Source organism: Bacillus sp. JZ39 (genome assembly GCF_053903145.1).
The window spans coordinates 15,001-97,500 of the sequence record NZ_CP096389.1 but is presented as its reverse complement, the minus strand read 5'-3'; the positions used below and the strand labels follow the sequence as shown (position 1 = coordinate 97,500).

Genomic DNA, 82,500 nt, shown 5'->3' with positions numbered 1-82,500 from the left:
AGAGTGTCCTACAACCCCAAGAGGCAAGCCTCTTGGTTTGGGCTAATCCCGTTTCGCTCGCCGCTACTCAGGGAATCGCATTTGCTTTCTCTTCCTCCGGGTACTTAGATGTTTCAGTTCCCCGGGTCTGCCTTCTCATATCCTATGAATTCAGATATGGATACCACTCCATTACGAGTGGTGGGTTTCCCCATTCGGAAATCTCCGGATCAAAGCTTGCTTACAGCTCCCCGAAGCATATCGGTGTTCGTCCCGTCCTTCATCGGCTCCTAGTGCCAAGGCATCCACCGTGCGCCCTTTCTAACTTAACCGTTAAAAAGAATCACTATGTGATATCTTGTGTTACTAATTGAATGTGATGTCTACTGTTATCTAGTTTTCAAAGAACACGTTTCGAAGGAATGATCCTTCAAAACTAAACAAGACAGGGAACGTTCTGTTTATAAGACCCAAGGTCTTATATTCCGTATAATATCCTTAGAAAGGAGGTGATCCAGCCGCACCTTCCGATACGGCTACCTTGTTACGACTTCACCCCAATCATCTGTCCCACCTTCGGCGGCTGGCTCCTAAAAGGTTACCTCACCGACTTCGGGTGTTACAAACTCTCGTGGTGTGACGGGCGGTGTGTACAAGGCCCGGGAACGTATTCACCGCGGCATGCTGATCCGCGATTACTAGCGATTCCAGCTTCACGCAGTCGAGTTGCAGACTGCGATCCGAACTGAGAACAGATTTGTGGGATTGGCTTAACCTCGCGGTTTCGCTGCCCTTTGTTCTGTCCATTGTAGCACGTGTGTAGCCCAGGTCATAAGGGGCATGATGATTTGACGTCATCCCCACCTTCCTCCGGTTTGTCACCGGCAGTCACCTTAGAGTGCCCAACTGAATGCTGGCAACTAAGATCAAGGGTTGCGCTCGTTGCGGGACTTAACCCAACATCTCACGACACGAGCTGACGACAACCATGCACCACCTGTCACTCTGCCCCCGAAGGGGACGTCCTATCTCTAGGATTGTCAGAGGATGTCAAGACCTGGTAAGGTTCTTCGCGTTGCTTCGAATTAAACCACATGCTCCACCGCTTGTGCGGGCCCCCGTCAATTCCTTTGAGTTTCAGTCTTGCGACCGTACTCCCCAGGCGGAGTGCTTAATGCGTTAGCTGCAGCACTAAGGGGCGGAAACCCCCTAACACTTAGCACTCATCGTTTACGGCGTGGACTACCAGGGTATCTAATCCTGTTCGCTCCCCACGCTTTCGCTCCTCAGCGTCAGTTACAGACCAGAGAGTCGCCTTCGCCACTGGTGTTCCTCCACATCTCTACGCATTTCACCGCTACACGTGGAATTCCACTCTCCTCTTCTGCACTCAAGTTCCCCAGTTTCCAATGACCCTCCCCGGTTGAGCCGGGGGCTTTCACATCAGACTTAAGAAACCGCCTGCGAGCCCTTTACGCCCAATAATTCCGGACAACGCTTGCCACCTACGTATTACCGCGGCTGCTGGCACGTAGTTAGCCGTGGCTTTCTGGTTAGGTACCGTCAAGGTACCGCCCTATTCGAACGGTACTTGTTCTTCCCTAACAACAGAGCTTTACGATCCGAAAACCTTCATCACTCACGCGGCGTTGCTCCGTCAGACTTTCGTCCATTGCGGAAGATTCCCTACTGCTGCCTCCCGTAGGAGTCTGGGCCGTGTCTCAGTCCCAGTGTGGCCGATCACCCTCTCAGGTCGGCTACGCATCGTCGCCTTGGTGAGCCGTTACCTCACCAACTAGCTAATGCGCCGCGGGTCCATCTGTAAGTGGTAGCCGAAGCCACCTTTTATGTTTGAACCATGCGGTTCAAACAACCATCCGGTATTAGCCCCGGTTTCCCGGAGTTATCCCAGTCTTACAGGCAGGTTACCCACGTGTTACTCACCCGTCCGCCGCTAACATCAGGGAGCAAGCTCCCATCTGTCCGCTCGACTTGCATGTATTAGGCACGCCGCCAGCGTTCGTCCTGAGCCAGGATCAAACTCTCCGATAAAGTAGTTTGACTGACTACGCACATCGCTGTGCGATTTTTAAAAACTGAATTAACAGGTACGTTTTGTCTTGTTTAGTTTTCAAAGATCATTTTGTTTGTCCGCTTTGTTAAAGCAACTTTATTAGTATACAACGTCACTTCTTCAAAGTCAACAACTTTTTTTAAAAACTTTTGGTGGAGCCTAGCGGGATCGAACCGCTGACCTCCTGCGTGCAAAGCAGGCGCTCTCCCAGCTGAGCTAAGGCCCCATAAAAAATGGTCGGGAAGACAGGATTCGAACCTGCGACCCCATGGTCCCAAACCATGTGCTCTACCAAGCTGAGCTACTTCCCGATTTCCCATCTATTCTATTAAAAGATATGGCGCGCCCGAGAGGAGTCGAACCCCTAACCTTTTGATCCGTAGTCAAACGCTCTATCCAATTGAGCTACGGGCGCAAAACATAATGCCGAGGGCCGGACTTGAACCGGCACGGTAGTCACCTACCGCAGGATTTTAAGTCCTGTGTGTCTGCCAATTCCACCACCCCGGCGTGGATGGTATAGTTGGAGCGGAAGACGGGATTCGAACCCGCGACCCCCACCTTGGCAAGGTGGTGTTCTACCACTGAACTACTTCCGCAGACAGGATGTCCAGTTTTTCTAACTGTTATCCTATATAATGCGGGTGAAGGGACTTGAACCCCCACGTCATAAAGACACTAGATCCTAAGTCTAGCGCGTCTGCCAATTCCGCCACACCCGCGTAAAATGGTGAGCCATGAAGGACTCGAACCTTCGACCCTCTGATTAAAAGTCAGATGCTCTACCAACTGAGCTAATGGCTCTTCTACAAGAGACTTGAGTATTATATCATATAAAAGTGGTGCCGGCAAGAGGACTTGAACCCCCAACCTACTGATTACAAGTCAGTTGCTCTACCAATTGAGCTACACCGGCATAATGGTGGAGGATGACGGGCTCGAACCGCCGACCCTCTGCTTGTAAGGCAGATGCTCTCCCAGCTGAGCTAATCCTCCATAATTGCACTAACGTGCAATTGCTTGGCGGCGTCCTACTCTCACAGGGGGAAACCCCCGACTACCATCGGCGCTGAAGAGCTTAACTTCCGTGTTCGGTATGGGAACGGGTGTGACCTCTTCGCTATCGCCACCAAACAAATTGAGAGTGTTCTCTCAAAACTAGATAACAGATGTGGCATCATTCAAAAATATGGTTAAGTCCTCGATCGATTAGTATCTGTCAGCTCCATGTGTCGCCACACTTCCACCTCAGACCTATCAACCTGATCATCTTTCAGGGATCTTACTTCCTTGCGGAATGGGAAATCTCATCTTGAGGGGGGCTTCATGCTTAGATGCTTTCAGCACTTATCCCGTCCGCACATAGCTACCCAGCGATGCCCTTGGCAGAACAACTGGTACACCAGCGGTGCGTCCATCCCGGTCCTCTCGTACTAAGGACAGCTCCTCTCAAATTTCCTGCGCCCGCGACGGATAGGGACCGAACTGTCTCACGACGTTCTGAACCCAGCTCGCGTACCGCTTTAATGGGCGAACAGCCCAACCCTTGGGACCGACTACAGCCCCAGGATGCGATGAGCCGACATCGAGGTGCCAAACCTCCCCGTCGATGTGGACTCTTGGGGGAGATAAGCCTGTTATCCCCGGGGTAGCTTTTATCCGTTGAGCGATGGCCCTTCCATGCGGAACCACCGGATCACTAAGCCCGACTTTCGTCCCTGCTCGACTTGTAGGTCTCGCAGTCAAGCTCCCTTGTGCCTTTACACTCTGCGAATGATTTCCAACCATTCTGAGGGAACCTTTGGGCGCCTCCGTTACCTTTTAGGAGGCGACCGCCCCAGTCAAACTGCCCACCTGACACTGTCTCCCCGCCCGATAAGGGCGGCGGGTTAGAAGGTCAATACAGCCAGGGTAGTATCCCACCGATGCCTCCACCGAAGCTGGCGCTCCGGTTTCCAAGGCTCCTACCTATCCTGTACAAGCTGTACCAACATTCAATATCAGGCTGCAGTAAAGCTCCACGGGGTCTTTCCGTCCTGTCGCGGGTAACCTGCATCTTCACAGGTACTATAATTTCACCGAGTCTCTCGTTGAGACAGTGCCCAGATCGTTGCGCCTTTCGTGCGGGTCGGAACTTACCCGACAAGGAATTTCGCTACCTTAGGACCGTTATAGTTACGGCCGCCGTTTACTGGGGCTTCAATTCGCACCTTCGCTTACGCTAAGCGCTCCTCTTAACCTTCCAGCACCGGGCAGGCGTCAGCCCCTATACTTCGCCTTACGGCTTCGCAGAGACCTGTGTTTTTGCTAAACAGTCGCCTGGGCCTATTCACTGCGGCTCTCTCGGGCTTGCACCCTAACAGAGCACCCCTTCTCCCGAAGTTACGGGGTCATTTTGCCGAGTTCCTTAACGAGAGTTCTCTCGATCACCTTAGGATTCTCTCCTCGCCTACCTGTGTCGGTTTGCGGTACGGGCACCTCTCACCTCGCTAGAGGCTTTTCTTGGCAGTGTGGAATCAGGAACTTCGCTACTATATTTCGCTCGCCATCACAGCTCAGCCTTATGGGAAACGGATTTGCCTATTTCCCAGCCTAACTGCTTGGACGCGGATATCCAATACCGCGCTTACCCTATCCTCCTGCGTCCCCCCATTGCTCAAATGGTGAGGAGGTGGTACAGGAATATCAACCTGTTGTCCATCGCCTACGCCTTTCGGCCTCGGCTTAGGTCCCGACTAACCCTGAGCGGACGAGCCTTCCTCAGGAAACCTTAGGCATTCGGTGGAGGGGATTCTCACCCCTCTTTCGCTACTCATACCGGCATTCTCACTTCTAAGCGCTCCACCAGTCCTTCCGGTCTGGCTTCACAGCCCTTAGAACGCTCTCCTACCACTGTTCGAAGAACAGTCCGCAGCTTCGGTGATACGTTTAGCCCCGGTACATTTTCGGCGCAGAGTCACTCGACCAGTGAGCTATTACGCACTCTTTAAATGGTGGCTGCTTCTAAGCCAACATCCTGGTTGTCTAAGCAACTCCACATCCTTTTCCACTTAACGTATACTTTGGGACCTTAGCTGGCGGTCTGGGCTGTTTCCCTTTCGACTACGGATCTTATCACTCGCAGTCTGACTCCCAAGGATAAGTCATTGGCATTCGGAGTTTGACTGAATTCGGTAACCCGGTAGGGGCCCCTAGTCCAATCAGTGCTCTACCTCCAAGACTCTTACCTTGAGGCTAGCCCTAAAGCTATTTCGGAGAGAACCAGCTATCTCCAGGTTCGATTGGCATTTCACCCCTACCCACACCTCATCCCCGCACTTTTCAACGTGCGTGGGTTCGGGCCTCCATTCAGTGTTACCTGAACTTCACCCTGGACATGGGTAGATCACCTGGTTTCGGGTCTACGACCACGTACTCATGCGCCCTATTCAGACTCGCTTTCGCTGCGGCTCCGCATCTTCTGCTTAACCTTGCACGGGATCGTAACTCGCCGGTTCATTCTACAAAAGGCACGCCATCACCCGTTAACGGGCTCTGACTACTTGTAGGCACACGGTTTCAGGATCTCTTTCACTCCCCTTCCGGGGTGCTTTTCACCTTTCCCTCACGGTACTGGTTCACTATCGGTCACTAGGGAGTATTTAGCCTTGGGAGATGGTCCTCCCCGATTCCGACGGAATTTCACGTGTTCCGCCGTACTCAGGATCCACTCAGGAGAGAACGAAGTTTTGACTACAGGGCTGTTACCTCCTATGGCGGGCCTTTCCAGACCTCTTCATCTACCTCGTTCCTTTGTAACTCCGTACAGAGTGTCCTACAACCCCAAGAGGCAAGCCTCTTGGTTTGGGCTAATCCCGTTTCGCTCGCCGCTACTCAGGGAATCGCATTTGCTTTCTCTTCCTCCGGGTACTTAGATGTTTCAGTTCCCCGGGTCTGCCTTCTCATATCCTATGAATTCAGATATGGATACCACTCCATTACGAGTGGTGGGTTTCCCCATTCGGAAATCTCCGGATCAAAGCTTGCTTACAGCTCCCCGAAGCATATCGGTGTTCGTCCCGTCCTTCATCGGCTCCTAGTGCCAAGGCATCCACCGTGCGCCCTTTCTAACTTAACCGTTAAAAAGAATCACTATGTGATATCTTGTATTACTAATTGAATGTGATGTCTACTGTTATCTAGTTTTCAAAGAACACGTTTCGAAGGAATGATCCTTCAAAACTAAACAAGACAGGGAACGTTCTGTTTATAAGACCCAAGGTCTTATATTCCGTATAATATCCTTAGAAAGGAGGTGATCCAGCCGCACCTTCCGATACGGCTACCTTGTTACGACTTCACCCCAATCATCTGTCCCACCTTCGGCGGCTGGCTCCTAAAAGGTTACCTCACCGACTTCGGGTGTTACAAACTCTCGTGGTGTGACGGGCGGTGTGTACAAGGCCCGGGAACGTATTCACCGCGGCATGCTGATCCGCGATTACTAGCGATTCCAGCTTCACGCAGTCGAGTTGCAGACTGCGATCCGAACTGAGAACAGATTTGTGGGATTGGCTTAACCTCGCGGTTTCGCTGCCCTTTGTTCTGTCCATTGTAGCACGTGTGTAGCCCAGGTCATAAGGGGCATGATGATTTGACGTCATCCCCACCTTCCTCCGGTTTGTCACCGGCAGTCACCTTAGAGTGCCCAACTGAATGCTGGCAACTAAGATCAAGGGTTGCGCTCGTTGCGGGACTTAACCCAACATCTCACGACACGAGCTGACGACAACCATGCACCACCTGTCACTCTGCCCCCGAAGGGGACGTCCTATCTCTAGGATTGTCAGAGGATGTCAAGACCTGGTAAGGTTCTTCGCGTTGCTTCGAATTAAACCACATGCTCCACCGCTTGTGCGGGCCCCCGTCAATTCCTTTGAGTTTCAGTCTTGCGACCGTACTCCCCAGGCGGAGTGCTTAATGCGTTAGCTGCAGCACTAAGGGGCGGAAACCCCCTAACACTTAGCACTCATCGTTTACGGCGTGGACTACCAGGGTATCTAATCCTGTTCGCTCCCCACGCTTTCGCTCCTCAGCGTCAGTTACAGACCAGAGAGTCGCCTTCGCCACTGGTGTTCCTCCACATCTCTACGCATTTCACCGCTACACGTGGAATTCCACTCTCCTCTTCTGCACTCAAGTTCCCCAGTTTCCAATGACCCTCCCCGGTTGAGCCGGGGGCTTTCACATCAGACTTAAGAAACCGCCTGCGAGCCCTTTACGCCCAATAATTCCGGACAACGCTTGCCACCTACGTATTACCGCGGCTGCTGGCACGTAGTTAGCCGTGGCTTTCTGGTTAGGTACCGTCAAGGTACCGCCCTATTCGAACGGTACTTGTTCTTCCCTAACAACAGAGCTTTACGATCCGAAAACCTTCATCACTCACGCGGCGTTGCTCCGTCAGACTTTCGTCCATTGCGGAAGATTCCCTACTGCTGCCTCCCGTAGGAGTCTGGGCCGTGTCTCAGTCCCAGTGTGGCCGATCACCCTCTCAGGTCGGCTACGCATCGTCGCCTTGGTGAGCCGTTACCTCACCAACTAGCTAATGCGCCGCGGGTCCATCTGTAAGTGGTAGCCGAAGCCACCTTTTATGTTTGAACCATGCGGTTCAAACAACCATCCGGTATTAGCCCCGGTTTCCCGGAGTTATCCCAGTCTTACAGGCAGGTTACCCACGTGTTACTCACCCGTCCGCCGCTAACATCAGGGAGCAAGCTCCCATCTGTCCGCTCGACTTGCATGTATTAGGCACGCCGCCAGCGTTCGTCCTGAGCCAGGATCAAACTCTCCGATAAAGTAGTTTGACTGACTACGCACATCGCTGTGCGATTTTTAAAAACTGAATTAACAGGTACGTTTTGTCTTGTTTAGTTTTCAAAGATCATTTTGTTCACTTCGTTCAAGCGACTTTATTATTATAACTCGTTGACTCAGTGAAGTCAATAACTTTTTTTGAATTTCTTTTTTTCGTTATCGCCTTGTTTAGCGGCAACGAATAATAATATACCACCTAGTAAATAATAGTGCAATAGTTTTTTTGAAGAAATACTAAGGAATTTAAAAAGAGCGGCATCCTTTCCCTATGGAGGATACCGCTCTTCTTTATTAGCGTTGTCTCATTTGCGGGAATAACAGCACATCGCGAATAGAAGGGGCATTCGTCAGCAGCATAACCAGACGGTCGATACCGATGCCTAAACCTCCTGTTGGCGGCATACCGTATTCCAGAGCTTCAACAAAGTCTTCATCCATTAGATGAGCTTCATCATTACCGGCTTCACGCTCTTTTAATTGCGCTTCAAAGCGTTCTCTTTGATCAATAGGATCATTCAGCTCTGTAAACGCGTTAGCATGTTCACGGCCAACGATAAACAGCTCAAAACGGTCTGTAAAACGCGGGTCCTCAGGGTTTTTCTTAGCAAGAGGAGAAATTTCTACAGGATGCCCGTAAATAAACGTTGGCTGAATAAGCGTTTCTTCAATTTTTTGCTCGAAGAATTCGTTGATGATATGGCCTACTGTCATAGAATCTTTAATTTCTACACCATGTTCTTTTGCATATTCACGCGCCTGTTCAACAGTAACCTCTTCCCAGAAATCAACGCCGGTCGCTTCTTTGACTGCGTCAACCATATGGATTCTTTTCCACTCCGGTTTAAGGTCGATTTGCTCTTCCCCGTATTGAATCGTAGTTGTGCCAAGCACTTCTTGGGCGATATGAGCGACAAGGTTTTCAGTTAAGCTCATGATATCTTTATAGTCCGCATATGCTTCATATAACTCAATCATTGTAAATTCAGGGTTATGGCGTGTAGAGACACCTTCGTTACGGAAAACACGGCCGATTTCATATACTTTTTCTAAACCGCCGACAATTAGACGTTTTAGGTGCAGTTCGATAGCAATACGCATATAGAGTGGAATGTCTAACGCGTTGTGGTGAGTGATAAACGGACGCGCAGAAGCTCCCCCAGGAATGCTGTGCATTGTAGGTGTTTCTACTTCTAAGTATCCATGATCATCAAGGTATCTTCTCATAGCTTGAATGATCTTGCTTCGTGTAATGAACGTATGTTTGCTGTCTGGGTTTACGATAAGATCCAGGTAGCGCTGACGGTAGCGCTGCTCAACGTCTTTTAAACCATGGTATTTGTCAGGAAGCGGACGAAGCGCTTTTGTCAGCAATTCAAAGGAAGTTGCTTTAACAGACAATTCGCCTACATTTGTTTTGAAGACTTTTCCGGTTACGCCGATAAGATCACCAAGGTCAGAAGACTTGAAGATTTCATATTGGTCGTCACCGACACTGTCTTTTCTTACGTAGATTTGGATTTGGCCTTCTAAATCCTGAAGATGGGCAAAGCCGGCTTTTCCTTTGCCGCGTTTTGTCATCATGCGGCCTGCGATTGTAACTTCAATCGCTTTTTCTTCTAACTCTTCTTTGGTTAGATCTTGATATGCCGAAATAACTTCTTGAGACTGATGAGTTCTTTCAAAACGTGCGCCGAATGGATCGATGCCGTTATCTCTCAGCTGATTCATTTTATCGCGTCTGACTTGCAGCTGATCATTCAATTCTTCATGGTTATGCTCTTCTTGACTCATTGTTATCACTCCATTACAGATATTGTTTCATGAAAAAAGCAGAAAAACTGCCAGCGTAAAACTAGCAGTGAGCAGCAAATAGAGGTGAGTATTATCCTACTTTTGCATTTTGAAGCTCTTTTGCCTCAACTTCAACCGTAAATGCATCTAAAAGCTGTACAAACTCTTCTCTCGTCTCGCAATGATTGATTTCATTACGAACGTTCGCATTGCCTTTCACGCCTTTCAGATACCATGCAGCGTGCTTTCTCATTTCTCTTACCGCTACGTTTTCACCTTTTAAGTCAATCAGGCGGTCAAGATGCAGTTTGCATACGGCCATTTTTTCGCGTACTTGCGGCTCTTCTTTTAATTCACCTGTTTCAAGATACTGAACCGTACGGTAAATCATCCACGGGTTGCCCAATGCAGCGCGTCCGATCATGACCCCGTCTACTCCTGTCTCATCGAGCATACGCTTAGCATCCTGCGGTGTCTTAACATCGCCGTTTCCGATAACCGGAATCGATACTGATTGTTTAACTTCTTTGATGATATCCCAGTTTGCCGTTCCTTCGTACATCTGCACTCTCGTACGGCCGTGAAGCGCCACTGCTTTACCGCCCGCACGTTCTACAGCCTGTGCATTTTTCACTGCGAAAATGTGGTCTTCATCCCAGCCCATTCTCATTTTCACTGTAACTGGTTTATTAACAGCATCCACTACTGCAGAAACCATTTCGTAAATCTTATCAGGGTCGAGAAGCCATTTGGCTCCCGCATCGCATTTTGTAATCTTCGGCACGGGACATCCCATGTTAATATCAATGATATCAGCAGTTGTGTTTTGGTCTACAAACTTCGCCGCTTCCACAAGGGTTTCCTTTTTTCCTCCGAAAATTTGAAGGCTCAGTGGTTTCTCGCGTTCATCAATATAAAGCATACCCATTGTTCTTGCATTGTTGTAAAGGATCGCTTTGTCACTGACCATTTCAGCGCATACCAATCCGGCTCCGAATTCCTTTACAGTCAATCTGAACGCAGAGTTGCAGACACCAGCCATAGGTGCGAGCACAACCCGGTTTTTCAATTGAATATCTCCGATTTTGAACAATTTTTCTCCTCCTTTCATTTGTTCTATTTTTCTGGCGGCGCCAATTCGTCCGCACTTATATTTAAAACATCAGCTGCATCTTGAATGATGGCAGCTGACGGCAATCGGTTTCCGCGTTCAATTTCGCCGAGAATAGAAACTGATATACCTAATGCTTTTGCAAAACCTTCTTGAGTATAACCTTTCAGCTTTCTGAATGCACGAATTCGTCTACCCCAGATTTCTGCTTCCATACTCTTACACCTTCTTGGTCTGTTTCGGCGCTTGTAGCCTCTTTTTCAACCTGCTGGCAAATTTCCGCAAGCGGCGCAAGGACAAACAAACGCTCATACATTCTCGGATGCGGAACAATTAGTTGCTCTGTTTCAATATTTTCACGATTAAATAACAAAATGTCAAGGTCTGCCGTCCGCGGCCCCCATCTTACTTCCCTTGTTCTGCCTAATTCATTTTCTATCTGCTGCGTCAGTTCAAGTAGTTCAAAAGGGTTCAGTGATGTCTTGATTTCAACAGCCATATTCAAAAATTGAGCTTGATCTTCGTATCCGACCGGGTCAGTTTCGTAAATAGACGACACTTTAGTGACTGTCACCGCAGCATGCTGATGCAGTAAAGCCACTGCTTGCCTTAAATACGTTTCTCTATCTCCAATATTAGATCCAAGTGCAATATAAGCTATGTTGTTCATGACTTTTTTCTCGTAATTTCAATTGCTACTGATTTATAGTGTCCGGGAATTGGCGGGTCTGGCTTAATCACTTTCACCGTACATTGCTGAACAGGCTGAAATTTTTCGAGAACAGTGCCAGCAATACGTTCCGCCAGCGTTTCTACCAATTTTACAGGCTCCCCTTCCACGATATCTTTACATACGTGATAGAGCTCAGCATAGTTGATCGTTTGCTCAAGGTCGTCTGTTTGTCCGGCTTTGCTTAAATCCAGCTCAGCGGTTAAATCGACTTTAAACCGCTGGCCAAGTTTGTTTTCTTCTTTGAACACACCGTGATATCCGTAAAACTCCATACCTTCTACATAAACTTTATCCATGGTGCACCCCTCCCTTATTCAGCATCGCGTCCATCATTTTCGCCATTCTGGCAATTTGCTTTACATCATGGACCCTGACAATGTCACAGCCTTTTTGAATGCCGAGACACACAGTCGCGCCTGTGCCCTCAGCCCGCTCCTCAGGCGGAAGATCCAGAACACGTCCGATGAATCTTTTTCGGGAGGTTGCCAGAAGAACCGGATATCCCAATCCGCTGAAAATCTCTAGTTTGTTCATCACTGCCAAGTTATCGTGATAGGTTTTCGCGAAACCGATACCGGGATCAAGAATAATGTTCTTCTCGTCTACTCCGGCCTCAACAGCAATTTTTACACTCTCCATTAAGTCCGACAGCATATCCGGCAATAAGTCATTGTAGTTTCTTTCAGGGCGGTTATGCATGAGAACAATTGGAACATTATGATCAGCTGCAACGGAAGCCATCTTCGGATCATGTTTGGCTCCCCAAATATCATTGATAATGGATGCACCGGCTTTCACTGCTTCATCTGCGACAGAAGCCTTGTACGTGTCTACAGAAATAGGAACACCAAGCTCTTTCGTAATCCGCTCAATCACCGGAATGACTCTGGACATCTCCTCATCCTCAGATACGCACTCAGCGCCAGGCCTTGTCGATTCCCCTCCGATATCAATGATATGGGCACCATCATCGATCATCTCTTTCGCGTGCAGCAGCGCCTTGTCCAAGCTGTCATATTTTCCGCCGTCCGAGAAAGAGTCAGGCGTTACGTTTAAAATTCCCATCACCAGCGTCTTCTCTTTATATGATAAAGCGCTGGGCTTAGTGTGGATTACTTGTGTTTGATCTATTGTGTGCTGCGCCATGCTCTTCCTCCCTTTTCATGAATCATGTTCTTTATTTCTTTTTTGTATAACAATTGAAGAGCGGAGGTTGCTTCTCCGCCTTGCCTTCCATAGTTTACTTCTTCTATTTTAGTAAACGGGATGATTTCAAGAACCGAGTTCGTCATCCACGCTTCGTCAGCTGTCAAGAGAGCTTCTAGCTCATATCGGCCCGTTTTGAGCTCCAGGCCGATATTCTTTGCATTTTCTATGATAAAACGTCTCGTGACGCCGTCCAGAATACCGGTATCAAGCGATGGCGTATAGATACAGCGACCTTTTCTCCAGAAGACATTAGATATGATACCCTCTGCAACAACTCCATCCTCCGTTAGGAAAATTCCCTCGACACGCGGATCATTTCCAATTTCACGTTTCGCATACATATTATTTAGATAATGATGTGATTTTAACCGGAACGATCCCTCTGGAGTGTTTCTCCGTATCGATAAAACCTTTCCTTCTTTTTGCAAAGGAAGACTTTCTGGTTTCAGCTGATTCATAAAGCAAAAAACGGTCGGCTTATCGTACGTCTGGGCGACAAACCCTTTATCGCTGAGTCCCGCTGATATGTTCAGTCTGACGCGGGCATTGCCATCCTTGATATTATTTAGCTTAAGCAGCTTGTCCAGCATCTCAAGGATCTCATGCTTTGAAACAGTATATTCGATTTGCAGGTCCTTAAGCGCTCGTTCAAGCCTTTCTATATGCCAATCAAGCAAAAACGGACAGCCTTCGTAGAGCCTGAAGGTTTCGAAAACACCGATCCCATATAAAAACCCATGGTCAAAAGGAGAAAGAACTGCATCTTTCTCCTCCATATACCGGCCGTTCACATATATCATCACGCAATAACTTCCTTGCGATATGTCTCAATAAAATTTCTGAGCATTTCTTTCCCAAAGGAGGTCATAATAGACTCTGGGTGAAATTGCACGCCCTCTATCGGGAGGTCATTGTGGCGAATAGCCATGATTTCTCCTTCTTTCGTTTGTGCTGTTACTGTAAAACAGCTTGGCAGCGTCTCAGGTTTTACGATCAGCGAGTGGTATCGCGTCGCAACAAGGGGGTTTTTCAACCCTTCAAAAATGGTCTTGCCGTCATGCTCGATATCCGAGGTTTTCCCGTGCATAAGCCGTTCTGCCCTAACAACATCACCGCCGAACACTTGTGCGATGGACTGATGTCCGAGACATACACCGAAAATAGGAATTTTCCCTGCGAAATGTTTAATTGCTTCGAGACTGATTCCCGCCTCATCAGGGCTGCACGGTCCGGGAGATATCATCAGAAAGTCCGGAGACAGTTCTTCAATTTCTTCGATTGTGATGCTGTCATTGCGTTTCACAACCAGCTCTTCCCCAAGCTCGCCCAAATACTGTACCAAGTTGTACGTGAATGAATCGTAGTTATCAATCATTAAAATCATTTCTCCGCTCACCTCATCTAATTTTTGTCTCTTCTTTGCTCAGCTCTAATGCTCTTTGCATCGCAAAAGCTTTTTTGAATGATTCCTTGTATTCGTGCTTCGGAACAGAATCAATCACAACTCCTGCGCCGGACTGCATAAATGCCTGCCCTCCGGTTGCATAAATGGTTCGAATGACGATATTAAACTGCAGATCGTGATTATATCCAAACCACCCTATAGATCCAGTATAAAGCCCTCGGCGTGTCGGCTCAAGTTCTTCTATAATTTCCATCGTTCTTACTTTCGGTGCACCAGTAATGGTTCCTCCGGGAAACACAGCATGAATAATATCTACAGCGTCATACCCATCCTGCAGTTCACCTTGGACATTAGACACAATGTGCATCACATGCGAGTATTTTTCAATTGCCATGAATTCATTTACGCGCACAGACCCGTAACGTGATACTCTTCCCAGATCATTTCGCTCAAGATCAACCAGCATGACATGTTCTGCGCGTTCTTTTTCATTGTGTATCAATTCGTTTGCAAGCGCCTCGTCTTCTTCATTTGTTTTCCCTCTGGAACGGGTGCCCGCAATCGGTCTCGTCTCTAATAGCTTGCCCTTTTTGCTGACAAGCAGTTCAGGCGATCCGCAAATGATCTGAAAATCAGGTGTTTCTAAATACGCCATATAAGGAGAAGGATTTACTTCTCTCAAGGTTTTGTAAATTTGATATGGGTGGACAGACAGTGACTGTGACTGCCTTATTGATAGATTGACTTGAAACACATCTCCGCTGGCAATGTATTGTTTGATTTTCTCTACAGCTTGTGAGAACCCATCCTCGGTAAATGGCGCCGCGAAAGAACCATCTGTTTCAGGGTTCATCTCTCGCGAAGAGACAGCGGGAAGCTCAGTCAGCCACATCTGCTCTAACTCAGATAGCTTCACATCCGCTGTTTCCTGATCAGAACCATTAACATGAGTAATCAGCCATAGAGACTCTTCTTGATGGTCATAAACTGCTATATCATCAAAAACAAGAAAATAAATATCTGGTGTTTCTAGATCATCTAATGAGAGCATTTTAAAATTTTCAATGTACCGTGCGTAATCATAGCTGAGAAACCCGATTGCCCCGCCTTGAAAGTCAGGGAACTCATGATTCGTTTCTGTTTCCAGCGTTTTAAACCAGCTGTGGAAGGCCCGTAATGGATCACCTTCTTTAAACAGCATCTCATCACCATGCTTAATTGTAGTTATTCCGTCTTTTCCTTTCACAGTCGCAATTGGATCAAGACCGGCTATACTATATCTGCCGCCTCTTGCACTTTCAAGAAGTACATGATGTTTCCGGGATTGCGCAAGTTTCTCAAATTGTTGTAAGAATGAGTCTTTTTGAAAAGGTACTTTTTTGCCTGCCGGTCTGCGTTGTGCCATTTGTATCATTCCTCTATTTTCTTTTTTACTTGTTTTTAATTGTAAAGCAATGTTGTTAGTGAAAAAAGTGAATTTCTCTTCCAAGAATAACATTCGTCGCAGACATGGCATATTTGATGCACGAAATATAAAAAAACTCCCGGCGGACCGGGAGTTTTGGCTTTTTTTAATCGAATTGATACAGCGGCGTGCTTAAATAACGTTCGCCGTTACTTGGAATGATGGCCAATACTTTTTTGCCTTTTCCGAGTTTTTTTGCTACTTGAAGAGCAGCATAAATTGCCGCACCTGATGAGATGCCTCCGAGAATTCCTTCTTCACGTGCAGCTCTGCGGGCATATTCGAATGCTTCTTCATTCTTCACAGGGAAGATTTCATCATATACTTCAGTGTTTAAGATGTCCGGCACGAATCCAGCTCCGATTCCCTGAATTTTGTGGGGGCCTGGTTTTCCTCCTGAAAGCACTGGGGAATCTGACGGTTCAACAGCGTAAATCTTGATGGAAGGGTATGCTTCCTTCAGCACTTCACCCGCTCCCGTAATCGTTCCGCCCGTTCCGATTCCGGCTACAAATGCGTCAAGCTGGTCATCACCGAATTGCTCAACGATTTCTTTACCAGTTGTTTGGCGGTGAATTTCTGGGTTAGAAGGGTTGTTAAACTGCTGCGGCACAAAGTATCCGTGCTTTTCAGCAAGCTCTTCAGCTTTCTTAATGGCGCCTTTCATGCCTTCCGCACCAGGAGTCAGCACAAGTTCAGCACCGTATGCGCGAAGAAGGTTGCGGCGCTCCATGCTCATTGTATCAGGCATAACCAAAATGGCTTTTAATCCTTTAGCAGCAGCAACCATTGCAAGCCCGATTCCAGTATTTCCGCTTGTCGGTTCAATGATTGTATCACCGGCTTTTAATTTTCCTTCTTTTTCAGCAGCTTCAATCATGGCCAAACCGATACGATCTTTTACACTGCTTCCAGGGTTCATGTATTCAAGTTTTAGATATACATCCGCACTGTTTTCATCTGCAAGGCGATTTAATTTAACGATTGGCGTATTCCCAATTAATTCAGTAATGGAGTTTGCTACACGTACCATTCTCGACACCTCAATTTCCGACTATTTGTATTGGTATTATGTATATAATCTATCAATTTCAAAATTTTTTGTCAATCACTTAGTACTTTTTTCCCCATAAAACCAAGATACATCGGCTTCTTTCCAAAGTGTCTTAACTGTCGCTTTATCACCTAGCTGATCCATTGCGATTTGCCGTCTGATCTGGCCCTTTACTTCATCAAATGAGAACGTTCTTGCCTTTAGTTTTTCTTTCAGCTGGATAATGGCATATCCGTTGCTGATCTTTATTGGTTCCTGAGACCATTCATCCTCTTTGAGTGTTTTCGCCTCTTCAATGTATGCTGATGGAATGTTGTCTGATGCCTCTGTGACAAAACCTAAATCTCCGCCGTATGGTGATGTATATCTGTCAGTGGATCTTTCGGCAGCGACTGCTTCAAAGCTTGATCCGCCTTTCAGTTCTTTCAGGACTTCTCTCGCTTCTTCTTCATCTTTTACAACAATGTGCCGAATTCGATACGAATCATCAAACTGATATAGTTCCTTATTTTTATTATAGAATGATTCCAATTCTTTGTTTGAGATATCGATATCCCTTGTTAACAATTCCTCAAGGAGGATATTATAACGAATTTGGTCTTTCCACTCTTTCTCCGTCGTATGTTCATCTTCGTAAAAGGAATTATTGACCGCTTTAATCAGCAAAAACTCACGATCAACTTCGCTTTTGGATATTTTAAGGTTGTTCTTTTTAGCCAGCTGCTCAACAACTCGGACATTGATCATATCTTCAAGCGTTGACTTACCATACTGATCTTCCATTTCTTTTAGCCATTCTTCTCTTGTCACACTCTTGCCCCCGATAGTCGCAATAGACTCACCGGATGACGATGCGCCGGCTTGGGATTTCGTCAGCGTATATGCAACAGCAATACAGCAAACCAACAGCGCCCCTAAAATAATGGTCCAGATTGTTCTTGATTTCAAACCTGCTTTCAGCCCCTTTTCTCAAATTAAAAACCCGCTAAAGAGCTTAGCGGGTAGTTTGGTCACGAAGCCCTTCCAGCTCTTCTTTTGTAAATAAGTACTTTTCATTACAAAAATGGCATACTGCTTCGGCTTGTCCATCTTCTTCTATCATATCTTGAATTTCTTTTTTGCCTAGTCCTAAAATGGCTGTTTCGAACCGTTCTTTTGAACAAGCGCAATGGAATCTGACAGGCATCGTTTCCAAAATCTCAGGTTTCTCGCCTAGGACTTCTTCTAAAATTTCTTCTGGTGTCAGCCCTTTTTGGATGAGCTTAGAAATCGGCTCTACTTGAGATAGACGCTGTTCAATTTTTGTGATTGTTTCATCATCTGTTCCCGGCATCAGCTGAATAATAAAGCCCCCTGCCGCAAGAATGGTATTGTCAGGATTCACGAGCACACCTACGCCCACTGATGAAGGAACCTGCTCAGATGATACAAGATAGTAAGTGAAATCATCGCCTAATTCTCCTGAAACGATTTCTACTTGTCCTGTGAAGAACTCGCGCAAACCTAAATCTTTTACGACACTTAACGTTCCGTTTGTTCCAACCGCACGTCTGACATCAAGCTTGCCTTGTTCATTTAAATCAAAATGAACTTGCGGGTTAGAGACATAGGCTCTGACTTCTCCTTTGGCATTGGCATCAGCTACAATAGCTCCGATCGGACCTCCGCCCTCGATTTTCACAGTCAGCTTATCATCGCCCTTCAGCATAGCGCCGAGCATAAGTGAAGCTGTCATTGTGCGGCCCAATGCAGCGGATGCTGTCGGCCACGTACCATGGCGTCTCTGCCCCTCATTTACCATATCAGTCGTTCTCGCTGCATAAGCCCGAACTTTTCCGTCATACGCAAGTGCTTTTACTAAATAATCCATTACTAAACCTCCTATACACTTCCTACGCGGTTTCTTTCATAAATCAATTCCAGCCCTTTTAGGGTTAAGAATGGATCAACGATGTCTATACAATCTGATTCGTTCGCAATAAGCGGCGCCAGGCCTCCTGTCGCAATGACCTTTGGTTCCTGTTTTGCCTGCCATTTCATTCGCTTAACGATTCCTTCCACTTGGCCGACATAGCCAAATAAAATCCCAGATTGCATCGCGCTAACAGTGTTTTTTCCGATAATATTGTCGGGCCGGGTGATTTCGATACGCGGAAGCTTTGCTGCACGCGAGTAAAGCGCCTCTGTCGAAATTGTAATCCCAGGGGCAATCGCCCCGCCCATGTATTGTTTGTTTTCATCAATATAGCAGTACGTTGTGGCGGTTCCGAAATCGACAACAATTAATGGATTGCCGTATAAGTGTATCGCAGCGACAGCATTTACGATTCTGTCTGCCCCCACTTCTTTCGGATTGTCATATTTTATATTTAAACCGGTTTTCATACCTGGACCAACAATTTGCGGCTCGATATGAAAGTATTTTGTGCACATTCTTTCTAACGCAAACATGATTGGCGGCACTACTGACGAAATAATAATGCCATCTATCTGTTCAAACATAAGCCCTGAGTGATCAAATAAGGAGCGCAAAATCATCCCAAACTCATCTTCTGTTTTATGCCTGCTTGTTTCTATACGCCAGTGATATTCTAATTTTCCATCATGATATACACCAAGTACAGTATTGGTGTTCCCCACATCGATAACCAGTAACAACCTCTATCACCACTTTTGAATAGTTTCTCTACTTTACTTTTTACAAACATTCTACAATACCATACACGATCAGCGGCTCATTTGTAAACAAATCGATACCAGAATTGGATGATTGTAAAAGCCGCTGCTGAGCCCATCATTTACATAAAAAAACTGCCAGCGTCAGCCGGCAGTTTTTTTAGAAAGAAAGCGAATTACTCTTTCGTATCGTCTTTCTTTTCTTCTGTTTTTGTCAGAATGTTTACTTTCACATCATCGTTCTTTTCATCATCTGAGAAATTACGCTCAGGTAATGTTCCATGATCGACAAGGTGTTTGATTTGTTCAGCGTCAAGCGTTTCAACTTTCAGAAGCGTTTGGGCAATCAATTCAAGCTTGTCACGATTTTCAGTCAGGATTTGTTTCGCACGCTCATAACATTCTTTGATGATGCGCTGAATTTCCTGATCAATTTCGTAAGCGATTTGATCACTGTAGTTCTGTTCGTTGTTGAAATCACGGCCTAAGAATACCTGACCGCCCTGAGACTGTCCAAATTGCAATGGTCCCAGTTTTTCTGACATACCGAATTCCGTAACCATTCGTCTTGCAATATTCGTCGCACGCTGGAAGTCATTGTGTGCCCCTGTGCTGACTTCACCGAAGATAATCTCTTCAGCAACACGTCCGCCCAAGAGGCCGACAATTTTATCAAGCAGCTCCGGCTTTGTTTGGAAATAACGGTCTTCTCTTGGCAGCATAACAGCATAACCGCCAGCCTGGCCCCGAGGAACAATCGTTACTTTATGAACCATATCTGCCTCATCTAAAACGAGACCGATAACGGTGTGTCCGCCTTCGTGATAAGCCACGATATTGCGTTCTTTCTTGGAGATAACGCGGCTCTTCTTAGCGGGTCCGGCAATTACACGGTCCGTCGCTTCGTCAATATCACGCGCATCGATTTTTTTCTTGTTTTGACGAGCCGCTACAAGCGCAGCTTCATTCAAGAGGTTTTCTAAGTCAGCGCCCGAGAAGCCTGGTGTTCTCATGGCAATTGATTTTAGGTTAACCGTTTCATCCAGCGGTTTGTTTCTCGCATGGACTTTCAATACAGCTTCACGGCCAATGACATCTGGACGGTCCACTGTAATTTGACGGTCAAAACGTCCCGGACGAAGTAAGGCTGGGTCCAAGATGTCCGCACGGTTCGTCGCAGCAATGATGATAATTCCTTCATTAGCGCTGAATCCGTCCATTTCAACAAGCAATTGGTTTAGCGTCTGTTCACGTTCATCGTGTCCACCGCCGAGACCAGCGCCACGCTGGCGTCCGACTGCGTCAATTTCATCAATGAAGATCAAACAAGGCGCATTCTTTTTCGCATTTTCAAACAAGTCACGCACACGGGAAGCACCGACCCCTACAAACATTTCAACGAAATCAGATCCGCTGATGCTGAAGAAAGGTACGCCGGCTTCTCCTGCACAAGCCTTGGCAAGCAATGTTTTACCGGTACCCGGAGGTCCGACTAAAAGCACGCCTTTTGGTATTCTGGCGCCGAGCTCGGCAAACTTGCGGGGATCTTTCAGAAACTCAACAACTTCAACAAGTTCTTGCTTTTCTTCGTCAGCCCCTGCAACGTCTTTAAATTTGACGCGTTTCTTTTCCTCTGTATACAGCTTCGCTTTACTCTTGCCAAAGTTCATGACACGGCTGCCGCCGCCTTGAGCCTGATTGAGCAGGAAGAAAAACAGAATAAAGATAATGACAAATGGGATGATGGTCGTCAGGAACGTCACCCATCCGCTTGTTTCTTGCGCGGGCTCAACCTTTACGTCTGTCTTTTTCAAAGCGTTAAATATCTGGTCTGCTCCCTTTCCTTCAGGAACATGAGTCAAAAAGTATTGATCTTTGTCGTAGTTTTTCAGCTGCCCTTTTACCTCATAAACACCTCTGACAGGCTGAACCGATACGCTATCAACTTTCCCGTCATCCAGGTTTTTGATGAACGTACTGTACGACATATTTTCTGTTTTCGGATTTGAGGTCTGGAAGTAGCTCACAACCCCGATTACTACTAATAAAATAAGTAAATAAAAAATGGTATTACGGAAGACCCGATTCATTCCTTACCTCCTCCCACAGTAAGCACAACTATGTTCAATAGTACCATAGAAAATCATTCCAATACAAACAATAACCATCTCGGAAGCAGGCTGCCGATCAGCTTTCATAAACTGCCGGTTTTAACACTCCGATATAAGGCAGATTGCGATAGCGCTCAGCATAATCAAGTCCGTAACCCACTACAAACGCGTCAGGAACTTCAAAACCGACAAAGTCTGCTTTGATGTCCGCTTTTCTTCCGCTCGGTTTATCCAAAAGGGTAACAATCTTAATTGATTTTGCTTTACGGTATCGGAAGAGCTCTACGAGATAACTTAAGGTTAACCCACTGTCGATGATATCTTCAATAATTAAGATGTCCCGGCCCTCTACAGATGTATCCAAATCTTTAATGATTTTTACTTCTCCAGAAGAAACCGTAGAATTTCCGTAGCTTGATACATCCATGAAATCCATTTCCAAATATGTATCAATATGCTTGATAAGATCCGCCATAAAAGGAAGTGCTCCTTTTAACACACCGATTGCCAACGGAAATGTATCTTGATACTCGCTCGTTAATTCTGCACCTAACTCTTTTACTTTCTTTTGTATCTCTTCCTCTGAGATCAGTACTTTCTCGATATCATGTTTCATCATGATTTTGCTTGCCCCCTACACTTTTCATGCTGTCTATATTGTAATACAATGCGGTCGCTGTTTGGAATCACAAGATCTTCAAAAATTGATTTTTTCAAGCCAGGTATCCAGATAATTTCACCGCTTGCGTCCGTCACAATCGGCCAGTTGTCTCTTTCTTGGAGAGGCAGTTTCTTATCAATAAATATATCCTTTACCTTTTTTGAGCCGTTCATCCCTTTTAGTTTGATCCGGTCTCCAGCTTTTCTCGTCCGGATTGTTAAGGGAAACCGCACCTTTTTTTCACTTGTGATAAAAACAGCATTCCCATGTTCTTCAGGCGAGTCCGCATAATGCCTTGCCTCTATCAGATATCCATTAGGGAGCACTGCCGTTTCATCAGAAGCTCCGCTAATTTGGTATTCAAAGGGAACATTTTTGCACTGCCATTGTTCAAATGTAAACAAACATGTCTGATATGATTTGACCACCTTCAGTCCTTTCGGAAAGTCCAGTACTCCTGAAGAACCGCCATTTTCCGCCCAATCGAGAAACTGCTGAATGTGATGGGCCGAAAAGGATGATGGAACGTTTTCATAAAGATAGTTTAATATTAGTTGAACTCCTCTTCTTTGTAAAGGCATCGGGAGGGCAAGCAATTGAGAGGAATTGATTTCAACTGATGTATTAGACTGGCTTGTGATTACTTTATTCATTTCATCTTTCGTTAATGACTGTAAGAATTGCTCATCTTCCGTCAGTGCTTCACTCACTTTCTGAAACCTTTTATGCACATCCGGAGATTCCTGCTTCAAAAACGGGAGCACTGTTTTTCTGAATCTGTTTCTTGTGTAGTCATCTTTGGCGTTGCTTTCATCCGTCCGGTAGCTCAAGCCGTTTTCACGGCAATAGTGAAGGATCTCTTCCTTTGTAATGGGTAAGAACGGCCTGATGATCCGCCCCGTCCCAAAACGTCTAACCGGCTGCATTCCCGCAAGTCCCGTTCCAAGCGTACCCTTAGCCAGTTTCATAAGCATTGTTTCAACCTGGTCATCACCATGATGCGCAAGAGCCAGATAGTCCGCTTGGTGCTTCGACATGATTTCCTCAAAAAACTGGTAGCGGCAATCGCGTGCTGCAGCCTGCTTATTGAGTCCTTTTTCCTGTGCATATGCGGTTACATTGATTTGAGCCGTTTCGCACACGAGCTGTTCAGCTTTACAATAAGCTTGGACAAAACGCATGTCCTCCTCGGATTCCGCACCTCTGAACCGATGGTCAACGTGAGCTGCAATAACATTCGCTGAACGGCCGCATAACGTATGCAACGCGTGAAGAAGAGCCATTGAGTCCGGACCGCCGGAAACGCCTACAATGATTGTCGCCCCTTTTAACGTAAGATTGTGTTTGTTAAAAAAATCTTTGACACTTTTCACAATGTCCTCCTCACAATGAGCAGGTATTTTAAAGATATTCATATCCTAACACTTTCAACCCCTCCAAGCAAAGAAGAAGCATAGGCTCTGCAGTTTGCGCCATTCAGATTAAGAAAAAGATAATATAGGCGAAATAAAGCGCTAAAACACTGATCACGATAAGCGTTGTTTCAAATAACCCCCCCGACTTAGCCGGTTTCTGTTTTGGGGTATATCGCGTCTTCGTTATTTTTCCTTGGCGCGGTATTTGCTGTCTTTGTCGTGTGGCAGGCTGCGGTGATGCTTTTATAGGCTGTTTTCTTTGTGATGCTTTTTGCCCCGCGTCTAGCATATCCTTTTTCATTTCATCTGCGGATTGATAATCTCCGTTCAAGGCTGAAAAAAGCACTTTTTTATACTTTTGAAGCAGCGGGTTTCCTTCGATGAGAGACCTAAGCTGTTCTTTGGGCTGGTTCGTTTTCTTAAATTCTTTTTTATGCACACTGTTGATCATAATCATGGCAACTGCGAACAGATCATAGGATGGCTCTGCCTTTCTTGTTCCATACCCCCAATAGCCTCTGTCATAAAACTCCGTATACTCTTTTATCGCCCGGCCTTCCTTTGTCGTGCCGCCCACATCAATGCAGCGGATCCTTGCGGGCGGACCAGTTACGATCAGATTATCAGGTTTAAGATCGCCGAATATCCATCCTTGCTGGTGAAGCACCGATAAGCTGGATAACAGCTGAATCATTAATACCGGTATCCACTCTGCTCCTTTATCACTGACATACTTCAAAAGCAGCGGCCCTTTTATGTATTCCATTGCATAAAATGAAACTTTCGTATTGGCACTGGGAATATAGGCATCATCCGTATCAAAAAAAGAAGGCCCCATCGTAACGGACTGGGCCTTTGAGAAAGATTTCAAGACATTCACTTCAGAAGTAATAGACAGGCTGTCATCACTGACCTTTAAGGCAACATGTCCATCTGATGTTTCTGCCAAATACACAATTCCATTGGCCCCTTTACCAAGCTGTTTACGCAATGTATAAGTGTTTCCATTCCACTTGCCTTTGATTGTCGTACCCGGCTTGAGGCTACATGCCAAACTCGTCAAAGCGTCGTTCATCATCTGCCAGCATGCCCCTTCTTGAGCGTATTTTTTCAAACTGCAGTGTCGCTTCACGAATCGCCGGACCTGTCGGCGTGATGCCGCCTGTCGAAAGCTTTGCAAAGAGTGTGGAAAGAGATTGCAGCTTCGGTGTCCAGTTCAGCACAAGCTCGACCTCTTGTTTTTTCCCGGGAAATATACACATCGCAAATTCGTTATTCCCGATTCGGGAATTGAGGCTTACAGACAAATCAATCAGCGCCTCTTTTACTGTTGGAAGCTTTGGCGCCATACTTGCACTTGTATCAACAAGAACCAAAACCTGAAGATGCACCGTTTCTCCAAGCTCGTCTACCACTTCCATGACTTCGCCGCGTTTTTCCGGAGAAAGCTCTTCCATTTCCACATTCTTTCCGAGAATCTGTTTCAGTTCTTGATTGACTACACCTTGTAAGGTTTGCGTCATCGCTTTTTTTGTTACCATTTGAACAGTTTGTGAAAGCTGAGATGCATAAACGACTTGGTGCACGCCTCCTCCGGCAAGTGCAATCCCTTCGACTTCCTTCATTGCCTCAGGGTCAATTTGATTTTCTTCCATTATACCAATGACATTTACCGTAATCCCCTGCTCTTTAGCAAAAGCAGCCATTGCAAGCGGGTCTTCCCCATGGTTTGAGCAGCCATCCGTTATCAGCAAAATTTGATTTAAATGTCCGTTGTTCACATTCATTCCTCCTGGAGAATACGAGGATTCTCAGATTCATATATTCCCATCTTCGCCAGAAGAAATTTGATTTATACGGAAGCGTTATGAAATTTCTTGTTTGTTTTGAAAGATTGCCGGAACAGGAATGGATGCCCACTTCGGTGTATTGTGATCAATCCGGACGACAACAACAGTCATATCGTCCTCAATTTGGCCGGATCTTGTGCGGATGACTTCTTCCATAAGCAAATCGGCAATCTCCTGCGGGTCATTTGTTTTCAACCCTTTCATTTTACGTTTCATCCATAAGTCGTGATTTTCCACATGCTTAGGCCCCTCAAAAATGCCATCACTCATCATAATTAAGAGGTCACCCGCTTTCAGCTGTTCACTCACAACCTCCACATCGAATTCATTAATAATACCGATTGGCAGATTGCTCGCTTGAACTTTCATGACCTGGTCACCCCGTTTGATAAAGCTAGGCGTCGATCCAACCTTCAAAAATTTACAACTGGCATCTTGAAGATCGATAATAGATAGGTCAAGCGTGGAATATATTTCGTCAGTTGTCCTTAGAGACAGTATGCTGTTGATCGTTTTAATTGCTATTTTTTCATCAATGCCCGATTCAAGGATTTTTTCAAGAAGCTTGATCGTTTCATTGCTTTCAAAGTGCGCTCTTGCACCATTGCCCATTCCGTCACTGATTGCTGCAGCATATTTTCTGGCTCCAAGCTCCATCATGCTGTAGCTGTCACCGGAGACAAGGCCGCCGCCCTTCGCAGCGTGAGCAGCTCCCGTGGACACCCTGTATGATTTTGTTGATCCAAAGGCGACATGGCTGTATCCATTCGGATGCGGAGAGTGCTGTTCGGCTTTCACAAGAATTTGTTCTTCCAGAATGTCAGAAAGCATAGGAGCAATGATTTTTTCACTTTCTCCATGTCCGCTGAACGGAATGGTCATTTCAATATCGATATTTCCTTGTTCAAGACTATAGATCTCGACATGCTGAATCTCAATTCCGAAATGCTGAAGCGCTTCTATGATTTGCTCTTCCTGCAGAAAGTGCTGTTCTCGCTCTCTTTTTATTTCCCGAGAAAAGTCGGCCATAACCTCAGAAACGCCTAAAAGCTGTTCAGCAACAAGGCGCCTGCTGTCTTGGACTTTTTTCTTGAGTGTCAAATGGGCATGATGATGTGCGAGCTCATCCTCAATCAGCTCTTCAACCTGCTTGGATTTAGAACAATACTGTTGAAACTCTTTTTTCAGCCTTCGGTTTGATGCATATTCTTTTTCCTCTGTTTCAAGCATAACTTGTTTCATTAAATCATATGTTTTATCAAAGTTCTGTACCCAGCACCTGTTTTTCTTGTAGCACGTCTGACAGGAATGCTCCGTGATTTTGCTTAAGAACAGATCAACTTCGCTGTCATCTGTCTGTTCATCTGACGCTTGATAAAAGGTTGCAAAGCTTTCAGACAGCGCGTGAAATACATTGGAGAACTGGTCTACCTTCTGAGCAGTGACATCACGGATTTTTCTAGCGTATTGCTGTTGCTCTTGAAGATGCTCGACAGTTCCCGGAATATATCTCGCCACTTTCCTTGTAATAGATTGAGGTGTGAGCAAAAACAGGCCGACTGCGATTAATGACTCATAGAGCGTTGTCATCAGACCGGCAGAGCCTTCACCATATAAAGATATAAGAAGTGATCCAACGATCAAACCAATTGCTGCACCCGCTTTTTTCCCTTCCTTCAGCAAACCGCCCAATAAACCGGAAAAAGCAAGCAGACTCATTTGATATAGGTTTCCGATATTCGCCAAGCCAAGAATCAGGCCGGTCACAACACCAACCGTACAGCCGATGCTTGCTCCGCCAATAAAGGAAAAACTCAACACAACATAACGAGCCAATATATGTTCTGCCTGCATCCCTTGGTAGGACAAGCCAGCCAGCCCTGTTAAAACAGAGGCAATAAGAATCATAAAGCAAATGATTTCCTCTATTTTTAATGATTGTTTCACTTTTTTCACAGTAAAAATCGGAAGGCTCTGAAGGAAAATCAGTGTTAAGATAAACGATAGTCCAGCCTCAACGATAGCCATTACATAATCATAGGTTGTAAATACGCCATTTTGGGCATAAACAAACCCGGCTCTTGCTGCAGCCATGGAGAAGAACACGACAATCGGGAGTGCTTTAACACGATCGTCGGTAATAAAGGCAGCCACTTTAGAAAATACGAAGAATGCCAGCAATGCCGCCAGTATGAGCAATGAGTGCTTTGGAGATATTGTCAGCGCACCTGCAAGCACAGCCAAAACCGCATAAAACGCTTTGTCTCTTCTGATAAGAAGCATCGCTCCAAAGAAAGGAAGTGCGAAAGGAAGCACCTCGGATAATATGAAAGCCCGTCCAAGCAAAAATCCGATGACAACATAAATGAATCCTTTATAGAAAAACAGTGAATGCAAATGATGAGTCACCAGCTTCGTGCCCCTGTTAAAAAACGATTGGAGTTTTTCCAAAGCTTGTCCCGTCATTGGCCCGTTCACTCTTCTTTCTGCTTTTTCCATTCCTCTCATCTCCCACCTGTTATATTCGTTGCCTGTCATTATAGCGAAAGCACAGATAGGATTTTGTCAAAAGAAGGTAACAATACCAAAGAAATCTTCGACGGTTTCTGCCCTGATATTCGTTTATGAGAAGAATTTCCGGAATGTTGTCTAAAAATGAAAAAAATCGGCTTCTGCAAGAGAAACCGATTTTTTAGGATGACCCGTACGGGATTCGAACCCGTGTTACCGCCGTGAAAGGGCGGTGTCTTAACCGCTTGACCAACGGGCCAAACAAATATGGTAGCGGCGGAGGGGATCGAACCCCCGACCTCACGGGTATGAACCGTACGCTCTAGCCAGCTGAGCTACACCGCCATATTGTTTTGTGCTTCTAAGCACAAGTTATATAATACAAAGGTTTGTCTCTTTCGTCAACAGAAACTTTAATGTTGTAATTTTCTGACTCTTAAAGAGGATGAGGATAATAAAAAAGCATCCGTCGGGATGAACGGATGCTTCATTTATTTTATAGAAAGCAGCAAGTTATCCTCTTCTTGCTCCGCGCCCTCCACGTTTTGATTCCGTATTGCGTTTTAAAGATGACAAGCGATCTTCGCTGTCTTTTAAAAACTTATTCATTTTCTGTTCAAAAGATTCTTTCGGACGGAAATCATTTCTAGGTCTGGCTTGCGGACGGTCTTTAGCTTTTTTAATAGATAAACCAATTTTCCCGTCTTTTTCAACGTTGATGACTTTCACTTCAACTTGGTCGCCGACTTTTAAGTGGTCGTTAATGTCTTTGACATAATTATCAGCTACCTCACTAATGTGAACGAGACCGGTTGAGCCTCCAGGCAATTCAACAAATGCTCCAAAATTTGTAATACCTGTAATTTTCCCTTGCAACTTGCTGCCAACTTCAATCGACATAAAAAAAGTGCTCCTCCTTAGGCTTATAAAAAGATCGTTTGCTTAATTATACCTAAATAAAAATTTAAGTGTCAACAAGGCTACTTGCTCTTCTTCTCCACATTGAAGATAATTTCTCCGTCTCCAGACATGAATAAGTCCCTTCTGGCAAGCTCTGTGACGTAATCCTCATCTTTCAATTTGGATATTTCTTCTTTTAAATCCGTTTGTTTTGTCTTTAAACTTTTGAGTTCTTTTTCAAGCTGTTCTTTCTTTTCTTCTTTTGCACTAAGGGAAGATGTTTGGGACCATACAGAGCTTGCCAGCACAATTGCCGTCAGGAATACTAGGGCGCCGAATACAGTTAACCGTCTGTACAGCCCTTTGCGTCTTCGTTTCTTCAGCTGATTTTGCCGTTCTACTTGTTCTTTATAGTCGTTTTGTATTTCAGTTATCGTTCGTTCCCTGGAAAAATTCAAACCAGATGGTCCTCCTTTCATTTCTTCAAAAACCGTGTAATGGTCGTTCTTATGGTTATCAATAGTTTCTTCTTCTTTTTGAGAAATCCTGCACCTTTTTCAAAATAACGTCTAAAAGTTAGACGCATTTTCACAGGAAGAAGTTTCAAACATTGTTTCGCGATAAAACGGATCGGAAAACACAGAACCATGACTATTTTATATAGACACAGCAGGAGAAAACCTATCAGGCTGTATGTTTTCTTGAATAAAAATGCCGCCAGCCAGATGATCGCTCCGCATGTCCACACAATAGGACGAAATAACACGTGCTGAATGAGTTTTTTGAAGAATTGATAAACAGAAACAACAAGGTAAATGAAGAATTTCAGTATTTTTATATAGATTCGTTTGCAAAGGCTCTGATACGTCGCAACGCCCAGCAGAACCGCTAAAAAGATGTAAATCCTGAATTCTCCCTCATTTACATGAAGCAAGACATAAAAGAAAAGCAGCCCTTGCACAATCCAGAAAAGAATATCATGAATAAATAATAGCCATCTGGCTGTTTTGGCACGAATGACAAAGAGCCGGTATGTATCAAGCGAAGCACCAAGCCAGAGACCCATACCGGACATCGCCAGCATTGTATAGAATTGTGTCGTCAGCGTCATTTAAACAACTTGCTAAAAAACCCTTTAGCTTTATCCCCTTGTTGTTCGTCTAAGTACACTAAATCAAATACCCTGCCTTTAATCGAAACAATCCCTTTTTCCACATCAAGATTTTTCATCTGCAGGTTTTGGCCTCTGACGGAGAGCATTCCCATCACCGTTTCCAGCAGGAATTCTTCGTTATCAAAACTCTCCACATGCTTAACCCCAGAAATATCTAAATGCTTCCGGCCTTTCATTGTCACATCATGTTGTTCCGGAACAGACGAAGAACCTTTTTGATCATAATATGAATTCATCTATTCAGCCCCCATATCCTCGATACTTTTAGCATTATTACTGCATTGTATGAGGTAGGGGATTTTTTTAGAACAAGCCTATTCGCCGAGTTTTTCTTCTTTTAGAATCGTGTACATGTTTGCAGCTTCTTCTTTTTTCGTCGTGTCTTTCAATTCATTAACTTGAACCGTTACAAGCTTTTGGCCGAAGCGGACCGTTAGTTCATCTCCCGGTTTTACGTCAGAGCTTGCTTTAGCTTGGTTTCCGTTAATAGAGATTCGTCCTTGGTCAGCTACTTCCTTCGCTAGTGTACGCCGTTTGATCAGCCGTGATACTTTCAAAAATTTATCTAATCTCATATCTATGATCTCCTCTCAGTTTCTTTTGCTTCATTCCACAGTTTGTCCATGTCCTCAAGGGACATATCAGCCAACTCGACTCCCTTTTCCTTCGCTGTTTCCTCAATGTACGAGAAGCGTCTCCGGAATTTGTCATTAGTCATGGTCAGCGCTTCCTCTGGCTCTATTTTGTAGAAGCGGGCTACATTCACCAGCGCGAACAAAATGTCGCCAAACTCAGCTTTAAGATTGTGGTCGTGAGGAGCTTCAGAAACCTCAGAAGAAAATTCCTTCATTTCCTCACTTACCTTTTCCCAAATATCGCTGACGTCTTCCCAGTCAAAACCGACCTTCGCTGCTTTTTTCTGCAATTTAGCAGCTTTCGAAAGAGCTGGAAGGGTTTTCGGTACGCTGTCTAGTAACGATGATTCAGATGTATTTTTTTCGGCCTTTTTTATATCTTCCCAATTGGCCAAAACATCGTTTTCATCCTGAACCTTAACATCTTTAAACACATGGGGATGTCTTCGGACCATTTTTTCACTGATTCCTTTTATGACATCATCAATTGTGAAATAACCTTCATCTTCACCAATTTGCGCGTGAAGCAAGACCTGAAGCAAAACGTCGCCAAGCTCTTCGATCATATGGTCTGTGTCTTCTTCGTCAATAGCTTCGAGAAGCTCATAACATTCTTCAATCATGTACTGTTTTAATGACTGATGCGTCTGCTTTTTATCCCACGGACATCCATTAGGTCCGCGAAGCTCTCTGATGATGCTTCGGAACGTGGAGAATTCGTGATAAAGCAGCTTCTCTTCTTTAATCGGCGGAATATACACACTTGTTAAGTTGTTCAAGGCGACATTGCGGTCCAGCTCAAATAATGGCACTGTCTTGATCTCCTCGCCACGGCTGCCTGCTGCAGTCACAATGACGACCTCATAATCATCAGGCAGCTTCTCCATCAATGTCAGCTTGACTTCAGAAGCCGTCATTTGGTCGTAAACCTGACATATGATCAGATGATGTCTGAGCTCAAGCTCATCCGCAGACAATGTGCCGGCATCCACAAATTGAAAACCTTCAATCGGGTCAATTTGCAAGGCATTGAATGTGGCATCAAGGAAACTTTGTCCACCCGCGGCTTTCACTTGAACGTTTTCCTTTTCCTGCCGCTCCGTCAGCAGCTGAACTGTTTTTTCTGCGACAAAAGGGTGCCCCGGCACAGCATAAACCACGTCCTCACGCCGCGCCGCTTCAAAGAGGATATCAGCAATTTCTTCATATACCGCCTCGAACTGATCATGTTTCTCATATATATCATCAAAGAAACGGATGTTCTTCGTTTCTTTTTCAAGCTCCTCAATTAAAGGATGATCCTTGGTTCTGACATACAGCGTATCTGCCTTCGTCAGCAGCTTGTGTATACCAATTGTCAACTGGTCCATGTCTCCGGCACCAAGTCCCACGACTGTAATTTTACCCACCATTTTGTTCTCTCCTTCTCATGAATTTGCTTAACTTGCTGCCGAATGGCACACTGTTCAGCTCTTCATCTGTAAATATTCCCAATCTCATCATACAATAAATAAACATCGCGCCACCAATGGCAACAGCAGAAAGACTCTCAATCACAGCAACTCCTCTTCCTGTAGCAGGAAACAAAAAATTCCAGAAACGCATATACGCAAGCAAGACAGCTGACATCAAAAGAGCAGATCCAATAATCGGAATCAAAACGCCTCTAAGCTTATCGAGCCATTCCTTTTGCCGAAGCTGATACAAGTTGAGGCCGGCGACAGCCGCAAAGGAAGCCGCTGTCGCAAGCGATGCGCCTTCAATCCCATAGCGCGGAACCAAAAGTGTGTTTAACACCCATTTCACTGCAACACCCGCGCCCACCGCTATCGCAGGAAAAACTGTGTATCCCGCTCCCTGTAAGACTGCCGCTGCCGTTACCGCCAAGGATGCAAACAAAATGGAGCAGCTAAATACTTGTAACGCACCTGTCCCTTCTCCATTTTGAAACAGCATGATATTTACCGGCTTTAGAATGCAAATCAACCCAGCCGATGCGCCTGTACCGAGCACAAGGCATAGTTTCAAAGATGACGTGATTTTTTCTTTCATGATCTTCAGCTCTTTGTTTTTTACAGCCATAGAAATATACGGAACGAGTGACGTCGCAATGCTTACGGCAAAAACTGAACCGAGCTGCAGCAAGGGTTGCCCCCGATCATAGATCCCCTTTAGGCGTTTTGCTTCTTCGCTTGCCTCACCACCCGAAAGCAATGCATATAAATTCAAAGCATCAACAAGCTGGATAAACAAAAGCAGCAAACTGCTTACACAAATTGTAACCGAATATAAAAGCAGTTTTTTCGTCAATTCTTTTGTTGTGATGACATTTTCGTTTTGCCTATCCGTTTGGTTGTCTCTTTTCGTTTTGAACCAAAAAAACCCCAGTATCATCAATGCAACCAAACTTCCGGCAAGAGAGCCTGAAGCGGCTGCCGCTCCCGCAGTATAAAGCGAGGCTCCCTTTTTCACGAGCCAAAATGATAAACCCAAGAGCACCGCAACACGCAGAAACTGCTCTGTCATCTGTGATAAGGCTGAAGGGAGCATTTCGTGCCGGCCCTGAAAACCGCCTCTAAGCAATGCGACAAATGGGAACAGCAGAAACGCGTACGCGGTCACTTGAATTAACACGGCTAGATGCGAATCCCCCATAAAGAGTGCAATAGGAACAGCACCCAGATATAAACAAAGAAATAATAAAATACCGATTAAAGACAAAAATAACGCTGATATTTTTAATATGGTGTGATGATTTTTTTCACTATAATCATTCATCAGCTTTGAAATAATGACTGGAAATCCTGATGTGGACAGCATGACCGCAATACCAAGAAAGGGATATACCTGCTGATATATATAAAATCCAACATCGCCGACAATGTTTTGAAACGGGACTCTGTAAACAGCGCTTAAAATTTTTGTGATGACGCCTGCCAGAATTAAAACAAAAGCCCCCTGCCAAATCCAATGCCGTTTAACGCCTATTGAATCGTCCATCCAAAAGCTCCTTCCCAACGTCAGGGGCAATACGGTTCACGTATTACCGCGGCACAAATAAAAACGAGGTTATTATACCACATCCCAACCCTTGGATTCCTTTTTCCGCACGCATGAAAAAGAACAGCGTCCCAAGGAGAGCTGTTCTTTACATACCTATTTTCGAAGAAAGGAATAAGACCTACTGTTCCATTTGACGAGCCAAAAATCCAGCTGCTGTTTCAACGGCTTTATGCTCTACTTCGCCCATTGTCTGATCTTTTGAAAAAATCACCACAGCACCTATCGGATCACCGTTCGCCACAATTGGGCCGACAGTATAAGAATTCATGTCCTCATCAATTCCATTCACAAGCTGTACTGATTTCGCATCACTCTCAAGCACGGAGCTGCGCTGATCCATTGTTCTTTCCAGCATTTCGCTGATTGACTTGTTTAAGTAATCTTTTTTGGAGCTGCCGGACACGGCAATATATACATCACGATCACAAATCAGCACTGAATGGCCGAGGCTGTCGTAAAGCGCGTCTGCATACTCCTTTGCAAAGTCTCCAAGCTCACTGATCGGAGAATACTTTTTCAAAATCACTTCTCCGTCACGATCTACAAAAATCTCAAGCGGATCGCCTTCCCTGATTCTCAGAGTTCTTCGAATTTCTTTAGGAATCACGACCCGACCTAAGTCATCAATACGACGTACGATACCGGTTGCTTTCATCTCTGGTGCCTCTCTTTCATTTGATGGTATATACATGTGGGAAAGACCTAAAGCAGTTACTTTATGTACCTTCCGCCTCGCTTGAAATTAGTATCCGTCACATCAAATGTAATATACACCAGAGAGTAACAAAATTTACGTTGATGAAATGGTTTGCTTCTTCACATCTTTTAAGCCCTTCAGCATGCCCAGCACGGTGTCGAGCCATTCATCAGCACTACGGCCTTTCGTCTGTATGGAGATTTTGAGTTTTTTCCCTTCCATTCCCAGTCCGATTTGTCTGCCATATTGATTGCCAAGCTCAAACAGCTTCTGCCCGTCAATTTCAGCACTTGCTTCTTCAGAAATCGTCAATCTGACAGCATCTTTATCCTGCTTAATCAGCTCGACACGTTCCTGTCTCGCATAGACTTTCATTTCTGCAACAGTAAACAAGTATTCGACTTCTTTTGGATAGTTTCCAAAGCGGTCGATCATTTCATCTTGAAGCTCATTCTTCTCTTCGATTGTCGCCACAGACCTGAAGCGTTTATACATATCAATTTTCTGTTTGCCGTCTTGAATATAAGTTTCCGGAATATACGCATCAAGCTCGACATCAATTTCTGTTTCAAACTGCTCTGTCTTCGCTGTGTCTCCTTTACGCTCCTCAATGGCCTCCTTCAGCATTTGTGAATAGAGGTCAAATCCGACCGAATCGATGAAGCCATGCTGCTGGGCACCAAGAAGATTCCCGGCTCCGCGAATCGTTAAGTCACGCATTGCGATTTTAAAACCGGAACCTAGCTCTGTGAATTCTTTAATAGCCTGCAGCCTTTTTTCAGCCACTTCTGTCAGCACTTTATCCCGGCGATACGTGAAGTACGCATACGCCACACGGTTAGAACGGCCGACACGCCCCCGCAACTGGTAAAGCTGAGAAAGTCCCATCTTGTCGGCGTCAAATACGATCAGCGTATTGACGTTCGGGATGTCCACGCCAGTTTCGATAATGGTTGTGCTGACGAGAACGTCTGATTCTCCTTCAAGGAAACTTAGCATAACGGTTTCTAATTCATTTTCTGTCATTTTCCCATGCGCATATGCTACCTTCGCGTCAGGGACTAGCATTGAAATTTCATCCGCTTTCCGCTCAATGTCCTCTACCCGGTTGTACAAGAAATAGACCTGGCCTCCGCGTGCAAGCTCACGTTCAATCGCCTCTCTGACAAGAGCGCCGTTATATTCCACAACATACGTCTGTACAGGGAAGCGATTTTCCGGCGGAGTCTCGATGACTGAAAGGTCCCTTACGCCAAGCATAGACATATGCAACGTACGCGGAATAGGTGTTGCTGTTAACGTTAATACATCAACATTGGCTTTTATTTGCTTGATCTTTTCTTTATGGGTTACACCGAAACGCTGCTCTTCATCAATGATGAGGAGCCCTAAATCTTTATACACGACATCCTTTGATAGCAGCCGATGCGTCCCGATGACGATATCAACTGTTCCGTTTTTCAGCCCTTTGATTGTTTCGTTTGCTTCTTTTCTCGTTCTGAACCTGCTGAGAAGTCCGATATTAATCGGATAGTCCTGGAAGCGCTCTTTTATGGTTTCATAATGCTGCTGTGCCAAAATTGTTGTCGGAACGAGCAGAGCTACCTGCTTTCCGTCACCGATCGCCTTAAACGCGGCACGTATGGCAACCTCTGTTTTACCGTAGCCCACATCTCCGCACAGCAAGCGGTCCATCGGACGTTCTCTTTCCATGTCTTTTTTGATTTCGTGAATCGAACGGAGCTGATCATCAGTCTCTTGATAAGGGAAAGCCGATTCGAATTCACGCTGCATCTCATGGTCAGGAGAAAACGCATAGCCCTTGCTCGCTTCTCTTTCGGCATACAGCTTAATTAAGTCGTCAGCAATATCCTGAACGGATGTCTCTACTTTTTTCTTGACCCGCTTCCATTCACTTCCGCCTAATTTATACAACTTTGGCTCTTTTCCTTCGGAGCCGACATATTTTTGGACCTGATCAATTTGTTCTACAGGAACGTAAAGCTTGTCACTGCCCTGATAATGTATATTTAAATAGTCTTTATGAATGCCGTTGATTTCAAGAGTTTCAATCCCCAGGTATTTTCCGATCCCGTGATTAATATGAACGACATAATCTCCAATTTGAAGCTCAGAATAGCTTTTGATGCGCTCTGCATTGGTAAGCTTCTGTTTTCGCGGCTTCTTCTTTACACGGTTTTTGAACAGTTCTTCTTCCGTGATAACGGCAAGCTTCATTAACGGCAGCTCAAATCCCGATTGGAGCTCGCCTTCCATGATATAGACCTGTCCCTGAGCAAGCGCTTTTTTGCTGTCTGTCATGGCGGCCTCGATATCATAATCAGCCAAAACAGATGACAATTTCTGTGTACGTTCCTTATTTGCTCCTAAGAACACAACAGTGAAATTTGATTTTTTAAAACGCTCCATTTCGCCCGCAAGCACGTTCATTTGGCCATGGAAACTCTGCATTTGCCGGCCTGACACATTGACGATATTTTGCGGGCTCGTATGGTGTACATGCCGCAAAAATAAAGAGTAGTACAGCAGAGGCCGTTTTTGGTCAGCCACTATTTTTTGGAAGCTGAATGACAAACGAATGTCATGCAAAATCTTCCCTTCCTCAAGAAGATTTGTGATAAACTCCGCTTCTTCTTTTTGAAGCTGTTCTTCCATCTCATGAATCCGACTGACTTCATCCAAAATCAGAAGTGTATTATCAGGTGTATAATCTAGTAAACTAGCAGGCTTTTCATAGAAATATGAGAGATACTTCACGAGCTCCTGATCTGTCTGGCCTTCAGACAAGCGTTCTTTATCGTGAGAAATATTCGCATGAAGTATTTCTTTTTGTTTGTCAGCCTTTAATTTTTTCAAGCTCGCGGCAAGACCACTATCGATTTTCTCCATCGCCCGCGCTTTTTCTTCCGGTCTGATAATTAATTCCTTCGCGGGACCGATATTGATTGAGGTAAGGGTCTCAATTGACCGCTGATCATCTGAATTAAAGCTGCGGATTGAATCCACCTCGGTGTCAAAAAGTTCAATTCTCACCGGATTCTCTGAAGTCAACGGATAAATGTCAATGATTCCCCCGCGAATACTGAATTCCCCGGGCGCAGAAACCATATCAGACCGCTCATACCCTACCTCTATCAGCCGTGAGGCAAGCTGGTCAGGTTCGATATCATGGCCTACTTGAATGAGCATCTGGCTGCTTTTCCACACCTCAACAGGCGGCAGCATTCTTCTGATTGCCGCTACCGGAGCAACGACAATTGGCGCTTCTCCATTCGTTAGTCTATTAATGACATCTAATCGCTGCGCCCGCAATTCAGGGCTTGCAACTGCGATTTCTGATGAAATGAGTTCATTGACGGGGTACAAAAGGACTGACCGATCCTCTAGAAGTGAAGTCAGATCATCTGTTACTTTCTGGGCTTGATATAAGTTATGGGTGATGAGAAAGATAGGCTTATTCGTTTCATTAGCCAGAGCAGAAGTAAAAACAGAACGCGCGGAACCCGACAGACCCGCGAGCAGCTGTTCCTTCAGGCCCTCGTGTAAACCGTTGATGATGGATTTAAAGTCATCGCTTTCTTTTATAAAGGTTTGAATGTTGTCCATATGACCCCTCCTCTCTGTTTCCTGCGAGAACAGAAAAACGCTTTGGTCTAGTGTCTACACCAAAGCTTTTTATTGAATAAATGTGTGATATTCGTGGTAATGCGGATTTCGGTCAAGCGCCTCTTGGCAATCTTCACATATTGTCAAAACATGGACATCTCCATTTTCTTTATAAGAAATCATATCGTTTCTTTCCTCATTTGTTAAGTGCTGAAATCCAAGTGAGTCTGTCGATACCATTGAAGATTCGAGACTGCCTACTTTCACTCCGCAATGACGACAATAATAATACAAAGCCATACAAGGGACCTCCTGATGAAAAAGTCATTTTGGTGTAGTATGGACTTTGTTGTTACATTTTATACCTTTGCGTTAAATTCGTTCATGACTTCTAAAAACGGTTTACTCAGTGAAGCCTCACAAGCCTTCACAGATTTATCAACCGCTTCTTCGATCTCAGGTGCCTCCTCCTTGGTAAAGGAGCCTAACACATAATCAACGACCTTCATGCCGTTTACAGGCCGGCCGATTCCGATGCGGATACGGTCAAACTCGGATGTACCAAGATGCTGGATCAGTGATTTGATGCCATTGTGCCCTCCGGCGCTTCCTTTCGTTCTTAAACGGATCTTGCCAGTCGGAAGGTCAAGGTCGTCGTAAATGACTGTCAATTCTTCGTTATCGACATCATAGTAGTCCATTAAAGGCCGCAAACATTCTCCTGATAAATTCATATATGTAAGCGGTTTAACAAGTAGAACCTTTTTGCCGGAAACAAATCCGGTTCCGTATAATCCGTTAAATTTATTTTGATTCAGCTCTATATTCCATTCCTTTGCAAGCTGATCTATCACCATAAATCCGACATTATGCCGTGTATTTTCATAGTTCTTCCCCGGGTTTCCGAGACCGGCAATCACAAGCATGGCGAATCCTCCCTTAGTCACATAACTCCCGTCTTCATAATCGGGCTATAATTCTTCTCATTCTAGCACAAAAGACGTAACCGCGGGAGGGTTACGCCTTAAGCTATTATTGTTCGTTTTCACCTTCTGGCTGAGCATCGGCAGATTCCTCTTCATCGACCTCAGCTGCTTCCTGCTGCTGCGGAGGAAGGATTGAAGCCACAACCTCATCTGATTCATGATTAAAGGAGTAGTCACCGCCAGCAGGCAAATCCGCAATCGTCAGTACTTCATTTACATCGAGGCTTGAAATATCAGCCTCAATCGTTTGCGGAATGGCTTTTGGCTTGGCCTTTACAGTAAGTGCATATAACGGCTGCTGCAGTACGCCTCCGTTTTTCACTCCAATGGCTTCTCCGGTCAGATGAATCGGAACTTCCACTTCAATGTCCTCACTCATATTAACTACTTGAAAATCAGCATGAGTGATTTCATTTTTCAGCGGGTCCGTCTGCAGGTCTGTTACCATGACTGAGTGTTTTTCTCCGCTGACCTCAAGCGTAATGACTGCATTTTTGCCTTCGTCCCTCAGCGTTTTGATGAGCTCCACACTGTCTAATGACACAGGTTTGTTACCCGTATCCTTCCCATATATGATACCTGGAACATGTCCTGAAGTACGGATATTCCGAAGAGACGAACGAGTAAAGTCCGTTCTTTCTTTTGCCGTTAAAGTTGCCATATTCAGCACCATCCTATTGTCGTTTTAGTTGTCCTATTACAAACAATACCCATAACGATAAGGATTTAAACCTCGAAAAATGGTTTAGCTGAACAGATAGCTGACTGATTGCTGCTCATGAACGCGAATAATCGCTTCGGCCAGAAGCGGTCCGACTGAAAGCTGCTTAAAGCGTTCAATTTTCTTTTCTTCAGGAAGCTTAATGCTGTTTGTCACAACAAGCTCTTTAATTGTTGAATTATTAATCCGTTCTACCGCAGGGCCTGATAGTACAGGGTGTGTACAGCATGCATATACTTCTTTCGCTCCGTTTTCAACGAGCGCATTAGCAGCAAGTGTAATCGTACCTGCAGTATCAATAATGTCATCGATGAGGATAGCAGTCTTCCCTTCGATGTTACCTACAATATTCATGACTTCCGCCACGTTTGGACGCGGACGGCGTTTATCGATAATCGCAATTGGCGCTTTTAGTCGGTCAGCCAGTTTGCGGGCACGTGTCACACCGCCATGGTCTGGTGAAACAATGACGATATCTTCAAGATTTTTGCCTTCAAAATATTCTCCTAAAATCGGAACACCCATTAAGTGGTCAATCGGTATATCAAAGAATCCTTGAATTTGCGGCGCATGCAGGTCAAGTGCAATCACACGAGTCGCACCGGCTGTTTCAAGCAGGTTAGCGAAAAGTTTAGCTGTGATTGGCTCACGGGATCTTGCTTTTCTGTCTTGACGCGCATAACCGTAATAAGGAATAACAATGTTAATCGTTTTTGCAGAAGCGCGTTTTAACGCATCTACCATAATCAGCAGTTCCATAATATGCTCGTTAACGGGGTCACTTGTAGACTGGATGATGTAACAATCACATCCGCGAATACTTTCTTCGATATTAATTTGGACTTCCCCGTCACTAAATCTTGTGACAGAACATTTCCCTAATTGAACTCCAACTATATCTGCGATTTCTTTTGCAAGCTCTGGATTCGAATTCAAAGAAAAAATCTTTAAATTCTTATCTCCGTATTGATTAGACATGGATAAACCTCCGAATTTAGGATTATTTTTTATGAATATTTTTCACATAATCGTCTTTATTTACTTGTCTCGCTCTGGCAATAGCAAGTGCTTTTCCAGGTACATCTTCCGTAACAGTTGAACCTGCCGCCACATAAGCGCCTTCTCCGACTGTGACAGGGGCAACCAAGTTGGAATTGCAGCCGATAAACGCGCCATCTTCAATTTTTGTCAAATACTTATTCTTTCCATCATAATTGACAGTAATTGAACCGCAGCCCAGGTTTACATCAGTGCCTACCTCAGCATCGCCGACATAGCTTAGATGAGATGCCTTGCTTCGGTCTCCGAATTGAGTCTTTTTAATTTCTACAAAATTCCCGATCTTCACTTCATTCCCGATGACAGAATCAGGTCTGATGTGAGCAAAAGGTCCTATGTTTACATCATTCCCCACTTTACTGTGATTGACTACCGATTGTTTAATAACCGTACGGCTGCCAATGGCACTATTCATAATCTCCGTATGAGGGCCAATAATCGTATCTTCTCCGATTTGCACCTCACCTTTAATCACAGTTCCAGGGTAAATCACAGTATCGCTTCCGATAACAGCGTCAGGAGAAATATACGTATTCATCGGGTCGATCAACGTCACGCCATTTTGCATATGCCGTTTATTAATGCGCTCTTTCATAAATTGTTCTGCCTGAGAAAGAGCAACTCTATCATTAACTCCGAGCGTTTCTTGGAAATTACCAGTCTGGTAAGCGGCAACAGTTTCGCCTTCATTTTTAAGAATCTCTATGACATCCGGCAAATAATACTCGCCTTGGGCATTATCATTAGACACCTGATCAATAGCCCGAAATAGCGCTTCATTGTCAAAACAATACGTACCGGTGTTGATCTCAGTTACAAGACGTTCTTCTTCAGAGGCGTCCTTATGCTCAACGATTTTTTGAACCGCTCCGTTTTCGCTGCGAATAATGCGGCCGTATCCGGTTGGATCTTCTGCAACCGCAGTTAAAATCGTAGCTTTCGCTTCTCTTTGTGTATGTTCTTTCAGCATCTGTTCCATCGTCTCTGCTGTCAAAAGCGGCGTATCTCCGCAAATGACAATTGTGACGCCTTTTTCGTCAGCAAGAAATGGCTGTGCCTGTTTTACAGCATGAGCAGTGCCAAGCTGTTCTGCTTGAAGCGCGTACTCGCTTTTATCACCAAGCTGCTTTTTCACTTCTTCCGCACCATGTCCGACAATCGTGACAAGCTTTGATAAAGATAATTTTAAGGCTTCGTCCACGACGTGCTCTACCATAGGCTTACCGCAAACTGGATGAAGGACTTTATAAAGCTTCGATTTCATTCTCGTTCCTTGTCCAGCCGCTAAAACAACTGCAAACCGCTTATCCATTTATTGGCCTCCAATATCCCTTTTATCCATAGAAAAATATATCCTAAATATCTTCTGATTTCAAGGAGACTTCATGAAGTGCAAGAATTTTCTATTGAGTGCAACTAAGTTTGAAAAATCAGAATTAAAAAAGGACCGCCGGCAAAAGGCTTATGTCAGCCCTTTCAGCAGTCCTTACTTTTTGGTTATTTTTTAAGAAGCTCCAGCTTCTTCGAATTCTAATGCTTCAGTGTCACCCAGACGATGATACTCATTTAACACGGCATCTTGAATCTTTCCTCGCGTGCTTGAATTAATAGGATGAGCAATATCGCGGAACTCTCCATCAGGGGTGCGTTTACTCGGCATCGCAACGAAAAGACCATTGTTTCCATCAATCACACGAATATCATGTACAACAAATTCGTGATCCAGCGTGATGGATGCAATCGCTCTCATGCGACCATCGGTATTCACGCGGCGTAATCTTACGTCAGTAACTTCCACAGTAGTTCACCACCTTTTCCCTATATAAAAGCATTAGTGTATCAATTCCACGATTTTTTCTGAAATCCTGCTCGTTTTTAAAATATTTTTTGAAAAAATAGGATATAGTTACACAATTAGGTCATAAAGCTTTCATTTCGGGCATAAGGTAAATAAAAAAGTGATCCCGGGCTCTCCCAGAATCACTTTTCTTATTATTTCACCAGTGCAATAACTTCAATCTCGACTAACGCATCCTTCGGGAGTCTCGCGACTTCAACACAAGATCTCGCCGGTTTGTGAGTGTCAAAGTATTGTCCGTACACTTCGTTTATTTCCGCAAACTGTTCCATATCCGCGATAAATACAGTTGCTTTTACAACTGTTTCAAAAGAAGCACCCGCTTCTTCCAGAACCGCCTTTAAATTGCTGAATACTTGATGAGTCTGCTCCTTAATATCGCCGTTCACCATTTCGCCTGAAGGAGTCAAAGGGATTTGACCTGAGCTGTAAAACATATTGTTGACGATAATCCCTTGTGAATAAGGCCCGATTGCCGCTGGGGCATGTTTTGTGTGGACTGCTTTTGTCATGATTCTGTCTCTCCATTCTTTAAAAGATTGTCTTTAAAAAAACGCAGAAAATTGCCATTCTGAATTTCAATGGACTTCTCTTTCATGTTGATGGTTGAAAGAGTAAGAAGTGACATATATTCGTCAACAAGACGTTCATCTACTCCTTCGGCTTCAACTAAGACGCCGATTCCCGCCACATTTGCGTTAAACTCATCCAACAGGTTAATCATACCATTAATGGTGCCGCCTGCTTTCATAAAGTCATCAATAATGAGTACGTTTGAACCCGTTTTCATGCTTCTTTTCGCAAGTGACATTGTTTGAATGCGGTTTGAGGAGCCTGAAACGTAATTAATGCTGACTGTGGAGCCCTCTGTTACCTTATTGTCTTTACGAACGATCACAACAGGCACATTCAAATAGCTTGCAGCTGCATACGCAAGAGGGATGCCTTTCGTGGCAACGGTCATGACAACATCAATTTCGCGTTCTGCAAACACGGAAGCAAACAGCTTCCCTACCTTGGAGAGTACAGATGGCTTTCCTAAGATATCCGTTAAATATACATAACCGCCCGGAAGGATACGCTCAGGATTTGCCAGCGACTGTCCAAGTGTCTGCACAAACTCTTCAGCTTCAGCCTGCTTCATTTTCGGAATATATTTAACGCCTCCGGCAGCTCCGGGAACAGTAAGCAAAGTACCAATCCCCTGCTGTTCAAAGGTTTGTTTAATAATTGTTAAATCTTCACTGATCGATGATTTTGCAGATTCATACCGCTCAGAGAAAAAGGTTAGCGGTATTAACTCGTGCGGATGGGTTAACAAATAATTTGTTAAGTCCACCAATCTGCCGCTGCGACGAAACTTCATGAACTTACCCCCAAAATCCGAATATTTTAAGATCAATATAACTTAACATACGGATTTAATCAAGAGCGTTCTGTTCGCCGATCATTCTCACCGCATAAACTTGATCGCAGAAGCCTCTTAACCCGTTATAAATTCTCTGCACCTTCGACTCATACTGAACCAGTCCAAATACTGTCGGGCCGCTCCCGCTCATTAACACGGCATCTGCACCAAAGCGTTTCATCTGGTTTTTAATCATCGCAACTTCAGGATGCATGTCGAGTGTAACAGATTCAAGCACATTGCCTAAACGGCTGCACATCTTCTGAAAACTCTTCTCTTCTATCGCCTCGATCATGCCTTGTACATCGGGATGCTCTATACCATCCAGTTTCAGCGCTCTGTACACTTCAGCAGTTGAAACACCGATTGTCGGCTTCGCTAAAATGACCCAGCAGTGCGGAGGCGTGCTTATATGTTTAATTTTCTCGCCGCGCCCTGTTGCTAATGCAGTTCCGCCATAGACACAAAATGAAACGTCAGAGCCAATTTCCGCTCCAAGCTCAGCAAGCGTTTCCGCGGACAGATTTAAATTCCACAGTCTGTTCAGCCCTCTGAGTGTCGCCGCCGCATCACTGCTTCCGCCGGCAAGACCGGCAGCCACCGGAATTACCTTCGTAATCATGATGGAAACTCCCTTTTTCACGTTGTATCTGTCCTTGATCAGCTTGGCAGCCTGATAAGCTAAGTTTCTTTGGTCATCAGGCACAAATCGGTTGTGGGAGGAAACCCTCACTTCATCCTCTGCAAGCTCCGTCAATTCAATTCGATCAGCTAAATCAATTGTCGTCATGATCATTTCGACTTCATGATAGCCATCCGGGCGTTTTCGGGTGACGTCAAGTGACAGATTGATCTTAGCTGGCGCTTTTTCTAAAATACGCATAGCTTTCACCTACTTCTCCATCTAAACATAAGTATGAACATTGTATCACATTTGAAGTACAGGATGAACATATCCATATTCAGCCCATTATGTATTTATATCCAAAATAAAAAAACCAGGGAACAGCACGTCCCCCGGGTCACATCCTTATCGGTTATTCTGATTCTGAGCCATTTGCTGTTCGGCGATTTCTATAGCGCGCTTTACCATGTTACCGGCATCGCGAGCCCGAATTTCGCCCCAGCCGCCATTTTTTACTGTGTCATAAAAACCAAGATCTTTAGCAAGCTCATATTTAAACTCATCTGACATAACTCCACGACGTCTGCCCAAACGAAACAACCCCTTTTTTAGAAGTGATAGCCATTCGTGCACGTCACGATAATATGTGACTGTTTTATCTTTTGTTAAATCAGAAGGAACTTTCGTTTAAATTACTGGAAACCAAAAAAGGGCAAAACAAAAAGCAGTAAACAAAAGGTTCACTGCCCGTTAAAATGCCACTGAGCTTGCGGCGTCATCATTAAATGTCAGCTCAACAGTCTCAGTCAAAATATCAGCATAACTGTATGAAACTCTTTCAAACGAGTTCTCGTCTTGATCTAGTTGTATCACAAAAACAGAAGGGTACGTCTCAGCTAAAATGCCCGAACGCTCAATCGTTTTTCGGCGGCCACCGTTTGCTTTTAACGTCAGCCTTTTACCTAAATTCCCATCAAGCGATCTTTTAATATCGGACAACGTCTTCGCCATTGCATCCACCTCACTACATTTATTGTACAACACGAGCCCATTTTTGTCAAATAAAATTTAAATTATATCAACGTTAATAAGACGTTGTCAATAAAATTATTTTGACAAAATTCTATGATTCCTCAATTATGTTCCGCAAGTTTCGGTAAATTATGTATCATTATGTAAAATAAAAAACCCGCATAGCTCTCCTATGCAGGTTTTCAACTGTTAATTGGACTTATAAGGCATACCAATTCTCAGAACTCCTCTTGTTTCAATACCTCCAAGCCCTTTCTCTCTTGTCAGCGTATTACGGAGCACTTCCCATACATTAATCCGTTCCATAAACGGCGTAAAGCTGATCTTCGCGACGATATATACCGGATCAAGCGCATGAATATTGACTCTTGACGGTGAACTTGCAAAATTCGCACCCGCTCTGATGAGTGATTCAAAATGGGATTGGCAGGCCCCCGCAAAAATAACAAGCTGATCTAAGTGAGGGATTTTTTTTCGGGCTGTTTGAACAGTTTCAACAAAGTGCTTAGAATGTCTGTACGCATTCAAATCATCAATGCCGCCCTTTTGCTTCGAATACGCATCATGCCCTGTGATCACCAGGATATCAGGTCGATATTTGTCGAGCAATTCTTCAATAGAAGCAGACATTTTCTTTTCATGGCAATGGATGCCATAGACCGGCACTCCAATTTTTTTATAGACATTCAGGCATTTTTTCAGATATGCTTCGTCACCATCCAGATGAAGCACTTTGCCCGGCATATGGAAATAATGCTCCTGATGCTGATATTGGCTTGTCGCATAGTACTCCTGCTTTTCTCTGAGCAGCTTATAATCTTGGCGGAGCAATTCGAGCGACTCATTCATTCTGCTCTCATCTTTCTTTTTCCGCATCATCTGCTCATCCTTTTTCACTGCCACCAGATCAGAAAAATCCGAATCAGCAATCAGCCTGACTTCATCTCCATGCAAAATGGCAATTGAATTTCCTTTGCTTGTTTGCTCTATTCCTATAATTCGAAACAAAACATCCATCTGATAGGATTTTCTGGCTACCATATCCCCTATTTGAAATTGCACGTTCCTCACTCCACACATAGACTAAGCCTCATCATGAAAGAAAGAGCCTTGAGAAAGCGCCTTTTTTCGCTGAGTCCAAGTTTTTCTTATCATTGAATGAAAGGTCCTTCTCTAGCCTATGTAGCGGCAGTCCATGTGGTGCGCAAAACAAAAAGCCCTTTTAGAAAAGGGCTTTATACAATCCGTTAGACAGCGCTGCGAACTCCTCAATAGACAGGGATTCACCTCGGCGCTTACCGTCAATATTTGTTTCTTTGAGCACTTGCTCAATCGTTGATTTTTGCGCCTTTCCTTCAGGCAGATTGTTAACTAAGTTATTGAGCAGCGTTTTACGGCGCTGTGCAAAGCTTGCCTTGATGAGCTGAAAGAAAAAAGATTCGTTTTCCACGTCCACTGCCGGGCCGTCTCGGAGATTCAGACGGATGACTGCGGAATCGACATTAGGCTGAGGAACAAATACGGTTTTCGGAACGATCATCACCGTTTTGGCTTCTGTATAAAACTGCACCGCGATTGAAAGCGAGCCGTATTCCTTAGATGAAGGATCAGCCGCCATGCGCTCAGCCACTTCTTTTTGCAGCATGACCACAATCCCTTTCAGCGGAAGATGTTCTTCAAGCAGTTTCATGATAATCGGTGTTGTTACGTAATAAGGAAGGTTGGCAACTACCATGATCTCATCACAATCTTGAAATTGTTCTTCAATGACCGATTTGACATCAGCCTTTAACACGTCCTGATGAATGACAGTGACATTGTCGTAAGGTGACAGTGTATCCTTCAGAATCGGCAATAATCGCTGGTCAATCTCAAATGCCACGACCTTTTTCGCCCGCTTGGCAAGCTGTTCGGTTAAAGCCCCGATTCCTGGGCCGATTTCAATGACACCTGTTTTCTCCGTCACTTCCGCGTGATCGACAATTCTGTTTAAAATGTTCGTATCAATTAAGAAATTCTGTCCTAAGCTCTTTTTAAAAGAAAAACCGTATTTCTTCAGTATCTCTTTCGTTCTAATCGGTGTCGCAATATCTTTATTCATTCTGTTCCTCCCGCATAACGGTATCGAGCGCACTCATAAAATCACTTTTTTTAATTTGAAACATTTGCAGCCGTTTTTGAAGCTGTTTGCCATTTGTATAGCCGATTTTCAACAGATCACCCAGTCGTTCCCGGCGGCGTTTGGCCGCAGGTCCGCCTATTAGTCCGGCATGAATCAAATCCTCAGCTGAAATGTCACTCGGCTGCGCTTCCATCTCCTCATGCACATTTTCTAAACATGCCCTAATGCTTTCAACCGATGCATGCTCCACACCAATTCCCCGCTTGTTTTTAGGTTTGGCAAGATGTTTTGGCAAAAATGCATGCTTACAGCCGGGTACAGCCTCTGAGATGGTTTTGCGAATCTTCTCTCCCGGAAAGTCCGGATCCGTTAAAATAATGACGCCTCTGGTCTTCTGGGCCAAACGGATTTGGTCAATCACATGATCATCGATGGCTGAACCATTTGTTTCAATTGTGTCTGCATCAACAGCCAATTTGATGCGGGCCGTATCGTCACGCCCCTCGACCACAATGATCTCTTTAATTTTCATTATTTCCTCCAAGACAAAATAAAAACTTTTGTATATTCATGAAACTTTTTCTTATGTCGAGCGTCTAATAAGCAGAAAATGCACTTTGTCTATTATAACGAAAAAAACAGAGGGCGCAAAACCCTCTGAATACATAAGTATATACTAATTTAAGATTTTAATTTTGACTGTTTTATTTCCCCATCGGTACGCCGATGATTTCTCTGGGAAAAAGACGTCTATCTTGTTCCCTTTAATCGCTGAACCGGTATCTGCAGCAATGGCATATCCATAGCCTTCCACGTGGACTTTGGAGCCTAGCGGAATGACATTTGGATCCACAGCGATGACTTTGGCATTCGGATTATTTTTTAAATTGACGCCTGTCGCTGTATGTCCTGAACAACCGCTGCAGCTTGCCGTATAAGCCGTAGATGATACAGTCATGACTTTGCCTGTTGATTCATTGCTGCGGGACACAACTGTTTTTGAATCACCTGAAGCACTAACCGTTTCAACTTTTGGACTGCTTTGCTTTGTGCCGACAGCAATCACTTTATCTTTGCTTTGTTCAGCTGTTTCTTCTTTTACAAGCTCTCTGGACACTTCTTTACCGTTTTCTTTAACGACTTCGAAATGTTTTTTTAGCTTTCCTTCTTTTCCTTTTTGGACGACCTTTTCTTTCCCTTTTTCAAGAGAAGCGTCTTCTTGCTTTTTCACATCGAACGCAATCTTCTCTTCAACTACATCGGTGACCTTTTCGATACGAGTAATTGTAATATCAGCCTTTCCTTTCGTCAGCTTTGCATCTAACGCAGGCTTGATTTTATCTTCGTCTTTTATGTTCATCTTTTGCTGTTTTAAAAAGTCAGCGACCGTAGTCGAAGTCGTCCAGATCTTCTTTTGTTTCCCTGCATCATTCACAGTAACCTGAAATGCGGGCTCTATGTTAATCTTCATGTCTTTCGAAATATCTGTATCTATTGCAGGATCAATTTGATCTTGTTCTTTCACATCAACATCTTGTTCGTCCAGTAATGCACCGACCGTTTTTGCTGTTGACCATAACGTCTTTTCTTCCCCGTTTATTGTAAGCTTCACAGGTTTTGCAGCCTCATACACAACGTCCATGTCTGCTGTTATCTTTGTCTGTTTAGCAGGTGTGATCTTGTCCTCGTCTCTTGTCTTTATATCAAGCGTCTCCAAAAGATCACCGACTGTATTTGCATGTGTGCGTATATGTTTCTTTTTGCCATTGATAGAAACTGAGACTGATTGTTTCGTCAGCTCATGAGCCGCGTACGCAGTCCCGCTTCCTGCCAAAAGCAAACAAGCAGCAACCAGAATGACTTTGCTTTTGCTAAGCTTTACGGAAAACAGCTTTTTCATTTTTTGTGTGATGAAAAACGCCTCCTTCTCCTCGGAGAGATTATATAGAGTATCTAAAAGGCTGTCAACCCTCCCTTCTCTTTCTCCCAAAAGCTCAGTGTCTTCTTCATTATCCTGAAATACACTGAGAAACGGAAGAAAGACTTGTCGACAAACCTATCCTATGAGGAGAAGAAAGCATGTAGAACTTTTATAGAAAAACGCTGTAAGGGACAAGCTCTTACAAAACCCGCTAGCGTTTTTTGTCAGTTTATACGGAAAAGTCTTTTCGCATTTTCAGTCGTGATTGACGCAATCTCTTCAAAGGTCATTTCTTTTAATTCGGCGATTTGTTCTGCCACATATTTCACATAGCTTGGCTCATTTCTTTTCCCGCGGAAAGGGTGCGGTGTGAGAAACGGGCAGTCCGTTTCAATCAGCAGCCGGTCATTGGGAATTTCCTTCACTACTTCCTTCGGTTTCTTCGCATTTTTAAATGTCACCGGTCCCCCAAATGATAAATAAAAATTCATTTTCATGCATTCTCTTGCCACTTCCGCACTTCCTGTAAAGCAGTGCATGATTCCGCCCACAGCTTCTGCGCCTTCCTCTTTCAAAATGGTCACGACATCCTCCGTTGCATCACGGTTATGAATGATAATAGGCAAATTGACCTCTTTCGCTAAGGCGATTTGTTTTCTAAACACCTCTTTTTGAATATCTTTAGGTGATTTATCCCAATGATAATCCAGTCCCATTTCCCCTATCGCTACCACTTTCTCATGAGCAGAAAGCTCTTTAATCCACGCTAAGTCTTCCTCTGTCATGTCAATAGCGTCAACAGGGTGCCAGCCAATGGCTGCATAAATAAAATCATATTCCTCAATCATTTCCATCGCACGGGTAATCGTCGGACGGTCAAAACCAACTACGACAATTCGTTCAACTTTTTCAGCTTTTGCCCGTTCAATAACCTCTTCAAGATCAGTATCATATTGTTCTGCATTTAAATGCGCGTGTGTGTCAAACAACATAAGTGAAAAACTCCTTTCTTGTCGAAACACAAAAGGTGTTCGACGAATTGTTACACGTGAAACACCTTTTGTTTTATCATTATTTAATTCTTGTGCCTTTTGGTAACGACTGATCGATAGACACGACCTTTAAAACGCCGTCTGCTTCTCCTGCAAGGATCATACCTTGAGAAAGCTCTCCTCTGAGTTTAACCGGTTTTAGATTTGTTACACAAACGAGTTTTTTTCCAACAAGCTCTTCAGGCGTATAATGCTTCGCAATGCCGGATACCACTTGGCGCTTTTCAAAACCAAGATCGAGCTGCAGCTTCAATAAACGGTCTGCTTTTTTCACTGGCTCTGCCTCAATGACCTCAGCTACGCGAAGCTCTACATCCATGAATTGATCAATCGTAATTTCAGGTAAACGATCGACCTCTTGCGGCTCTTCTTCTTTTGTTTCTTCTTTCGATGGTGCTGAACCTTGCATTTTCCCTTTGATGTAAGCAATTTCTTCTTCTGCCTCTAAACGAGGGAACAATGGATCACCTTTTTGTACTTTTGTATCTTTCAGCTGGCCGAAAGCTGTAATGCTGTCCCAAGCTTTTAAAGATTCATCAGTAATACCTAGCTGCTCGAACATTTTTTCAGGTGTTTTTGTTAAGAATGGCTGAAGCAGTACCGCTGAAATACGCAATGATTCAGCGAGGTGATACATAACTGATCGCAATTCTTCTTCTTTTGCCGGATCTTTCGCAAGCACCCATGGAGCTGTCTCATCAATGTATTTGTTTGTGCGGCTGATGAGCTGCCATAAAGTCGAAAGTGCTACCGAGAACTCCATATTTTCCATTGCTTTCTCATAAGCTTTCACTGTTTCTTCAGCAACAGAAGTGAGCGTTTGATCAAATTCCGTAACAGCACCTTTGTAAGAACCGATTTGACCGTCAAAATACTTATTAATCATCGCAACAGTACGATTCAATAGATTTCCTAAATCATTCGCTAAATCATAGTTAATCCGCTCAACAAATCCTTCCGGCGTGAATACACCGTCAGATCCGAACGGCACTTCGCGAAGCAGGTAATAGCGAAGCTCGTCTAAACCATAGCGCTCAATTAATGTAACCGGATCTACAACGTTTCCTTTTGATTTCGACATTTTTCCGTCTTTCATCAAAAGCCAGCCATGCGCGAATACTTGCTTTGGCAGCGGAAGATCCAGCGCCATCAGCATAATTGGCCAGTAAATAGTATGGAATCGTACAATCTCCTTACCGACTAAATGAACATCGGCAGGCCAATATTTTTGATAAAGCTCATCATTTTCTGTATCATAACCGAGTGCCGTTAAATAGTTAAATAGTGCGTCAATCCAAACATATACAACATGCTTTGGATTTTCCGGCACCTTCACGCCCCAATCAAAAGTGGTACGTGATACTGCCAAATCCTCAAGTCCGGGTTTGATAAAGTTATTAATCATTTCGTTTTTGCGTGATTCTGGCTGAATGAATGTCGGGTTTTCTTCATAGTATTTCAGAAGACGATCCGCGTATTTCCCCATGCGGAAGAAATAAGATTCCTCTTTGATCAATTCAACTGGGTGACCGCTGTCAGGGCTTTTTCCTCCGATGACCTCTCCCTTTTCATTCCGCTCAATATCAACGAGCTGAGTTTCCGTGTAGAACGTTTCATCAGGGATGCTGTACCAGCCTTCATACTCATCAAGATAGATGTCCCCGTTATCAAGAAGCTTTTGAAACACCTTTTCAATGACAACTTTATGCCGTTTTTCTGTCGTGCGGATAAAGTCGTCGTTTGAGATTTCAAGCTGCTTCCACAGTTTTTGAATATCTGCCGCTGCGCGATCCACATACTCCTGAGGTGTAATGTTTTCCTGTTCAGCTTTTTGCTGGATCTTTTGTCCATGCTCGTCCGTTCCCGTTAAATAGCGAACATCGAACCCTTTTAATCTTTTGTAACGTGCCATTGCATCTCCCGCGACTGTCGTATATGCATGGCCGATATGTAATTTTCCGCTCGGATAATAAATCGGTGTTGTAATGTAAAATGTATTGTTTTCTTGCGGCATCTTGAAACCTCCTAATCAGAATGTCAAAAAGCTCCCGCCCAAAGGACGAGAGCGGCGATAAGTGCAAATCATATATGAATATTATTTATATTTATCCTTTATCTATGATACCATCTTAGCCTTTAAGATCAAGAATATATACATACGCCCTGAAAAAGAATAATTAAAATTAAAAATCTTTAATGAAAATAAAAAAAGTCTGTTCGTGTCGAATTTTGTCGTATATAATCAAATGAAATAAAAAACTTTGGTTCGAAAGTCTTGATTTAAAAGGATTTTTAGTAGGATAATAGCTTTATTAAATATTTATAAAATGCTGTTATTTCGGTAGTTTCTAAGACATTACTGACTATAAGAACTAATTCTTACAATCAATAGTAAACAAAATGATTGACGATTATTGGAAACCTTGTTATGCTATGAAGGTAAGGATTTTGTCGAATAATGACGAAGAAAAATATAATTTAAACAAATAAGTATCTCTTGGGAGGAGAATGTTTATGAAATCTACTGGTATTGTACGTAAAGTTGATGAATTAGGACGTGTAGTTATTCCTATCGAACTGCGTCGTACTCTTGGAATCGCAGAAAAAGATGCTCTTGAAATCTATGTTGATGATGAAAAAATCATCCTTAAAAAATATAAACCAAACATGACTTGCCAAGTAACTGGTGAAGTTTCTGATGATAACCTTAAACTTGCAGGCGGTAAATTGGTTCTTAGTAAAGAAGGCGCTGAGCAAATCATCAGCGAAATCCAAAACCAGCTTCAAAACCTTAAATAATCATTTCTTGTACAAAAAACGTTCTTGTTATGACACAAGAACGTTTTTTTATTGCTTAATATGGTAAGCATCGTACACTTCACGCTTTGGTACATTGCGATCGACTGCTGCTTTTTTAATGGCTTCTTTAGACGTAGCGCCTTTCGAGATGTAATGCTCGACATGTTCTTTCGCAGTGAGGGTTTCCCACCATTGTTCTTCCTCATCTACCTCTTCATTATTACTTCCTTCTACGACAAGACAAAACTCGCCGCGTATCTGATCCTCGTTTGCCCATCCAATGACCTCAGATATGGTTCCTCGGATAAACTCTTCATATTTCTTAGTGAGTTCACGTGTTACAGCAATTTCCCGATCTCCTAATATCTCTGCCATCGCTGACAAGGTTTCCTTCAATCTGTGAGGCGCTTCATAAAAAATGATCGTTTCCCGCCGTTTTTTAAGGGCTTCAAGCTCCTTCTTCTTTTCTTTTTTCTGTCTGTTGAGAAAACCGTAAAAGAAAAAAGGCTGCGGTACAATACCTGAAGCAATAAGAGCTGTTAATGCGGCATTTGCTCCCGGCAACGGAACAACATAACCGCCTATATCCGTAAAATCCTTTACAATTTCCGCTCCGGGATCAGAAATCGTCGGCAGACCGGCATCACTGACAAGAGCAATGTTTTTTCCCGACTTCAGCCATTCAATAATTTTGTGCCCACTGCTTTCTTTATTGTGTTCGTGATAGCTGACGAGCGGTGTTTCAATTTCATATACATGACAAAGCTTTTTCGTTTGCCTCGTATCTTCCGCAGCAATCGCATCCACTGATTTCAGCGTGTCGATCGCCCGGAATGTCATATCCTCTAGATTTCCGATTGGGGTTGGGACCAAGTAAAGAATCCCCATGTCCGACTTTCCATTAAAGCTCATTTGGCGCCTTAACATATACAGCCTCCTTGCTGTTCCGCTTTTCTTCTATATAAAGCTCTTTTTTCTTCCGAGTTAGTTTTTTGAAATAATATTCCGCCTGCATAGCTTCTCGCTTTGTTGAAAAGCTCTCGGCAAAAATTAATTCAACCGGACGTCTTACTTTTGTGTACTTTGCGCCCTTTCCATCATTGTGTGTTTTCACTCGTTTATACAGATCGTTGGTATACCCGGCATACCAGCTATTGTCCTTACATTTCACGACGTAGAAGAAATGGTTATTTGTCTCCATATAAAATGGTCCTGATTTCTTTTGTATATTCATTTTGTTCATCATAAACGAATAAAGGCGGAAGAATTTTCAAATCAGGACGCCCGCCTTTGATACCTTCAACCAAAATGGTATTGGCTTCTTTCCCTTGCTTCGGATAGACAAATTGTACACGTTTCGGCTCGATTTGATAAGCCTTCATCAGTTCAAAAATCTCCAGAAGCCTTCCCGGTCGGTGAACAAGAGCTACTTTTCCCCCTTGCTTGAGCAGCTTGCTGCTGACTGAAATGACATCCTCCAGCGTGCAGTGGATTTCATGTCTTGCGATTCGGAGATGCTCGTTCATATTTTGTTCAGTTTGTTTCGGCGTTTTAAAATACGGCGGATTGCAGGTGACAACATCATATCGATTATGTCCAAGTTTCTCCGGCATGTTTTTCAGGTCATCATGTATGATCTGAATCTGATCCTGCAGCTTATTATACTCCACGCTGCGAACAGCCATATCATGCAGCCTTTCTTGTATTTCGACTCCCAGAATGTCTGCTTTTGATCTTGTACTGAGCAGCAGCGGCACAATACCATTGCCGGTGCATAAATCAACGATTTTCCCTTTTTGAATCGGAACGTACGCAAATTTGGACAGAAGCACAGCGTCCAACGAAAAAGCAAACACTGTTGGGCTTTGTATGATTTTCATGTCCTCTGCCAGCAAATAGTCTAATCTTTCATCATCATGTAATGAAACCATCTTCTTATCCTTTCAGTACCTTTGAAAAAGGCTCCCGTCTTATGCGGAAGCCTTTTCCCTATTTTTTATTTAAGAATGACAGACAGAAAAGACAATCCTCTTTTCGAACACTTCCATAGTGGACATTGCAGATATGAAATCCTTCTTGATACAGACGTGCCAGATTATCATATCCTTCCCCTATATCAGTTTGCTCTGTCTTCTGTGTTTTTGATTCTTTTTTATCAGCTTTGAACTTTTCAATCTGCTGCGTCGTATCGTCCAGCCGTTTGCGCAAATGCTTGTTTTCAAGCTGTAAATGATGATTTTCCTCAATCATCTCACCGATATGCTGCTTCAAATCCCCCAGCTGCCGGTACAGTGAACCAATTTGTTCTTCTAAGTTAATGACTGTATCAAATAACTCTTTTTTATCCAAGGTTCCACACCTCGTTAATCTGTGGTTTGTGCGGATACGACGCCCTCTTCCAAGAGCTCTTCCCAAGTATATTCTATCACTTTTTCACGGTTTATCAGTTCCACCTGAAGCACCCGTTCCAGAATATTTAGTCCGACGACCTTCGCGGGACCGTTTGCTGTCGTAATCATTTCTCCTATATCCGGAAGCTGTTCTTTTGCCGTCTCATACTCATCGTTCTCATATTTTAGACAGCACATCAATCGTCCGCAAAGACCCGAAATCTTCGTAGGATTTAAAGACAAGTTCTGATCCTTGGCCATTTTAATGGAAACGGGTTCAAAATCTCCAAGAAACGTTGAACAGCAAAGCATTCTTCCGCAAGGACCGATTCCTCCGAGCATTTTTGCCTCATCCCTCACTCCGATTTGGCGCAGCTCAATTCTTGTCTTAAAGATAGAAGCCAAATCCTTTACAAGCTCTCTAAAGTCGACTCGGCCGTCAGCAGTGAAGTAAAAAATGACTTTATTGCGATCAAACGTGAATTCAACATCGACCAGCTTCATATCCAAGCCATGCTCAATCACTTTCTTTTGGCAGATATCAAATGCTGATAGTGCTTCCTGTTTATTTTCTTCTACAATGAGAAGATCGCGCTCGTCAGCCACACGTATCACTTTTCGAAGGGGAAGCACCACATCATGCTCATCCACCTGTTTATTTGCAATCACGACCTGGCCGTACTCAACGCCTCTGACAGTTTCTACAATTACGCAGCTGTCATGTTCTATATGAAATCCATTCGGATCAAAATAATATATTTTACCCGCTTTCTTAAAGCGGACACCAATTACATTGTACAAGCTTATCCCTCCTGCAACATTAACACCAAGTGCTCCATTAATCCTTGTACATTCACATTGGAATGAAGCCGTTTCTTTGCTTCTAAAACAGCAAGTATCTGATTCGTAACGCTTTGTTGTGTTGATTGTAGCGCATGCTGTTTTATTGATTGGAATAAGTCTTGATAAATCAATTTATCTTCATTTCCTATTTGGATGGACAACACATCACGATATATCAATAAGAGCATATCAAGACCCATTTCTTGATGGGTTTTTTCTTTGAAAAAGGGCATCCATTGATCTTGAATAAAGAAAAAAGCATGTCCTTTCCGCTGGTGTAGGACTTCATACAATTTTATCACTTTCGCTCTAGACTCTGCAAACTCATCATTTCGACTTAATTCGACTGCTTCTGCTACATTATTGGTCATGTTGGCCAGAAGCCTTGCCATATGAGGCGAGACGTCCTGTTCGATCAGTCTATCTTCAATTGCTTTCGGCTGCAAAGGCTGAAAAGGAAGGGTTTGGCATCTTGAAATGATGGTATCCAATAACCTTTGGGGCTGCTCAGTGATGAGGACGGCCATTGTGTCTTTGTTCGGTTCTTCTAAAAATTTCAGCAGGCTGTTCGCCGCATTTGCTGTCATTTGATCTGCGTGCGAAATAATATACAGCTTTTTATGCGATTCAAGTCCTGTCTTAGAAAACTCTTCTTGGAGCGCTTGAATTTGCGCCTTTTTGATTGATAAGCCATCAGGCTGAACAAGATGGAGATCAGGATGGTTCCCTGACTCTATCCGTTTACAGTTTCGGCAGCTCTCACAAGGCTCCGCGCCATCCTCCAGACAAAAGAAGCTTTTTGCAAGAAGCAGCGCGGCATCAAGCTTGCCTGTTCCTTTTTTTCCCTCAAACAAATAAGCGTGTGATAGTCTGTCCTTCTCAATACTATTATATAAAAGCTTCATCACTCTGGGCTGAAGCTCGTTCATTTCCTTCCAGGATATTGCCATTGTATCACTCTCTATGTGTAAAGGTTAATTAATAAACCTTTTATTTCGCCAATACGCTCCAGCAAATCAATTGCCGGTTTTTCCTGATCCATCATCTCTTCCGTAAGCTGTATCAATTTGTCATCTATTTCTTTCACAAGTCCCAGCGTTCTGCTGTTCCCGTAAAGGTCAAAGCTTTTCGATGTTTCATGTGAAAGGCCGCTGTCCACAGCTTCTTTGACAAAACGTTTCACAAGGCCTTTAAATCTCGCTAAGTCTTTAAAATTCCGAGATTTCGTTAGCCTTTTTCCGAATGCCTCTATATCAGATAACAGCCTGGTAAGCTGATCAAGCTTCATTTTGCTGCTTTGGTTTTCCATTGATGTTTTAAACGATGATGTGATCTCAGATGTTTTCACAGAGGGAATCTGCTTATTATCTATAAATGTACGTATATCTTTATTAATTTTCACAGTTTCAGATCCTTAAAATTGATGAAATTCATCGACTGGAAGGACAAATACTGTCGCTCCGCCAACTTCAACTTCGACTGGATAAGGGACATAAGAATCAGCATTTCCGCCCATTGGAGATACAGGGGCAATCATCTGATCACGTTTCTGCCCGTTTTCTTTAATGAGACTCAACGCTTTATTGACGCGTATATCCTCGACACCGATCATAAACGTTGTATTGCCTGATTTAAGAAATCCTCCTGTCGTCGCAAGCTTTGTGACTCTGAAGTTGTGATCCGTTAAGGTTTTCAAAAGTCTGTTGCTGTCCTGATCTTGTACAACTGCCACTATCAATTTCATCTGTGAAGGCCTCCTTTAGATTGGAAACAACGTGATCTCGTTTACATTATTATATCAACTATTGGGAAACAGGTCACAATTGAATTTTTTTCAACGCTTCATCGATCACCTTTAGAACATCCTGAACGACGAGGTCTTTGGATTGCCCGGCATCAACTGAATAAAACCTTTCCGGAAATCGCTTTATCAGCTCTTGATAACCTTCTTGTACTTTTGTATGAAAGTCCAGTTTTTCTAAATCGAGCCTGTTTTTCTCCCGTGAGCCGTTTGCGTAAATACGCTTCAGTCCTTCTTCCGGATCAATTGAAAAATAAACCGTTACATGGGGCATCATATCTCCAATGGCAAATTCATTAATGGACAGAACCTCATCAATTCCAAGTCCTCTTGCATATCCTTGATACGCAAGAGAACTGTCTATGAATCTGTCGCAAAGAACGATAAACCCCTGTTCTAAAGCAGGTTTTACTTTTTCAACTAAATGCTGGCGTCTTGCAGCCGCATATAAGAGAGCTTCTGTTTTTGGGTCCATTAATGTATTGTTCTCATTCAGAATAACCTCTCGAATTTGTTCTGCAATATCTATTCCGCCTGGCTCTCGAGTTGCCATAACCTGAAGGCCTTCTGCTGTCAGTATGTTTTTGATCTCCTGCAGAACAGTCGTTTTTCCTGCACCTTCAGGACCTTCGAATGTAATAAATAAACCGCTCATGATTTCTCCTCTTCTATATAAACAAGTAGTTGTTTCTCTTTGATTTTCATATTCCCTTGAACATGCGTTTTCATGCTGATCAAGCGGCTGAGCTTTTGCACACTTTCTTTTGTTATTCTTTCTCCCGCCATAATCATCGGGATACCCGGAGGATAAGGGATGATATCTTCTGCATTCAGCCGGCCAGCTGCTTCCTCAAAGCTCACATATTCTTTCTTAAACGAATGTAAGACCTTTTTTGGATAAGGCAAGACAGTAACAGGCTGCACACCCCATTCTGCAGAAACAAACGTCTGATCCGGAGGCGTTTTCTCAATCTCTTCATCGATGCTTCTAATGGTTTCAGCGTTTATTCTCCGTTTTCCTCCCAATGGGAGAACGAGCAGAACTTGATTTTCATCAGCAAGCTCAGTGAATATGTTGGCACGCTCTAATATGCTTTGCAGCGTATAGCCAGAATGCCCGCGTTTTGAACGAATTGTGAGCTTCAGCGGGTCCGTGATGATCAGTGGATTAGCAGGGTTAACAGCTTCTGCATTTGTAAGTGAGTCAAACGTTTGTTTAAGTGTTTGTATCCGCTGCAGAATGTCAGAAAGCTTTTGTTCTTCTATAATATGCTGTACATAAGCGCGGGCAATATCTAACGAAGCCATAATCGGATAAGACGGGCTGCTGCTTTGTAATCGGTTTAAATACTCTGCCACCCGATCCCTGTTAATCCTGCAGCTGGTGTTGAGATGCAAATAAGAACCCATCGTCATGGCAGGCAGCGTTTTGTGGGCCGACTGAACAACAATATCTGCCCCCATTTTTAAAGCTGAGACCGGAAAAGGCTCACCTAAAATAAAATGTGCGCCATGCGCTTCATCGACCAAAACAGGAATCCCGTAATGATGGGCTTCAGTAATGATCTCAGTCAAATCAGCACTATGTCCGTAATATGTCGGATTGGTCAGTACCAAGCCTTTCGCATCTGGATATGCTGCCAGGGCCTCTTTAATTGTTCCAAGCGGAACATGCGTAGGCACATGCATCGCTGAATCAACGTCAGGTGCAAGATAAACCGGCTCAGCACCGGCCAAATCAACAGCATGAAATACAGATTTATGACAGTTTCTTTGAACCAGAATTGTATCACCAGGTTCACAAACAGATAAAATCATCGCTAAGTTTCCGACAGTCGTACCATTTACCAGAAAAAAACTTTCCGCCGATCCATATAATTGACTGACAAGCTCCTGAGCTTCCTTAATCACCCCGGAAGGATGATGGAGATCATCCAGTCCTGCCAGTTCAGTTACATCAATGGTGAGAAGCGGATCGAATATTGACTTAGCGTCATCAAAAAAGACATCTCCATTGTGATGTCCCGGAACATGAAATGAATGAGAATTTCTTCTCGCATGTTGAATTAATGCTTTATATAAAGGTGTGTTCATGAAAACAATCCTTTGAATGTGTCTTCTTACACCTTATTATATCGTGCCTCTGACAGAACTTAAAGCCAGACTTACTGGTAACTATCTTTCCTTTATTGTAAGCAGCTTTTGCTTCAGGTCGCCTTCCATCATCATGAGCTCTTCTTCTGCCTGACGGCGTTTGATTCGTCCTTCTTCTTGTATATTCAGTGTTTCTTCAAGCGCGCTTATTAAGCTTTCCTGCACCTTCTTCAAGGTATCTATATCAACAAGGCCTCTTTCATTTGCCCGTGCAGTTTCAATTGTATTGGTTTTTAAAAGCTCCGCATTTTTCAGCAAAAGCTCATTGGTTGTATCAGATACTTTCTGTTGTGCATCCACTGCATTACGCTGCCTTAAAAGCGTCAGCGCAATGGCAACTTGATTTTTCCATAACGGAATCGCTGTCACAATGGATGACTGAATCTTTTCAGCTAACGCTTGGTTTGTATTTTGAATCAGCCTGATTTGCGGTGCACTTTGAATTGTAATTTGCCTGCTCAGCAACAAATCATGAACTCTTTTATCTAACCGGTCAGCAAATTGAATTAAATCATTCACCTCTTGAACGGCCATTTGGTTATGATCACTCGATTCAGCCTGTTGCTTCAGTTCAGGAATTGTTTTCGTTTTTAATTCCTCCAGCTTCAGTTCTCCTGCAGCAATATATACATTCAGCGCGGCAAAATATTCTTTATTTTTTTCATATAACTGCTCTAACAGCTTGTTGTCACTGATTAAAGCATTTTTAGAGTGCCCCAGCTTCAAGCTGATTCTGTCTATCTGCACACTGGTCTTTTGGTATTTAGACAGCACCTCTTGAAGAGAACTTGATACTCTTCCAAACATGCGTGCCAAAATACCCTTTTTCTTAGATTGGAGATCATCAGGATTTACTTGCTCCAGCTTTTTCATCAGCTCTCCAAGTATTTCGCCAATCTCCCCGACATCCTTCTTTTGAACATGATTAATCATATCATGAGAAAAGTTCAGCAGTTTAGATTGAGCTTGTGAACCGTATAAGACAATGCTTTGCATATTTTTATGATCAATCTGTCCAGCAAGCTGAATTGCTTTTTCCTTGTTTTCCTCAGGAAGAACATCAACAAGCCGTACTTGCTCTTTCTCTGCTTTTACAGCCTCCGAACCTGGTATCTCTATGTTACCACCAAAAGGATCTGCCAATAATTCATCTATATGATGGTCACTTTGGTCTCGGTTCATCGCTCTTACCCTCTTCCCTTATTTCTTTAATGAATGTTTTGCTGCGTCTAATTCAAACTGCAACTCGTCAATTTCATCACCCATTGCTTGAGTTAAATCTTCCTCTAAACGCTTGGTCAATTCAGTAAGAGTGATGCGTGTCTCACTTAACGACATCGACAGTTCTTTGCTTTTTTTTGGGTGAGATGATAGAAAAGCATACTTCTCTGTCAATTCAACAACCGAATCGAGAGTTTGATAAAAAAATCGTTCTGCCTGATAAAACCGCTTTGGCTCTTTTTTGGTGAGGAGATAAATCCTTCTCACAATCCTTAGCATTTCTGCATTTTGCTTAAACATTTGAATGCTTTTAGCCTGAAACAAGGCTTTCCTAAGACGGATCATTTTCTGCCTTGCTTCCTCTAAGTTTTTCTTAATGTAAGCATACTCTCTTCCTGTCAATTCATGCTTTTTAAGAAATAACCGTCTTGCATTCCAGATGCCAGCTATATATACGGCTGCTCCAGAAGCAAGCCCATAAACAATAGATAAAAAAAGCGACTGGTTTAAACCAAAAAAGCTCAATATTCCAATGAAAACAAAAGTCGCACTGCTAGTTAAACTCCACATCAAAAAGTGAAAAAATCTCTGCATGAGATAATCGACTCCTGTGTCTATACTCAGTTTTAATATTATTATCTACTACGTTCAATCCTTAAACAAGTTTCATCTTCTTTTTATTATTAAGAGTACAAAAAAAGACCTTTTCAGGTCTATGAATATAATGGCGGTGTATGAATGCTCTTTAGTTTTTTTACATAAAACGCATAGTCAGGATCAGAAGTTGATGTAGAAATTACTTTTCTCTCACAATCTAAGCATATGAATTTCGTATAAAGATGAATGCCTCTATTCTTCTCTAGATCACAAATCACACATGTATGATTAAGTTTAACTGTTTCGTCCATCTTCTCCACCTCCGTACAATTAGCCTCCCCTTAAAACGGATATTGTATACACTATTTAGATCTTTTCGAAACTTGAAATCAGTATATGGGCTGTATAAGCCCTCGGTGTTTGTATTTGTTTGATTTTCTCGATCTTGAGTAAACAAAAAACCCAACTCAATGAGCTGGGTTTAAGCTTGCTTGGCGGCGTCCTACTCTCACAGGGGGAAACCCCCGACTACCATCGGCGCTGAAGAGCTTAACTTCCGTGTTCGGTATGGGAACGGGTGTGACCTCTTCGCTATCGCCACCAAACAAATTGAGAGTGTTCTCTCAAAACTAGATAACAGGTGTGACATCATTCAAAAATATGGTTAAGTCCTCGATCGATTAGTATCTGTCAGCTCCATGTGTCGCCACACTTCCACCTCAGACCTATCAACCTGATCATCTTTCAGGGATCTTACTTCCTTGCGGAATGGGAAATCTCATCTTGAGGGGGGCTTCATGCTTAGATGCTTTCAGCACTTATCCCGTCCGCACATAGCTACCCAGCGATGCCCTTGGCAGAACAACTGGTACACCAGCGGTGCGTCCATCCCGGTCCTCTCGTACTAAGGACAGCTCCTCTCAAATTTCCTGCGCCCGCGACGGATAGGGACCGAACTGTCTCACGACGTTCTGAACCCAGCTCGCGTACCGCTTTAATGGGCGAACAGCCCAACCCTTGGGACCGACTACAGCCCCAGGATGCGATGAGCCGACATCGAGGTGCCAAACCTCCCCGTCGATGTGGACTCTTGGGGGAGATAAGCCTGTTATCCCCGGGGTAGCTTTTATCCGTTGAGCGATGGCCCTTCCATGCGGAACCACCGGATCACTAAGCCCGACTTTCGTCCCTGCTCGACTTGTAGGTCTCGCAGTCAAGCTCCCTTGTGCCTTTACACTCTGCGAATGATTTCCAACCATTCTGAGGGAACCTTTGGGCGCCTCCGTTACCTTTTAGGAGGCGACCGCCCCAGTCAAACTGCCCACCTGACACTGTCTCCCCGCCCGATAAGGGCGGCGGGTTAGAAGGTCAATACAGCCAGGGTAGTATCCCACCGATGCCTCCACCGAAGCTGGCGCTCCGGTTTCCAAGGCTCCTACCTATCCTGTACAAGCTGTACCAACATTCAATATCAGGCTGCAGTAAAGCTCCACGGGGTCTTTCCGTCCTGTCGCGGGTAACCTGCATCTTCACAGGTACTATAATTTCACCGAGTCTCTCGTTGAGACAGTGCCCAGATCGTTGCGCCTTTCGTGCGGGTCGGAACTTACCCGACAAGGAATTTCGCTACCTTAGGACCGTTATAGTTACGGCCGCCGTTTACTGGGGCTTCAATTCGCACCTTCGCTTACGCTAAGCGCTCCTCTTAACCTTCCAGCACCGGGCAGGCGTCAGCCCCTATACTTCGCCTTACGGCTTCGCAGAGACCTGTGTTTTTGCTAAACAGTCGCCTGGGCCTATTCACTGCGGCTCTCTCGGGCTTGCACCCTAACAGAGCACCCCTTCTCCCGAAGTTACGGGGTCATTTTGCCGAGTTCCTTAACGAGAGTTCTCTCGATCACCTTAGGATTCTCTCCTCGCCTACCTGTGTCGGTTTGCGGTACGGGCACCTCTCACCTCGCTAGAGGCTTTTCTTGGCAGTGTGGAATCAGGAACTTCGCTACTATATTTCGCTCGCCATCACAGCTCAGCCTTATGGGAAACGGATTTGCCTATTTCCCAGCCTAACTGCTTGGACGCGGATATCCAATACCGCGCTTACCCTATCCTCCTGCGTCCCCCCATTGCTCAAATGGTGAGGAGGTGGTACAGGAATATCAACCTGTTGTCCATCGCCTACGCCTTTCGGCCTCGGCTTAGGTCCCGACTAACCCTGAGCGGACGAGCCTTCCTCAGGAAACCTTAGGCATTCGGTGGAGGGGATTCTCACCCCTCTTTCGCTACTCATACCGGCATTCTCACTTCTAAGCGCTCCACCAGTCCTTCCGGTCTGGCTTCACAGCCCTTAGAACGCTCTCCTACCACTGTTCGAAGAACAGTCCGCAGCTTCGGTGATACGTTTAGCCCCGGTACATTTTCGGCGCAGAGTCACTCGACCAGTGAGCTATTACGCACTCTTTAAATGGTGGCTGCTTCTAAGCCAACATCCTGGTTGTCTAAGCAACTCCACATCCTTTTCCACTTAACGTATACTTTGGGACCTTAGCTGGCGGTCTGGGCTGTTTCCCTTTCGACTACGGATCTTATCACTCGCAGTCTGACTCCCAAGGATAAGTCATTGGCATTCGGAGTTTGACTGAATTCGGTAACCCGGTAGGGGCCCCTAGTCCAATCAGTGCTCTACCTCCAAGACTCTTACCTTGAGGCTAGCCCTAAAGCTATTTCGGAGAGAACCAGCTATCTCCAGGTTCGATTGGCATTTCACCCCTACCCACACCTCATCCCCGCACTTTTCAACGTGCGTGGGTTCGGGCCTCCATTCAGTGTTACCTGAACTTCACCCTGGACATGGGTAGATCACCTGGTTTCGGGTCTACGACCACGTACTCATGCGCCCTATTCAGACTCGCTTTCGCTGCGGCTCCGCATCTTCTGCTTAACCTTGCACGGGATCGTAACTCGCCGGTTCATTCTACAAAAGGCACGCCATCACCCGTTAACGGGCTCTGACTACTTGTAGGCACACGGTTTCAGGATCTCTTTCACTCCCCTTCCGGGGTGCTTTTCACCTTTCCCTCACGGTACTGGTTCACTATCGGTCACTAGGGAGTATTTAGCCTTGGGAGATGGTCCTCCCGGATTCCGACGGAATTTCACGTGTTCCGCCGTACTCAGGATCCACTCAGGAGAGAACGAAGTTTTGACTACAGGGCTGTTACCTCCTATGGCGGGCCTTTCCAGACCTCTTCATCTACCTCGTTCTTTTGTAACTCCGTACAGAGTGTCCTACAACCCCAAGAGGCAAGCCTCTTGGTTTGGGCTAATCCCGTTTCGCTCGCCGCTACTCAGGGAATCGCATTTGCTTTCTCTTCCTCCGGGTACTTAGATGTTTCAGTTCCCCGGGTCTGCCTTCTCATATCCTATGAATTCAGATATGGATACCACTCCATTACGAGTGGTGGGTTTCCCCATTCGGAAATCTCCGGATCAAAGCTTGCTTACAGCTCCCCGAAGCATATCGGTGTTCGTCCCGTCCTTCATCGGCTCCTAGTGCCAAGGCATCCACCGTGCGCCCTTTCTAACTTAACCGTTAAAAAGAATCACTATGTGATATCTTGTATTACTAATTGAATGTGATGTCTACTGTTATCTAGTTTTCAAAGAACACGTTGGTGGAGCCTAGCGGGATCGAACCGCTGACCTCCTGCGTGCAAAGCAGGCGCTCTCCCAGCTGAGCTAAGGCCCCGTTATATAAGATGGTGGGCCTGAGTGGACTCGAACCACCGACCTCACGCTTATCAGGCGTGCGCTCTAACCAGCTGAGCTACAGGCCCATCTTAACTTATTCAAGGAACAAAGTTCCTTCAAAACTAAACAAGACAGGGAACGTTCTGTTTATAAGACCCAAGGTCTTATATTCCGTAAAATATCCTTAGAAAGGAGGTGATCCAGCCGCACCTTCCGATACGGCTACCTTGTTACGACTTCACCCCAATCATCTGTCCCACCTTCGGCGGCTGGCTCCTAAAAGGTTACCTCACCGACTTCGGGTGTTACAAACTCTCGTGGTGTGACGGGCGGTGTGTACAAGGCCCGGGAACGTATTCACCGCGGCATGCTGATCCGCGATTACTAGCGATTCCAGCTTCACGCAGTCGAGTTGCAGACTGCGATCCGAACTGAGAACAGATTTGTGGGATTGGCTTAACCTCGCGGTTTCGCTGCCCTTTGTTCTGTCCATTGTAGCACGTGTGTAGCCCAGGTCATAAGGGGCATGATGATTTGACGTCATCCCCACCTTCCTCCGGTTTGTCACCGGCAGTCACCTTAGAGTGCCCAACTGAATGCTGGCAACTAAGATCAAGGGTTGCGCTCGTTGCGGGACTTAACCCAACATCTCACGACACGAGCTGACGACAACCATGCACCACCTGTCACTCTGCCCCCGAAGGGGACGTCCTATCTCTAGGATTGTCAGAGGATGTCAAGACCTGGTAAGGTTCTTCGCGTTGCTTCGAATTAAACCACATGCTCCACCGCTTGTGCGGGCCCCCGTCAATTCCTTTGAGTTTCAGTCTTGCGACCGTACTCCCCAGGCGGAGTGCTTAATGCGTTAGCTGCAGCACTAAGGGGCGGAAACCCCCTAACACTTAGCACTCATCGTTTACGGCGTGGACTACCAGGGTATCTAATCCTGTTCGCTCCCCACGCTTTCGCTCCTCAGCGTCAGTTACAGACCAGAGAGTCGCCTTCGCCACTGGTGTTCCTCCACATCTCTACGCATTTCACCGCTACACGTGGAATTCCACTCTCCTCTTCTGCACTCAAGTTCCCCAGTTTCCAATGACCCTCCCCGGTTGAGCCGGGGGCTTTCACATCAGACTTAAGAAACCGCCTGCGAGCCCTTTACGCCCAATAATTCCGGACAACGCTTGCCACCTACGTATTACCGCGGCTGCTGGCACGTAGTTAGCCGTGGCTTTCTGGTTAGGTACCGTCAAGGTACCGCCCTATTCGAACGGTACTTGTTCTTCCCTAACAACAGAGCTTTACGATCCGAAAACCTTCATCACTCACGCGGCGTTGCTCCGTCAGACTTTCGTCCATTGCGGAAGATTCCCTACTGCTGCCTCCCGTAGGAGTCTGGGCCGTGTCTCAGTCCCAGTGTGGCCGATCACCCTCTCAGGTCGGCTACGCATCGTTGCCTTGGTGAGCCATTACCTCACCAACTAGCTAATGCGCCGCGGGTCCATCTGTAAGTGGTAGCCGAAGCCACCTTTTATGTTTGAACCATGCGGTTCAAACAACCATCCGGTATTAGCCCCGGTTTCCCGGAGTTATCCCAGTCTTACAGGCAGGTTACCCACGTGTTACTCACCCGTCCGCCGCTAACATCAGGGAGCAAGCTCCCATCTGTCCGCTCGACTTGCATGTATTAGGCACGCCGCCAGCGTTCGTCCTGAGCCAGGATCAAACTCTCCGATAAAGTAGTTTGACTGACTACGCACATCGCTGTGCGATTTATAAAAAATGAATTAACAGGTACGTTTTGTCTTGTTTAGTTTTCAAAGAACTTTGTTTACCGCTCGTTTAAGCGACTTTATTATCATAACATTTACCGCCGCTACTGTCAACAACTTTTTAGTATTTTCTTTTCAAAAAAGCTGTTCGTCATCAGCGACGTATATTAGAATAACACCTTCAGTTGTCTAAGTCAATACATAATATCAATTAAATGATAAATTGCTTAATAACGACTAACGCAGCTATTCCGGGTATCCCTAAAATTCCGCTGATAGCTGTTGTAACCAGATTAATCGGCACATGAATGCCAAGACTGCCGCCAAACATATTTACACAAACCAGCAGCAAAGCACCTGCCACAAATTTAACAGCTGTGATGCCCATCCACTTTAAAGGCTTCGCAGCTGAACCTGATAAAAAAAGAAGAATAACCAGTCCTAAAATAATCCCAATAATAAAAATAGGCTCCATGAATCTTCTCATCTCCTTCGCTTGTTCTAGTACAAGCTTATGAGAAGATCCAGGAGTTTAGACCACTTACTTCCACCGGCTGATTTTTAAATTTCGCTGCTTCGCTTCCCTTAAGTAAAAAAAATACTTCGCTTCAGCTACTTTCAGTTCGTATAACACTTCAGCAGACGGTTCTAAGCTTTTTTCAACCAGCTTTTTTTGCCTGTTCCACTCTTCCTTTTGCTTAAAAAGCTGCTCGGTTAGTTTTTCATCAAACTCTCTTCTTAATGTTTTCTTGCGAAGAAAACCCATGGATCGCTTTTTCCTCCTTACAATTCACGTCTTCCTTCAAGTGCTTTAGAAAGAGTGACCTCGTCAGCATATTCCAAGTCACCGCCGACGGGCAGTCCGTGGGCAATACGGGAGAGCTTAATACCAGATGGCTTGAGGAGCCTTGATATATACATCGCCGTTGCTTCCCCTTCTATATTAGGGTTTGTCGCGAGGATCACTTCTGTCACTTGATCATCCTGTAATCGTTTTAACAATTCTGGTATTTTAATATCCTCCGGTCCGATGCCGTCCATTGGAGAAATAGCGCCGTGAAGAACGTGATACTGTCCGTTGTATTCCTTCATTTTCTCCATAGCGATAACATCCTTAGGGTCTTGCACAACACAGATAACAGACTTATCCCTGCGCGTATCTTCACATATATAGCAAGGGTCCTGATCTGTAATATGCCCGCAAACTGAACAATATGTCAGGTTGCGTTTCGCATTTACTAATGCTTTCGCAAAATCTAATACTACATCTTCTTTCATACCTAGAACAAAAAAAGCCAGACGAACCGCTGTTTTCGGTCCGATCCCTGGCAATTTCATAAAGCTGTCAATCAGCTTTGATATTGGTTCAGGATATTGCATGTTCTTTTATCCCCCTAGAATAAACCTGGCATGTTCATTCCCTTTGTAAATTGACCCATTGTTTCGTTTGTGATTTCGTCAACTTTTTTCAAAGCTTCATTCGTTGCAGCAAGCACTAAATCTTGAAGCATATCAATATCTTCTGGATCAACGACTTCTTCTTTGATGATAACATCCAGGATTTCTTTTTGGCCGTTTGCTTTTACTGTTACCATACCGCCGCCTGCAGTTCCTTCAACAACCTTTTCTGCAAGCTCTTCTTGAGCCTTCGCCATGTCCTTTTGCATTTTTTGCATTTGTTTCATCATTTTTTGCATATTACCCATTCCGCCACGCATAGCATTCACTCTCTTTCATTTTGTTAGTCTTTTATTTCAATTAAATCCGCTCCAACAAGCTTTTTCGCTTCGGCAATAAGCGGGTCTTCTTCAGCCGGTTCATTTGATCCTTCATTTTCCTGCTGATGATCTTCTAAAAATTCTTCTCTTATTTTACCCCATTGTGCTTCTGGAACGCCAATCAAATCCATTCTTTTTCCGAGCATCGATTCTAAAATCTGCTCAAGATTAGTCCGGACTCCGTTGTTATCCTCAGCGACCATTTTACAATGAATTTCATATTTGAACTTCAGAACAAATGCCGCCGATCCGGCAGCCACAGGTTCACTGTCATTCAGCAAAGCGGCATGTGATACTTTGTTTTGCTGTTTGAGATGAGCAAGAAGCTTGCCCCAACTGTTTCTGAGCAGATCAAGATCCGGTCTTGTGGCTTCCTTCAAAATCTCATGAATTCTGCCTACTGGCGCTTTGTAATTGGATTTCCCGCCCTTTGGCACACGCGGCGCTTCTTTTTTCGGGCTTTCCGCAGCTGCTTTTATGCCCGTTGTTTTGAGCCGCTCTACTTCCTGTTCGAGCTGCTGGATTTTTTTCATCAGCATATCCACTTCCGGGAGATCAGCAGCAGATTGATGTGAGGTTTGGCAAATCTTCACAACGGCCACTTCGAAAAAGATACGCGGATGATTTGTCCATTTCATTTCCTGATGGCTCTTGTTCAGAATATCAATCATTTCATATAGGGCCTGAGCCGGAATTTGTTCACTTAGTTCCCGGAACGTTTCATCGACTTTTACTTTCTCAAGCACTCCCTCTAAGCCAGGGGCTGTTTTGTACAGCAGCATGTCCCTGAAATAGAAAATCATATCTTCTATCAGCTTAGCTGGATCTTTTCCTTGCTGAAGCAATTCATTTAATGTTTCCAGTGCGTCAGAAACGTTTTTATCATGCAGGGATTGTGCAAGCTTCCCGATATATAATTGAGAAACAGCACCCGTAATTAAAAGCGCATCTTCGACTTTCAGGATATCGCCGCTGAATGATATGGCCTGATCAAGAAGGCTCAGGGCATCCCTCATCCCTCCGTCTGCAGCACTCGCGATGATATCCAGCGATCCTTCCTCCACTTGCAGCTGTTCAGCATCAACAATTTTATTCATGCGGCCTACAATCGCTTGGGAGGTAATTCGTTTAAAGTCAAAACGCTGACATCTAGAGATAATGGTTAAAGGAATTTTGTGCGGTTCAGTTGTTGCTAATATGAAAATACAATGCTCAGGCGGCTCTTCTAATGTTTTTAGTAATGCATTAAAAGCGCCGATAGAAAGCATATGCACCTCATCTATGATATATACCTTATATGTGACGGCCGATGGGGCAAACTTCACTTTATCGCGAATGTCACGAATCTCATCAACACCGTTATTAGAAGCGGCGTCAATTTCTATGACATCGGATATTGACCCGTTTGTTATCCCTTTACAGGCCGCACATTCGTTGCATGGCTCATCAACAGGAGCATGTTCACAGTTGACAGCCTTAGCAAATATTTTGGCTGCACTGGTTTTTCCGGTTCCTCTTGGCCCGGAAAACAGATAGGCGTGAGAAAACTTTTTTTGCAAAAGGGCATTTTGCAGCGTTTTTGTAATGTGTTCTTGTCCGACCACATCTTCAAAGCGCTGAGGCCTGAATACTCGATATAAAGCTTGGTAACTCACGGGTTTGCCCTCCTCCGTTATTCATCATTCCCATTATACATGAACCTTGTTTCGATTCCAAAAGCTCTTTTTACATAACAAAAAACTCACCTAATGTTAGGTGAGTCTGAAAATTTGATGATTGATTTACCGTGCACCTTCTGTCGATTCGCTACCCTAAGCGTTACTTAAGCAGTTAGCTCGGCCCAGGCAACCCTGCGGCACATGAGAGGTTTCACTTAATGCTGCTTCCTTCCGGACCTGACATGGTTCATGAATTCCCATTGCGCAGGACCCAAACGTCAACACCACTTACTTAAGGCAGGCCTTAAAGTAAACGAACCTCGAGAAGGGATTCGGCCCTGCTAGAGCGGATTGCAGGTACAGGGCACCGCTACCTCCCCGCTTAGCACGGCAAAATAAATATCAAATTTTATGTTGCATCTATTACGATGCACACTTAAGTATATCTGTTTCCCCTAAAAATTGCAACCGTGCTATTCAGACAAGTTTTTCCTGGCGGCTTTCTTCTTTTTTCTTAGTTCTCTGAAAAACGCACTGAGCATTCCGCCGCATTCTTCCTCAAGCACACCGCTCACCACTTCAGCCTGATGATTAAAGCGTTCCTCCTGAAGAAGGTTCATTAGCGTGCCTGAACAGCCGCCTTTCGGATCAAATGCGCCAAAAACCACTTTTTCCACTCGAGAAAGTACGACTGTACCAGCACACATTGGACAAGGCTCAAGCGTCACATAAAGAGTCGCACCTTCCAGCCGCCATGTTCCGAGTGCCTTACACGCTTCATCAATTACAAGCATTTCTGCATGGGCAATAGATCGCTGTTCAGTCTCTCTTAAATTATGTGCACGCGCTATAATTTCATCATTAACGACAAGCACCGCACCTATTGGCACTTCACCTTTCTCTTCAGCCTTTTTCGCTTCTTTAATTGCTTCTTTCATATAAAGTTCATCTTGTGTCATAAGGATAAGCTCTCTTTTCAAAGTTTTTTCATTGCCTAAAAAGGCTACATATTAACTATAACTGAAACGGAAAGGAGACTGTCGATTGTCCAAAGCAGATACAGCCCTTCTCATTGTAGACATGATCAATAATTTTGAATTCGATATGGGAGAAGCCCTCGCTAAAAAAACAGAAAAAATCGTTCCTCATATTTTATCATTAAAGGAGCACGCGAGACAAAATGAATGGCCGATTATTTACATCAATGATCATTATGGACTTTGGCAAGCTGACATTAAAAACATTCAGCAAGAATGCACAAATGAAAGAAGCAAGGATATCATCACAAAGATAGCTCCGGAAGATGCTGATTATTTTTTAATCAAACCAAAACATTCCGCTTTCTACGAAACTGCACTTCACACCCTTCTTACTGAGTTGCAGGTGAGACATATTATCTTAACAGGTATAGCCGGCAATATATGTGTGCTGTTTACCGCTAATGACGCTTATATGAGGGAATACAGCATCACGATTCCTAAGGACTGTATAGCGTCAAACAGTGACGAAGATAACGAATTCGCCTTAACTATGATGGAGAATGTTCTTTTCGCAGAAATTACGACGGAAGAACAAATTACAGAAAAACAAACATGATCAGCGCTTTTCTTTCATACATTGATAGCGATATGAAAGGAGGCGTTTTTCATTCAAATTTATGTGGTAAAACAAGGCGACACTCTTTCTGCTATCGCTTCACAATACAGAACAACCGTAAGTGAGATCGCTGAAACGAATGAAATACCGAATCCCGACAGCCTTGTTGTCGGACAAACCATTGTCATTCCAATAGCTGGCCAGTTCTATGATGTGAAGCGAGGTGATACCCTGACATCTATCGCCCGGCAGTTCAATACAACGGCAGCCGAGCTCGCAAGGGTTAACCGCATCCAGTTAAATACCGTGCTTCAGATTGGTTTCCGTTTATACATCCCACCATCTCCTAAACGAGACATCGAATCAAATGCTTATTTGGAGCCCCGAGGAAATCAAGTCAGCGAAAATCTCCAACAGGCGGCCAGAGAAGCGTCGCCCTACTTAACGTTCCTTGGCGCATTCAGCTTCCAGGCACAGCGGAACGGAACCTTAGTCGCACCGCCTTTAACGAATTTAAGGAGCATTACAGAAAGTCAAAATACAACATTGATGATGATTATAACGAACCTAGAAAACCAAGCATTCAGCGATGAACTTGGCCGGATCCTTTTGAACGACGAAACTGTAAAAAGACGGCTTCTAAATGAAATAGTCGAGAATGCCAGACGATATGGCTTCCGTGACATTCATTTCGACTTTGAATATTTGCGGCCCCAAGATAGAGAGGCTTATAATCAATTCCTCCGCGAAGCAAGGGATCTTTTTCATCGAGAGGGCTTAGAAATTTCTACGGCTCTTGCTCCTAAAACAAGTGCAACACAGCAGGGCAGATGGTATGAAGCTCATGATTACAGGGCACATGGCCAAATTGTCGACTTTGTTGTTCTCATGACATATGAATGGGGCTATAGCGGCGGGCCGCCTCAAGCGGTTTCTCCAATTGGACCTGTCCGTGATGTCATAGAATATGCTTTGACTGAAATGCCTGCGAACAAAATTGTCATGGGCCAGAATTTATATGGATATGACTGGACGCTGCCATATACAGCAGGGGGAACTCCGGCAAGAGCTGTAAGCCCTCAGCAAGCCATTGTCATAGCTGATCAGAACAATGCTTCCATTCAGTATGACCAAACCGCTCAAGCTCCTTTCTTCCGCTATACTGATGCAGAAAACAGAAGGCACGAGGTATGGTTCGAGGATGCCCGCTCGATTCAAGCAAAATTCAATCTGATTAAAGAGCTGAATTTAAGAGGCATCAGCTATTGGAAGCTGGGTCTTTCCTTTCCACAAAACTGGCTGCTGCTGTCTGATCAATTTAATGTTGTCAAAAAGACGTTTCGATAATTTGGAAACGTCTTTTTTTCATGGGGGCACCCAAGGGTTGTGATACAATATGAAGGTCGGTAACTGACGCACGTTTTTCAGATATAAGGAGGATTCCGATGAATACAGCCCCTTTTATTGCAATAGAAGGTCCTATCGGGGCAGGAAAAACAACTCTCGCAACGATGCTCTCACAAGAATTCGGATTCCCTATGATCAATGAGATTGTAGAGGATAACCCGTACCTTGATAAGTTTTATGACAATATAGAGGAATGGAGCTTCCAGCTCGAGATGTTTTTTCTTTGTCACAGATACAAACAGCTTGAAGACACCAGTGATCACTTTTTAAAAAAGGGACAGCCTGTAATAGCTGATTATCATATTTATAAAAATGTGATTTTTGCGGAACGCACCTTGTCTCCACATCAGCTGGAAAAATACAAAAAGATATATCACCTGCTAACGGATGATCTGCCAAAGCCGAATTTCATCATTTACATAAAGGCCAGTCTGCCTACATTGCTACACCGCATTGAAAAACGCGGGCGCCCCTTTGAGAAAAAAATTGAAACTAGCTATTTGGAGCAGCTGATTTCAGATTATGAAGTCGCCATCAAGCAGCTGCAGGAAGCAGACCCTGAACTTACAGTGTTAACCGTAGATGGTGATTCAAAGGATTTCGTTTTGAATAAGAGCGACTTTGAACGCATTGCCGCCCATGTAAAGGAGCTTATCGTATGAAGGAACATCATATCCCTAAGAATTCAATTATTACAGTAGCAGGAACAGTAGGTGTTGGAAAATCGACTTTAACAAAAACTTTAGCTAAACGGCTTGGATTTAAAACATCTTTGGAGGAAGTCGATCATAATCCATATTTGGAAAAGTTCTATCATGATTTTGAACGTTGGAGCTTTCACCTTCAAATTTACTTCTTAGCTGAACGCTTCAAAGAACAGAAAACAATTTTTGAAGCCGGTGGAGGTTTTGTACAGGATCGTTCGATTTATGAAGATACAGGAATTTTCGCAAAAATGCATGCTGATAAAGGGACAATGTCAAAGGTTGATTATAAGACTTACACAAGCCTTTTCGAAGCAATGGTAATGACACCGTATTTCCCACACCCAGATGTGTTGATCTATTTAGAAGGAGATCTGGAGAACATTTTAAACCGGATTGAACAACGCGGCCGTGAGATGGAGCTTCAGACAAGCAGGTCTTATTGGGAAGAAATGCATACACGCTACGAGAACTGGATAAGCGGTTTTAATGCCTGCCCTGTTTTAAAACTTCGCATTGAAGATTATGATCTTCTGAACGACGAAAACTCGATTGAAAATATTGTAGATCAAATTGCTTCAGTTATTCATGATAATCAAAAAAAGTGAATCTCAGTCGAGATTCACTTTTTCTTTAAAATAAAAAATCCGCCGCACCGAATGCAACGGACAAAACAATCTCCAATATATGCTTGTGTTTCATTAGAATTAAAATCAATATGGCGGAGGAAGAGGGATTCGAACCCCCGCGGGCTTTGACACCCCTGTCGGTTTTCAAGACCGATCCCTTCAGCCGGACTTGGGTATTCCTCCGTATCGACAAGACTTACTATATCACGTATGTTCTCGTGTGGTCAAGCATTTTTAAAAACTTTTTTTGTTTTTATGAAAATGCCGTGTTTACATAAGCAAAAAGGCGCACCTTGTCAGGCACGCCTTTCCATAATTTACGGTTTCATTACTTCTCTATTCCCCATATAAGGACGGAGCACTTTCGGAATCACAACGCTTCCGTCTTCCTGCTGATAATTTTCTAAGATAGCGGCAACTGTTCTTCCAACCGCCAGTCCTGAACCGTTCAGTGTGTGTACATGCTCAGGCTTGCCTTTAGCTTCACGTCTGAAACGAATATTCGCACGTCTCGCCTGGAACGCTTCGAAGTTGCTGCAAGAAGAGATTTCTCGATATGTGTCTTGGCTTGGAATCCAAACTTCGATATCGTATTTTTTCGCAGCCGTAAAGCCTAAGTCACCCGTACACATGCTCATGACACGGTATGGAAGCTCAAGCAGCTGAAGAACCCGTTCTGCTTGGTTTGTAAGCTTCTCTAATTCTTCATAAGAATCTTCAGGCTTCACAAACTTTACAAGCTCAACTTTATTAAATTGGTGCTGACGAATTAATCCGCGTGTGTCACGTCCTGCTGAACCAGCTTCAGAACGGAAGCAAGCACTGAATGCCGCATAGTTGATCGGCAGGCTGTCACCTGAAAGGATTTCATCGCGATGCATGTTTGTAATCGGCACTTCCGCCGTTGGAATTAAGAAATAATCTTCTTCTCTGATTTTAAATGCATCCTCTTCAAATTTAGGAAGCTGCCCCGTTCCCGTCATGCTTGCGCGGTTTACCATATATGGCGGGATCACTTCAGTGTAGTTATACTCATCCACATGCAGATCAAGCATAAAGTTATAAAGCGCACGCTCCAGACGAGCACCTAAGCCTTTATAGAACACGAAACGGCTTCCTGTTACTTTGGCAGCACGTTCAAAATCCAGAATACCCAGCTCATCCGCAATATCCCAGTGCGGCTTCGGCTCATAAGCAAATGAAGGCTTTTCACCCCATTTACGCACTTCTACGTTGTCGTCTTCTGTTTCACCGACAGGTACAGACTCATGCGGAATATTCGGGATTGAGAGAAGGATTGTATCAAGCTCAGCTTCCACTGTTCGCAATTCTTCATCAAGCTTTTTAATTTCCTCGCCGACTTCACGCATTTCTTTAATAATGTGATCCGCGTCTTTTTTCTCACGCTTCAGCACAGCAACCTGCTGAGAAACTTCATTTCGTTTTCCTTTTAACTCTTCAACCTTGCCGATAAGCTCTCTTCGTCTATCATCCAGCGCCTCAAACTTATCAAAATCAGTTAAGTCTTCGCCTTTGTGTACAAGCTTTGCTTTAATTTCTTGAAAATTTGCTCTCAGCATTTTCGTATCAAGCATGCGAAACACTCCTTTTTTTATTGATTTGTCGAAAATAAAAAGAGCCCTCATCCCCATAAAGGGACGAGAGCTCTCGCGTTGCCACCCTGATTGAAAACAAATCAAAGACTCGTTTTCCACTTTCAAACATAACGGTTATCCCGTAAATGCCTACTTGTTTCAGCATTTCGCTCAAGGATGGATTCAGACAGCATCTTTCACCGATTCGCACCAACCATCGGCTCTCTTAGAAAGAGAGGCTCCCTACTAGTTCCTATCAACGCTTTTCGATCTTTATTTGTGCTTATAATGTACTATAAGTTTCCACAGCTTTCAACTGTTTTATACAAGTGCCTTTTGCTTGTATTCCTTAACCATTTCAACAAACAGCTGTGTTACTCGGTGATCTTCTGTCAGCTCCGGATGGAATGAGCAGCCAAGGAATTGCCCCTGTTTCGCGGCTACAATACGACCATTATGCTCCGATAGAACTTCAACATTTTCACCAGCTTCTAAAATATGCGGAGCACGGATGAATACCCCTGTAAAAGGCTCGTCCAAGCCTTTAATTGTTAAATCAGCTTCAAAGCTGTCAACCTGCCGGCCAAATGAATTACGTTCTACAACCACATTCAGAAGACCTAAATGAGGATTATCTGAACCGGCAATTTCTTTTGCTAATATAATTAATCCGGCACATGTTCCAAACATCGGTTTGCCCTGAGCAGCGAATTCACGAAGCGGCTCCATGAATTGATACGTATCGATCAAACGGCGCATCGTCGTGCTCTCACCGCCCGGCAAAATCAACCCGTCAACTTCGTTCAGCTGCTCCGGACGTTTTACGACAAGACCAGCCACGCCGCATGCTTCAATCGCATGGATGTGCTCTCTAACTGCTCCTTGAAGTCCTAGTACACCTATTGTTAACATGTCAGCAGCGCTCCTATGTTCTTACCAGCCGCGTTCTTGCATACGCTGTTCTGGAAGTAAGTTTGAGATTTCAATCCCTTTCATTGCAGTACCAAGCTCTTTTGACAACTCAGCGATCAATTTGTAATCAGTAAAGTGAGTTGTTGCTTCCACAATTGCTTTCGCAAATTTAGCAGGGTTGTCTGATTTGAAAATACCAGAACCAACAAATACTCCGTCAGCACCAAGCTGCATCATGAGAGCAGCATCAGCTGGAGTTGCTACGCCGCCAGCGGCAAAGTTAACGACAGGAAGCTTGCCGTCTTTTTTAATTTGAAGAAGAAGCTCGTAAGGAGCACCTAGGTTTTTCGCTTCTGTCATTAGTTCATCCTCACTCATCGCAACTACTTTGCGCACTTGAGCGTTAACTTTACGCATATGGCGAACAGCCTCAACAATATTACCTGTTCCAGGCTCACCTTTTGTGCGAAGCATAGAAGCACCTTCCGCAATACGGCGTGTTGCTTCACCAAGATCACGGCAGCCACATACAAAAGGAACTGTGTATTCATTTTTATTTAAATGAAATTCTTCGTCAGCCGGCGTCAGAACTTCACTTTCATCAATATAGTCAACACCCATAGCTTCAAGCACACGCGCTTCAACAATATGTCCGATACGCGCTTTTGCCATTACCGGGATAGATACTGCATTCATTACTTCTTCCACGATTGTAGGGTCAGCCATACGGGCAACTCCTCCAGCCGCGCGAATATCTGCTGGCACACGTTCTAGCGCCATTACAGCGACAGCTCCAGCTTCTTCAGCGATTTTCGCTTGTTCCGCATTGATGACGTCCATGATGACGCCGCCTTTTTGCATTTCTGCCATTCCGCGTTTTACACGTTCAGTACCTGTTTGAGCCATTTCTTGGTCCCCCTAATCAAGGTATAGTTATATGATTTCTAATCCTTATTGTATCCTAGAAATCCAATAATTCATATGGATATATACTATTTTATTCGGTTTTTAGCGCTTTGAAAATCATTTTTTATTAAAAATTGGGTTTTTTCAGTATATTACGCGAAAGAGCCCTAACATCCATCAGAGCTCTTTCAATTGATTAAAACCAGCCGGTTACCGTATCAACAATGCTTCCCCAAATTCCGGCAAAAAATCCGCCGATACTGCGCATTGTCAAAACAAACCAGTTTGCTTTTTCTACATTTTCTTTTGTAACAAGGTCTACGCCAGCCAGATCGCTGTTAAGGAATCCGTAATCCTTTTCATCACCTGTGTATTCCGCAGTCAGCTTCCCAACCTTGGTTCCTTTTTTCACAGGAGCAGTTAAGTTGTCTTTATTCAGTGTGACCTTCGCTTTGTAATTCTTTTCTTCACCATTTTTGACAGGAAGAGAGAACGCCTTGTTTGTCACAATGCCTACTTCTTTCTCTTTACCCTTATCAACTGAAATTGTTTTATGGCCTTTTACTTGATCGCCTTCAGCATAAATTTCTTTCATGGAGAAATTGTCGAAAGCATAATCAAACATTTTCTTCGTTTCATCGAAACGGCCTGTATGAAGGTTGCCCTTTGCGTTTAAAACAACAGTGATGACACGCATACCGTTGCGTTCAGCTGTTCCTGTAAAGCATGAACCCGCAGAGTCAGTAGAACCTGTTTTCAGTCCGTCTACAGTCGCTTTTTTATACTCGCTGACAAGCCCCTTCAGCATAAAATTCCAGTTCGGCATGTCCATTTCATCATCGGTGCCTTCTCGGAATTTCGTTTTGGCGATACTGGAAGTCTCCAGTATCTCAGGGTAATCAGTAATCAAGTGATCCGCAAGAATCGCCATATCCTTTGCAGAAACTTCACTTTCTTCATTTACGCTTGTCCCCTCAGGCTGATGCCCGTGAAGATCTTTGTTTTCAAGACCTGTTGCGTTAACAAATTTGTAATCTGTTAAGCCTAGTTCTTTTGCTTTTGCATTCATTTTTTCAACAAACTTAGTTTCAGAACCGGCAACGATTTCTGCAATCGCAATAGCAGCAGCATTTGCAGAATAAATTGCTGTAGCTTGATATAATTCTTTTACTGTGTATTTCCCGTCTTTCCGAAGAGGAACGTTTGATAAGCTGTTATCTTGGGAAATTTCATACACATAGTCATCAGGCGTATAGGTTTGGTCCCATTTCACTTTACCTTGATCAATTGCTTCCAATAACAGATACTCTGTCATCATTTTTGTCATACTCGCAATTGGCAGTCTCTTATCTGCATTTTTACTGTAAAGAATTTTACCTGAAGAAGCTTCGATCATAATAGCAGCAGATGCATTGATATCAATTGGATCGCTGGCTGCTTTTGCTTTTGACATTGGAGCCAGACACGTGACAGCTAGAGTTAACACAACCAATGACATCAGTAGCTGTTTACATTTCTTGATGTTCAATCGTACGACCTCCGTATTTCATTTTCTTCATCTATAATTAAGCCGTTAAGGACATTTTCAATGCACAACAGTATAAATTTTATCATAATCAGTATAAAAAAAATAGACAGAGTCAGAGACCCTGTCAAATGTTTTTAATTTGTAACAATTTATTATGAAATTGTATAGTTAGGTGATTCTTTTGTAATCTGTACGTCATGCGGATGGCTTTCGCGAAGTCCTGCGCCAGTCATGCGAATGAACTGAGCTTCTTCTCTTAGCGCACGCAGATCTTTGGACCCGCAATACCCCATACCAGAACGAAGGCCTCCGACTAGCTGATAAACGGTTTCTTCAACTGGTCCTTTGTAAGGTGTGCGTCCTTCAATTCCTTCAGGAACAAATTTTTTGTTTTCTTCTTGGAAGTAACGGTCTTTACTTCCTTTTTCCATTGCAGCAACTGATCCCATGCCGCGGTATACCTTAAATCTTCTGCCTTGGTAGATTTCAGTTTCACCAGGGCTTTCTGATGTGCCTGCAAGCAAGCTTCCGAGCATAACAGCATGTCCGCCGGCTGCCAATGCTTTAGTGATATCGCCAGAGAATTTAATCCCACCGTCGGCTATGATTGTTTTGCCGTGTTTTCTTGCTTCAGTCGCACAATCATAAATTGCTGTAATTTGTGGAACACCGACGCCGGCTACAACACGTGTAGTACAAATTGAGCCAGGTCCTATTCCAACTTTGACAACGTCTGCTCCAGCTTCGATAAGCGCTCTTGTCGCTTCAGCTGTTGCCACGTTTCCAGCAATAATGTTTAATTCGGGATACGTTTCACGGATTTTTGTGACTGTGTTTAAAACGCCTTGAGAGTGTCCGTGAGCTGTATCGATAACAATCACATCAACATTGGCTTCAACAAGCTTTTTGACGCGAGTCATTGTATCGCCAGTTACACCAACTGCCGCGCCAACGATCAGGCGGCCGTGAATGTCTTTAGATGAGTTCGGGAACTCAATGACTTTTTCAATGTCTTTAATTGTGATAAGACCTTTTAATTTATTCTGGTCGTCTACGAGAGGAAGCTTTTCAATTTTATGTTTCTGCAAAATCTTTTCAGCTTCATCCAGAGTAGTTCCTACAGATGCAGTAACTAGCTCTTCTTTCGTCATGACGTCGCTGATTTTCATTGAGTAGTCAGAAATAAAGCGAAGGTCACGGTTTGTAATAATTCCAACAAGCTTCTGGTCTTCTTCGTTATTTACAATCGGAACACCGGAAATTCTGTATTTCCCCATCAAATGCTCCGCATCAAATACTTGGTGATCAGGAGTTAAAAAGAAGGGATTTGTGATAACGCCGCGCTCAGAACGCTTTACTTTATCAACTTGTTCAGCCTGCTGTTCAATGGACATATTTTTGTGAATGATGCCCAAGCCGCCCTGTCTTGCCATTGCAATTGCCATTGCTGATTCTGTTACAGTGTCCATACCTGCGCTGATGACAGGAATATTTAGCTTTAACGTTTTTGTAAGTTCTACAGATAAATCCACATCACGCGGAAGTACCTCAGACTTTGCTGGCACAAGCAGCACATCGTCGAACGTTAAGCCTTCTTTTGAAAATTTACTTTCCCACATTAGTAAATCCCCCTCTTTTCGGCAAAATATTATATGTAGATTATCAACTAGCCAAGAGCATGT

The 82,500-nt window shown here is 44.2% G+C and carries 74 protein-coding genes, 14 tRNA genes, 8 rRNA genes, 1 other RNA gene and 1 other annotated feature (1 of these 98 only partly in view); of the genes, 5 read left to right on the top strand and 92 right to left on the bottom strand.

Annotation, left to right across the window (positions count from 1 at the left end):
* The 61 genes from M1D65_RS00550 to metG form a co-directional block, all read right to left on the bottom strand.
* Positions 1 to 311 (bottom strand): 23S ribosomal RNA (locus M1D65_RS00550) (it extends 2,617 nt beyond the left edge of the window).
* A 170-nt stretch (positions 312 to 481) separates the two neighbouring features.
* Positions 482 to 2,031, bottom strand: a 16S ribosomal RNA gene (locus M1D65_RS00545).
* A gap of 172 nt (positions 2,032 to 2,203) precedes the next feature.
* Positions 2,204 to 2,279, bottom strand: a tRNA-Ala gene (locus tag M1D65_RS00540).
* Between the two features lie 8 nt (positions 2,280 to 2,287).
* Positions 2,288 to 2,364, bottom strand: a tRNA-Pro gene (locus M1D65_RS00535).
* A gap of 27 nt (positions 2,365 to 2,391) precedes the next feature.
* Positions 2,392 to 2,468: transfer RNA gene (locus tag M1D65_RS00530), tRNA-Arg, on the bottom strand.
* A 9-nt stretch (positions 2,469 to 2,477) separates the two neighbouring features.
* Positions 2,478 to 2,563: transfer RNA gene (locus M1D65_RS00525), tRNA-Leu, on the bottom strand.
* A 14-nt stretch (positions 2,564 to 2,577) separates the two neighbouring features.
* A tRNA-Gly gene (locus tag M1D65_RS00520) sits at positions 2,578 to 2,652 on the bottom strand.
* A 40-nt stretch (positions 2,653 to 2,692) separates the two neighbouring features.
* Positions 2,693 to 2,775, bottom strand: a tRNA-Leu gene (locus M1D65_RS00515).
* A gap of 6 nt (positions 2,776 to 2,781) precedes the next feature.
* Positions 2,782 to 2,857, bottom strand: a tRNA-Lys gene (locus M1D65_RS00510).
* A 36-nt stretch (positions 2,858 to 2,893) separates the two neighbouring features.
* Positions 2,894 to 2,969: transfer RNA gene (locus tag M1D65_RS00505), tRNA-Thr, on the bottom strand.
* 4 nt (positions 2,970 to 2,973) lie between these two features.
* A tRNA-Val gene (locus M1D65_RS00500) sits at positions 2,974 to 3,049 on the bottom strand.
* 22 nt (positions 3,050 to 3,071) lie between these two features.
* A 5S ribosomal RNA gene (gene rrf, locus M1D65_RS00495) occupies positions 3,072 to 3,187 on the bottom strand.
* Positions 3,188 to 3,242: 55 nt separating this feature from the next.
* A 23S ribosomal RNA gene (locus M1D65_RS00490) occupies positions 3,243 to 6,170 on the bottom strand.
* Between the two features lie 170 nt (positions 6,171 to 6,340).
* Positions 6,341 to 7,890, bottom strand: a 16S ribosomal RNA gene (locus M1D65_RS00485).
* Together the 16S, 23S and 5S rRNA genes with 9 tRNA genes alongside form the textbook arrangement of a ribosomal RNA operon.
* A gap of 310 nt (positions 7,891 to 8,200) precedes the next feature.
* Positions 8,201 to 9,700 carry a lysine--tRNA ligase gene (gene lysS, locus M1D65_RS00480; protein ID WP_003226674.1) on the bottom strand — a complete coding sequence of 500 codons (1,500 nt, stop codon included), beginning with the start codon at positions 9,698 to 9,700 and terminating at the stop codon, positions 8,201 to 8,203.
* A 91-nt stretch (positions 9,701 to 9,791) separates the two neighbouring features.
* Positions 9,792 to 10,793: a tRNA dihydrouridine synthase DusB gene (gene dusB / locus M1D65_RS00475; RefSeq protein WP_014475588.1), complete on the bottom strand. Its 1,002-nt coding sequence runs from the start codon at positions 10,791 to 10,793 to the stop codon at positions 9,792 to 9,794.
* A gap of 23 nt (positions 10,794 to 10,816) precedes the next feature.
* Positions 10,817 to 11,026, bottom strand: coding sequence for a helix-turn-helix domain-containing protein (locus M1D65_RS00470; protein WP_003226678.1), 210 nt, complete (start codon positions 11,024 to 11,026; stop codon positions 10,817 to 10,819).
* A complete protein-coding gene (gene folK / locus M1D65_RS00465; RefSeq protein ID WP_003242690.1) occupies positions 10,978 to 11,481 on the bottom strand; it encodes a 2-amino-4-hydroxy-6-hydroxymethyldihydropteridine diphosphokinase in 504 nt (167 codons plus the stop codon). Before folK ends, M1D65_RS00470 begins: the two co-directional genes overlap by 49 nt.
* Positions 11,478 to 11,840 (bottom strand): dihydroneopterin aldolase, encoded by a 363-nt coding sequence (folB, locus tag M1D65_RS00460; RefSeq protein WP_014478613.1) that lies wholly within the window; start codon positions 11,838 to 11,840, stop codon positions 11,478 to 11,480. The genes folK and folB overlap by 4 nt, the downstream gene beginning before the upstream one ends.
* Entirely contained in the window at positions 11,833 to 12,690 is an 858-nt protein-coding gene (gene folP, locus M1D65_RS00455) for a dihydropteroate synthase (protein ID WP_049140516.1), read from the bottom strand. Before folP ends, folB begins: the two co-directional genes overlap by 8 nt.
* Positions 12,672 to 13,553 carry an aminodeoxychorismate lyase gene (gene pabC / locus M1D65_RS00450; RefSeq protein ID WP_456270863.1) on the bottom strand — a complete coding sequence of 294 codons (882 nt, stop codon included), beginning with the start codon at positions 13,551 to 13,553 and terminating at the stop codon, positions 12,672 to 12,674. The genes folP and pabC overlap by 19 nt, the downstream gene beginning before the upstream one ends.
* Entirely contained in the window at positions 13,553 to 14,137 is a 585-nt protein-coding gene (gene pabA / locus M1D65_RS00445) for an aminodeoxychorismate/anthranilate synthase component II (RefSeq protein WP_014475585.1), read from the bottom strand. The genes pabC and pabA overlap by 1 nt, the downstream gene beginning before the upstream one ends.
* Before the next feature lie 13 nt (positions 14,138 to 14,150).
* Positions 14,151 to 15,563, bottom strand: coding sequence for an anthranilate synthase component I family protein (locus M1D65_RS00440; protein WP_101502506.1), 1,413 nt, complete (start codon positions 15,561 to 15,563; stop codon positions 14,151 to 14,153).
* Between the two features lie 166 nt (positions 15,564 to 15,729).
* Positions 15,730 to 16,656: a cysteine synthase A gene (gene cysK / locus M1D65_RS00435; protein ID WP_003218399.1), complete on the bottom strand. Its 927-nt coding sequence runs from the start codon at positions 16,654 to 16,656 to the stop codon at positions 15,730 to 15,732.
* A 75-nt stretch (positions 16,657 to 16,731) separates the two neighbouring features.
* Complete coding sequence (locus M1D65_RS00430) at positions 16,732 to 17,625, bottom strand: peptidyl-prolyl cis-trans isomerase (protein WP_276354926.1); 894 nt, start codon at positions 17,623 to 17,625, stop codon at positions 16,732 to 16,734.
* Positions 17,626 to 17,671: 46 nt separating this feature from the next.
* On the bottom strand, positions 17,672 to 18,547 hold the full coding sequence (gene hslO / locus M1D65_RS00425) for a redox-regulated molecular chaperone HslO (RefSeq protein ID WP_038827649.1): 876 nt from the start codon (positions 18,545 to 18,547) through the stop codon (positions 17,672 to 17,674).
* An 11-nt stretch (positions 18,548 to 18,558) separates the two neighbouring features.
* A complete protein-coding gene (locus tag M1D65_RS00420) occupies positions 18,559 to 19,335 on the bottom strand; it encodes a type III pantothenate kinase (protein WP_010886388.1) in 777 nt (258 codons plus the stop codon).
* A gap of 194 nt (positions 19,336 to 19,529) precedes the next feature.
* The gene (gene ftsH / locus M1D65_RS00415; RefSeq protein WP_003242099.1) at positions 19,530 to 21,443 is read right to left on the bottom strand and encodes an ATP-dependent zinc metalloprotease FtsH; all 1,914 of its coding nucleotides are present in this window, start codon (positions 21,441 to 21,443) and stop codon (positions 19,530 to 19,532) included.
* A 97-nt stretch (positions 21,444 to 21,540) separates the two neighbouring features.
* Entirely contained in the window at positions 21,541 to 22,083 is a 543-nt protein-coding gene (gene hpt / locus M1D65_RS00410; RefSeq protein WP_003226700.1) for a hypoxanthine phosphoribosyltransferase, read from the bottom strand.
* A complete protein-coding gene (gene tilS / locus M1D65_RS00405; protein WP_456270721.1) occupies positions 22,080 to 23,498 on the bottom strand; it encodes a tRNA lysidine(34) synthetase TilS in 1,419 nt (472 codons plus the stop codon). The genes hpt and tilS overlap by 4 nt, the downstream gene beginning before the upstream one ends.
* A 103-nt stretch (positions 23,499 to 23,601) precedes the next feature.
* Positions 23,602 to 24,618 (bottom strand): serine/threonine protein kinase PrkT, encoded by a 1,017-nt coding sequence (gene prkT, locus M1D65_RS00400; protein WP_172861397.1) that lies wholly within the window; start codon positions 24,616 to 24,618, stop codon positions 23,602 to 23,604.
* Complete coding sequence (locus M1D65_RS00395) at positions 24,584 to 25,321, bottom strand: vWA domain-containing protein (RefSeq protein WP_003243782.1); 738 nt, start codon at positions 25,319 to 25,321, stop codon at positions 24,584 to 24,586. Before M1D65_RS00395 ends, prkT begins: the two co-directional genes overlap by 35 nt.
* Before the next feature lie 84 nt (positions 25,322 to 25,405).
* Positions 25,406 to 27,889, bottom strand: coding sequence for a stage II sporulation protein E (gene spoIIE / locus M1D65_RS00390; protein WP_410617794.1), 2,484 nt, complete (start codon positions 27,887 to 27,889; stop codon positions 25,406 to 25,408).
* A gap of 199 nt (positions 27,890 to 28,088) precedes the next feature.
* Positions 28,089 to 28,160 (bottom strand) — tRNA-Glu (locus M1D65_RS00385).
* 9 nt (positions 28,161 to 28,169) lie between these two features.
* A tRNA-Met gene (locus tag M1D65_RS00380) sits at positions 28,170 to 28,246 on the bottom strand.
* A 168-nt stretch (positions 28,247 to 28,414) separates the two neighbouring features.
* Entirely contained in the window at positions 28,415 to 28,801 is a 387-nt protein-coding gene (locus M1D65_RS00375; protein ID WP_003218379.1) for a S1 domain-containing RNA-binding protein, read from the bottom strand.
* 80 nt (positions 28,802 to 28,881) lie between these two features.
* Positions 28,882 to 29,259: a cell division protein DivIC gene (divIC, locus tag M1D65_RS00370; protein WP_003243211.1), complete on the bottom strand. Its 378-nt coding sequence runs from the start codon at positions 29,257 to 29,259 to the stop codon at positions 28,882 to 28,884.
* A 17-nt stretch (positions 29,260 to 29,276) separates the two neighbouring features.
* Positions 29,277 to 29,912: a spore cortex biosynthesis protein YabQ gene (yabQ, locus tag M1D65_RS00365; RefSeq protein WP_021479720.1), complete on the bottom strand. Its 636-nt coding sequence runs from the start codon at positions 29,910 to 29,912 to the stop codon at positions 29,277 to 29,279.
* A complete protein-coding gene (gene yabP, locus M1D65_RS00360) occupies positions 29,909 to 30,211 on the bottom strand; it encodes a sporulation protein YabP (RefSeq protein WP_003226714.1) in 303 nt (100 codons plus the stop codon). Before yabP ends, yabQ begins: the two co-directional genes overlap by 4 nt.
* A gap of 78 nt (positions 30,212 to 30,289) precedes the next feature.
* Positions 30,290 to 30,550 carry an RNA-binding S4 domain-containing protein gene (locus M1D65_RS00355; RefSeq protein WP_003226716.1) on the bottom strand — a complete coding sequence of 87 codons (261 nt, stop codon included), beginning with the start codon at positions 30,548 to 30,550 and terminating at the stop codon, positions 30,290 to 30,292.
* 2 nt (positions 30,551 to 30,552) lie between these two features.
* Positions 30,553 to 32,022, bottom strand: a complete 1,470-nt coding sequence (gene yabN / locus M1D65_RS00350) for a bifunctional methyltransferase/pyrophosphohydrolase YabN (RefSeq protein ID WP_456270720.1) — start codon at positions 32,020 to 32,022, stop codon at positions 30,553 to 30,555.
* Complete coding sequence (locus M1D65_RS00345; protein WP_124073496.1) at positions 32,012 to 33,610, bottom strand: putative polysaccharide biosynthesis protein; 1,599 nt, start codon at positions 33,608 to 33,610, stop codon at positions 32,012 to 32,014. The genes yabN and M1D65_RS00345 overlap by 11 nt, the downstream gene beginning before the upstream one ends.
* A gap of 181 nt (positions 33,611 to 33,791) precedes the next feature.
* Positions 33,792 to 34,328 carry a stage V sporulation protein T gene (gene spoVT / locus M1D65_RS00340; RefSeq protein WP_003218365.1) on the bottom strand — a complete coding sequence of 179 codons (537 nt, stop codon included), beginning with the start codon at positions 34,326 to 34,328 and terminating at the stop codon, positions 33,792 to 33,794.
* A 135-nt stretch (positions 34,329 to 34,463) separates the two neighbouring features.
* Positions 34,464 to 37,997: a transcription-repair coupling factor gene (mfd, locus tag M1D65_RS00335; protein ID WP_153257183.1), complete on the bottom strand. Its 3,534-nt coding sequence runs from the start codon at positions 37,995 to 37,997 to the stop codon at positions 34,464 to 34,466.
* Positions 37,998 to 38,066: 69 nt separating this feature from the next.
* Positions 38,067 to 38,297, bottom strand: coding sequence for an anti-sigma-F factor Fin (gene fin / locus M1D65_RS00330; protein ID WP_120027699.1), 231 nt, complete (start codon positions 38,295 to 38,297; stop codon positions 38,067 to 38,069).
* Between the two features lie 59 nt (positions 38,298 to 38,356).
* The gene (gene pth / locus M1D65_RS00325) at positions 38,357 to 38,923 is read right to left on the bottom strand and encodes an aminoacyl-tRNA hydrolase (RefSeq protein ID WP_120027698.1); all 567 of its coding nucleotides are present in this window, start codon (positions 38,921 to 38,923) and stop codon (positions 38,357 to 38,359) included.
* 106 nt (positions 38,924 to 39,029) lie between these two features.
* Positions 39,030 to 39,644 (bottom strand): 50S ribosomal protein L25/general stress protein Ctc, encoded by a 615-nt coding sequence (locus M1D65_RS00320; RefSeq protein ID WP_003243443.1) that lies wholly within the window; start codon positions 39,642 to 39,644, stop codon positions 39,030 to 39,032.
* A gap of 84 nt (positions 39,645 to 39,728) precedes the next feature.
* The gene (locus M1D65_RS00315) at positions 39,729 to 40,682 is read right to left on the bottom strand and encodes a ribose-phosphate diphosphokinase (RefSeq protein WP_003218353.1); all 954 of its coding nucleotides are present in this window, start codon (positions 40,680 to 40,682) and stop codon (positions 39,729 to 39,731) included.
* 22 nt (positions 40,683 to 40,704) lie between these two features.
* Positions 40,705 to 42,075, bottom strand: coding sequence for a bifunctional UDP-N-acetylglucosamine diphosphorylase/glucosamine-1-phosphate N-acetyltransferase GlmU (gene glmU / locus M1D65_RS00310; protein ID WP_015382564.1), 1,371 nt, complete (start codon positions 42,073 to 42,075; stop codon positions 40,705 to 40,707).
* Positions 42,076 to 42,267: 192 nt separating this feature from the next.
* Positions 42,268 to 42,561 carry a septation regulator SpoVG gene (gene spoVG, locus M1D65_RS00305; protein ID WP_003218346.1) on the bottom strand — a complete coding sequence of 98 codons (294 nt, stop codon included), beginning with the start codon at positions 42,559 to 42,561 and terminating at the stop codon, positions 42,268 to 42,270.
* A gap of 194 nt (positions 42,562 to 42,755) precedes the next feature.
* Positions 42,756 to 43,133: a 2-iminobutanoate/2-iminopropanoate deaminase gene (gene ridA, locus M1D65_RS00300; RefSeq protein WP_456270719.1), complete on the bottom strand. Its 378-nt coding sequence runs from the start codon at positions 43,131 to 43,133 to the stop codon at positions 42,756 to 42,758.
* Positions 43,130 to 43,987 carry a pur operon repressor gene (gene purR, locus M1D65_RS00295; protein ID WP_003218342.1) on the bottom strand — a complete coding sequence of 286 codons (858 nt, stop codon included), beginning with the start codon at positions 43,985 to 43,987 and terminating at the stop codon, positions 43,130 to 43,132. Before purR ends, ridA begins: the two co-directional genes overlap by 4 nt.
* A 55-nt stretch (positions 43,988 to 44,042) precedes the next feature.
* Complete coding sequence (ispE, locus tag M1D65_RS00290; RefSeq protein ID WP_003226742.1) at positions 44,043 to 44,912, bottom strand: 4-(cytidine 5'-diphospho)-2-C-methyl-D-erythritol kinase; 870 nt, start codon at positions 44,910 to 44,912, stop codon at positions 44,043 to 44,045.
* A 147-nt stretch (positions 44,913 to 45,059) separates the two neighbouring features.
* On the bottom strand, positions 45,060 to 45,245 hold the full coding sequence (locus tag M1D65_RS00285) for a small, acid-soluble spore protein, alpha/beta type (protein WP_003218333.1): 186 nt from the start codon (positions 45,243 to 45,245) through the stop codon (positions 45,060 to 45,062).
* Positions 45,246 to 45,404: 159 nt separating this feature from the next.
* Positions 45,405 to 45,665: a biofilm formation stimulator Veg gene (veg, locus tag M1D65_RS00280; protein ID WP_003218330.1), complete on the bottom strand. Its 261-nt coding sequence runs from the start codon at positions 45,663 to 45,665 to the stop codon at positions 45,405 to 45,407.
* Positions 45,666 to 45,875: 210 nt separating this feature from the next.
* Positions 45,876 to 46,748: a sporulation-specific protease PrtG gene (prtG, locus tag M1D65_RS00275; protein WP_014475574.1), complete on the bottom strand. Its 873-nt coding sequence runs from the start codon at positions 46,746 to 46,748 to the stop codon at positions 45,876 to 45,878.
* A 160-nt stretch (positions 46,749 to 46,908) separates the two neighbouring features.
* Positions 46,909 to 47,787 (bottom strand): 16S rRNA (adenine(1518)-N(6)/adenine(1519)-N(6))-dimethyltransferase RsmA, encoded by an 879-nt coding sequence (gene rsmA / locus M1D65_RS00270; RefSeq protein WP_456270718.1) that lies wholly within the window; start codon positions 47,785 to 47,787, stop codon positions 46,909 to 46,911.
* Complete coding sequence (gene rnmV / locus M1D65_RS00265) at positions 47,780 to 48,340, bottom strand: ribonuclease M5 (RefSeq protein ID WP_015253010.1); 561 nt, start codon at positions 48,338 to 48,340, stop codon at positions 47,780 to 47,782. The genes rsmA and rnmV overlap by 8 nt, the downstream gene beginning before the upstream one ends.
* Positions 48,341 to 48,484: 144 nt before the next feature.
* Positions 48,485 to 49,798: a ubiquitin-like domain-containing protein gene (locus tag M1D65_RS00260; protein WP_015715099.1), complete on the bottom strand. Its 1,314-nt coding sequence runs from the start codon at positions 49,796 to 49,798 to the stop codon at positions 48,485 to 48,487.
* 155 nt (positions 49,799 to 49,953) lie between these two features.
* Entirely contained in the window at positions 49,954 to 50,721 is a 768-nt protein-coding gene (locus M1D65_RS00255) for a TatD family hydrolase (RefSeq protein ID WP_014475570.1), read from the bottom strand.
* A gap of 79 nt (positions 50,722 to 50,800) precedes the next feature.
* The gene (gene metG, locus M1D65_RS00250) at positions 50,801 to 52,795 is read right to left on the bottom strand and encodes a methionine--tRNA ligase (RefSeq protein WP_021479730.1); all 1,995 of its coding nucleotides are present in this window, start codon (positions 52,793 to 52,795) and stop codon (positions 50,801 to 50,803) included.
* A gap of 494 nt (positions 52,796 to 53,289) precedes the next feature.
* Here metG and abrB point away from each other — a divergent pair, with 494 nt between their 5' ends.
* On the top strand, positions 53,290 to 53,580 hold the full coding sequence (abrB, locus tag M1D65_RS00245) for a transition state genes transcriptional regulator AbrB (RefSeq protein ID WP_003226760.1): 291 nt from the start codon (positions 53,290 to 53,292) through the stop codon (positions 53,578 to 53,580).
* Between the two features lie 48 nt (positions 53,581 to 53,628).
* On the opposite strand, the gene rsmI is transcribed toward abrB, so the two are convergent.
* From rsmI to tadA, 25 genes are all read right to left on the bottom strand, one after another.
* Complete coding sequence (gene rsmI / locus M1D65_RS00240) at positions 53,629 to 54,507, bottom strand: 16S rRNA (cytidine(1402)-2'-O)-methyltransferase (protein ID WP_019712967.1); 879 nt, start codon at positions 54,505 to 54,507, stop codon at positions 53,629 to 53,631.
* Positions 54,482 to 54,781 carry a GIY-YIG nuclease family protein gene (locus M1D65_RS00235; protein ID WP_106611059.1) on the bottom strand — a complete coding sequence of 100 codons (300 nt, stop codon included), beginning with the start codon at positions 54,779 to 54,781 and terminating at the stop codon, positions 54,482 to 54,484. The genes rsmI and M1D65_RS00235 overlap by 26 nt, the downstream gene beginning before the upstream one ends.
* Positions 54,768 to 55,511, bottom strand: coding sequence for a tRNA1(Val) (adenine(37)-N6)-methyltransferase (locus M1D65_RS00230; protein WP_077671692.1), 744 nt, complete (start codon positions 55,509 to 55,511; stop codon positions 54,768 to 54,770). The genes M1D65_RS00235 and M1D65_RS00230 overlap by 14 nt, the downstream gene beginning before the upstream one ends.
* Positions 55,512 to 55,569: 58 nt before the next feature.
* Entirely contained in the window at positions 55,570 to 55,929 is a 360-nt protein-coding gene (gene yabA / locus M1D65_RS00225; RefSeq protein WP_003218308.1) for a replication initiation-control protein YabA, read from the bottom strand.
* A 14-nt stretch (positions 55,930 to 55,943) separates the two neighbouring features.
* Positions 55,944 to 56,771, bottom strand: coding sequence for a competence/sporulation regulator complex protein RicT (ricT, locus tag M1D65_RS00220; RefSeq protein ID WP_003226767.1), 828 nt, complete (start codon positions 56,769 to 56,771; stop codon positions 55,944 to 55,946).
* 2 nt (positions 56,772 to 56,773) lie between these two features.
* Complete coding sequence (gene holB / locus M1D65_RS00215) at positions 56,774 to 57,763, bottom strand: DNA polymerase III subunit delta' (RefSeq protein ID WP_003226770.1); 990 nt, start codon at positions 57,761 to 57,763, stop codon at positions 56,774 to 56,776.
* A gap of 11 nt (positions 57,764 to 57,774) precedes the next feature.
* Positions 57,775 to 58,215: a YaaR family protein gene (locus M1D65_RS00210; protein WP_015715094.1), complete on the bottom strand. Its 441-nt coding sequence runs from the start codon at positions 58,213 to 58,215 to the stop codon at positions 57,775 to 57,777.
* Positions 58,216 to 58,227: 12 nt separating this feature from the next.
* Entirely contained in the window at positions 58,228 to 58,557 is a 330-nt protein-coding gene (gene darA / locus M1D65_RS00205; protein ID WP_003242755.1) for a cyclic di-AMP receptor DarA, read from the bottom strand.
* Between the two features lie 73 nt (positions 58,558 to 58,630).
* Positions 58,631 to 59,269: a dTMP kinase gene (gene tmk / locus M1D65_RS00200; protein WP_038827635.1), complete on the bottom strand. Its 639-nt coding sequence runs from the start codon at positions 59,267 to 59,269 to the stop codon at positions 58,631 to 58,633.
* On the bottom strand, positions 59,266 to 60,708 hold the full coding sequence (locus M1D65_RS00195) for an aminotransferase class I/II-fold pyridoxal phosphate-dependent enzyme (protein WP_038827633.1): 1,443 nt from the start codon (positions 60,706 to 60,708) through the stop codon (positions 59,266 to 59,268). The genes tmk and M1D65_RS00195 overlap by 4 nt, the downstream gene beginning before the upstream one ends.
* Before the next feature lie 81 nt (positions 60,709 to 60,789).
* On the bottom strand, positions 60,790 to 61,950 hold the full coding sequence (locus tag M1D65_RS00190; protein ID WP_456270717.1) for a toxic anion resistance protein: 1,161 nt from the start codon (positions 61,948 to 61,950) through the stop codon (positions 60,790 to 60,792).
* An 18-nt stretch (positions 61,951 to 61,968) separates the two neighbouring features.
* Entirely contained in the window at positions 61,969 to 62,583 is a 615-nt protein-coding gene (locus M1D65_RS00185; protein ID WP_015253019.1) for a 5-bromo-4-chloroindolyl phosphate hydrolysis family protein, read from the bottom strand.
* A 119-nt stretch (positions 62,584 to 62,702) separates the two neighbouring features.
* Entirely contained in the window at positions 62,703 to 62,897 is a 195-nt protein-coding gene (csfB, locus tag M1D65_RS00180; protein ID WP_021479735.1) for an anti-sigma-G factor, read from the bottom strand.
* 178 nt (positions 62,898 to 63,075) lie between these two features.
* Positions 63,076 to 63,191: ribosomal RNA gene (gene rrf / locus M1D65_RS00175) — 5S ribosomal RNA — on the bottom strand.
* Between the two features lie 55 nt (positions 63,192 to 63,246).
* A 23S ribosomal RNA gene (locus M1D65_RS00170) occupies positions 63,247 to 66,174 on the bottom strand.
* Between the two features lie 81 nt (positions 66,175 to 66,255).
* Positions 66,256 to 66,331: transfer RNA gene (locus tag M1D65_RS00165), tRNA-Ala, on the bottom strand.
* A gap of 11 nt (positions 66,332 to 66,342) precedes the next feature.
* Positions 66,343 to 66,419, bottom strand: a tRNA-Ile gene (locus M1D65_RS00160).
* Between the two features lie 102 nt (positions 66,420 to 66,521).
* Positions 66,522 to 68,071, bottom strand: a 16S ribosomal RNA gene (locus tag M1D65_RS00155).
* A gap of 245 nt (positions 68,072 to 68,316) precedes the next feature.
* Positions 68,317 to 68,580 carry a sigma-K factor-processing regulator BofA gene (bofA, locus tag M1D65_RS00150; protein WP_015715090.1) on the bottom strand — a complete coding sequence of 88 codons (264 nt, stop codon included), beginning with the start codon at positions 68,578 to 68,580 and terminating at the stop codon, positions 68,317 to 68,319.
* Positions 68,581 to 68,646: 66 nt separating this feature from the next.
* Positions 68,647 to 68,871 (bottom strand): YaaL family protein, encoded by a 225-nt coding sequence (locus tag M1D65_RS00145; RefSeq protein ID WP_003242387.1) that lies wholly within the window; start codon positions 68,869 to 68,871, stop codon positions 68,647 to 68,649.
* A 17-nt stretch (positions 68,872 to 68,888) separates the two neighbouring features.
* Positions 68,889 to 69,485 (bottom strand): recombination protein RecR, encoded by a 597-nt coding sequence (gene recR / locus M1D65_RS00140; RefSeq protein ID WP_003225425.1) that lies wholly within the window; start codon positions 69,483 to 69,485, stop codon positions 68,889 to 68,891.
* 14 nt (positions 69,486 to 69,499) lie between these two features.
* Positions 69,500 to 69,823, bottom strand: coding sequence for a YbaB/EbfC family nucleoid-associated protein (locus M1D65_RS00135; protein ID WP_003225427.1), 324 nt, complete (start codon positions 69,821 to 69,823; stop codon positions 69,500 to 69,502).
* Between the two features lie 23 nt (positions 69,824 to 69,846).
* Positions 69,847 to 71,538 (bottom strand): DNA polymerase III subunit gamma/tau, encoded by a 1,692-nt coding sequence (dnaX, locus tag M1D65_RS00130; protein ID WP_029317164.1) that lies wholly within the window; start codon positions 71,536 to 71,538, stop codon positions 69,847 to 69,849.
* A gap of 129 nt (positions 71,539 to 71,667) precedes the next feature.
* Positions 71,668 to 71,932: signal recognition particle sRNA large type (gene ffs / locus M1D65_RS00125), an RNA gene on the bottom strand.
* Between the two features lie 82 nt (positions 71,933 to 72,014).
* Positions 72,015 to 72,500, bottom strand: a complete 486-nt coding sequence (gene tadA / locus M1D65_RS00120; protein WP_456270716.1) for a tRNA adenosine(34) deaminase TadA — start codon at positions 72,498 to 72,500, stop codon at positions 72,015 to 72,017.
* An 85-nt stretch (positions 72,501 to 72,585) separates the two neighbouring features.
* Between tadA and M1D65_RS00115 the strand changes: the two genes are divergently transcribed.
* From M1D65_RS00115 to dck, 4 genes are all read left to right on the top strand, one after another.
* Complete coding sequence (locus M1D65_RS00115; RefSeq protein WP_456270715.1) at positions 72,586 to 73,137, top strand: isochorismatase family cysteine hydrolase; 552 nt, start codon at positions 72,586 to 72,588, stop codon at positions 73,135 to 73,137.
* Positions 73,138 to 73,200: 63 nt separating this feature from the next.
* A complete protein-coding gene (locus M1D65_RS00110) occupies positions 73,201 to 74,484 on the top strand; it encodes a LysM peptidoglycan-binding domain-containing protein (protein ID WP_456270714.1) in 1,284 nt (427 codons plus the stop codon).
* 98 nt (positions 74,485 to 74,582) lie between these two features.
* Positions 74,583 to 75,206 carry a deoxyguanosine kinase gene (gene dgk / locus M1D65_RS00105; protein ID WP_003226790.1) on the top strand — a complete coding sequence of 208 codons (624 nt, stop codon included), beginning with the start codon at positions 74,583 to 74,585 and terminating at the stop codon, positions 75,204 to 75,206.
* Positions 75,203 to 75,856 carry a deoxyadenosine/deoxycytidine kinase gene (dck, locus tag M1D65_RS00100; RefSeq protein ID WP_003226792.1) on the top strand — a complete coding sequence of 218 codons (654 nt, stop codon included), beginning with the start codon at positions 75,203 to 75,205 and terminating at the stop codon, positions 75,854 to 75,856. Before dgk ends, dck begins: the two co-directional genes overlap by 4 nt.
* A 111-nt stretch (positions 75,857 to 75,967) precedes the next feature.
* On the opposite strand, the gene M1D65_RS00095 is transcribed toward dck, so the two are convergent.
* The 6 genes from M1D65_RS00095 to guaB all read right to left on the bottom strand — a co-directional run bounded on the left by M1D65_RS00095 (position 75,968) and on the right by guaB (position 82,437).
* A tRNA-Ser gene (locus tag M1D65_RS00095) sits at positions 75,968 to 76,060 on the bottom strand.
* A 134-nt stretch (positions 76,061 to 76,194) separates the two neighbouring features.
* Positions 76,195 to 77,472, bottom strand: a complete 1,278-nt coding sequence (gene serS, locus M1D65_RS00090) for a serine--tRNA ligase (RefSeq protein ID WP_003247131.1) — start codon at positions 77,470 to 77,472, stop codon at positions 76,195 to 76,197.
* 56 nt (positions 77,473 to 77,528) lie between these two features.
* Positions 77,529 to 77,741, bottom strand: a binding site (T-box leader).
* 52 nt (positions 77,742 to 77,793) lie between these two features.
* Positions 77,794 to 78,384, bottom strand: coding sequence for a pyridoxal 5'-phosphate synthase glutaminase subunit PdxT (gene pdxT, locus M1D65_RS00085; protein ID WP_064671159.1), 591 nt, complete (start codon positions 78,382 to 78,384; stop codon positions 77,794 to 77,796).
* A 21-nt stretch (positions 78,385 to 78,405) separates the two neighbouring features.
* A complete protein-coding gene (gene pdxS, locus M1D65_RS00080) occupies positions 78,406 to 79,290 on the bottom strand; it encodes a pyridoxal 5'-phosphate synthase lyase subunit PdxS (RefSeq protein ID WP_003247145.1) in 885 nt (294 codons plus the stop codon).
* 196 nt (positions 79,291 to 79,486) lie between these two features.
* Positions 79,487 to 80,818: a D-alanyl-D-alanine carboxypeptidase gene (gene dacA, locus M1D65_RS00075; protein WP_015482683.1), complete on the bottom strand. Its 1,332-nt coding sequence runs from the start codon at positions 80,816 to 80,818 to the stop codon at positions 79,487 to 79,489.
* 152 nt (positions 80,819 to 80,970) lie between these two features.
* A complete protein-coding gene (guaB, locus tag M1D65_RS00070; RefSeq protein WP_003226803.1) occupies positions 80,971 to 82,437 on the bottom strand; it encodes an IMP dehydrogenase in 1,467 nt (488 codons plus the stop codon).
* Positions 82,438 to 82,500: the final 63 nt, after the last annotated feature.

What these genes read in the sequence shown, in the direction of transcription:
- lysS (WP_003226674.1), bottom strand. Translation starts at nt 9,700, where the DNA reads ATGAGTCAAGAAGAGCATAACCATGAAGAATTGAATGATCAGCTGCAA.
- M1D65_RS00470 (WP_003226678.1), bottom strand. Translation starts at nt 11,026, where the DNA reads ATGGAAGCAGAAATCTGGGGTAGACGAATTCGTGCATTCAGAAAGCTG.
- folK (WP_003242690.1), bottom strand. Translation starts at nt 11,481, where the DNA reads ATGAACAACATAGCTTATATTGCACTTGGATCTAATATTGGAGATAGA.
- folB (WP_014478613.1), bottom strand. Translation starts at nt 11,840, where the DNA reads ATGGATAAAGTTTATGTAGAAGGTATGGAGTTTTACGGATATCACGGT.
- folP (WP_049140516.1), bottom strand. Translation starts at nt 12,690, where the DNA reads ATGGCGCAGCACACAATAGATCAAACACAAGTAATCCACACTAAGCCC.
- pabC (WP_456270863.1), bottom strand. Translation starts at nt 13,553, where the DNA reads ATGATATATGTGAACGGCCGGTATATGGAGGAGAAAGATGCAGTTCTT.
- pabA (WP_014475585.1), bottom strand. Translation starts at nt 14,137, where the DNA reads ATGATTTTAATGATTGATAACTACGATTCATTCACGTACAACTTGGTA.
- M1D65_RS00440 (WP_101502506.1), bottom strand. Translation starts at nt 15,563, where the DNA reads ATGGCACAACGCAGACCGGCAGGCAAAAAAGTACCTTTTCAAAAAGAC.
- cysK (WP_003218399.1), bottom strand. Translation starts at nt 16,656, where the DNA reads ATGGTACGTGTAGCAAACTCCATTACTGAATTAATTGGGAATACGCCA.
- hslO (WP_038827649.1), bottom strand. Translation starts at nt 18,547, where the DNA reads ATGGATTATTTAGTAAAAGCACTTGCGTATGACGGAAAAGTTCGGGCT.
- ftsH (WP_003242099.1), bottom strand. Translation starts at nt 21,443, where the DNA reads ATGAATCGGGTCTTCCGTAATACCATTTTTTATTTACTTATTTTATTA.
- hpt (WP_003226700.1), bottom strand. Translation starts at nt 22,083, where the DNA reads ATGATGAAACATGATATCGAGAAAGTACTGATCTCAGAGGAAGAGATA.
- prkT (WP_172861397.1), bottom strand. Translation starts at nt 24,618, where the DNA reads ATGATGAACGACGCTTTGACGAGTTTGGCATGTAGCCTCAAGCCGGGT.
- spoIIE (WP_410617794.1), bottom strand. Translation starts at nt 27,889, where the DNA reads ATGGAAAAAGCAGAAAGAAGAGTGAACGGGCCAATGACGGGACAAGCT.
- M1D65_RS00375 (WP_003218379.1), bottom strand. Translation starts at nt 28,801, where the DNA reads ATGTCGATTGAAGTTGGCAGCAAGTTGCAAGGGAAAATTACAGGTATT.
- yabQ (WP_021479720.1), bottom strand. Translation starts at nt 29,912, where the DNA reads ATGACGCTGACGACACAATTCTATACAATGCTGGCGATGTCCGGTATG.
- yabP (WP_003226714.1), bottom strand. Translation starts at nt 30,211, where the DNA reads ATGAATTCATATTATGATCAAAAAGGTTCTTCGTCTGTTCCGGAACAA.
- M1D65_RS00355 (WP_003226716.1), bottom strand. Translation starts at nt 30,550, where the DNA reads ATGAGATTAGATAAATTTTTGAAAGTATCACGGCTGATCAAACGGCGT.
- yabN (WP_456270720.1), bottom strand. Translation starts at nt 32,022, where the DNA reads ATGGTGGGTAAAATTACAGTCGTGGGACTTGGTGCCGGAGACATGGAC.
- M1D65_RS00345 (WP_124073496.1), bottom strand. Translation starts at nt 33,610, where the DNA reads ATGGACGATTCAATAGGCGTTAAACGGCATTGGATTTGGCAGGGGGCT.
- spoVT (WP_003218365.1), bottom strand. Translation starts at nt 34,328, where the DNA reads ATGAAAGCAACCGGTATCGTACGTCGTATTGATGACTTAGGTCGGGTC.
- mfd (WP_153257183.1), bottom strand. Translation starts at nt 37,997, where the DNA reads ATGGACAACATTCAAACCTTTATAAAAGAAAGCGATGACTTTAAATCC.
- fin (WP_120027699.1), bottom strand. Translation starts at nt 38,297, where the DNA reads ATGGCTTTGTATTATTATTGTCGTCATTGCGGAGTGAAAGTAGGCAGT.
- pth (WP_120027698.1), bottom strand. Translation starts at nt 38,923, where the DNA reads ATGCTTGTGATTGCCGGTCTCGGAAACCCGGGGAAGAACTATGAAAAT.
- M1D65_RS00320 (WP_003243443.1), bottom strand. Translation starts at nt 39,644, where the DNA reads ATGGCAACTTTAACGGCAAAAGAAAGAACGGACTTTACTCGTTCGTCT.
- M1D65_RS00315 (WP_003218353.1), bottom strand. Translation starts at nt 40,682, where the DNA reads ATGTCTAATCAATACGGAGATAAGAATTTAAAGATTTTTTCTTTGAAT.
- glmU (WP_015382564.1), bottom strand. Translation starts at nt 42,075, where the DNA reads ATGGATAAGCGGTTTGCAGTTGTTTTAGCGGCTGGACAAGGAACGAGA.
- ridA (WP_456270719.1), bottom strand. Translation starts at nt 43,133, where the DNA reads ATGACAAAAGCAGTCCACACAAAACATGCCCCAGCGGCAATCGGGCCT.
- purR (WP_003218342.1), bottom strand. Translation starts at nt 43,987, where the DNA reads ATGAAGTTTCGTCGCAGCGGCAGATTGGTGGACTTAACAAATTATTTG.
- ispE (WP_003226742.1), bottom strand. Translation starts at nt 44,912, where the DNA reads ATGCGTATTTTAGAAAAAGCGCCAGCTAAGATCAATCTGTCACTTGAC.
- veg (WP_003218330.1), bottom strand. Translation starts at nt 45,665, where the DNA reads ATGGCGAAGACGTTGTCCGATATTAAAAGATCGCTTGATGGGAATTTA.
- rsmA (WP_456270718.1), bottom strand. Translation starts at nt 47,787, where the DNA reads ATGAATAAAGATATTGCGACACCGATTAGAACGAAAGAGATACTGAAG.
- rnmV (WP_015253010.1), bottom strand. Translation starts at nt 48,340, where the DNA reads ATGAAAATTAAAGAGATCATTGTGGTCGAGGGGCGTGACGATACGGCC.
- M1D65_RS00255 (WP_014475570.1), bottom strand. Translation starts at nt 50,721, where the DNA reads ATGTTGTTTGACACACACGCGCATTTAAATGCAGAACAATATGATACT.
- metG (WP_021479730.1), bottom strand. Translation starts at nt 52,795, where the DNA reads ATGCCGCAAGAAAACAATACATTTTACATTACAACACCGATTTATTAT.
- abrB (WP_003226760.1), top strand. Translation starts at nt 53,290, where the DNA reads ATGTTTATGAAATCTACTGGTATTGTACGTAAAGTTGATGAATTAGGA.
- rsmI (WP_019712967.1), bottom strand. Translation starts at nt 54,507, where the DNA reads ATGTTAAGGCGCCAAATGAGCTTTAATGGAAAGTCGGACATGGGGATT.
- M1D65_RS00235 (WP_106611059.1), bottom strand. Translation starts at nt 54,781, where the DNA reads ATGGAGACAAATAACCATTTCTTCTACGTCGTGAAATGTAAGGACAAT.
- M1D65_RS00230 (WP_077671692.1), bottom strand. Translation starts at nt 55,511, where the DNA reads ATGGTTTCATTACATGATGATGAAAGATTAGACTATTTGCTGGCAGAG.
- holB (WP_003226770.1), bottom strand. Translation starts at nt 57,763, where the DNA reads ATGGCAATATCCTGGAAGGAAATGAACGAGCTTCAGCCCAGAGTGATG.
- darA (WP_003242755.1), bottom strand. Translation starts at nt 58,557, where the DNA reads ATGAAATTGATAGTGGCAGTTGTACAAGATCAGGACAGCAACAGACTT.
- tmk (WP_038827635.1), bottom strand. Translation starts at nt 59,269, where the DNA reads ATGAGCGGTTTATTTATTACATTCGAAGGTCCTGAAGGTGCAGGAAAA.
- M1D65_RS00195 (WP_038827633.1), bottom strand. Translation starts at nt 60,708, where the DNA reads ATGAACACACCTTTATATAAAGCATTAATTCAACATGCGAGAAGAAAT.
- M1D65_RS00190 (WP_456270717.1), bottom strand. Translation starts at nt 61,950, where the DNA reads ATGAACCGAGACCAAAGTGACCATCATATAGATGAATTATTGGCAGAT.
- M1D65_RS00185 (WP_015253019.1), bottom strand. Translation starts at nt 62,583, where the DNA reads ATGCAGAGATTTTTTCACTTTTTGATGTGGAGTTTAACTAGCAGTGCG.
- csfB (WP_021479735.1), bottom strand. Translation starts at nt 62,897, where the DNA reads ATGGACGAAACAGTTAAACTTAATCATACATGTGTGATTTGTGATCTA.
- bofA (WP_015715090.1), bottom strand. Translation starts at nt 68,580, where the DNA reads ATGGAGCCTATTTTTATTATTGGGATTATTTTAGGACTGGTTATTCTT.
- M1D65_RS00145 (WP_003242387.1), bottom strand. Translation starts at nt 68,871, where the DNA reads ATGGGTTTTCTTCGCAAGAAAACATTAAGAAGAGAGTTTGATGAAAAA.
- recR (WP_003225425.1), bottom strand. Translation starts at nt 69,485, where the DNA reads ATGCAATATCCTGAACCAATATCAAAGCTGATTGACAGCTTTATGAAA.
- M1D65_RS00135 (WP_003225427.1), bottom strand. Translation starts at nt 69,823, where the DNA reads ATGCGTGGCGGAATGGGTAATATGCAAAAAATGATGAAACAAATGCAA.
- tadA (WP_456270716.1), bottom strand. Translation starts at nt 72,500, where the DNA reads ATGACACAAGATGAACTTTATATGAAAGAAGCAATTAAAGAAGCGAAA.
- dgk (WP_003226790.1), top strand. Translation starts at nt 74,583, where the DNA reads ATGAATACAGCCCCTTTTATTGCAATAGAAGGTCCTATCGGGGCAGGA.
- dck (WP_003226792.1), top strand. Translation starts at nt 75,203, where the DNA reads ATGAAGGAACATCATATCCCTAAGAATTCAATTATTACAGTAGCAGGA.
- serS (WP_003247131.1), bottom strand. Translation starts at nt 77,472, where the DNA reads ATGCTTGATACGAAAATGCTGAGAGCAAATTTTCAAGAAATTAAAGCA.
- pdxT (WP_064671159.1), bottom strand. Translation starts at nt 78,384, where the DNA reads ATGTTAACAATAGGTGTACTAGGACTTCAAGGAGCAGTTAGAGAGCAC.
- pdxS (WP_003247145.1), bottom strand. Translation starts at nt 79,290, where the DNA reads ATGGCTCAAACAGGTACTGAACGTGTAAAACGCGGAATGGCAGAAATG.
- guaB (WP_003226803.1), bottom strand. Translation starts at nt 82,437, where the DNA reads ATGTGGGAAAGTAAATTTTCAAAAGAAGGCTTAACGTTCGACGATGTG.